The organism is Robertkochia marina (assembly GCF_004799345.1).
GTDB classification, from domain to species: domain Bacteria; phylum Bacteroidota; class Bacteroidia; order Flavobacteriales; family Flavobacteriaceae; genus Robertkochia; species Robertkochia marina.
Map to the genome: position 1 here is coordinate 1 of NZ_SSMC01000004.1, position 115,343 is coordinate 115,343.

General features: G+C 45.0%; 98 protein-coding genes and 1 tRNA gene (1 of these 99 running past the window's edge). 48 read left to right on the top strand and 51 right to left on the bottom strand.

Going from position 1 to position 115,343, the window contains the following annotated elements; all coding sequences use genetic code 11:
• From E7Z59_RS15335 to E7Z59_RS13745, 8 genes are all read left to right on the top strand, one after another.
• A partial coding sequence (locus E7Z59_RS15335) for a hypothetical protein (RefSeq protein ID WP_168731311.1) occupies positions 1-655 on the top strand: 655 nt, incomplete at its 5' end.
• Between the two features lie 13 nt (positions 656-668).
• Positions 669-2,663, top strand: coding sequence for an Ig-like domain-containing protein (locus E7Z59_RS13715; RefSeq protein WP_136336932.1), 1,995 nt, complete (start codon positions 669-671; stop codon positions 2,661-2,663).
• 11 nt (positions 2,664-2,674) lie between these two features.
• A complete protein-coding gene (locus E7Z59_RS13720; RefSeq protein WP_449421217.1) occupies positions 2,675-3,637 on the top strand; it encodes a PorP/SprF family type IX secretion system membrane protein in 963 nt (320 codons plus the stop codon).
• 455 nt (positions 3,638-4,092) lie between these two features.
• Positions 4,093-4,626, top strand: coding sequence for an isopentenyl-diphosphate Delta-isomerase (gene idi, locus E7Z59_RS13725; RefSeq protein ID WP_136336933.1), 534 nt, complete (start codon positions 4,093-4,095; stop codon positions 4,624-4,626).
• A complete protein-coding gene (locus E7Z59_RS13730) occupies positions 4,623-5,033 on the top strand; it encodes a 6-pyruvoyl trahydropterin synthase family protein (protein ID WP_136336934.1) in 411 nt (136 codons plus the stop codon). The genes idi and E7Z59_RS13730 overlap by 4 nt, the downstream gene beginning before the upstream one ends.
• A 46-nt stretch (positions 5,034-5,079) precedes the next feature.
• Positions 5,080-6,048: a type I phosphomannose isomerase catalytic subunit gene (locus tag E7Z59_RS13735; protein ID WP_136336935.1), complete on the top strand. Its 969-nt coding sequence runs from the start codon at positions 5,080-5,082 to the stop codon at positions 6,046-6,048.
• 43 nt (positions 6,049-6,091) lie between these two features.
• Complete coding sequence (locus E7Z59_RS13740) at positions 6,092-6,361, top strand: hypothetical protein (protein WP_136336936.1); 270 nt, start codon at positions 6,092-6,094, stop codon at positions 6,359-6,361.
• A gap of 56 nt (positions 6,362-6,417) precedes the next feature.
• Positions 6,418-6,491: transfer RNA gene (locus tag E7Z59_RS13745), tRNA-Thr, on the top strand.
• 100 nt (positions 6,492-6,591) lie between these two features.
• Here E7Z59_RS13745 and E7Z59_RS13750 read toward each other — a convergent pair.
• The 5 genes from E7Z59_RS13750 to E7Z59_RS13770 form a co-directional block, all read right to left on the bottom strand.
• Positions 6,592-7,347 (bottom strand): DUF4369 domain-containing protein, encoded by a 756-nt coding sequence (locus E7Z59_RS13750; RefSeq protein WP_136336937.1) that lies wholly within the window; start codon positions 7,345-7,347, stop codon positions 6,592-6,594.
• A 49-nt stretch (positions 7,348-7,396) separates the two neighbouring features.
• Positions 7,397-8,662, bottom strand: coding sequence for a DUF819 family protein (locus tag E7Z59_RS13755; protein ID WP_136336938.1), 1,266 nt, complete (start codon positions 8,660-8,662; stop codon positions 7,397-7,399).
• 86 nt (positions 8,663-8,748) lie between these two features.
• Positions 8,749-10,614: a M61 family metallopeptidase gene (locus tag E7Z59_RS13760; protein WP_136336939.1), complete on the bottom strand. Its 1,866-nt coding sequence runs from the start codon at positions 10,612-10,614 to the stop codon at positions 8,749-8,751.
• A gap of 42 nt (positions 10,615-10,656) precedes the next feature.
• Positions 10,657-11,481 carry an HAD family hydrolase gene (locus E7Z59_RS13765; protein WP_136336940.1) on the bottom strand — a complete coding sequence of 275 codons (825 nt, stop codon included), beginning with the start codon at positions 11,479-11,481 and terminating at the stop codon, positions 10,657-10,659.
• Position 11,482: 1 nt separating this feature from the next.
• Entirely contained in the window at positions 11,483-12,799 is a 1,317-nt protein-coding gene (locus E7Z59_RS13770; protein WP_168731312.1) for a serine hydrolase domain-containing protein, read from the bottom strand.
• A 110-nt stretch (positions 12,800-12,909) separates the two neighbouring features.
• Between E7Z59_RS13770 and E7Z59_RS13775 the strand changes: the two genes are divergently transcribed.
• Positions 12,910-13,695, top strand: coding sequence for a S1/P1 nuclease (locus tag E7Z59_RS13775; RefSeq protein ID WP_136336942.1), 786 nt, complete (start codon positions 12,910-12,912; stop codon positions 13,693-13,695).
• 33 nt (positions 13,696-13,728) lie between these two features.
• On the opposite strand, the gene E7Z59_RS13780 is transcribed toward E7Z59_RS13775, so the two are convergent.
• Positions 13,729-14,598 carry an AraC family transcriptional regulator gene (locus tag E7Z59_RS13780; protein WP_136336943.1) on the bottom strand — a complete coding sequence of 290 codons (870 nt, stop codon included), beginning with the start codon at positions 14,596-14,598 and terminating at the stop codon, positions 13,729-13,731.
• Between the two features lie 161 nt (positions 14,599-14,759).
• On the opposite strand from E7Z59_RS13780, the gene E7Z59_RS13785 reads away from it, so the two are divergent.
• Positions 14,760-15,182: a hypothetical protein gene (locus E7Z59_RS13785; protein WP_136336944.1), complete on the top strand. Its 423-nt coding sequence runs from the start codon at positions 14,760-14,762 to the stop codon at positions 15,180-15,182.
• 1,586 nt (positions 15,183-16,768) lie between these two features.
• Here the strand turns inward: E7Z59_RS13785 and E7Z59_RS13790 are convergent.
• Entirely contained in the window at positions 16,769-17,365 is a 597-nt protein-coding gene (locus tag E7Z59_RS13790; protein ID WP_136336945.1) for an alpha-ketoglutarate-dependent dioxygenase AlkB family protein, read from the bottom strand.
• The gene (locus E7Z59_RS13795) at positions 17,362-18,240 is read right to left on the bottom strand and encodes an AraC family transcriptional regulator (protein ID WP_136336946.1); all 879 of its coding nucleotides are present in this window, start codon (positions 18,238-18,240) and stop codon (positions 17,362-17,364) included. Before E7Z59_RS13795 ends, E7Z59_RS13790 begins: the two co-directional genes overlap by 4 nt.
• Before the next feature lie 211 nt (positions 18,241-18,451).
• Between E7Z59_RS13795 and E7Z59_RS13800 the strand changes: the two genes are divergently transcribed.
• Positions 18,452-18,859, top strand: a complete 408-nt coding sequence (locus E7Z59_RS13800; protein WP_211089741.1) for a hypothetical protein — start codon at positions 18,452-18,454, stop codon at positions 18,857-18,859.
• Positions 18,860-18,930: 71 nt separating this feature from the next.
• On the opposite strand, the gene E7Z59_RS13805 is transcribed toward E7Z59_RS13800, so the two are convergent.
• The 4 genes from E7Z59_RS13805 to htpG all read right to left on the bottom strand — a co-directional run bounded on the left by E7Z59_RS13805 (position 18,931) and on the right by htpG (position 22,606).
• Positions 18,931-19,281, bottom strand: a complete 351-nt coding sequence (locus E7Z59_RS13805; protein WP_136336948.1) for a DoxX family protein — start codon at positions 19,279-19,281, stop codon at positions 18,931-18,933.
• 47 nt (positions 19,282-19,328) lie between these two features.
• A complete protein-coding gene (locus E7Z59_RS13810; protein ID WP_136336949.1) occupies positions 19,329-19,745 on the bottom strand; it encodes a hypothetical protein in 417 nt (138 codons plus the stop codon).
• A gap of 44 nt (positions 19,746-19,789) precedes the next feature.
• Positions 19,790-20,614 (bottom strand): hypothetical protein, encoded by an 825-nt coding sequence (locus E7Z59_RS13815; RefSeq protein ID WP_136336950.1) that lies wholly within the window; start codon positions 20,612-20,614, stop codon positions 19,790-19,792.
• Positions 20,615-20,710: 96 nt separating this feature from the next.
• Complete coding sequence (gene htpG, locus E7Z59_RS13820; RefSeq protein WP_136336951.1) at positions 20,711-22,606, bottom strand: molecular chaperone HtpG; 1,896 nt, start codon at positions 22,604-22,606, stop codon at positions 20,711-20,713.
• Positions 22,607-23,259: 653 nt separating this feature from the next.
• Between htpG and E7Z59_RS13825 the strand changes: the two genes are divergently transcribed.
• On the top strand, positions 23,260-23,928 hold the full coding sequence (locus E7Z59_RS13825) for a TetR family transcriptional regulator C-terminal domain-containing protein (protein WP_136336952.1): 669 nt from the start codon (positions 23,260-23,262) through the stop codon (positions 23,926-23,928).
• Positions 23,929-23,943: 15 nt separating this feature from the next.
• Positions 23,944-25,251: an ABC1 kinase family protein gene (locus E7Z59_RS13830; protein ID WP_136336953.1), complete on the top strand. Its 1,308-nt coding sequence runs from the start codon at positions 23,944-23,946 to the stop codon at positions 25,249-25,251.
• An 82-nt stretch (positions 25,252-25,333) separates the two neighbouring features.
• Here E7Z59_RS13830 and E7Z59_RS13835 read toward each other — a convergent pair whose 3' ends face one another.
• The gene (locus E7Z59_RS13835; protein WP_136336954.1) at positions 25,334-27,772 is read right to left on the bottom strand and encodes a S9 family peptidase; all 2,439 of its coding nucleotides are present in this window, start codon (positions 27,770-27,772) and stop codon (positions 25,334-25,336) included.
• 195 nt (positions 27,773-27,967) lie between these two features.
• Here E7Z59_RS13835 and E7Z59_RS13840 point away from each other — a divergent pair, with 195 nt between their 5' ends.
• Positions 27,968-28,981 (top strand): 3-oxoacyl-ACP synthase III family protein, encoded by a 1,014-nt coding sequence (locus tag E7Z59_RS13840; protein WP_136336955.1) that lies wholly within the window; start codon positions 27,968-27,970, stop codon positions 28,979-28,981.
• Positions 28,982-29,046: 65 nt separating this feature from the next.
• Here the strand turns inward: E7Z59_RS13840 and E7Z59_RS13845 are convergent, their stop codons facing one another.
• From E7Z59_RS13845 to E7Z59_RS13855, 3 genes are all read right to left on the bottom strand, one after another.
• The gene (locus tag E7Z59_RS13845; RefSeq protein ID WP_136336956.1) at positions 29,047-29,394 is read right to left on the bottom strand and encodes a four helix bundle protein; all 348 of its coding nucleotides are present in this window, start codon (positions 29,392-29,394) and stop codon (positions 29,047-29,049) included.
• A gap of 112 nt (positions 29,395-29,506) precedes the next feature.
• Positions 29,507-30,550 (bottom strand): HAD family hydrolase, encoded by a 1,044-nt coding sequence (locus E7Z59_RS13850; RefSeq protein WP_136336957.1) that lies wholly within the window; start codon positions 30,548-30,550, stop codon positions 29,507-29,509.
• Between the two features lie 76 nt (positions 30,551-30,626).
• Positions 30,627-32,201, bottom strand: a complete 1,575-nt coding sequence (locus E7Z59_RS13855) for an arylsulfatase (protein WP_136336958.1) — start codon at positions 32,199-32,201, stop codon at positions 30,627-30,629.
• A gap of 284 nt (positions 32,202-32,485) precedes the next feature.
• On the opposite strand from E7Z59_RS13855, the gene E7Z59_RS13860 reads away from it, so the two are divergent.
• The gene (locus tag E7Z59_RS13860) at positions 32,486-32,902 is read left to right on the top strand and encodes a hypothetical protein (RefSeq protein ID WP_136336959.1); all 417 of its coding nucleotides are present in this window, start codon (positions 32,486-32,488) and stop codon (positions 32,900-32,902) included.
• Positions 32,903-33,277: 375 nt separating this feature from the next.
• On the opposite strand, the gene E7Z59_RS13865 is transcribed toward E7Z59_RS13860, so the two are convergent.
• Entirely contained in the window at positions 33,278-34,855 is a 1,578-nt protein-coding gene (locus E7Z59_RS13865) for an arylsulfatase (RefSeq protein WP_199287170.1), read from the bottom strand.
• 588 nt (positions 34,856-35,443) lie between these two features.
• Positions 35,444-37,930 carry a TonB-dependent receptor domain-containing protein gene (locus tag E7Z59_RS13870; RefSeq protein ID WP_136336960.1) on the bottom strand — a complete coding sequence of 829 codons (2,487 nt, stop codon included), beginning with the start codon at positions 37,928-37,930 and terminating at the stop codon, positions 35,444-35,446.
• 113 nt (positions 37,931-38,043) lie between these two features.
• Here E7Z59_RS13870 and E7Z59_RS13875 point away from each other — a divergent pair, with 113 nt between their 5' ends.
• Positions 38,044-38,403, top strand: a complete 360-nt coding sequence (locus E7Z59_RS13875; protein WP_136336961.1) for a CoA-binding protein — start codon at positions 38,044-38,046, stop codon at positions 38,401-38,403.
• On the opposite strand, the gene E7Z59_RS13880 is transcribed toward E7Z59_RS13875, so the two are convergent.
• Positions 38,400-39,854, bottom strand: a complete 1,455-nt coding sequence (locus tag E7Z59_RS13880) for a sodium:solute symporter (RefSeq protein ID WP_136336962.1) — start codon at positions 39,852-39,854, stop codon at positions 38,400-38,402. The two genes, E7Z59_RS13875 and E7Z59_RS13880, sit on opposite strands and share 4 nt — an antisense overlap.
• Positions 39,855-39,937: 83 nt before the next feature.
• Between E7Z59_RS13880 and recR the strand changes: the two genes are divergently transcribed.
• From recR to ftsY, 10 genes are all read left to right on the top strand, one after another.
• The gene (gene recR / locus E7Z59_RS13885) at positions 39,938-40,555 is read left to right on the top strand and encodes a recombination mediator RecR (RefSeq protein WP_136336963.1); all 618 of its coding nucleotides are present in this window, start codon (positions 39,938-39,940) and stop codon (positions 40,553-40,555) included.
• 106 nt (positions 40,556-40,661) lie between these two features.
• On the top strand, positions 40,662-41,990 hold the full coding sequence (locus tag E7Z59_RS13890; protein WP_136336964.1) for a dihydrolipoamide acetyltransferase family protein: 1,329 nt from the start codon (positions 40,662-40,664) through the stop codon (positions 41,988-41,990).
• 100 nt (positions 41,991-42,090) lie between these two features.
• The gene (locus E7Z59_RS13895) at positions 42,091-42,867 is read left to right on the top strand and encodes a 3'-5' exonuclease (protein WP_136336965.1); all 777 of its coding nucleotides are present in this window, start codon (positions 42,091-42,093) and stop codon (positions 42,865-42,867) included.
• A gap of 12 nt (positions 42,868-42,879) precedes the next feature.
• On the top strand, positions 42,880-43,491 hold the full coding sequence (locus tag E7Z59_RS13900; RefSeq protein ID WP_136336966.1) for a fumarylacetoacetate hydrolase family protein: 612 nt from the start codon (positions 42,880-42,882) through the stop codon (positions 43,489-43,491).
• 1 nt (position 43,492) lies between these two features.
• Complete coding sequence (locus E7Z59_RS13905; protein WP_136336967.1) at positions 43,493-43,828, top strand: Hpt domain-containing protein; 336 nt, start codon at positions 43,493-43,495, stop codon at positions 43,826-43,828.
• 3 nt (positions 43,829-43,831) lie between these two features.
• The gene (locus E7Z59_RS13910) at positions 43,832-45,079 is read left to right on the top strand and encodes a competence/damage-inducible protein A (protein ID WP_136336968.1); all 1,248 of its coding nucleotides are present in this window, start codon (positions 43,832-43,834) and stop codon (positions 45,077-45,079) included.
• Between the two features lie 75 nt (positions 45,080-45,154).
• Complete coding sequence (gene rpmB / locus E7Z59_RS13915) at positions 45,155-45,391, top strand: 50S ribosomal protein L28 (protein WP_136336969.1); 237 nt, start codon at positions 45,155-45,157, stop codon at positions 45,389-45,391.
• 28 nt (positions 45,392-45,419) lie between these two features.
• A complete protein-coding gene (gene rpmG, locus E7Z59_RS13920) occupies positions 45,420-45,602 on the top strand; it encodes a 50S ribosomal protein L33 (protein ID WP_136336970.1) in 183 nt (60 codons plus the stop codon).
• 30 nt (positions 45,603-45,632) lie between these two features.
• Entirely contained in the window at positions 45,633-45,785 is a 153-nt protein-coding gene (locus tag E7Z59_RS13925; RefSeq protein ID WP_136336971.1) for a DUF4295 domain-containing protein, read from the top strand.
• 161 nt (positions 45,786-45,946) lie between these two features.
• The gene (gene ftsY, locus E7Z59_RS13930; RefSeq protein ID WP_136336972.1) at positions 45,947-46,900 is read left to right on the top strand and encodes a signal recognition particle-docking protein FtsY; all 954 of its coding nucleotides are present in this window, start codon (positions 45,947-45,949) and stop codon (positions 46,898-46,900) included.
• A gap of 640 nt (positions 46,901-47,540) precedes the next feature.
• On the opposite strand, the gene E7Z59_RS13935 is transcribed toward ftsY, so the two are convergent.
• The 16 genes from E7Z59_RS13935 to E7Z59_RS14010 all read right to left on the bottom strand — a co-directional run bounded on the left by E7Z59_RS13935 (position 47,541) and on the right by E7Z59_RS14010 (position 72,080).
• Positions 47,541-48,401: a transporter gene (locus tag E7Z59_RS13935; protein WP_136336973.1), complete on the bottom strand. Its 861-nt coding sequence runs from the start codon at positions 48,399-48,401 to the stop codon at positions 47,541-47,543.
• A gap of 267 nt (positions 48,402-48,668) precedes the next feature.
• Positions 48,669-49,745, bottom strand: a complete 1,077-nt coding sequence (locus E7Z59_RS13940) for a hypothetical protein (protein WP_136336974.1) — start codon at positions 49,743-49,745, stop codon at positions 48,669-48,671.
• 166 nt (positions 49,746-49,911) lie between these two features.
• Entirely contained in the window at positions 49,912-50,964 is a 1,053-nt protein-coding gene (locus tag E7Z59_RS13945) for a DUF1214 domain-containing protein (RefSeq protein WP_199287169.1), read from the bottom strand.
• A 72-nt stretch (positions 50,965-51,036) separates the two neighbouring features.
• Positions 51,037-52,974, bottom strand: coding sequence for a DUF3604 domain-containing protein (locus E7Z59_RS13950; protein WP_136336975.1), 1,938 nt, complete (start codon positions 52,972-52,974; stop codon positions 51,037-51,039).
• 1,007 nt (positions 52,975-53,981) lie between these two features.
• Positions 53,982-55,871, bottom strand: a complete 1,890-nt coding sequence (locus E7Z59_RS13955; RefSeq protein WP_136336976.1) for a DUF3604 domain-containing protein — start codon at positions 55,869-55,871, stop codon at positions 53,982-53,984.
• A 749-nt stretch (positions 55,872-56,620) separates the two neighbouring features.
• Complete coding sequence (locus E7Z59_RS13960; RefSeq protein ID WP_136336977.1) at positions 56,621-57,544, bottom strand: metal ABC transporter substrate-binding protein; 924 nt, start codon at positions 57,542-57,544, stop codon at positions 56,621-56,623.
• Between the two features lie 4 nt (positions 57,545-57,548).
• On the bottom strand, positions 57,549-58,727 hold the full coding sequence (locus E7Z59_RS13965; RefSeq protein WP_136336978.1) for an ABC transporter permease: 1,179 nt from the start codon (positions 58,725-58,727) through the stop codon (positions 57,549-57,551).
• Positions 58,720-59,460: an ABC transporter ATP-binding protein gene (locus E7Z59_RS13970; protein WP_199287168.1), complete on the bottom strand. Its 741-nt coding sequence runs from the start codon at positions 59,458-59,460 to the stop codon at positions 58,720-58,722. Before E7Z59_RS13970 ends, E7Z59_RS13965 begins: the two co-directional genes overlap by 8 nt.
• Entirely contained in the window at positions 59,394-61,550 is a 2,157-nt protein-coding gene (locus E7Z59_RS13975) for a hypothetical protein (RefSeq protein ID WP_136336979.1), read from the bottom strand. Before E7Z59_RS13975 ends, E7Z59_RS13970 begins: the two co-directional genes overlap by 67 nt.
• Entirely contained in the window at positions 61,543-62,394 is an 852-nt protein-coding gene (locus E7Z59_RS13980; RefSeq protein WP_136336980.1) for a peptidyl-prolyl cis-trans isomerase, read from the bottom strand. The genes E7Z59_RS13975 and E7Z59_RS13980 overlap by 8 nt, the downstream gene beginning before the upstream one ends.
• A gap of 306 nt (positions 62,395-62,700) precedes the next feature.
• Complete coding sequence (locus tag E7Z59_RS13985; protein ID WP_136336981.1) at positions 62,701-64,278, bottom strand: glycoside hydrolase family 3 protein; 1,578 nt, start codon at positions 64,276-64,278, stop codon at positions 62,701-62,703.
• A gap of 4 nt (positions 64,279-64,282) precedes the next feature.
• Positions 64,283-65,572, bottom strand: a complete 1,290-nt coding sequence (locus tag E7Z59_RS13990; RefSeq protein ID WP_394346657.1) for an MFS transporter — start codon at positions 65,570-65,572, stop codon at positions 64,283-64,285.
• Complete coding sequence (locus tag E7Z59_RS13995; RefSeq protein ID WP_136336982.1) at positions 65,532-66,023, bottom strand: GNAT family N-acetyltransferase; 492 nt, start codon at positions 66,021-66,023, stop codon at positions 65,532-65,534. The genes E7Z59_RS13990 and E7Z59_RS13995 overlap by 41 nt, the downstream gene beginning before the upstream one ends.
• A gap of 12 nt (positions 66,024-66,035) precedes the next feature.
• The gene (locus E7Z59_RS14000; RefSeq protein ID WP_136336983.1) at positions 66,036-67,529 is read right to left on the bottom strand and encodes a glycoside hydrolase family 10 protein; all 1,494 of its coding nucleotides are present in this window, start codon (positions 67,527-67,529) and stop codon (positions 66,036-66,038) included.
• 67 nt (positions 67,530-67,596) lie between these two features.
• Entirely contained in the window at positions 67,597-68,892 is a 1,296-nt protein-coding gene (locus E7Z59_RS14005) for a RagB/SusD family nutrient uptake outer membrane protein (RefSeq protein ID WP_136336984.1), read from the bottom strand.
• An 11-nt stretch (positions 68,893-68,903) separates the two neighbouring features.
• Positions 68,904-72,080 (bottom strand): SusC/RagA family TonB-linked outer membrane protein, encoded by a 3,177-nt coding sequence (locus E7Z59_RS14010; protein ID WP_136336985.1) that lies wholly within the window; start codon positions 72,078-72,080, stop codon positions 68,904-68,906.
• 301 nt (positions 72,081-72,381) lie between these two features.
• On the opposite strand from E7Z59_RS14010, the gene E7Z59_RS14015 reads away from it, so the two are divergent.
• From E7Z59_RS14015 to rimO, 5 genes are all read left to right on the top strand, one after another.
• Positions 72,382-73,131, top strand: coding sequence for a DeoR/GlpR family DNA-binding transcription regulator (locus tag E7Z59_RS14015; protein ID WP_136336986.1), 750 nt, complete (start codon positions 72,382-72,384; stop codon positions 73,129-73,131).
• Positions 73,132-73,144: 13 nt separating this feature from the next.
• Positions 73,145-73,951 (top strand): N-acetylmuramic acid 6-phosphate etherase, encoded by an 807-nt coding sequence (murQ, locus tag E7Z59_RS14020; RefSeq protein WP_136336987.1) that lies wholly within the window; start codon positions 73,145-73,147, stop codon positions 73,949-73,951.
• A 411-nt stretch (positions 73,952-74,362) separates the two neighbouring features.
• The gene (locus E7Z59_RS14025; protein WP_136336988.1) at positions 74,363-76,003 is read left to right on the top strand and encodes an amidase family protein; all 1,641 of its coding nucleotides are present in this window, start codon (positions 74,363-74,365) and stop codon (positions 76,001-76,003) included.
• A gap of 5 nt (positions 76,004-76,008) precedes the next feature.
• Positions 76,009-76,287 carry a hypothetical protein gene (locus E7Z59_RS14030; protein WP_136336989.1) on the top strand — a complete coding sequence of 93 codons (279 nt, stop codon included), beginning with the start codon at positions 76,009-76,011 and terminating at the stop codon, positions 76,285-76,287.
• A 343-nt stretch (positions 76,288-76,630) separates the two neighbouring features.
• The gene (gene rimO, locus E7Z59_RS14035; RefSeq protein ID WP_136336990.1) at positions 76,631-77,935 is read left to right on the top strand and encodes a 30S ribosomal protein S12 methylthiotransferase RimO; all 1,305 of its coding nucleotides are present in this window, start codon (positions 76,631-76,633) and stop codon (positions 77,933-77,935) included.
• 50 nt (positions 77,936-77,985) lie between these two features.
• Here rimO and E7Z59_RS14040 read toward each other — a convergent pair whose 3' ends face one another.
• A complete protein-coding gene (locus E7Z59_RS14040; RefSeq protein ID WP_136336991.1) occupies positions 77,986-79,584 on the bottom strand; it encodes a tetratricopeptide repeat protein in 1,599 nt (532 codons plus the stop codon).
• Between the two features lie 454 nt (positions 79,585-80,038).
• On the opposite strand from E7Z59_RS14040, the gene E7Z59_RS14045 reads away from it, so the two are divergent.
• The 5 genes from E7Z59_RS14045 (at position 80,039) to E7Z59_RS14065 (ending at position 84,285) form a co-directional block, all read left to right on the top strand.
• The gene (locus tag E7Z59_RS14045; protein ID WP_136336992.1) at positions 80,039-81,214 is read left to right on the top strand and encodes a hypothetical protein; all 1,176 of its coding nucleotides are present in this window, start codon (positions 80,039-80,041) and stop codon (positions 81,212-81,214) included.
• A gap of 195 nt (positions 81,215-81,409) precedes the next feature.
• The gene (locus tag E7Z59_RS14050) at positions 81,410-81,955 is read left to right on the top strand and encodes a hypothetical protein (protein WP_136336993.1); all 546 of its coding nucleotides are present in this window, start codon (positions 81,410-81,412) and stop codon (positions 81,953-81,955) included.
• Positions 81,952-82,809 carry an ABC transporter ATP-binding protein gene (locus E7Z59_RS14055; protein WP_136336994.1) on the top strand — a complete coding sequence of 286 codons (858 nt, stop codon included), beginning with the start codon at positions 81,952-81,954 and terminating at the stop codon, positions 82,807-82,809. The genes E7Z59_RS14050 and E7Z59_RS14055 overlap by 4 nt, the downstream gene beginning before the upstream one ends.
• Positions 82,793-83,635, top strand: coding sequence for an ABC transporter permease (locus tag E7Z59_RS14060; protein ID WP_242015597.1), 843 nt, complete (start codon positions 82,793-82,795; stop codon positions 83,633-83,635). The genes E7Z59_RS14055 and E7Z59_RS14060 overlap by 17 nt, the downstream gene beginning before the upstream one ends.
• Positions 83,632-84,285, top strand: coding sequence for a hypothetical protein (locus tag E7Z59_RS14065; protein ID WP_136336995.1), 654 nt, complete (start codon positions 83,632-83,634; stop codon positions 84,283-84,285). The genes E7Z59_RS14060 and E7Z59_RS14065 overlap by 4 nt, the downstream gene beginning before the upstream one ends.
• Positions 84,286-84,336: 51 nt before the next feature.
• Here the strand turns inward: E7Z59_RS14065 and E7Z59_RS14070 are convergent, their stop codons facing one another.
• On the bottom strand, positions 84,337-86,778 hold the full coding sequence (locus tag E7Z59_RS14070; RefSeq protein ID WP_136336996.1) for a M14 family metallopeptidase: 2,442 nt from the start codon (positions 86,776-86,778) through the stop codon (positions 84,337-84,339).
• Positions 86,779-86,988: 210 nt separating this feature from the next.
• Here E7Z59_RS14070 and bshC point away from each other — a divergent pair, with 210 nt between their 5' ends.
• A complete protein-coding gene (gene bshC / locus E7Z59_RS14075) occupies positions 86,989-88,599 on the top strand; it encodes a bacillithiol biosynthesis cysteine-adding enzyme BshC (RefSeq protein ID WP_136336997.1) in 1,611 nt (536 codons plus the stop codon).
• A 1-nt stretch (position 88,600) separates the two neighbouring features.
• On the opposite strand, the gene E7Z59_RS14080 is transcribed toward bshC, so the two are convergent.
• A complete protein-coding gene (locus tag E7Z59_RS14080; protein ID WP_136336998.1) occupies positions 88,601-88,960 on the bottom strand; it encodes a nuclear transport factor 2 family protein in 360 nt (119 codons plus the stop codon).
• Between the two features lie 11 nt (positions 88,961-88,971).
• A complete protein-coding gene (locus E7Z59_RS14085) occupies positions 88,972-89,520 on the bottom strand; it encodes a pyridoxamine 5'-phosphate oxidase family protein (RefSeq protein ID WP_242015596.1) in 549 nt (182 codons plus the stop codon).
• Positions 89,521-89,597: 77 nt separating this feature from the next.
• Here E7Z59_RS14085 and E7Z59_RS14090 point away from each other — a divergent pair, with 77 nt between their 5' ends.
• Positions 89,598-90,968 carry a pyridoxal phosphate-dependent decarboxylase family protein gene (locus tag E7Z59_RS14090; protein ID WP_136336999.1) on the top strand — a complete coding sequence of 457 codons (1,371 nt, stop codon included), beginning with the start codon at positions 89,598-89,600 and terminating at the stop codon, positions 90,966-90,968.
• A gap of 35 nt (positions 90,969-91,003) precedes the next feature.
• Here E7Z59_RS14090 and E7Z59_RS14095 read toward each other — a convergent pair whose 3' ends face one another.
• Both E7Z59_RS14095 and E7Z59_RS14100 read right to left on the bottom strand, forming a co-directional pair.
• On the bottom strand, positions 91,004-92,422 hold the full coding sequence (locus E7Z59_RS14095; protein ID WP_136337000.1) for an OmpP1/FadL family transporter: 1,419 nt from the start codon (positions 92,420-92,422) through the stop codon (positions 91,004-91,006).
• 112 nt (positions 92,423-92,534) lie between these two features.
• A complete protein-coding gene (locus E7Z59_RS14100) occupies positions 92,535-93,926 on the bottom strand; it encodes a hypothetical protein (protein ID WP_136337001.1) in 1,392 nt (463 codons plus the stop codon).
• Between the two features lie 150 nt (positions 93,927-94,076).
• On the opposite strand from E7Z59_RS14100, the gene guaA reads away from it, so the two are divergent.
• From guaA to yidC, 7 genes are all read left to right on the top strand, one after another.
• Positions 94,077-95,606, top strand: coding sequence for a glutamine-hydrolyzing GMP synthase (gene guaA / locus E7Z59_RS14105; RefSeq protein ID WP_136337002.1), 1,530 nt, complete (start codon positions 94,077-94,079; stop codon positions 95,604-95,606).
• A 13-nt stretch (positions 95,607-95,619) separates the two neighbouring features.
• Positions 95,620-97,629, top strand: a complete 2,010-nt coding sequence (locus tag E7Z59_RS14110) for an amino acid ABC transporter substrate-binding protein (RefSeq protein WP_136337003.1) — start codon at positions 95,620-95,622, stop codon at positions 97,627-97,629.
• Positions 97,562-97,966, top strand: a complete 405-nt coding sequence (locus tag E7Z59_RS14115; RefSeq protein WP_136337004.1) for an OsmC family protein — start codon at positions 97,562-97,564, stop codon at positions 97,964-97,966. Before E7Z59_RS14110 ends, E7Z59_RS14115 begins: the two co-directional genes overlap by 68 nt.
• 10 nt (positions 97,967-97,976) lie before the next feature.
• Complete coding sequence (locus E7Z59_RS14120; RefSeq protein WP_136337005.1) at positions 97,977-98,501, top strand: DUF922 domain-containing protein; 525 nt, start codon at positions 97,977-97,979, stop codon at positions 98,499-98,501.
• Positions 98,494-98,721 carry a DUF3820 family protein gene (locus E7Z59_RS14125; RefSeq protein WP_136337006.1) on the top strand — a complete coding sequence of 76 codons (228 nt, stop codon included), beginning with the start codon at positions 98,494-98,496 and terminating at the stop codon, positions 98,719-98,721. The genes E7Z59_RS14120 and E7Z59_RS14125 overlap by 8 nt, the downstream gene beginning before the upstream one ends.
• 187 nt (positions 98,722-98,908) lie before the next feature.
• Positions 98,909-100,543, top strand: a complete 1,635-nt coding sequence (locus E7Z59_RS14130) for a CTP synthase (RefSeq protein WP_136337007.1) — start codon at positions 98,909-98,911, stop codon at positions 100,541-100,543.
• A 93-nt stretch (positions 100,544-100,636) separates the two neighbouring features.
• Positions 100,637-102,517 carry a membrane protein insertase YidC gene (gene yidC, locus E7Z59_RS14135; RefSeq protein ID WP_136337008.1) on the top strand — a complete coding sequence of 627 codons (1,881 nt, stop codon included), beginning with the start codon at positions 100,637-100,639 and terminating at the stop codon, positions 102,515-102,517.
• A 145-nt stretch (positions 102,518-102,662) separates the two neighbouring features.
• On the opposite strand, the gene E7Z59_RS14140 is transcribed toward yidC, so the two are convergent.
• Together E7Z59_RS14140 and E7Z59_RS14145 are read right to left on the bottom strand one after the other, a co-directional pair.
• Positions 102,663-104,519 carry a fasciclin domain-containing protein gene (locus E7Z59_RS14140; RefSeq protein ID WP_168731313.1) on the bottom strand — a complete coding sequence of 619 codons (1,857 nt, stop codon included), beginning with the start codon at positions 104,517-104,519 and terminating at the stop codon, positions 102,663-102,665.
• Between the two features lie 243 nt (positions 104,520-104,762).
• On the bottom strand, positions 104,763-106,232 hold the full coding sequence (locus E7Z59_RS14145; protein ID WP_136337010.1) for a fasciclin domain-containing protein: 1,470 nt from the start codon (positions 106,230-106,232) through the stop codon (positions 104,763-104,765).
• 368 nt (positions 106,233-106,600) lie between these two features.
• On the opposite strand from E7Z59_RS14145, the gene mnmA reads away from it, so the two are divergent.
• Together mnmA and E7Z59_RS14155 are read left to right on the top strand one after the other, a co-directional pair.
• The gene (gene mnmA, locus E7Z59_RS14150; RefSeq protein WP_136337011.1) at positions 106,601-107,788 is read left to right on the top strand and encodes a tRNA 2-thiouridine(34) synthase MnmA; all 1,188 of its coding nucleotides are present in this window, start codon (positions 106,601-106,603) and stop codon (positions 107,786-107,788) included.
• 18 nt (positions 107,789-107,806) lie between these two features.
• A complete protein-coding gene (locus E7Z59_RS14155) occupies positions 107,807-108,748 on the top strand; it encodes an NAD(P)H-dependent flavin oxidoreductase (protein WP_136337012.1) in 942 nt (313 codons plus the stop codon).
• On the opposite strand, the gene E7Z59_RS14160 is transcribed toward E7Z59_RS14155, so the two are convergent.
• A complete protein-coding gene (locus E7Z59_RS14160; RefSeq protein WP_136337013.1) occupies positions 108,745-109,323 on the bottom strand; it encodes an NUDIX domain-containing protein in 579 nt (192 codons plus the stop codon). The two genes, E7Z59_RS14155 and E7Z59_RS14160, sit on opposite strands and share 4 nt — an antisense overlap.
• Positions 109,316-109,759: a VOC family protein gene (locus E7Z59_RS14165; RefSeq protein WP_136337014.1), complete on the bottom strand. Its 444-nt coding sequence runs from the start codon at positions 109,757-109,759 to the stop codon at positions 109,316-109,318. The genes E7Z59_RS14160 and E7Z59_RS14165 overlap by 8 nt, the downstream gene beginning before the upstream one ends.
• Before the next feature lie 195 nt (positions 109,760-109,954).
• On the opposite strand from E7Z59_RS14165, the gene E7Z59_RS14170 reads away from it, so the two are divergent.
• A complete protein-coding gene (locus tag E7Z59_RS14170; RefSeq protein WP_136337015.1) occupies positions 109,955-110,557 on the top strand; it encodes a hypothetical protein in 603 nt (200 codons plus the stop codon).
• Between the two features lie 40 nt (positions 110,558-110,597).
• On the opposite strand, the gene E7Z59_RS14175 is transcribed toward E7Z59_RS14170, so the two are convergent.
• The 6 genes from E7Z59_RS14175 to lysA all read right to left on the bottom strand — a co-directional run.
• Positions 110,598-111,032, bottom strand: a complete 435-nt coding sequence (locus E7Z59_RS14175; protein WP_136337016.1) for a hypothetical protein — start codon at positions 111,030-111,032, stop codon at positions 110,598-110,600.
• A gap of 25 nt (positions 111,033-111,057) precedes the next feature.
• Positions 111,058-111,486, bottom strand: a complete 429-nt coding sequence (locus tag E7Z59_RS14180) for a hypothetical protein (protein ID WP_136337017.1) — start codon at positions 111,484-111,486, stop codon at positions 111,058-111,060.
• 266 nt (positions 111,487-111,752) lie between these two features.
• Positions 111,753-112,265: an SRPBCC family protein gene (locus E7Z59_RS14185; protein ID WP_136337018.1), complete on the bottom strand. Its 513-nt coding sequence runs from the start codon at positions 112,263-112,265 to the stop codon at positions 111,753-111,755.
• A 100-nt stretch (positions 112,266-112,365) separates the two neighbouring features.
• Entirely contained in the window at positions 112,366-113,502 is a 1,137-nt protein-coding gene (locus E7Z59_RS14190) for a serine hydrolase (RefSeq protein WP_136337019.1), read from the bottom strand.
• Between the two features lie 35 nt (positions 113,503-113,537).
• Positions 113,538-114,059: a thioredoxin family protein gene (locus E7Z59_RS14195; protein WP_136337020.1), complete on the bottom strand. Its 522-nt coding sequence runs from the start codon at positions 114,057-114,059 to the stop codon at positions 113,538-113,540.
• A 78-nt stretch (positions 114,060-114,137) separates the two neighbouring features.
• A protein-coding gene (lysA, locus tag E7Z59_RS14200) for a diaminopimelate decarboxylase (protein WP_136337021.1) crosses the window boundary here: on the bottom strand, positions 114,138-115,343 show its 3' portion. It continues 33 nt past the right edge of the window; the window shows 1,206 of its 1,239 coding nt (coding positions 34-1,239); its start codon lies beyond the right edge, outside the window — the gene reads right to left on this strand; the stop codon is at positions 114,138-114,140.

Genomic DNA, 115,343 nt, shown 5'->3' on the forward strand with positions numbered 1-115,343 from the left:
TGATGCGATCACGGCATCGGATCAGGTTGTGGTGAGTACCGATGCGAATAATGATGTTATCGCCGGAGTTGATGGCGGAGCCTATTATGATGATCCAGATGCGGATGCAACCAACGAGATCCAGGATATTACTACTGATGGTTCGGCGGGTAATTTGAGTTTATCGAGTGGCAGTACTCTTACATTGAATGTAGATGATGCGGATGCAGATCCGACCAATGAAATACAAACAGCAGGAACGGTAAATCTGGATGCTAATCTAGACGTCGATGGCGATGGCACGAATGAAACTAACGTTCAAGATGCCTTAGCTGATATAACCAAAGTAACTTCAATTGCTGGGAGAATATTTTACCCACCCTCGATTGCCATCGAAGCACCTTCAGCAGGATATACAGGATCTTATAATTTACACGCAGAGTACGTAGCTCAATTTGGTAGTCCTCTAGTGCGAAGTGATGTTGGAGGGGCAAATGAGGCTCCCGCATCTATCCCTACCTACGGGGCTAATGAGTTGTACTACTATGTCACTTATTATGACTCAAGTGTATTTAGTTCTATAACTATTGATGCTAGTGGAAACATGCAATATACTATAGCAGCTCCACCAGCAGACTACAACGCTCTCATCAACGTCGTATTCGTTGTAAAATAACCCCGATCTCTACATGACCCCGACTACAACCACATATACGAGATCATTCAAGGCAGGCGCTCTGTTGTTCATGCTGCTGTTGGCCTCCATGGCTCATGCGCAGTTTGTGCTGCACCCCGCCGATACCATAACCACCTCTAACCATCGTTGGTATGAGACCGATGAGAACGGGATGAACTTTCTGGGCAATGGTAAAACACTGGAGGTATTTACCCCCGGGATATATCATGCTGTATACGACGGTACCCTCTGTGGGAAGAATGCCACCAGTTACTTTGTGGTAACCTGGTGCGGAACACCCGATGACCAGGTGACCCTGGATATTTCCAGCAGTGTGCCTACGGGGGCTACGGTAAGCTGGATACCTGACCTGGGTAATTCTACCCAACCCACGGTGACCGCCCTCTATGGTTTAAATAATCAGGTAACCTATACCCCCACGGTGAACTACCTGAACAATCTGAAGAAGTTGCCATCCTTTACTGTGATCTGCCTGCAGAAACCCTTTGTGCTTGTAGACGATCTGGTAACTACTGATGAGGATGTTCCGGTAGATATCCCCATGCTGAATAACGATATCGATATCCCCGATGTGGGGGTGATCGGGAATACCAACCCGGCCAATGGACAAGTAGTCATTAATGACGGGGGTACCCCAATGGACCCCAGCGATGATACTTTTACCTATACCCCGAGTCCCGGGTATTACGGACCGGATAGTTTTACCTATACCCTCACCGTGATCAATTCTGACGGGAGTGTACTGGAGGAAACCGCGACCATTAATATCATCGTTAATAACGTAAACGACGTGCCGGTGGCTGTAGACGATTTTGTCTCTACCGAGGCCGGGGTACCTGTTCCTGTAAATATGTTAGGTAACGACTATGATCCTGATGGAGACCCCCTAACGGTGATCAATATCACGCAGCCCGGTAATGGTGTAGTAACCAGTGATGGAAACGGGAATTTTACCTATACACCTAATGACGGATTTACCGGTAGTGATGTCTTTACCTATACCATCTCTGATGGTAATGGAGGTAGTGATGCTGCCTATGTAACCATTGCTGTGACACCACCTGATGTGGTGATCAGAGACTATGCGGTAGACGATGAAACCATTATCGAGGAGGATACATTTGCGACCCTTGTTGTACTGGCCAATGATAATATCCCGGCAGATGCAACCGAAGTGATCATCTCAGACGTAGAACAACCGCTTACAGCCACCGTGGTGGTGAATGCCGATAATACGATCACGGTAACTCCTGAACCTGATTTCGTGGGTACCCTTATCATCGGATACGAGATCATGGTAACCACCCCAGGTGAAGTATCGGTGAGCCAGGCAGTTATGATCATTGAGGTGACCCCTGTTCAAGACGTAGTGGATGATGCCATTTCGGTGAACTCCTTTGATCCGCAACCGGTGGTGATCACTATTTTGGATAATGACACCTTTAACCCGGCTACCGATGTGGTGGTGGTAAATATTGCCGATCCGAATATGGGAACCATGACCATCAATAATGATGGTACGGTGACCTTCCTTGTAGATGAAGGGGCTACCGGTAATGAGGTGGTGACCTATACTGTGAGTGTGATCCATTCTGATGGAACCACCAATAATGAACAGGGTAGTATTCAGATCAACGCCTATAATGAAGGAGAAAGAGAAGATCCGCCTGTAGAAGAGGATGAAGATGTGTATGTACACCAGCTGATGACCCCGAATGGTGACGGACAAAACGATTTCCTTCGAATTTACGGCATCGAGAATTATCCTGATAACACGGTAATGATCTTTAACAGATGGGGTGTTAAGGTATTTGAAACCAATGGCTATGATAATGCTCTCAATGTGTTCAGGGGTATTTCTGAAGGTAGAATGACCATCAGCAAGAACAGTATGCTGCCGGCAGGAACCTATTACTATACCCTTAACTATAAAACTAACAGCGGAAGTAGTAAGCGCCTTGCAGGGTTCTTCTATATAAATAATTAAGGATGGACAGAATGCGTATGACACTCATGAAATATTCGACCTTGTTACTGCTCTCTTTGATCTTTTCCATCGAGCTCAGCGCCCAGCAGGATGCACAGTACACCCAGTATATGTATAATACCGTCAGTGTGAATCCGGCCTATGCCGGAAGTCGCGGACTCATGAGTATTACCGGGTTGTACCGCAACCAATGGCTCGGGTTGGACGGAGCTCCTGAGAGTCAGACACTGAACGTGCATACCCCCCTGAAACGAAGTAAGTTCGGGGTGGGGCTGTCATTGATCAACGACCGAATCGGGAACGGGGTGAACCAGCAAACCTGGCTGGATGGAGTAGTGTCGTATACAGTGCAAACCTCTTATGAAGGAAAACTCTCTTTCGGATTGAAGGTAGGAGGGAGCTTATTGAACATCGATTTCTCACGCCTGAACCAATACCAGGATGTGGAGTTTACCGCTGCCGATAATATCGAGAATAAGTTTTCGCCCAATATCGGGGCAGGCATCTATTATCACGACAGGAATTATTATGTAGGACTGTCGGTTCCGAATATCCTTCAAACAGAATTCTTCGCTGATTCGAATAACAGTAATACCGATGTGTCGTCTTTTGTTTCAAAGTCGCGCATCAATTACTATCTGATCGGGGGATATGTATGGGAGATTGACTACAACTGGAAATTTAAGCCGGCCTTTTTGACCAAGGTCACTGCCGGAGCACCCCTGCAATTGGATCTCTCTGCCAATTTCATGTTTGACGATACCTTTACCATGGGGCTTGGCTACCGTTTGGATTCAGCCATTACGGCCCTGGTAGGGTGGCAGCTCAATCGTTCTCTGAACATCGGGCTCGCCTATGACCGCGAGATCACCCGCTTGGGAGGTACAGCCTTTAACAGTGGGTCTTTTGAGTTCTTCCTGAGATATGAGCTTAGCAGAAACTACAGCAGGGTGCAGACCCCGAGGTTTTTTTAGGGAGGTACGAGGGTACGAGGGTACGGAGGTAGGTTACTGGGTGACTAGGTGACTTGGTTACTGGGTTACATCTATATAAGGGCTTTTAACTAATAAGCCCTCATCCGCTTTGGCTTTACCAAAGCGCCTTCTCCCAAAGGGAGAAGGATTCATAATTTTATAAAACTCCAGTGTAATTGTAATCGTGAATCTCCTCCCTCTGGGAGGGGAGACCGTGCTGTAAGCACGGAGGGGAGGGCTTATTAACGAAGGGCTCCTGATCAAAGGGCTTCTTACTATGAAGCCTATTTAAAAATTGTCATTACTTATCACAACCGGCAGATCGCGAGGTTTACTTTGTAAACCTCGCGAAGACGATTAAATTGAACCTAGTACCCTCGTACCCTCGTACCTTCGTTACCTTTTTAAGATTTCCTTAATTCATAATTCCTGCTGAAAGTGTATTTTTACTTTCTATGAAAGAAGAAAAAGTTATACTGGTTAACGAACAAGATGAGCCCATCGGCACCATGGAAAAGATCGAGGCCCATGAAAAAGCATTACTGCACCGTGCCTTCTCGGTTTTTGTCTTTAACGACAAAGGAGAGACCATGATACAACAACGCGCCCTGCACAAATACCATTCTCCCGGACTATGGACCAATACCTGCTGCAGTCATCAACGGGTAGGGGAGTCGAATATCGAAGCCGGAAAGCGACGCCTGATGGAAGAGATGGGCTTTACGGTTAACGACCTGGAAGAGGTGTTCTCCTTTATCTACAAGGCGCCGTTTGACAACGGACTTACCGAGCATGAATTAGATCATGTCATGGTAGGTAAATACAATGGAGAGCCTGATATCAATCCTGATGAAGTAGCTTCCTGGAAATGGGTGACCCTTGAGAGCATCAAAGAAGGTATGCAGAAGAACCCTGAACAATATACCGCCTGGTTCAAGATCATCTTCGAAAAGTTCTACGACCATATCAATAAAAATAAATTGGTATGAGGGTAAAGGTCAGCAGAAAGGCACATTTCAATGCCGCTCACCGCTTATATAGAAAAGACTGGAGTTTTGAAAAAAACGAGCAGGTGTTCGGGAAGTGTAATAATCCGCATTATCACGGACATAACTACGAGCTTATTGCCAGTGTTTCCGGACCGATAGATCCGGAGACCGGATTTGTGATCGATGTAAAGGTTCTGAAAGACCTGATCAAAGCCGAGGTAGAGGATTATATGGATCATAAAAACCTCAATGAAGAGGTGGAAGAGTTTAAAACCCTCAATCCAACGGCAGAAAACATTGCAGTGGTGATCTATAACCGTCTGAAACCCCATCTCAAGGCCGATCTTGACCTGGAAGTAGTGCTCTATGAAACCCCGAGGAATTTTGTCACTTATAGCGGTGAGTAGTATCTTGCAGCTGGAAAGCCACTCCTAATATTTACAGACACCCATCATGACGCTTTATCCCCTGAAATTCACCCCCATTATTAAAGACTACCTTTGGGGAGGCTCCCGGTTGAAAGAGGTGCTTCATAAGGAGGTAAGTACCGATACGGCTGCCGAGAGTTGGGAGGTTTCAGGAGTTGATGATAATGTTTCCATAGTAAAGGAGGGAAGCCTGAAAGGGAAAGACTTAAGATGGCTCATACAACACTTCAAAGGCGACCTGCTCGGACACCGTGTGTACAAAAAGTTCGGAAATGACTTTCCCGTATTGGTAAAATTTATTGATGCGGAAAGAGATCTGTCGGTACAATTACACCCCAACGATGAGCTGGCCAAAAAACGACATAATTCCTTCGGAAAAACGGAGATGTGGTATATCATGCAGGCCGAAGCCGATGCCCGCCTGATCATTGGATTTAACAAAAACCTTACCCCTGAAGAATTTAAGTCGAGACTGAAAGAAGGGAGCTTAATGCAATTACTCAATTGTGAAAAAGTAGTTCCCGGCGATACCTTTTATATCCATACCGGAAGGGTGCATGCCATAGGCAGCGGGATCCTGTTGGCAGAAATACAGCAGACCTCCAATATCACCTATCGCATTTTTGATTACAATAGAAAGGATAAGGACGGGAACACCCGCGAATCACATACTGAACTTGCGATGGAGGCCATAGATTATTCCTGTGAAGATGACTTCAGAATTGCATACGATCAGGATCCTGACAGGGTCAACCAAATGGTGGATTGTCCTTACTTTATAACCAACTATCTTCATATAACCCGCCCACTTCAAATGGAGGTGTCGCAAAGGGATTCATTTCATATTTATATCTGTACAGAGGGAGAAGCGGTCTTCGTGACTTCAAGCGGTAGGTACCCTCTGAGCATGGGCGAAACCCTGTTGGTGCCGGCCTGTATAGGCGCGTTCGAGATCCGTGGTACCGAGGCAAAATTTTTAGAGGTGCATCTCTAATTTAGTTACCTTTGCCATAATACAAACTACAAAAAAGACTACCATGGCAAGTATCAGAGACCTTAAAAAGGATATCAATTACGTGTTGGGAGATATTATCGAAGCGGTATATATCTGGGAACTCACAGCAGATAACAAAGACGCTCAAAAAGGTGATGCGATCATTGATGAGACCATCGAACACTTTGACAGGCTGATCGCCAAGGTGAACGACAAGTCTGTTGAAAACCGTTCCAAGCACCTGAGCGAGGTCAATAAGGAGCTGGAAGAAGTAGCCAACGGACTGGTAGAAAAACTGAATAAACTTTCGTGAAAATAAATTTGCAGTTTTCAGCTGCAGTGTTATTTTTGCATCCGAAATATTGAGCGGCCGATGTAGCTCAGCTGGCTAGAGCAGCTGATTTGTAATCAGCAGGTCGTGGGTTCGAGTCCCTCCATCGGCTCAGTAAAAACCTCCCAAACGGGAGGTTTTTTTTATGGTATAAAAAAAAGCACTTCTGAATGAAGTGCTTTTTTTGTTTTATGTACAGATCGTATTATTCCTTACGGCTGACTCTCAGCTTCCTTGCTGCTGCTTTCATCTTTAGCGGCAGTGTCTTCCTGCTTCTTAACCTCTTCAACGAATTCAGCCAGGGCTTTTCCGTATTTAGAGTTTGCCACCTCAGGTGCGATAGCGTTATTGATAGAGTCAAGATACTTAGTGGTAAGTCCGCTTAGCTCTGTAAGGGTTACATAAGGGGCTACATAAGAGTCTTTGTTATTGAAAACAAAGTTCAGGGTGTAGAGGTAACCTCTTTGTCCGTTCTTATTAATAGCAGTATTCAGGGAATCTGCCAGGTCCAGCTTTCCTTCTTTTCCTGCTTCAAAGCTTTGTTTGATCAGGTCGAGGTTCTTCTCAGAGAACTGGGTTTTCATCCCCTTAAACTCCGCGTATTTTTCGTGAGATGCCGACCCCTCTATCTTCGCCTCTGCAGCAAAGAAATCGTGGGTGGTATTAATGGTGATGGCTCCGGCCTCTCCGAAGAATTCCAATTGATCGTTCATGTCATTCCCGTCGGCCTTGTCGAGGTAGAGGTAGAACATCTCCGGACTTTCCAGGGTCGTGCTGAACTGAAAGCTGGGGTCGCCATTGATTACTAAAGAATCAAGGGTTACCATCGTCGTATCATCAACCTTTTGAAAATAAAGGGTTCCTTTTTTTAATCCATCAATAGTTCCCTGAACCGTCATCGTATCCTTTTGTTCAGAGCAGGAGATCATTAGCAATCCGCATAAAAGCGAGGCAAAAAGTCTTGGCATAGTATTAAAATTTAGATCGGGCAAATATTATAAAAACTATCAAATATTACTAGAGGGTTGATGCAATTTCCATGAGATAGGCACAGAAAAGAGCGGCATAGGTTCCTACCACGTAGCCAAATACCGCTAAAAGCACACCAACGGTGGCCAGTGAAGGGTGAAATGCTGCTGCCACCACAGGAGCAGAAGCTGCTCCTCCTACATTGGCCTGGCTTCCTACCGCCAGGAAGAAGAAAGGCGCTTTAATGAGCTTGGCCACTCCGATAAGCAGGAGGGCGTGAATACTGATCCACACCAATCCGACCACGATCAGCCCCGGGTTTTCCAATACCTTACTCAGGTCCATCTTCATTCCGATGGTGGCTACCAGTACATAGATGAACACAGATCCGAGCTTACTGGCTCCGGCGCCCTCGTATTCTCTTGCCTTGGTGAAGCTCAGAATAATACCCAACAAAGTGGCAATAGAGATCATCCAGAAGAATTGAGACCCGAAAGAGGCCAGGGCACTGGTTTTGTCTTGTACCGCGGCTACATTTTCGGTAAGCCATCCGGATATGCCATTGGCTCCCCAATGGGCAATACCAACGGTTACAAAGGCTATGCTGAGCATGATCATCAGGTCTGAAAGACTTGGATTTTTGCTGACACTCTCGGTGAACTTGATCACCTTTTGTTTTAGGGATTCTATGGCCGAATCGTCGGCCCTGAACCAATTGTCGATCGCCTTGTTTTTTCCTATCCCCAGTAGAATGATGGCCATCCATACATTAGCAACCACAATATCTACAAGTACCATACCCCCGTATTTTTCAGGGTTGTATTTAAAGATCTCCAGCATGGCGGCCTGGTTGGCACCTCCACCGATCCAGCTTCCCGCTATGGTAGCAAGCCCTCTCCAGATCGCATCAAAACCGGTGCCGCCAAGGGTTTCGGGTGAAACGGCAGCCACAATTAAGACCGCTATGGGGCCTCCTATAACAATACCCAGGGTTCCGGTAAGGAACATGATCAGTGCCTTTGGCCCTAAATTAAAAACGGCCTTCAGGTCCAGACTCAGGGTCATCAATACCAGGGAGGCCGGAAGTAAATACCGGCTGGCCATAAAATACAGGTTAGAGGTCTCGTCAGAGATAATACCTGCAGAGGTAAAGATAGCCGGCAGCAAATAACACATAAGCAGGGCCGGAACGAATTTGTAAAAGGAATTCCAAAACCCGGAAGTCTTGGAAGAAGTGAAAAAAACAAATCCAAGGCATAACGCCAGGATACCAAATACGATAGTATCGTCGGTGATCAGGGGTGCTTGTTCCATAAGTAGTTCATTATTCGCGGGAAAATACAAAAACCCATAAAAAAAACAGGAGTGCGGACTCCTGTTTTTTGGTTTTTATAGGTTTTTTATCCTTTCAGCCAGGCCTCTCGCAGGGCATCCATTTCAGGAGTCGGGGTTTCCATGGTGATAATGCGTTTTTCCTGAATAACAGGAGGTGCCACGGTACCCTCTATGGTCATGAGCTCCCCATCTCTTTCGATCCCGATGCTGATCGCGTCACCCTCTTTCCATCGAATTGATTTCACCAACATGTCCTGGGAGTTTTCAAGGGTATATTCAGTGCCGTTGATGCTTTTGATGATATCACCAGATTCTAACCCCAGTTCTGTAAAGAAAGAGCCGAGGGGCATTTCTCTAACAAAGATCTCCCCTGTGGGTTTTGCATCAATAAAAGGTATTTCATAGGTTTTAAACAGGTAGGAGGGAGTGGTTACCACCACATCTGTAAGACTAAGCCCTACTTTGTTCAGGTATACTTCATAAGGAATAGGTTCTCCTCCTTTAACATGTGTATTGATAAAGGCCTCCACCTCAGGGTAGGTCAGGGCTGTGATCTTGTCAAAGAGTTTATCATCTTTAAAAGGCTGTTCTGTACCGTATTCAGCGGCCAGGGCTTTCATCAGGTCAAGAATACCTCTTTCTCCGTTACTCTGTTCACGAATAATAATATCGATACACATGCCTATCAATGCCCCCTTCTGATATACGTTAGCGTAATTTTCTTTATAAGGATCGTCGAGAATATTTGCGCTCATGGTCGTAAAAGACATGGTATCATCATAGCGTTCAGCAAAGGAGATCTTTTCATGTATTTTCTCATAGAACCTGGCCTCACTGATCAGGCCCTGGTTGATCTGAAATAGTTGGGCAAAATATTCGGTAACCCCTTCGTACATCCACAGATGCTGCGACATTTCCGGGTTGTTGTAATTAAAATAATGCACCTCTTCTGAATGAATAGACAGGGGGGTTACAATATGAAAGAATTCGTGAGCAACCACATCGATCATGGATTCCATAAGATCTTCTTTTGCCATGGTTTCCGGAAGAACTACCGTGGTTGATGTATGGTGTTCCAGGGCTCCAAATCCTTTCGGAGAGGTCTCAGAGATATCACTCAGGTATAGAAGAATATTATATTTCTCTGTAGTATTCAGGTCGCCCAAAAAACTTTTTTGTGCCCGCATCATCAATTCCATTTCTCTTTTTAGACTGAGGGCCGAATACACGTTATTCGGGGAGTACACCGATAAGGTTACCTCAATGTCATCTATTGTGAAGGTCTCCAGGTCGGGCTTTGCATACATGACCGGGTTGTCGGTAACTTCAAAATATCTGGTGGCGTAAAATTGATCGCGGGTCGGATCATTATTTTTTGGTGATTCTACGGCAGTGAGAGAGGTAGTTGCTACAAATTCTGCAGGCTTTTGAAAGGTAATGCTATAGGGCTGACGATCTAATCCTTCGAAATATCCAATGATCATATGAAGATTCAGGAAATAGTTCTTTCCTTCTTCTATATTGGTGCCTGCAGGCGAAAATACCGGTTCTTCCATTTCCCACTCAGAATCGAAAGTATCATTCACGTAATATTCAATTCTGTCGAGTTCTTTTCCGTTAGAGATCTCCCATTGATTAGGCCCGGCCTGGCTGACAGGTAGTGTGTTTCCGTTGTAATCAAAGGCCTTAAGTTCTTCGGTGTATTGCCCGTAATTGTCTATGGAATAGGTGCCCGGTACGGTTTTGGGAATCATGAAAACAACGGTCTCTGTTGAGAACCTGCCCGGATCTATACCAACCTTGATGCGGTCATTGCTGACGTTTACAAGGTCAACGATAGCCTTGACCGGAACGTCATCGGCCATGTCGTTAAACTTAGGAGAACAGGAAAGTATCATGATCGCAGGGATCATGAAAAAGAACTTATTCATGAGGGAGGATTTTGAATTCACTTCAGATTAAGATTTTGCTAATTACGATAACTGTCCGGAAATCTCCTGTAGAAATCGACCTACACCATCTTCTTTGTGATGTGTGGTGATTTTATTGGCTACTTCCTTGAGTTCTTCCCGGGCATTGGCTACGGCCACGCCCATGCCAACGGCCCTGATCATTTCGATATCGTTGTAATTGTCGCCAAAGGCAATGGCCTGTTCAAGGCTGATATCGTTGCCCATGGCCTCTAAAAGAAGGTTAATTCCGGTGAGTTTAGAAACCCTCCGGTCTGCTATTTCCAGGTAGGTGTCTTTGGAGCGGTAAAGATGGAGGGTGTCTGTGCAGGTGTCGCCCAGAAATTCTACAATACGGTCTATCTGTTCAGGGTCTCCCATGCACATAACCTTATGGGCGCCTTTCTTTTCTTTTTCCCATTTGTCTAGTGTGGCTTTATTGCTGAGTATTTCGGGGGTTACCCGGGTGTTGTTCTCTTCCCGTCTCGCCCAGTGGTCCATAGCGTTTACTGTCCATTCATCACCATGATACAGGCTGATATGAATGGGTTCGCTTGCACTTTCATTAAATCCGACAAGCCGGTCCAGGGTTTCAACGGGGATCTCGGTAGAGTGGATCACCTGTTCGCGGTGAAGTACAAGAGCTCCGTTGTAGGCGATCATTGATTGTCCGCGATCGTCAAGCTGATCCTGAAAATAGGTCATTTGCCGCGGCATGCGTGAAGAAACAAGAATAAAAGGTAATTGGCTTTTTATCTTTTTTATCTGGGCTTCAGTGAATTCAGAGATCGTACGATCACTGTTCAATAAGGTGCCGTCAATATCGCTGAAAATGATCTTGTAATTCATGTCAGTTCAATTTAATGAACATCACCTCTTTCCCGTTATCGTTTAGGGTTACTCCCACTACGCGATCCTGGTGATCTCTTTCAAAGTCAAGATGCGCTTTGAGACCTTCATAAAAGAAACAATGCTCTCCCATAAAATGCAAAGATACAGTATCTTCCTTGTGGATACTCCTTAATTCTCCTTCATTAACCTGCAGCTCCAACTCCAGGCCAAGAGCTTCGTTGATATAATACCCTTCATAAGAGGAAAGCTCAACAGGATCTATGGCTATTTCCCGGTAGGGTCTCAGTGGATTTTCTTCCGGACTCAACAAGTATAAGCCCAGGTCTGAGATATCGGCGCCGTCAGTGTTGGTGGCAAGGGCAATAACTTTCTTATGTTTCCGGTCGATAGCCAAAAACGTATTAAAGCCGGGGTAATGGCCGGCGTGATAAAGATTGCCCTGGTGGTCTTTGAGCCACCCCAGGCCCGTATTGATACCGATCTCAGAAACAAAATGCGTTTTAGTGGTCAAGGCCACCACCTCGCTCTGCCCGGGAGGAGGTGACTGTATAAATTTACCGTAGGCAAGTAAGTCTGTTATGCTGGCCGCCCAAAGCATAGACTCGCTCTTGATGTAGGGTATCTCAGCGTTTGATGCCTTTATGCCTAAAGCCAATTGGGCAGATGTTTCTCCTTCTTTCAGGTATTTGAACTTTAAGGCCGATCCGTCAAGGATTTCCTCAAAAAGTAGGTTGGCATAGGTGCTGCCCATGGCGGTACTCATGCTTTCGGCGGCCAGTCCCATGGCCCAGTCTGAATAGCTGAATACTTCACCGGCAGCGTAAGGAGAAATTTCCTCCACTTGATCATTGTTTTCAAGTGCTTTCCAACTTGCTGTTGAAGAAAGGATAAAGGCGGTTTCGTCTTCAATACCGCTTTTATAAGCCAGGATGTCTTGTAAAGTGATCGCCTTTCCCTGAAGATCGGTCAGGTCGGGATAATCATCAGAAAGTTGAGAAATGGGTTGAAAAATATCAATGTATTTGGCCTTGTGTAATTCTGCCGCTAACAGCCCGGTAAGGGTGTTTCCCAGACTGCCAAGACGATAGAGGGTATTTGCAGTGGCAGCCTTTTTATTCAAGGGATCTGCATGACCCTCAACAACTATTTGGGTGCCCGTTTCATCATAAACAGCGAGCGCTATGGAAGGATTGAGTCCGGTGGAAATGCGATTTCGGATCTCCTTTTTGATCGATTCCGGTATTTGAGAGAAGCCATCAGTAAAGAAGGCAAGGAATACCGCTAAAAAAAGAATACGTTGATGAAAGGGTTTCAATGGGGTTTGATTTTGGCGTTTAAAGGTATGAATTTTGATGCTTTATTTTGCCCCCGGGGAAGGCATTTTTATCCCTTTTGTTTCCTTATTTTTATCTAAAACCAAAGTGCATGAATCAATTAACTTCCTTATTGTTTAGTATACTGATATTCACCACCGTTCAGGTTTTCGCAGATGATTGGGGCAAAACCGGACATCGCGTAACAGCAGCAGTGGCAGATCGGTACCTGACCGAGGCAAGCCGGGAAAAAATAAGAGAACTTTTACAAGGACAATCGCTGGAGCTGGTTTCTAATTATGCCGATGATATCAAATCTGACAGTCGTTTTGATCATCTCGATCCATGGCATTATGTCAACTTTCCCTTAGGGGAAAAATATAAGGATGAGAAGGCCGCTAAAGGAGGAGATATCGTTCAGGCTATTGAAAAATGTATCGAAGTATTGAAGGATCCCGGGTCGACAAGAGACGATAAAGAATTCTACCTGAAATTACTGGTACATTTTATAGGAGACCTTCATCAACCTTTACACATAGGAAGGGCCGATGATCGTGGCGGAAATAACATTCAGTTGCGCTGGTTTTCCCGGGGTAGTAATCTTCACCGGGTGTGGGATACACAAATGGTTGAGCAATTTGGCATGAGCTATTCTGAACTCAGTGATAACCTGCCGGTCGTTGACCCCCGCCAAATAAAGGAGATCATGATGGGCGATTATAATGATTGGATGTATGATACCCGCAAGCTCACTGAATCTGTTTATGGATCGGTACGAGTAGGAGAGAAACTGGGGTATCGGTATATGTATGATCACTTTGACAGCCTTCGGTGGCAGCTGCTTAAAGGAGGTATACGGCTGGCATCTCTCCTGAACGAGATCTTTGATCCTGCCTGAGGAAGCAGGTAAAAACAGAGGAGTCTCAAGGGTTTAAGATTTTAACAAATGTCCGTAGGTCTCTCTATACTCTTTTGGAGTTTTATCATGCTTCTTTTTAAAGGTCTTGGTGAAATGACTTTCATCGTTAAACCCAAGCTGGAAGGCGATCTCAGAAATGGGGGCAGAGGTATTCTTTAGCCGGAATTCTGCGATCAGTATCTTGTAGTTAAGTATGTATTGCCGTATACTTTCTCCGGTTTCTTTTTTGAAGAAATTATTTATGTAGTTGGGCGACATATTAAAGGTTTCTGCCAGGTTTTCTATCTTCATTAACTCCGTATCATAAATATGCTGGCGTACATAAGAGAGGATCTCATCGGCCTTGTTAATGTATACCGTTGGCATGGCCTGGCCTTCGGTTTGATAACGGGTAATAATATTCCTGGCAATGATACTTAATATGGTGGTAACGATATTGGTCATGATCGTCCAGTAAAATTCTCTTTCTTCCTTGAATTCTTTTACGATCATATCTTTTGCGAACCAGACGATCTTTCGGTCTTCTTCATTATCAATGGCATCTCCCGGAAGAATATTCGGATGGTGAAGAATGTGCTCAATGCGCTCCAGCCAGTCGGTGCGGTCAGGTAAGCGGTTTTTACTGGAGAAGAATAATTCGGTAAACCGGATCTCGGTGAACTTTGTTTTAGTCTTCATTTCAAAACTGTGCTGGTCTTCCGGTGCCATCAGGAATACACACCCTTTTTCATAGGGCACCTTTGTGTTGTTTATAATATGAATTCCCGTGCCCTCATCGATGAAGATGAGTTCAAAAAAATTCTGCTTATGTGGGGTTTCCTCCCAGGTGTCTGTTTCTCTCTCGTTTACGATGAAGGCATTGTGCAAATTGATGCGAGCCATAATGAATACTTTGTTTAAAAATATTAAGGGAAGATTTGCGGGTGTTAAGATGTTGTTATTCAGTTTTATAACTGAAGAGATTGCAAAAATATCACGTTTTTTTACAAGTATTAAAGACAAAGGTATTTATAATTTCGCGTGGCTGAAAATCAGAGAATTAGATGTTTGAAAAGGTTTGGTGTTATACTGCAGTTTGGAGAAGGCTTTTTATAGTGGCATTGTTGCTGCATGCGGGCTTTAATATCTTGTTCTTTGATAATTATATCAGCCTTTGGGAAACCGCCTTGTTTAAAATAGAACTTTTTGATAGTTCTCTATTCTATTATTTTATTAACTACCTGCCTGTGCTCGAGTTGAGCCTGGGGTTACTATTGCTTTTCGGGTACATAAGAAAGATAATTCTGGGCGTTGCCTTTTATATTTTTTTGATAGGAGGTTATTACGCCCTGGACAGTAATCAACTGTTGAGTTTCCTGGTCTGGTTCTCCCTGGCTTTCTTTAGCTTATTTGTCCTTTTCGGACACTATTATAAAACTTGCGACGATAAAAAAGATGCATACAATATACCTACAGGAGGTGTGTGATGCAGGTCAGCCCTAAACGGCTGCATCCTGGATCCTGCTATGTTCATTTGATTTTTTAAGTTGGTTGGTTGAACAGGGGTGCATGTCACCCCTGTTTTTTTTTGCTACTAGTTTTCTGACAATAATAACAGAATTCACTGCTTTGCTGTGAAGTCCTAATCTAACATGCTGATAATCAAAATATTAACTTGTTAAAATTTAGTGCATTTAATCGATTTTTGTTGTCGTTTTATCTATGCACCCTATATTTGTACCGGTTGTGAAAGCAACACAGGATCGCCGAAAGAGTAGTGAAGTGATCTGTAGAAAGTTCTGAAAATTAACGAATTATATATGGCTTAACCTACCGGCAGTATTACCGATCGTAGCCCCCTAAACACGATTAGTACTGCCGGACCATGCTATTGATGGAAAAAGAATAAGGCCGTTGAATTACAAGCGGCCTTTTTCCTATCCAAAATGCACAGAACTACCGGCAGCCAGCCGTAGCTTCATAAGCCTTTAAAGTAAAGATTGTGTTTTACCGTAAACAGTATTCTGTTTAAGAATGGGTTTACGAAACTTCTTTAAGAAGTGAAACAAACATGGTTTTGATTGTTTATATTTTAAGTGAGTTATTCAAAAAGGTCATATAATGTATGGCCTTTGTTGTTTTTAAAAAATACTCAAACAACTCTTAAACATCTGGTAATGACTATTTTATGCTTGTTTTTTACCGGTATAAATGAACGCTTATAACGTATTTTTGCACCGTTCATAATGAGAGTGTTGGTAGATCTTTACCAAAATTATTTACCACTCCACGAAGGGTGGTTACAAGTTTTCATAATTGATTTTTTAAGTTGGTTGGTTGATGATAAAGGAGCTGCACTGCAGCTCCTTTTTTTATAGATATTTTTTCGTTAGTCTGCTTCAGTTGGATTTCTTCTGAAGGGTAATGATGTACCTTCTGCTCTCCGAAGTCTGTGACTTCGGAGTATTATATACACCTGGAATTGGCTACTCTTTAAGTCAGGTCTCAAGACCTGTAATATAGGATTGATCCTGGTCAGGAGACCAGAACATTAGTTCCACGAAGTCACAGACTTCGCGGAGCTATCTATAAGAAGCAGCGCTTCGTTTATTCCATCAGTGGTAAAGCGTAGAGATATAATTAGTTACGTAAGATTCTTCCAGATTCAATCACAGGCGTCACCTCGAGTGATCCTGCTCCGAAGGATCGTATCGAGAGGCTGATAATTCTGAATTGTTCTCGATACACCACGCCTTAGGCGTGGCACCTGTCTGCCGAAGGCAGGCCTGTTTGCCGACAGGCAAGCTCGAACTGACAATACGGGGTTTCTCCTTATAAAAACAGATCGACTATATGATCATGATAATCAATTAGTTATCTGTGTAAAATAGAAGATTTATGCTGTTTTTATACAAGTGCGGACCTTCCAAGAGGTTGTATTTTTGCACTGTTGAAAATCAAGGGGTTACAATAGTAGCCTCACGAAGGTTAAGAGGTTTTTTCATAATTGATTATTTATTTTATTGGTTGGTTAGTGTTTTAAGGGATCAGGAAGCTGATCCCTTTTTTGTGCTTACAGGATATTCCTGAAAGTCAGATTAATTCGCGGTTGCATTGGTTTTTTACTTTTCGGGAGTTGGTGCTGCCAATGATGCTGAGTGGTTCCTTTCATCAACAATAAACTGCCATCTTCCAGAACGATCCTTTTTTTTAGGTGGCGGTCTGTTTTATGACGAAAATGAAATATCCGGTCTTGTCCGAAACTTATGGAAGCAATGCTGGGGTTTTTACCCAATTCTTTTTCGTCGTCGGCATGCCATCCGTTAGAATCATTGCCGTTCCTGTATAGGTTCAACAAGCAACTGCTAAAGGACTCTTTAAGCTCTTCCTGTAGTTTTGAATGGATCTGCTGCAAGGCAGGGGTAAAAGGTTCCGGATATAGGGTAAGTCCGGAATAGGTATAGGGATTAGAATTAATGGCGTGAAGCGCAGTCAACCTGGGCTGATCGATCCACTTGCCAAACATACGTACCTTATCGGCCTTCCATGGAATATGTTGTAATAACTCCAGGTAATATGCCTTTGATGCTTCGGTTGAAAAAAAGCGGGGATAATACCAAACTTCGGCATCAGGCATGTCAAGCTGATATGGAGGCGTGGGCAGGGTCATTCAGCAGAGATGACTTGTTTTAGGGTATTGCGATATTCTGAGGGTGTTTTACCGGTAAATTTTTTAAAGCTTTTGTTGAAATACGAGAAATTGTTGAAACCACTTTCAAAGGCGATCTCGGTGATGCTCATGGAATTCTCTGAAAGCAGTTTGGAGGCGTGTACCAATCTGTATTCGTTGACAAAAGAAGTAAAGGTCTTTCCGGATACCTTCTTGAAATACCTGCAAAAGGAAGGGGTGGTCATTCCTGCCATTCCTGCCATATCTTCCAGCACAATGGCTTCCTGAAAATGGGTCTTAACATGATTAAAAATACGATTGATACGCTCGTTATCTTCCAGATTGGCCTGCATTGAGTACCCGGAGGCATTCAGCAGCTGGTATTCTTCAGAAAGCTGAAGATCATTCAGAATAGAAAGTAAACCCAGGAATCGATCAAACCCCTCCAGATCAACAAGTTTTTGAATTCGAGCCCCTATTCGGGTCTTGGTTTTTCCGGTAAAGGCCAGTCCTGATTTACTGCGTTCTATCAGCATGCGAATCTGTTGCATTTCCGGCTTGTTTGCCGTGAGACTTTCAATAAATTCCGGTTGAAACTGGATCACGATCTCACTTTTATTACCAGTGAACTTGTCGGTGAAACCACAATGCGGCAGATTAGAGCCAATAAGAATGAGGTCGCCATGTGTGAAATGTGAAATATGGCTCCCTATCTGCCTTTTTCCCGACCCTCCGTTCACATATACCAATTCGATCTCCGGATGGTAATGCCAATAATAGGTATTGTGACTCTTATTCTTATCAAACTTGACCAGGGTAAAAGAACTACCGAAGGAAGGGTTTATATGTTCCCGTGCAGGTTTTATTAGACTCATACTTCATGTTTTCTATTAAAAATACAACTGCCTATCTGCACAAAGATAATCAGAATTACCCAAAAAATGTTCTATTTTAACCTGGTACAGTTCTAAGAAAACGTTTGAGGTTAAAATAGGATATATATCGGAAAACATGGCCGTAGTGAATGGCACTGATGCATGGTAGTTTTGGAGTGTTCATAAAGTTTAACCTTTAAAACACACAATGATGAAAAAGACAATCAAAATCAGTGCAGCCCTTTTGTTAATGGTATTAACAGGAACCGCTACCTTAAGTGCTAAAGAGATCTCCAATAGTACCTCTTCTTTTGAATCTGTAAATCCTGTAAATGATAAAGAGAAAAAGAATAGTAAGGAGGCCGAAGAAAACCGTGCCGGAGCACCATATTTCAGGTATGCCGGTAATCAGGTAAGTATGAATCTGCTTAACCTTGATCGCAACCCGGTTCATGTACAGATCCTGGATAAACGGAACAGAGTGCTATTTACCGAGGTGATCAAAGGTGAGAACACTATTGGAAAACAATTTGATTTTTCAGATGTTTCTGATGGTATTTATACCATTATCATTAAGGACTGTGAGAACCAGTTCATTAAAAAGGTAGAGAAATACTAAATAGAAAGAACATCTAAAATAAAAAAAAAGGAGGGCATCGGCCCTCCTTTTTTTATTGGGGGTAGAGCCTGTTAATAATAGGAATAGGCCCAATACATGAGCACTAGCTGCAACGGTATGCGGAGCCATAACAGCCATCTTGGAAAGATCTTACGGAATTTCTGATCATACAACATATAGATATGAACCGGGAGGAAAAGGATCAACATGAGAATGATGCCGGTTATGGCCATAGGTTTCCAGGAGGGTAAAAGAAGAAGTATGCCCAGATAGCATTCCAGAACTCCGGTCAGGTAGACCAGAAGTAATTTATGAGGAAATCGTGGAGGTATAATAGGGATATACCATTTACTTTTCAGAAAGTGCATGATGCCTGCAGAGATGTAGAGCAGGGCCATAAGGTAAAGGTGCCATGGATTCATAAGTATAGTTTACAGGGTGGGGATAGCCTCAGGGAGTCACGGAATTATTATTTAACGGTATTTTTTTCGCTCTTTAGATATTCCAGCTTTCGAAACCTTACGGCTTCCCAATCGTCATTGACCTTTAATTTTTTGACAGCCTCAAAACAATTGCGGTTTAAGGGGGTCCAGCCGTATTCATCGGTAATATCGGTGTAAAGTCGCTCAGAGCGTTTGCGTGGGTGGGCGATCCATAGCACAGCATCTTCTTTGAGCTTATGAAGTACGGTTTGTAATTGGTTCTCCAACTCTTCTATGGTGGTTACGAAGATCAGGGCAAATTCGATCTTACTGATCTGTATCACCGACTCATAGATCTCAATATCTACCAAAGCAGCAAGTTCTTCACTGAAGCCTTCGGGTTCATTGATCACCAGGATGGCATCCTGTTTTTCCAACTTGAGTTTTTGAAACAAGGTTTTCATGGAATAAAGTTACAAAAATCCCTATCCAACTCCTTGTAAATCTGCTACATATTGATCGCTTTTGCGTTTTTCGGTTTTGAGAAAATCGAGTCGTGAAGCGTACTGAATTTAAGGTTCTTCAATTTTGCTTCTCCGAGTTGTTCTCCCAGGCCTGACTCCTTATTCCAATTGTGAAAGGTCCATCGGGTTGCCACAGGAATACCTTCCACATCCTGATAATCATGGTAGCAAATGGCATGGGCATTGGCCTCGGCCTCTTCCGGATCTTTGCCGCCAAAGGTTACAATATAACCTGCTGTGTGTATAAGACCGTTTTCGGGATCGTAGTATACCACATACCAATCGTCAGGAGCATCTCCTGTACCTGATTTAAAACTGAGCCTACCGGCTGGCAGCTCCAGAGAGTCACTTAGTTTTAAGGTTTCCAGGTCTTCCCATTGGGTGCCCGGATCATTGAGCTTGTAAGGCAGGGCAAAGAAATATTGCCAGGTAAACATGTCAAAACGAGCCCCCTTGTCATTGGCGTCTGCAGGAGTGAGATAGACCTGTTTTCCATCAAAAACCAATGAGGAGCCATCTACTTTGTCGATCCGGATTCCTGAAGAGTTGGTGTTAGTGTAAAGCGTACCATCAAGACGGTCGTTTCCTCCAAAATTCAGGTCGATATCAAATTGAAAAACCTGCTGTTTAAGAAACTCTTCGGTTTGGTGCCCCTCGTTCATGGGCTCCGTAAAAGGATGAATATCAGATTTTTTTGTAGCGACCTTTTGAAGTTGGTCCATGACCTTTTTGTTGTTTTCCTTTGCGTTTTCGTTGCAGGAGATCAGGAGCATAACAAAAGGTAATAGATGAAAAATGTAAGCTTTCATTGTGGTTGGTTTTGTCTTTTAGACGGAGATCAGACATTAAATTACAAAAAAAGCCGCTTCGGTCGGAAGCGGCTTTTCACAGAGAGATCGTTCAGATCATTTTATAAGGTCATAACTTCTTTTAACAAAGTTGGTAAGTTCTTCTCCTTTTAAAAGACCTTGAGACAGTCGGGCCAGGTCAAGCGATTGTTTTATAAGTCGCTCTTTCTTGGCATCGGTCTTAGTGGTCAGGATCTTATTTACCAGGTCGTGATTGGTATTCACTACCAGGTTGTAGATTTCAGGCATATTGCCCATTCCAAACATGCCTCCTCCTCCGGTAGCACTCATTTCTTTCATTCTTCGCATGAACTCCGGTTGGGTGATCACAAAGGGAGAAGCGTTACTGTCTAAAGCTTCCAGCTGTACTGTGAATTTTTCCTGAGGAATTACCTTTTCCAACTGTTCTTTCAGGGTAGTTTTCTCCTCTTCACTTAGTTTAGAGATCTGCTCTTCATCCTTCTTGATGAGGTTATCTAAAGAATCGGCATCTACCCTTGCAAAACTGATATTCTCTTTTGTCGTCTCTAATTTTTGCATCAGGTGCGATACAATAGGAGAGTCTAAAAGCAGTACCTCATAACCGCGATCTTTGGCCTCTGCAATATAGGGGTGTTGAGTCTCCTTATCAGATGCGTAAAGAATAACAAGCTTATTGTCTTTGTCGGTTTGCTTCTCTTTGATCTTCTCCTGCAGCTCTTCAAAAGTGAAATAACTGCCGTCAACAGTAGGGTAGAGGGCAAATTTATCGGCTTTCTCAAAGAACTTTTCTTCTGAAAGCATACCGTATTCAATAACCACCTTAATGTCGTTCCATTTTTTCTCAAAATCTTCCCTGTTCTCATTAAAGAGGCTTTTCAGTTTATCGGCCACCTTACGTGTTATATAGCTGGAGATCTTCTTCACATTGCCATCGGCTTGCAGGTATGATCTTGAAACGTTCAGCGGAATATCAGGAGAATCGATCACCCCTCTCAGCATGGTCAGGAATTCAGGTACAATCCCTTCTACATTGTCGGTTACGAATACCTGGTTCTGGTACAGCTGTATCTTGTCTTTCTGAATATTCAGATCGTTCGTAAGCTTAGGGAAGTATAATATTCCGGTAAGATTAAACGGATAATCTACATTCAGGTGGATATGAAACAGGGGTTCTTCGAATTGCATAGGATACAATTCCCGATAGAAATTCTTGTAATCTTCCTCCTGGAGGTCTGCAGGCTGCTTGGTCCATGCCGGTTCCGGATTGTTTACAATATTATCTACGGTAATGGTTTTCTCCTTTTTCTCTTCGCCTTCCTGCTCAGACCCTTCTTCAGCAACAGTTTCTTCCCTGGTTCCGAATTTGATCGGCACAGGCATAAACTTATTGTACTTTACCAGCAGTTCATTGATCCTTGACTCTTCAAGAAATTCTTCAGAATCGGCGTTGATATGAAGAATGATCTCCGTTCCTCTCTCGGTGCGGTCACTTTCCTCCAGGGTATATTTAGGCGAACCATCACAGCTCCAGTGTGCCGCAGGTTCTTCTTTATACGACTTAGTGATGATCTCTACCTTGTTGGCTACCATAAAAGCAGAGTAGAACCCTAATCCGAAATGACCGATAATGCCGCTTTCTTTGGCAGAATCCTTATATTTTTCCAGAAACTCCTCTGCACCTGAAAAGGCAACCTCATTGATATATTTCTTCACCTCTTCGGCAGTCATTCCCACTCCCTGGTCAAGAATATGCAGTTTTTTGCCTTCCTTATCTATTTTTACCTCGATGACCGGGTTGCCATAGGTTACTCCTTTAGCCTCGCCTATATTGGTAAGGTGCTTTAGCTTCAAGGTGGCGTCAGTGGCATTCGAGATCAGCTCTCTTAAAAAGATCTCATGGTCACTGTAGAGAAACTTTTTGATCAGCGGGAAAATATTTTCAACAGATACATTAATATTTCCGGTAGTCATAGTTGTAATTTTTAAAGTTCAATTGCCTGAGTGTTTCCAAAAAAAATACCAGAAGTAAAACATATGACAACATGTCACTGTAAGATATTTGAAAGCAGTATTCCCTATAAAGTAGGGTTTCCTTATTGCGAAGGAGCAAAGAAGCAAAGAAGCAAAGGAGGACCGAGCGTAGATAAAAATGTCCACTGGACATTTTTAGCGAAGGTGCCTGATAGCGCAGGGGATGCGCCGCTGCAAGCGAGAGTGGAAGGGGGTGTTAGCCAGATGGCTTATCCTGACAACCCACCCCGACTCGAGACCTTGTCTCGATCCACCCCTCCCTGACCAGGGCGGGGAGCCTCCATTTTTTAACTTTATTAAAACCCCTCTAAGAAAGGAGTTAAAGACGTTGTGAAATATTTAACAATAAAAAATGTTTAATACATTTGCATATAAGTTAAACATGAATTACTTTTACATTGTCATTATGGGAAACATTGCTATGAAAACATAAATGTGACATTATTCCTGTAATTGGTTTGTTTATTTATTGGTTAGGTTGTTTGGAGAACGCGCTTTGCTAGAGGCGCGTTTTCTATTTTAGGGTGTTAATGTTGTTTAAAGTTTTAGGATAAAAGATAAACAAGTATTACATTTGGTTAAAAGTCAACACTATGACAGCAAAGAAAGCAAACACAAAAAAAAATACATCTGCTCAAGATATTTTAAGCTTTTACATGAATTGGGTGCTTGAACACAATCAAAAACCCGAGTCGGTATATCAGTTTTGTAAGGAGCTCGGTATAAACGAGGGTGATTTTTACCAGTATTATGCCTCGATCAACGCTCTCGAAAAAGGGGTTTGGAATGGGTTCTATGATAACGCCATGGGTATGCTGGAAAAAGACAGCGCTTTCGCGAACTACGGCAACAGGGAAAAATTATTGAGCTTTTACTACACCTTTGTAGAGTTATTGAATCTGAACCGGAGTTATGTCTTATTCGTCACCGATGAAGGTCAGGCCGGATTAAAGGATATGTCACAGCTAAAAGGCTTGCGAAGCAGAATTAAAACCTTTGCTAAGGGGCTCATTGAAGAGGCGAATGAAGATAAGAAGCTCAGAGTAAGTAAACGTTCACCGGAAGTATTTTCAGAAGGCGCCTGGTTACAATTGTTACTGATTGTAAAGTTCTGGCTGGAAGATGAGTCAGCCGGTTTCGAGAAAACAGATGTATTTATTGAAAAGTCGGTAAATACGGTGTTTGATCTGTTTGAAACCACCCCTATAGAAAAAGTATTGGATCTGGGTAAGTTCCTATGGCAGGAGCGTATGGCCCGGTAATGAAGAGCGATAATTATGAAGACCTTAGATCATATTCCCACCGGGAAAATAGAGCGCGCCGGTAAGCTGGTGTCAACCGGAGCCCGGGTAGGGAGTAATTACCTGAAGTATTATGCCGGAAAACTGGTTAATCCTGAATTGACCAGAGAGAAGCTCAATGAAGAAAATGCCGCTGATATTTATGACGGCTTGAAGTCCTTGAAAGGGAGCGCTCTCAAGGTGGCTCAGATGCTGAGTATGGAGAAGAATCTGCTTCCCAGAGCTTATGTTGAAAAATTTTCACTGGCGCAATTTTCGGTTCCTCCACTCTCTGCACCCTTGGTGAGACGTACGTTTAAGAGGTACCAGGGTAAATATCCTGAGGAGATCTTCGACAGTTTTAGTCGTGACTCCATCAATGCTGCCAGTATTGGGCAGGTGCATAAGGCTACTATTGAAGGCAAGGAGCTTGCAGTAAAAATACAGTATCCCGGAGTTGCCGATAGTGTTAAGAGTGATCTGGCCCTGGTAAAACCTTTCGCCATAAAGATGTTTAACCTGCAAGGAAAGGACTCGGATAAGTATTTTAAGGAGGTAGAAGATAAACTGCTGGAGGAGACCAATTATATCCTGGAGGTAGCCCAAAGTGAAGATATTACGGAGGCCTGTGCGAAGATAGAAGGCATGAGCTTTCCGAAATATTATAAAGAACTTTCCAGTGAGCGTATTATTACCATGGATTGGATGCATGGTACCCATCTCAGTGAATTTACAGCAAAAGAATTCAGCAGGGAAACGGGCGATAAGCTGGGGCAGGCCCTTTGGGATTTTTATATGTTCCAGATGCACGGACTGAGAAAAGTGCATGCAGATCCGCATCCGGGTAATTTCCTGGTAAACGATAAGGAAGAACTGATCGCGATCGATTTTGGATGCATCAAGGAAGTGCCTGAAGAATTCTATGTGCCTTACTTTGAATTAGCGAAAAAAGAGAGTTTTGAAAATGAAGATGTCTTTAATGCCAAGTTGTATGAACTCGAGATTCTTACAGATACCGATTCAGAGCAAGAGCTGGAATTCTTTAAGGCGCTTTTTAAGGAAATGCTGGCCATTTTTACCTCTCCCTTCAATGCCGAAGAATTTGATTTTTCTGATGATACGTTTTGGAACAGCATTGCCGACCTGAGCGACAGATATTCGAATGATCCTCAGATCAGAAAAATGAATGGAAACAGGGGGTCTAAGCACTTTCTGTATATGAACAGAACCTTTTTCGGATTGTACAATTTGCTTCATGACCTCAAAGCCCGGGTGAAAGTAAATAACTATTTAAAATATTTGTGAATGGGTTGAATTCGATGTTCCCCCGAACAAAAAGGGAGTTTTCCATTTGGAAAACTCCCTTTATTATTAAGAACCTATTCTATTAGTAAGAAGCAGAATCGTCTTCTTCTTCAGAATGGTTTTTGACATATTTCTCCAGCCATTGATCCTGCTCCCAAAGCATATGCATAATGCTTTCCTTGGCTCTGTAGCCATGACTTTCTTTGGGCAGCATTACCAATCGAACTGTTGCACCCAGACCTTTAAGGGCATTGAAATAACGCTCACTTTGCATAGGGTAGGTACCACTGTTGTTATCGGCCTCTCCGTGAATAAGCAGGAGAGGGGTCTTCATCTTATCGGCATGCATAAATGGCGACATGGTATAATACACCTCGGGTGCATCCCAATACGAACGCTGTTCCCGCTGAAATCCGAATGGGGTAAGGGTACGGTTATAGGCACCGCTTCTGGCAATACCGGCCGCAAAAAGGTCAGAATGAGACAAGAGGTTGGCTACCATAAAAGCCCCGTAACTATGTCCGCCTACAGCAACGCGATCGCGATCTATATACCCTTTCTCATCCAGGGCATCAATAGCAGCCTTGGCATTGGCCACCAGCTGTTTTCTGAAACTGTCGTTAGGCTCTTTATCTCCTTCTCCGATAATAGGAAAGGCAGCATCATCAAGAACTGCATAGCCTTTAGTTACCCAGAAAATGGGGGATCCATAACCGGGGAAGGTGAATTCGTTCGGATTTTGGGTGTTCTGACCGGCCGATTTTTTGTCTTTATATTCCCTTGGGTAGGCCCATAAGATCATGGGCAGCTTTTCACCACTGTTCATATCGTACCCTGCCGGCAGGTAGAGTGTACCGCTGAGGTCGAGGCCGTCTTCACGTTTATAGGTGATCACCTCTTTGTGAATATTGGCAAGGCTTTTATAAGGATTTTCAAAATTGGTTAAGGCCCTTGGAGCCATTCTTCTTTTAAGAGACCTCAGGTAATAGTTTGGATAATCACTTTTAGATTCAATACGAACCAGCAGCTCATCTTGCCCCGGTTTTAGATCGATCAGGGTTTCTTTTTTATCCTCCAGTTTTGAGGTGTATACCCGGTCTTTTTTCAAACTGCTCAGGTTGACTCTTTCAACAAAGGGGAACTGACCTTCAGGGGTAAACCCTTCTCCCATCATATAGGCATATTTACCTTTCTCCAGGTAAAGAACTTCGCGTCCGAACTCGTTTCTGGCAGTAACCGGATCTCCCGGGTCACTGTAATTGTCCTGATAATTACGATCTGCAATGATCTTTACATCACCTGATTTTGACGGGTTAAAGAGGTAGGTTTTTGTATTTCTGTTGTCGAACCAACGGTCATAAGCCATTGCCGTTTTTTCGTTACCCCATACAACTCCTGAAAACCTGTTCTTTACTTTTAACAGGGATTGGGCCTGCCCATTAAAGGGAGCCTCCAACTGTAATAGCTCATCGCGGTACTCTACATCTTTAGATGGGTCGCCTCCGTCTAGGGCTTCTACAAAATACAGGGTGGCTGCACGGTCTGCCCTCCAGTTAATATTGCGTTTCCCGGTATAGGTAGCTTCAAAACCTTTAGGGATGTCTTCTCTTAATGGCATCTCTGCAACGGTATTGACCATATTCCCGGTTTTGTCATAAACCGTAGTGGTTACCGGAAACCTGTAATAGGGTACAATATAGGAGAAGGGTTTTTTGATCTCTGAGATCAACACGTATTCACCGTTAGGAGATACAGAGATATTGTCGTACATGGCAGCTTCTTTCCAAAGTTCTTTTTCCCCGTTCAGGGATACTTTGTAGATGTCAGCTCGTGCCAGCTGCTCAAAATTAAATTCATCGTTCGGATTTTTTAGCAGATCCTGGTAGGTACGGTTTTGGGCTTTTTTTCCATCATTGGTAGAGATGGTAGGGCCTGTAGGTACACTATTGCTTGTGTTTATGAGCTCCTGTCTGTCTTCAGGGAGCATTTTTATCAACATTGCAGATCCGTCTGCCATCCAGTTGATCACATCCCCCATATTGGCGTTGAGCCCGGGCTCGGTTAATTGGTTCATTTTTCGTGCCTCCAGGTCCAGGATCCAAAGCTCAGCACCTGTGGAAGTAGTGTTGGTCATCGCTATGAATTTTTGATCAGGAGAGAAAGAAAAATTAGCGAATCGTGCATTTTCCGGATGCCCTTCCGGTTCATAGATGGTATTTCCTTTCGGATCTTTCATCTTTACCCGGTTGGTATAGCGCGTGCGGCTTCCAATATTGGTTACCGGGTTAATTCGTAATCCACCCAGTCGTAATTCTTTTTCAGACAAGGTAGCAATGCTGCTGTAATTATCTCTGTACAGTAACAGCATATTTTCATTGTCCTCAGTAAGTAGTACACTGGGGGCGGGAGTGGCATCTGCCAGTTCCAGGATCTCCTTGGAGGGTTTTTGATACCCGAGATTTTCCTGTGCGCTTACCCCAAGGCAGCTCAAAAGAAAAAGACCGATAAAAAAAGTTCTCATAAGCAAATTTTGATTTGTTAATAGTGTTTAATATTTCAGGTTGCGGAAGATAAGAATTTTAAGACGGCAATCCTTTTATTTACAATTTCCTTAAGAGAGTATTTTTAGTAATCCGTAAGGATTTGGGCACTTTTTTATGTACTTTTATTTTTTAGATTTGCCCTTCTAAGAAAAATTCAACAAAACACACTAAATATGTACACCTCACGTATAACCGGTCTGGGCTATTACGTTCCTGACCAGGTGGTAACCAACGACGACTTGTCGAAAGTAATGGATACCAACGATGAATGGATTCAGGAGCGAACCGGGATCAAAGAACGACGCCATGTAGTTAAAGGCGATGGTAATACAACCATGAGTATGGGCGTTAAAGCCGCTCAAACGGCTATAGAACGAGCGGGCATCGATAAAGATGATATTGATTTTATCGTATTTGCTACCCTAAGCCCGGATTATTATTTCCCGGGTCCGGGAGTGCAGGTTCAAAAAGAGTTGAAATTAAAACGTACCGTTGGGGCATTGGATGTAAGAAATCAGTGTTCAGGATTTGTGTATGCCGTTTCTGTGGCTGATCAATATGTAAAAACAGGGATGTATAAGAATATCCTTGTAATTGGTTCAGAGACCCATTCACCCGGCCTCGATATGACCACCCGTGGTCGCGGAGTGTCGGTGATCTTTGGCGATGGGGCAGGAGCCGCCATCATCAGCAGGTCTGAAGAAGAAGGTCGTGGCATTCTTTCTACCCACCTACATTCTGAAGGCGAACATGCCGAGCAACTGGCGCTGATCGCTCCTGGGATGGGGAAACGATGGGTAACCGATATCATTGAGGAAAACGACGCCGATGATGATTCCTATTTCCCATACATGAACGGACAGTATGTATTCAAACACGCCGTTGTTCGTTTCAGTGAGGTGATCATGGAAGGTCTGGCTGCCAATAACCTGGCTCCTACCGATATTGATATGCTCATCCCGCATCAGGCCAACCTGAGAATTTCTCAGTTCATCCAGGGAAAATTCAAACTCTCTGATGATCAGGTGCACAATAATATTATGAAATACGGAAATACCACCGCAGCCTCTATCCCGATCGCGCTCACAGAAGCCTGGGAAGAAGGTAAGATCAAAGAAGGCGACACCGTGGTGCTGGCCGCCTTTGGTAGCGGCTTCACCTGGGGAAGCGTTATTATGAAATGGTAAACAAAAAAACCGGCTGAGGCCGGTTTTTTTGTTTAATGATGAATGATGAATGATGAATGAGTAGTTTATCGTCTTGATTTAGTGGTTAGAATTATACTTGATATAATTTTTCTAAGAGATATATTCTCGTTTTTAAGAGTTTCATATTGGTCATTGTCCAGGAAACCTGAAATGTTTAAAAGGTCCAGCCAATATAAAGTTTCATTTGCCTCCTTTTGTGCTATGGACATTTTATGGATAAAATCTGCCTTCGATTCTGCATGTTCGGCTTCTCGGTATAAAGCACCAATGGCTGTTCCGGACTTCAGCATTTGTTTACTCATCACATATTCCTTTTTCTCAAGGGTTAGAATTTTGTAACAGTTAACTATTTCAAGAGCGAAGGCATTACTTTTTTCTTTTATTAGATTCATTAGGAATTATTTACAATCATAAATATAGATTATTTTCTACAAATCACATAATCCATAACCCATAATCCATAATCCATAATCCATAATCCATAATCCATAATCCATAATCCCCTTACTCCGGAAACACCCGATTCCAGTCATTCGCCATGTCAATCAGCGTCCATTGCCTCACGGCGGCGGTATCTAATCCTTTGTCGAGTTGCCCTACATGAGATTTCCGGTCATAGGCCCATTCTCTGATAGAGTCGGTATGATGCACATAGAGCTGCAGACTGGGTTGTTTGGTGGCCGAATACAGGAGCATCGGCAGGTCTCCATCAGAATTTCCTACTGCGATTGTAGGTACTTTTCCAATGAAGCGGTTAATGGCAACAGGCTTCCCTTCCTTATCGTCAATAAATTCGATCTCCGGGAGTCGCTTGATCATATATCTTCCGTTTTCCTGAACGAATTCGGTCTTTATGCTGCTACCTACCACCTGATAAGGAGGTACGCTATAGGTAACCTCTGCCCAGGATCGTAAAAATTCGAGTCCCCCGCCGGAAACAATAAATGTCCTGAATTTATTGGCCCTCAGGTAATTTAAAAGTTCCAGCATGGGTTGATACACCATCTGATCAAAGGGTTTACCGGTTTCAGGGTGCTGAGCAACCGACATCCATTCCTGAACGATTTTTTGGAATTCCTCGGGACTCATCCCGGCATGGGTGGTCATCACCAGGGTGGCAATGCCTTTCATCCCCTGGTCTTTCAGGCTTTCCATATCATTTTCGAGAATGGCCCGGTAGGGCTCTTCCGTTTTCCATTCGGGATGATCAGGTGCCATGGTCTTTACCCGGTCAATGGCAAAAAGGAGTTGGAAATATACCGGTTTCTCGGCCCACAGGGTACCGTCATTATCAAAGGTGGCAATGCGGTCTTCTTCAGGAATGAAACCGGGGCCACCTTCGGTGGTGGCAGCTTCTACGAAATCCATAATGATGTTTCTTGCGTTTCCTTCATTCCAGGAGGGGAGTGGATCGGCAGCATTGGCAGCCTCCTGTGCCGGGCTTAGGATGGGAGAGTTGCTGTTGGTTTCCTGTTTGCAAGAAAAGAGTAGCAGCACCGAAAAGATAAGACAGTGTCCGATATTGATTTTAAGAATATATGACTTCATAGTTGGCGGTTTTAATGAAAAGGGCCAGGCTGATAATGCTCCTGACCCTTGAGATTGTTGAAATAATTTTAAGAAATTAATTACTACCTAAATTGTCTTTCAGTTTCTCTTCAATACTGCTCAGATTAAAGGATCCCGGAGTTTGGCTTGGCGGATATTCCTTCATTGTCATTAGGAATTTTGCGGCCATTTGCTGAATAGGTACCAAAACAAACGCACGATCCAGCAGCCAGTCGTAATAGGTGTTGGAATTGTGCTGTGCTTTTTCAAACGGATCTCTTCTTAAGTTGAATACATTTGGTACTCTCAATTCTACAAACGGCTCTATCCATACCCCGAATTTTTCACCCCGGTTTTCCATGAATACCACCTTCCAGTCGTCGTAACGAGCGGCTACGATCTGCCCGTCATCGTTTACATACCAGAATTCACTTCGTGGACTCTTATCCGTTTCTCCTTTCAAATAAGGGTTAAGGTCATAGCCGTCTATGTAATTGCGATACTTTCGACCATTCAGCGTCGTACCATTCATAATCTTTTCTTTGATATCAGGAGCACCGGCAATAGCCGCAAATGTAGGAAGCCAGTCTTCATGGGCAACTATTCCGTTCAGGGTTACTCCTGCCGGGTATACACCTGGCCATCTCACAAAGGCAGGTACCCGATAGGCGCCTTCCCAATTGGAATTCTTTTCACTTCTGAAGGGCGTGGTTCCCGCATCGGGCCAGGTGTTATAATGCGGACCATTATCGGTAGAGTACATCACCACGGTGTTCTCAGTTATTCCGAGTTCGTCTAAAAGGTCCAGTAGTTCCCCAACGTGCATGTCGTGTTCTACCATTCCGTCAGAATATTCGTCTTGTCCACTCAGTCCGCGGTGTTCTTCTTTCACGTGTGTTCTGAAGTGCATCCGGGTTCCGTTCCACCAAACAAACCATGGAGTGCCGGCCTCATGATTCTTTTTGATAAATTCTTTGGCAGCAGCCACGGTTTCATCATCGATGGTCTCCATACGCTTCTTTGTTAACGGCCCAGTATCTTCTATACGTTGTTTGCCATTTTCTGCCCAGGTATGCAATACACCCCTGGGGCCGTAGGTTTCCCGAAAAGTCTTCCCGTTTTTCAACATCATATCCCCCGGATAATCTTCATTTTCGGGTTCTTCCTCGGCGTTGAGGTGGTAAAGGTTTCCAAGAAATTCATCAAACCCGTGGTTGGTTGGTAGGTGGGTGTCCAGGTCACCCTGGTGATTTTTCCCAAATTGCCCGGTGGCATACCCCTGACTTTTCATGACCGTGGCCATGGTAACGTCTGTCTCCTGCCATCCTTGCTCAGCTCCGGGAAGTCCCACTTTGGTCATCCCTGATCGTACCGGAACCGCCCCGCTGATAAATGCCGCCCTTCCGGCTGTACAACTTTGTTGAGCATAATAGTCAGTAAAAGCTACCCCTTCTTTAGCGATCCGGTCAATGTTGGGTGTTTTATACCCCATCATACCACGATTGTTGTGGCTGACATTCCAGGTGCCGATATCATCACCCCAGATCACCAGGACATTTGGTTTTTTGTTGTTTTGAGCGTTGACATGGTAAAGGGGGGAAATGATAAAAGCAATGGCTAAAAGCAGGCTGAAACTAAGATTCTTCAACATTCTTTACTTAATTAAGGAGTTATAAAAATTATCTTCCACAACAAATGCAATACCTTTTGAATCAGAAGAAATGACAGTAAAGGTTGGTCTTAGAAGATGACAGAAAGGGGGGGGGTAATCGATTGAAAATCAATTCAATAGCTTCAAATTTAGTTAAAAATATTAACAATCAATGATTTATTAGAATTTTGAAAGTCAGATGGGGTAAGTTTTGAATTCAAGGCCTCCATGTCTTTTAACCACTATTTTAATGGATGTTGTAACTTGTTATTTAAAAGAAGCACATGAGATTAAAACAAGCCTTATTTTTTTTACTACTTCTCCCTGTAATATCAGGATGTTCTGATAATGATGATGACACCTCCGCGGGACTTGTTGGAACCTGGCGATTGGAGGCTGTTTACTACGACCCCGGAGATGGGAGTGGCGATTTTGCATCGGTAGAAAGCAATAAGATAATCGAATTTTTGGCCGATGGTACTCTTATCAGTAACGGAGATCTCTGTACACTTTCAGAAGAAGCGGGGCAAGAAACCCGGGCCTCCTACAATGAAGAGCTTAGTGAGCTCTATGTGCCGGGTTGCCAGGGAGAATTAGCAGTGATGACCACCTTGCCCTTTGTTTTAGAAGGCAACCGTTTGGAGATCTATTATCAATGCATCGAGGGGTGTGGGCATCGGTACAAGAAAGTTAGTGGTTAGTGGTTAGTCGGGAGTCGGGGGGGCTCGATTATAGATGATGAATTATAGATTGTAGATGTAGTAGCGCCTCTAATTGATAGTCGTTTGCCTGAGTAGGGGAAATTCCTCTAGCCTCCTTTATCAGAATGCCACCTATTTTTAATAGATGCTGGCAGGTGAGCTTCTTAAGACGATCACTTTCAAATTTAAAATTCGGTGGAATTGGCAGATTGCCACACACTACTAAAGTAGGGTTCGCGAAGACGAATGTTTTGTAATCTCGCATAACCGCATAACCGCATAACCGCATAACCGCATAACCGCATAACCGCATAACCGCATAACCGCATAACTGTATAACAAAGAAAATCCCGGAGTTGCCTCCGGGATTTTTTTTTACTGTCTTGCTTTATTAATAAACTCTTCGACCACATTGGACATGTCGAACGATTTACCTCCTTGAACAGGGGGGTATTTGGCCAGGGTTTGCAGGTGGGCGCCCATCAACTCACCCATGGGCTGTATGAGCCAGGATACCTTTTGCATCAGGTGTCCGTAAGAATCAGTACTGTCGTAACTTTCATACGGGTCCATCCGGATATTGAATACCAGGGGTACCGTTCTGGGTATCACATTGGCGTAATAATCTTCTTTGGTGGAGAAGTGAAACTTCCAGGGGCCCATTCTTACCGCTGTTAGTTTACTTTCATAATAATGGAAGATATGGTTTCGGTTAGAATGATCCTGTTTTCCCATCCAGTAATCCAGGTTGTTAACACCGTCGATATATTGTTTTTTCTCTTGCATCATCTTCTCGGCTACATTGTCAACACCTGCGGCGGCTGCAAGGGTAGTAAAAAGGTCCTGGTGGGCCTGTATGCCATTCAAGGCTGTTCCTGCCGGAATTTTACCTGGCCAGCGAACCATACAAGGAACTCTGACCCCACCTTCGTAGGTGGTCATTTTTTCACCTCTGAAAGGCGTTGTACCACCGTGTGGCCAGGAAGCGTGCTCCGGACCATTGTCGGTAGAATATAATACAATGGTATTTTCAGCCAGACCCATTTCATCCAGCCAATCCAATACGAAGCCTATATCATCGTCGTGTTGCAGCATTCCTGCACCGTAATAATCGGCTTCGCTGGTGTATTTCTCAACCTTTTTCAACCATTCTTCGTGAATACGGGTATAGAGGTGCATTCTGGAAGTATTCAACCAGACAAAGAAGGGTTCATTATCATCTTTTGCGTTTTTCATAAAATCGATCGCCTTCGGGATCACTTCTTCCCGGTCGAACTCTTTCATTCGTTCCTGGGTTAATGGCCCGGTATCGGTGATACGCTGTTTCCCTACTTTTCCAAAACGCGGGTCTTCAGAATTATCTACTTCGTTAGTTGCAAAGGAGTGGATCACTCCGCGTGTACCAAATTTTTTCTCGTATTCTTCCAGGTTACCTGAATAGGCCTCCCCGAAATTCTGGTAATCACGTTGTTCGGCTTCTTCCTGGGTATTCAGGTGGTAGAGGTTTCCAAAGAACTCATCGAAACCGTGAACGGTGGGAAGGTGTTCATTACGGTCACCCAGGTGGTTCTTTCCAAAATGCCCGGTGGCATAACCTTCAGCCTTTAAAACCTCTGCCAGACTGGGCGATTCGGCCTTAAGGCCCAGGGCATCTCCCGGCTGCCCAACGGTAGTCATTCCCGAACGAATAGGATACTGACCTGTAATAAAGGCTGCTCTTCCTGCTGTACATGAAGGTTGAGCATAATGATCGGTAAACAGGGCTCCCTCGTTGGCAACCCGGTCGATGTTAGGGGTTCGGTAAGCCATAACTCCCTGTTCATAACAGCTGAGGTTCGACCATCCTATATCATCTCCCCAAATTACCAGGATATTGGGTTTGTCTTGTGCAAATACCCCTACACTAAAGCACATAAGGGTGAGCACCATTAATAATGATCTGAAATTCTTCATAAAGATTTTAAGTTGACGATTAACAATTTTTTTAAAGCCATAAAAGGAAGTAGATGGTGGTAATGGGATCTCAACCGCCTGATAGACAGCATGTTAAATATATAGAAAAAAATTTACTTTTAAATTCCAAATTCCGGGAAGGATGGTGATAGTTAATTCAGGCGTAGAATAACTTGCAAACCACCCCGGCCTTTCCCCAGCGCGCCGGCTGGCCCTTTCGCTAAAATGGTCCGCAGGACCATTTTTACACGCTCAGTCCTCCTTGAAAAAGGAGGGGATTAATAGCGTTTCCAAAATTGGCTTTTGGGATAAGAATCTAAAAAAAGGCATGGAGGTATAACTGGGAGATTGCCACGGCCTGCCTTTGCCAGTGCGCCAGCTGGCCCCTTCACTAAAAACAGCCTCTGGCTGTTTTCTTAACGCTCGGTCCTTCGCAAAGACGTATAACTGAAACCCGTACCCCGTCACTCGTACCCCGTACCCCATATAAAAGCAAAATCCCGGACAGTACTGCTGCGTCCGGGATCTCTGTTAATAACTATCAATTAACACTAACCATCAACTATTATATTGAATAGTTATTAAGTATTATAGAATACCGCCTCCACCACTCTTGGTGCGGTCATCACGTTGCTTACGTTGCAGAGCTCTGTTCTTACCGCTGCCGAATTGGTATGAGAGTCCGATAAAGATGGTGCGGCTTTCCCAGTTAAAGTGTCCTCTTTGCAGGTAGGGACGGTCGGTGTCAAAGCCCCATTGCGCCGTGTTGAAAATGTCATTGAAGTTCAGGCTCACACTTCCCTTGCCTTCTGCAAAGGTGTGTCGGGCGCCTACATTCACGAAATACAGCGGACGTTGTTCGATCTGAAGGGTTTCGTTGCGGCCCCGGTACAATCCGAAAAGGTTGAATGAAAGCTTCTTGGTGGCCTTAAAACTGTTGTTCATTCTAAGGTTCAGGATGTTATTATCTACTGAAATGGCGTCTGTGGTAATATCAACTTCGGTAGGGTTTTCAATTCCCGGATCCAGACGTTCGGTAAGTCCTCTCTGGGTTTGTGCAAAATATTCTGCACTCAGATTCACACTCCACCACTTGGCAAGGTTCAGGTTGGAATTCATTTCAATACCGAAGGCTTGGGTATCGTTAAAGTTATCCCAGGTAAGGATCTGTTTGGTCAGGTCAGTTCGGTCTACGAAAACTGCCCTGTTGATCTCATCGATGATCTCCCGGTAAAATGCCCCGAAGCTTATGCTTCCCAGTTTTTCCCATCGATGGGTATAGTTAGCCTCAAAAGAGTTGGTAAACTGGGGTAGCAGGTTTTGATTTCCGAATGAAGATATTTGTGGGGTACTCCATTCGCGAATAGGGTTTACCTGTTGCAGTCCCGGACGGTCTACCCGGCGGCTGAAACTCACCTGGTACTGATTCTTTTCGCTGGCGGCATATCTTACGAAGGCCGAAGGGTATACCTGGAAATAATCATCGGTAAACGAAGCGGCTCCGTTGGTTTCGGCCAGCACGCTCACATCTTCTACACGGGCACCTATCTGGTAGCTCCACTTTTCAAAATTCTGTCCGAAGGTGGCGTAGGCAGAATAGATATCCATCCCGTAAATAAAATTGGTTTGAGGGGTAGGTACCAGGTTTCCGCCGGCATCAAAGGTAAGCCCGGTAGAGGAGTAGTCTACATCGGTCTCAAAAAGCCTGGCCTCCAGTCCCATTTCCAACTTAGACTTCTCGCTTAAAGGATTTACGTAATCCAGGTTTATGATGGTCTGATCTCTTTCGGTGTCTACAAAATCCATATAATCGGGAATTTGCGAAAAGCCTGTAAAAGCGAAGTCGGCGTCCTGACTGTTCGAAAACAAGCTATAGTCGGCCTCCAGTCCAAGGTTGTGACCTTCTTTTTCAAAGTCCAGGTTATACACAAAATTATATTGCTCAGTTTGGTTATAATCATCAAAGGTGGCCATTTGATTGCCGTTTAGTTCGGGGGCTCCGATATTGGTGATGTCGGTGTCGCCGGTACCCAGGCCGTCAAAAAAGTTTTGATTGGTAAAAAAGGAGATAGTATTCTTTTCGTTCAGGTAAAAATCAAAGCCCAGTTTGTAGAGGTATGATTTGTTATTGTTGAGGAACAGGAAATTCTGGAATTGCTGCTCGTTTACAGGTGAGGCCGGGTTGTCGAGACGCTCAATAACTCCGGAATTAACATACTTTCCGATGTTGTTCCCATAATTCCCGTAAAAATTAAACTTTCCGCTTCGGTAGTTCATGTCTATAGAACCATTGAATTTGGCTTCGATCTCATAGCCTAATCCCATATTCACACTACCATTGAAGCCAATGTTAGCATTTTTATGCAGCACAATATTGATGAGTCCGCTCATTCCTTCCGGGTTGTATTTTGCTGAAGGATTGGTGATGAGTTCTATCTTTTTGATAGAAGTGGAGGGTATTTGCTGCAGTAATTGAGAGACCGGTACATTAGAGAGTTTTCCGTCTACCATCACCCTTACGTTACTGTTCCCGCGAAGGGAGATGTCGCCCGATTGCTGATCCACATTCACCGAAGGGATATTGTTCATGATATCGGCTGCAGTGGCCCCTTGGGTCGTCAAGTCTTTACCTACATTGATCACCTTACGGTCTATTTTTTGTTCTACCGTAGAGCGCTCTGCTACTACGTCTACGCCTTCGAGTTCGGTAACATTCTCCTTCAGGGTAATAACGCCCATATCTATTTTTCGGTTGCCTCTTTCTATTTTAATGGGTTGACTATAGGTTTCATATCCTATGAACTGAACTTCCAGGATGAGGTCTCCCTCTTCGATCTTATTGATCTCAAAAGTTCCGTCTTCAGAAGTGATGCCCCCGGTTAGGGTGGTGCTGTCTGTTGCAGATTTTATGGCCACGGTGGCGTAGGGTACGGGCTCCTGTAATTTCTGGTCAATGACCTTTCCGGTTACAGTTCCTATCTTTGCTTCAGGAGTTGAGGGGTCTGATGGGGAGGATGGTTGTGCAGTACTGATTGTGCTATACAGAATAACACAAAGCATGATAAGTGCTCTCATTGATTTGTTTTTTGATTGATGATTGATGATCCCGGATTGCTCCGGATGGTTACTTAATTGACGAGGGCTCTGAGATTTTGTTACAGGAGCTCAGTTATTTAACAGATTTTAACATGAAGAAAACATTGGTTTTAGGCGCTTCCACAAGGCCTGATCGCTACAGTTATATCGCTATAAAACGGCTCACCGGGGCCAATATCGATACTGTTGCGGTAGGTAGAAGAAAAGGGCAGGCCTGTGGCATTACCATCTTTGATGAGCCCATGCCCTTTAAGGATATTCATACGGTAACCTTATATCTGAATCCTCGAAATCAGGAACCTTATTTCGACTATATCGCAAGCCTTCAGCCCAAGAGGGTGATCTTTAATCCCGGGACCGAGAATCCGAAGCTCTACAGCTTTCTTGAATCCAAAGGGATCGAGGTGGAGGTGGCCTGCACCCTGGTTATGATATCTGTTAATAATTACTAGGCCGGAATGGCTTCTCCTTTTCTGCTGATCAACAGCAGTCCGGTAAAGGTCAGTGCTCCGTTGAGGATAAGGATGAAGAATCCGAAATCGAATCCGTAAGTACGCAGGCAGTAATCACTGATCAGGTATGACACAACTGGTGCAGCCAGTGAAATAATAGGTACCAAACGGTCTCTTACCTGTAGTTTTGTGAACAAACCAAAACTGTAAAGACCGAGTAATGGTCCGTAGGTATATCCGGCAAAAGTGAATAGTTTAGCAATGACACTTTCATTTTTGATCACGTACTTAAAGGTGATGATCACCAGGATAAGAAGTACTGAAAATAAAATGTGAATTCTTTTGCGAATTTTTACCTGGTCTTCCTTCGGGAATCTTTTCTCCAGGTCAACAATATCCACACTAAAGGAGGTGGTTAATGAGGTAAGGGCACTGTCGGCACTACTATAGGCAGCAGCGATCAACCCAATAAGAAAGAATACGAACACAGCGGTTCCCAGGTGCTCAGAGGCCAGGATGGCAAAAAGGTCATCTCTGTGGGCATCGATACCGAATTGGACAGCGTACTCGGTAAGCAGCAGTCCTAAAACCAGGAATACCAGGTTTACTATGGTGAGTACAATGGTAAACCAGAACATATTCTTTTGTGCATCCTTAAGGCTGCGGCAGGTCAGGTTTTTTTGCATCATATCCTGATCGAGCCCGGTCATTACCACGGCAATAAAAGCTCCTGAGAAAAATTGCTTCCAGAAATATTCTGCGCTCTTCACATCGTCAAAAAAGAACATTCTTGACATATCGCTATTGCTGATAAAGTTTATAAGTCCGGTCTCAGCAAGGTTGAGTTCATTGTAAACGCTTACCACGGCAACAACTACGGCCACCAGCATAAACAGGGTTTGCAGGGTGTCGGTGTATACAATGGTTTTGATACCGCTTTTAAAGGTGTACAGCCATATCAGGATAATGGTCAGGGTTACCGTTACCCAGAACGGCACACCAAGGGCGTCGAACAGAATGACCTGCAGCACATTGGCTACCAGGAATAACCGAAAGCTGGCGCCTACAATACGGGAGATCAGAAACAACCCGGCTCCCGTTTTATAACTGGCGTTACCGAAGCGATGCTCCAGGTAGGTGTATATGGAGGTCAGGTTGAGTCGGTAGTAGAGGGGTAATAATACCGTTCCAATGATGAAATAACCCAGGATGTACCCCAACACCATCTGCATATAGCTAAAGCTGGAAGCCTCTACCCACCCTGGTACAGAGATAAAAGTAACTCCGCTCAGGGTAGCTCCTATCATTCCGAAGGCCACTACGTACCATGGCGACTGCCGGTTTGCTTTAAAGAAACTCTCGTTGCTTTCTTCTTTACCTGTCAGGTAGGAAATAAAAATTAACAGCAGGAAATAGGCAGCTATCAGGGAAATGATAAAGATGGGTTGCATGCAGGTTAAGTTTTTGGTACGGCAAAATACAAAACTTCATTATATCCTGTTTAATGGTTGTTTAAAATCGTAAATTCGCAACGATGGATTTTTCTTCTAAACTATTGGAAAATGCGGTCGATCAGGTGTCTCAGCTTCCCGGTATCGGTAAGCGAACTGCCTTGCGATTGGTACTGCATTTATTGCGACAGCCCAAAGAACAATCGGCCGACCTGGCGCAAGCCATCCTTAATCTGAGGATGGAAGTTCGTTATTGCAAGAGTTGTCATAATATTTCTGATACCGAACTCTGTGAGATCTGTGCGAGTCCAAAACGCAATAAGGAAACCGTTTGTGTGGTGGAAGATATTCGCGACGTCATGGCCATTGAAAACACCGGACAGTATACCGGACTTTATCATGTTCTGGGAGGGAAGATCTCTCCTATGGATGGGGTAGGTCCGCAGGAACTCACCATCGGAAGCCTGGTGGATAAGGTGAAGGCCGGGGAGGTACAGGAGGTGATCTTTGCTTTGAGCTCAACCATGGAAGGAGATACCACCAACTTTTATATCTATAAGCAACTGGAGCCCTATCAGGTTAAGACCTCTGCTATTGCAAGAGGAATTTCTGTGGGTGACGAGTTGGAATATGCTGATGAGGTGACCCTTGGGAGAAGTATTATGAACCGGGTGCCTTTTGAGAGTTCTCTAAAGGGTTGATGCTTAGTTGTTAACACTTTAGGGGGTTAAAAAAAGTATAACGAATTTTAGTTTTTTTAATTATTTTCGCAAAACGAACGGTAAAAAACACCTATTAATTATCAATATGGCAAAATTTGAACTTAAACTCCCTCAAATGGGCGAAAGTGTGGCAGAGGCTACACTTACAACATGGTTGAAAGATGTAGGAGATACTATTGAAATGGATGAGGCTGTGGTTGAGGTGGCTACAGATAAGGTAGACTCAGAAGTTCCCAGTGAGGTCGACGGAGTATTGCTGGAGAAGTTCTTTGATGTAGATGATGTGATCAAGGTAGGCGAAGTGATCGCCATTATCGAGACTGAAGGAGATGGAGGACAAGAGGTTAAAACAGAAGATACAGTAACGACTGAAACAGCTTCGGAAGAGGAAGAGGCAGCTACAGCAATTGAAGAAGATATGGCCGCGGTAAAAGATACTGTACAGCCTTTTGCTACCCCTGATTTCAATGAATCAGAACGCTTCTACTCGCCCCTGGTTAAGAATATTGCCAAAGAAGAGAATGTTTCCCTTGAAGAGCTTGAAAAGATTCAGGGCAGTGGTAAGGATGGGCGCGTTACCAAAGACGATATCCTTTCTTATATAGAGAACAGAGGTAAGGCTCCTGCAGCGGCAAAACCTGCACCCTCGCCCTCGCCCTCTGGTCCTGCACCCTCAAAACCCGCAACCCCTGTTTCTGTAAATGGTGAAGATGAGATCATTGAAATGAGCCGCATGGGGAAACTTATTGCACACCATATGGTAGAAAGTGTTCAGACTTCAGCTCATGTTCAGAGTTTTATTGAGGTTGATGTCACTGCTATTGTTAATTGGAGAAATAAGGTCAAGAGATCTTTCCAGGAGAGAGAAGGAGAAAAGCTCACCTTTACGCCCATCTTTATGGAAGCTGTTGCCAAGGCCATAAAAGACTTCCCGATGATCAATATTTCGGTAGACGGAGATAGGATCATAAAAAGAAAGAATATTAACCTGGGTATGGCAGCAGCCTTGCCTGATGGCAACCTGATCGTACCGGTCATTAAGAACGCCGATCAATTGAATCTGGTGGGTATGGCCAAAAAGGTGAATGACCTTGCCGGCAGGGCCAGAGAAAATAAATTAAAGCCGGACGAGATCCAGGGAGGAACCTATACAGTGACCAATGTAGGAACCTTTGGCAGTGTTATGGGTACTCCGATCATCAATCAGCCACAGGTGGGTATTCTTGCCCTGGGGGCTATCAGAAAGGTGCCTGCAGTGATCGAAACTCCCGAAGGAGATCTGATCGGTATCCGTCACAAGATGTTCCTGTCGCACAGCTACGACCATCGGGTGGTTAACGGTGCTCTGGGTGGACAATTTGTAAAAAGAGTTTCAGAATACCTGGAAAGCTGGGATGCGAACAGAGAGATCTGATCCTTGTAAATAAGACTTTTAAAACCCCGGTTCGTTCCGGGGTTTTTTAATACCCAATGGTTATATTTGTGCGAAGCCAAATGCAAAAAGACCTTTTTCAATGGAGTTGAATTTAACGAAACCCATATGTTTCTTCGATCTGGAAACCACAGGCATAGAAGTTGCTAAAGACAGGATCGTGGAGATCTCGATATTGAAAGTTTACCCCAACGGAAATAAAGAAAGCCGAACCTGGCTGGTGAATCCCGAAATGCCCATCCCTCCTGAATCCTCTGCTATTCACGGCATTACCGATGAAAAAGTGGCCGGGGAACCAACGTTTAAGGAGTTGTCTAAAACTATTTATAACCTGATCAAGGATAGTGACCTGGCAGGGTATAATTCTGATCGTTTTGATATTCCGTTGCTGGCAGAAGAAATGTTGAGAGCGGGGATTGATTTTGACCTGGGTAATAAGGTGACTGTTGATGTGCAAACCATTTTTCATAAGATGGAGAAACGCACCCTCGAGGCGGCCTACAAATTCTATTGTGATAAAATATTAGAGGATGCCCATAGTGCAGAGGCAGATACCAATGCCACCTATGAGATCCTGAAGGCACAGCTGGAGCGCTATGAAGAGCTGGAAAACGATATGAAGTTTCTCGGGGAATTTACCAACAGAAAACGAAGTGTTGATTTTGCCGGATTTATAGCCTTTGACGATGAGGACAGGGAAGTGTTTGCTTTCGGGAAGCATAAAGGGAAACCGGTAGAACAGGTACTGGAAGAAGAGCCGGGGTATTTTGGGTGGATGCTCAATGCCGACTTTCCGCTCTACACCAAAAAAGTTCTTACGGCTGTGAAATTGCGTAAACTGAATAATAAACTAAACTAGTACGGTGTTCATATGAAGATCATTTGTATCGGACGAAATTATACCAAGCATATTGAAGAGCTGGCTAATGAAAAGCCAACCTCGCCGGTTATTTTTATGAAGCCAGATTCGGCGGTGCTTCCAAAACAACAGGATTTTTATATCCCTGATTTTTCTGAGGATGTGCACCATGAGGTAGAGGTCCTGGTGAAGATCAAAAAAGTGGGCAAGCACATCAATGAGCGCTTTGCTCATAAATATTACGATGAGGTGAGCCTGGGGATCGACTTTACCGCCAGGGACCTGCAGTCGGCTTTGAAAGCCAAAGGTCTTCCCTGGGAAAAAGCAAAGGGGTTTGACGGGGCAGCCGTTATAGGGAAGTGGTTCCCGAAAGAAAATTTCGGCGACCTTAATGCCCTCGATTTTAAACTGCTGAAAAATGATGAAGTGGCCCAGGAGGGTAATACCAGCCATATGCTGTGGAAGATCGATGAACTTATAGCCTATGTTTCCACCTATTTTACCCTTAAAAAGGGAGATGTTATCTTTACCGGAACACCGGAAGGAGTTGCTAAAGTAAATGCTGAAGACCGATTAAAAGGGTACATTCAGGATCAGAAAGTATTTGATATTAAAATAAAGTAAAATGAGCTATAACCTAGATAAACTTAACGAACTCTCCGGGGGCGATAAGGATTTTAATGTTTCCATCATCGAAGTTTTTCTCGCAGAAACCCCGGCCGATATGGACCAACTGGAAGAAGCGGTAGAAGCGAAGGATTACGAAAAGATCTATCAGCATGCTCACAAGATCAAGCCTAATGCAGACCTTCTGGGTATGAATGAAGCCCTGGAAGCTGTGCTGACCATTGAAGGGCATGCCAGGGGCGACCAGGATATAGCCTCTATAGTGTCTCTTACTTCGAAAGTGAGGGAGGAGCTGGACAAAGCCTATCCGTATTTCAGAGATTATATCCAATAAACCATGCAGGCTGAGATCATCACCATAGGCGATGAGATCCTTATCGGACAGATCATCGACTCCAACTCGGCATTTATTTCCAAAGCCCTAAATAATATTGGGGTTCATGTGTACCAGATCACCTCGGTACAAGACGATAAAGATCATATTCTTACAGCTTTGGCAGAGGCCGAAAGCCGGGTGGATGTGGTGATCATGACCGGCGGGTTGGGGCCTACAAAAGATGATATTACCAAGCATACCCTATGTGAGTACTTCAATGATGAACTGGTCATGAACCGGGAAGTATTGGGGCATGTAGAGGGGTTGTTTGAAAAGTATATCACCACACCGATCTCTGATCTGAACCGCAGGCAGGCGCTGGTGCCTTCGGGCTGCAGGGTTTTAAAGAACAGGTTTGGAACCGCCCCGGGAATGTGGATGGAGAAGAACGGCAAGGCCTTTGTGTCTTTGCCGGGAGTTCCCTACGAGATGAAGGCGCTCATGGAACATGAGGTACTGCCTTTAATACAGGAAAAATACCACCGCCCATATATTCTGCATAAAACCATGATCACCTATGGCCTGGGCGAGAGTGCCATAGCTGAAAAAATTGAAGCCTGGGAAGATGCCCTGCCTTCGCATATCAAGCTGGCCTATTTACCCAACTTGGGGAAAGTCAGGCTTCGTCTTACCGCCCGGGGAGAACATAAGGAAGACCTTATGGAGGAGGTTGATGCCAGATTTCGGGAACTCTACCCCTTTCTGGGAGATATTATCGTTGGCTTTGAGGAAGAAGGGCTGCTGGAGGTTCATATAGGGAAGTTGTTACAGGAGAAAAAGGCAACCCTGGCCGTGGCTGAAAGCTGCACGGGCGGTACCATAGCTTCACGCATCACTATGGTGCCGGGAGCGTCCAATTATTTTTTAGGCGGGGTGGTAAGCTATGCCACTGAGGTGAAAACCCGGATGTTGGGGGTTGATGAAAAAACGGTAGCGCAGCATTCTGTGGTGAGTGCCGAGGTTGCTGAAGCCATGGCTTTGGGGGTACGTGAAAAAATGCAAGCCGATTACGGGGTGGCTACTACCGGGAATGCCGGCCCTGCAAAAGGAGAATCTGATGCCGAGGTGGGAACAGTGTTCATTGCCATCGCCTCCGAAAAGGGCGTTATCAGTGAAAAATTCAATTTTGGGAACCACCGTGAAAAGGTCATAAACCGGGCAGTAAATAAAGCTCTGGAAATGTTGCGAAAGGAAATTTTAAAAAAATAGAAATCAAGCTTGGCTAAACGGTAAATAATTCGTTAATTTGCACCCTGTTTTGAAATAATACTAAAGTTAAGAATAATGTCAAGAGTTTGTGAACTTACAGGAAAGAAGGCGATGGTTGGGAACAACGTTTCTCACGCAATGAATAAAACCAAGCGTAAATTTAACGCTAACCTTGTAAAGAAGCGTTTTTATCTTCCGGAAGAAGATCGTTGGATAACTCTTAAAGTATCTACATCAGCGCTAAAGGATATCAATAAGAAAGGTATTACTGCTGTATTAAAAGAGGCAAAAGCAAAAGGATTTATCAAATAATCAGGATTAATCCAGAAAATAAAGTACGATGGCAAAGAAAGGAAACAGAATTCAGGTTATTTTAGAGTGTACTGAGCACAAAGCTTCCGGTAAACCGGGAACTTCTCGTTACATCACTACAAAGAATAAGAAGAATACTCCGGATAGAATGGAAATTAAAAAATTCAACCCTATCCTGAACAAGATGACTGTTCACAAGGAGATTAAATAATAATAGCCATAATTATAAACACATAGCGTCATGGCAAAGAAGACAGTAGCAACATTACAATCGAAATCGAAGCGATTAACCAAAGCCGTTAAGATGGTAAAATCTCCTAAATCCGGAGCTTATACCTTCGTAGAAGCTGTTATGGCTCCTGAAGCGGTTAACGATTGGTTAAACTCGAAGTAAGCATTCACAACTTTTAGTATAACAAGCTACTTTCTTTCGGGAAGTAGCTTTTTGTTTTTTTATATTTACATAGAGATCTTCCTGTCTCAAACGAGGAAGTATTTTCTATGACCCGTTGGTTTCCCGGGCGTAAAGGAAACAGGATCTGACTCTTTAAACCTATGAGTTTTTTTAAGAAGATATTTTCATCAGAAAGCAAAGAGAACCTTGATAAAGGTCTTGAAAAATCCAAATCCAGTTTTTTCAATAAACTGGGAAAAGCGGTTGCCGGAAAATCCAAGGTAGATGATGAGGTACTCGATAACCTGGAAGAAGTCCTGGTTACCAGTGATGTTGGGGTAAATACTACCCTGAAGGTGATAGAGCGAATCGAAGAAAGAGTCGCAAAAGATAAATATCTCGGTACGGATGAACTGAACCAGATCCTGCGTGAAGAGATCGCTGCCCTGCTTTCTGAAACCAATATAGGAGAAGAGACTGACTTTACCGTTCCGGCAGATAAGAAACCTTATGTGCTCATGGTGGTGGGAGTAAACGGAGTAGGTAAAACCACAACCATCGGTAAGCTGGCTTATCAGTTTAAAAAGAAAGGTAAAAAAGTGGTATTAGGTGCGGCTGATACCTTCAGAGCTGCCGCCATTGATCAGCTGCAAGTCTGGGCAGACCGTGTTGATGTTCCCATTGTTAAACAAAGTATGGGAAGCGACCCGGCTTCCGTGGCCTTTGATACCCTGAAATCAGCCATGGCGCAGGAGGCCGACGTGGTGATCATTGACACGGCCGGACGATTACACAATAAGGTCAACCTTATGAATGAGCTTACCAAGGTAAAGCGGGTCATGCAGAAAGTAGTGGGCGACGCCCCTCATGATGTATTACTCGTACTCGATGGCTCAACAGGTCAGAACGCCTTCGAACAGGCCAAACAATTTACCAAAGCTACCGAAGTAACTTCCCTGGCAGTGACTAAACTTGACGGTACAGCCAAAGGGGGTGTCGTTATCGGCATCTCTGACCAATTCAAGATCCCCGTCAAATATATCGGAGTAGGCGAAGGTATCGAAGATCTGCAAGTATTCAATAAGTTCGAGTTCGTTGATTCGTTTTTCAGGTAGACGGGTAGACAGGTAAACGGGTAGACAGGTAGACAGGTAGACTGACAACTTCGTCTTTGCGAGTTCCGCTTCTGCGGAACGTGGCAATCTCCCGAATTTAGTACAGCTTTATATCCATTCTTTTTCGCGAGGTTTTGGAAATGCGGATTTCTTGTGTAGGATTGATGGATTAAAAACTAAATCAAGAACGGGCTCCTTCCCCTGGTCAGGGGAAGGTACTCTTGCTGTAAGCAAGAGGGGAAGGGGTTGTATGTGAAGATAACCTGAATCAACCCACCCCGTCTCGAGACTTTGTCTCGATCCACCCCTCCCTAACCAGGGCGGGGAGCCACATTTTATTTATTCATCCTAGTACAATTATAAAATCCGTCAGTGGTAGGGATCCATAGGTTGGCGTGGCAATCTGCCTGTTCTTAAACCGGGTAAGAAATATGCATTCGTCATTGAGGTGAGCCTGCCTTCTGAAATAACTACAGTATATGATTCGGGAGATTGCCACGCCTACCACGGGTTGGCTCGCAAAGACGATGAATTGACCATCCATCATTCATGATCTATAATTCATCATCTTATAGCCATCGCGCCGGCTGGCCCCTTCGCTAAAAACAGCCACTGGCTGTTTTTTATACGCTCGGTCCCCCTATTTAGGAAACAACAACACAATCCCGGTTCGGAACCCCCAGTCTGCCGGATTTCCGTTACCGTAGGGGAAACGCGGACCAATAAAAATGTTTACTAATTGAGATCCTATACTGGTTACCTTCGAGCCTGTCAGGTTAAGGGTACCGTTGGTCAGATCATTATCCCAATCCTGGGCGATCTCGGTATTCACTGATACAGCCCATCCACCGGGAAAGTTTTGCGCTAAAAACGGTTGGAAGAAGGAGGCATTCACATCGGCCCGGTCAGAGTTCCCGGCTACCGACCAGATATGGTTGGCCAACGCCCCGGCGGTGAGGCTTCCAAATTGTTTTAAAACTACTGCCGTAGGCCCTATTCCAAATTTTTCCTGACCCAACAGGTCATCGGTGGCGGTAGGGACCAGTAATACAGGGCCCACCCCCCAGATGATGCCGCTCGGACCCGGATCTTTGGGAGAGAAGAATGCGCTGACCACCGCATCACCAAGCCCGAATTGATCATCATCGCAGGGCACGCAGTCCTGTTGCCAGATCACCGGGAGGATCACCCTGCCGATAAGGTTCCAGTCTTCACTAATAGAAATAGGTACCACGGGCTGGAAATTCATGATCATACGGGTGCCATCGTCCGGACCTATCCCGAAATCAAAATTGAATTGAAAGGGGACGCTGATCAGGCTGGCTACTGGATTCTGAAGCTGTTTGGCCAAAGCATCGGCGTCACTGCCTCCCTTTTGTTCCTGTGTTTGCTCAGGTGCTGGTTGAGGCAATTCTTCTTCCTGTGCAAGCACGGGAACCATAGTAAAAAGGAAGAGTAAGAATGTTAGGGCAGCTTGTTTAAGGGTAGTTGTATTTTTCATAATAAAGCTGATTGTATTATAAAGATATGGAAATCAATTGGTTATGCGGTTATACAGTTATACAGTTATGCTGAGGCGATTATAGATTATGAATTATAGATAGGGTTTTGTACCATAATTAATGCTTCAGAATGTCTGGAAAATCTTGATTTATTAAATTCATCATTCATCATTCATCATTCATCATTCATCATTCATCATTCATCATCCATCATCCATCATCCATCATCCATCATCCATAATTCGTACCTCCGTACCCTCGTCCCCTTAATTAGTTGGAATGGTCAAAGCCGGACCCTGGCCCTGGGTCTGATTTTCTGATAGATTCAGGATCAACTGCAGGAAGGAAAAATATCGTTTTGAATTCCTGTCGTTATTGTCAATATAGAACCAATGTTCCTGGGTATAGATCTTTATATGTGCCTCCGGCTCTTCTTCAGAGAATAGCACATTAATCGGAGGAACTACCGTACTGTCTTTTGCGGCAAGTCCTTCCATGGTACGACCATTGGTAATATGAGAGGGGGGGACGTCAAAATACCAGGATAGGTTAAGCATGATCTCCCAGACCGACCCGGTAATCATGGCGATCTCACTTTGATTTTCGGGAATCAGACCGTATTTAATGATATAAGATGTAGAATCATCATCGAGATTGAGAAGGTCTTTAAATCGTATAATTTTTTCATTGTAGAGATCTGTATTGTTTTCCTGGAAAAACAATTCTATGGTGTCGGTATTTTCAGTCCCCCTTTTCAATCCTATCATCCCTTGGTCAATGAGGTATTGCCATAGTTCGAATAATTCATACAATTCAGGGTCAGCAAATCTTCTCCCGGAAGGGCGGGCTACTTCATCAAAGATTCCGTTGACCGACCAGATGGTGGTCTTCATGACCAGTTCTATGGGCCATCCCGACTGTATCATGCCAAGCAAGGCACCTGGTGGTAAGGGGGTGAGAAGGTTTCTGGAGAATTCCTGTCCACTGATAGGCAGGTAACTGATCGTGGGCGTATTGGACCAGGATACCGCACCTCCGCCGGCTATATTAGTACCTAGTATGGCATCGTTGGTTCCCCCCAGAATATTGGTCGTTCCCGAGCGTGTATATTGATTCACAATAGAAGACACCTTTAAGAAGGTGGGCTGCTCGCTATACCTTAGGCGTACCATGTTCAATAATAACTGCTCGGAACTGGCTTCGTTGATGGCGCTGTTAAAATCAAACTGATCGCCGGGAAGTTTTTTTGGCCCTACCGTTCCGCATCCCTCTATGATCAAAAGAATAGCGAGCACGCATAGGGTGCGGGTATAATGTTTAAGGTGGTAGTAACAGGTACTCATAGAGTTAAACTTCCAAATTCCAATATCCAAATTCCAATTCTGCTAAGGGCTAAGGGTTAAGCCAACCTTCGCTAAAGCTACGGTTGGTAAAAGGTTAAGACAGGAGATTGCCACGGTTTATTAAACAAACCTCGCATTGACGTCTCCAACTTTAAATAGTTAAGCACTAATCAACTTTTTTGATTAATTCTGTGGCATTATAGCCCTCTGCACCGTTGCGAACATTATCACTGGGGCCATAGTGGCGCATGACCACATTGAACTTTCCGGTGGTATTTCCTTCCCTGATCGGGATGTTATTGGGCATGTCATCGCAGCCGAACCGAACGGTAATACTTCCGTCTTCATTGATCTCAGGATCCATCTCACTGGAAATATTGGCTACATCATTGAACAGATACCCATTGGCATTGTATACCGTGGCAGACCAAAAGTATGTATTCTCAGGATCCGGAAAGGTCATTTCGTAACATCCATCCGTATCCAGGTACTCCGAGGTTTGATAAATATTATCAACCACCATGGCGCCTCCCCAGCCGCCGGCAGCGCCTATAAAGTTCATATAGGTGGTCTGCCCGGTTTCCTTACTTCCGAAAGCTTTTGATTGATCATACCCTTTTACGAATACCGCATTTCCTTCAGCCTCCAGTTTTTTAAAACTCTCCATATCCCATTCCTTCATCTCAAAGGGCTTGCTGCTGGCTGCTTCAACCTGCAGGTTTTTCCTGACCTCATCTTCAAGAGCCCTGACGATAATAAAAACATGATCGGTCTTCGCGGTGATCTTGTGTCTTCCCGGACCATAGATCATGGGTTGGGTTTCGTGGTTTTCATCTACGATCTGTATGCTCACGTATTCGTCGGTTTCGGGAATAGTGATATACGCATCTTCCGATACATCGATCACTGCTGCCGAATAATAGGTGTCTCTGTTCATACGAACCACCGGTTGTTCTTCCGGATTACTGGGAGGTGTTGGCATTTCCATAAAGGCGTTTACTCCCCCCGCATTTTGAACCACTACCCCCATACGCATATTACTGTAGGCCGTAGGAAAGTTTTCCTGGGTGACCGTAATTGCGGAGGACTTTTCCTGATCCACAGCAGTTTCAGTCTGTTCTTGAGTCGATTCGTCAGCCTTCTTTTTCTCGGTGGTATTACAGGCCATCAACATACCTGTTACCGCAATCCCCATTAATACTCGATATATCGTTTTCATGATACTATATTTTCCAATAATTCACCATTCATAATCCATCATCCATAATCGATCCTGCTTGCGGGATCAACCCTACTCCGAAGGAGAGTACCAGATCGGGCTCGTATACGCCCGTTCCTGTCCGGTGGTTTCTGCTTCTTTGGGAATTTCTATTCCATACCTGAAAGCATCATAAACCACCCATCTTGGGGTGGGGATCTCCAATACCCTGGCGTAGTAGAATGCTTTCTGTGCGGCATCAAAATCAGGGTCGGTCCATACGGTACCCAGTTCTGAAGCTCCAATAGTATTGCTCCAGGTGGCATTCTTGATATCAACGGTGTTACCTACGGCTTTAATTTTCCCATTCTTGTCAGCCTTACGATCTCCCGACCAGGCTACGTTATACACCTTCTCCATAGGCTTCCCATCGGTACCCAGCCATCCTTTGATGATCTGTATACGGTCGAGGTTGGCTCCCAGCGGATCCTTTAGTGCGTATACCATAAAGGTGGGAGCTTTTTTCCCATCGGCAGCTCTCAGGTCGCCCCCCATAGGAACGCCTTTTTCATAACCCCGGAATGCAGGGGATCTGCTTTTCAGGTCATCCTCGGTATAGTCCCACCCTCCGAAGAAGCGCACGATCATACGCGGGCCGGTGGTGGCATAGGTTTCTTTGCGGGCCATGGCATCCCAAAGGGCTTCCCGGGTATTTTCCGAGGCCCAAACGGCGGCGAACCCGGAGGCTACAAGTTCATAACCTTCAAACACCCCTTTATCGGTTTTTGTAAAAGGATGATGCATTCTCTTGGGAGAAGGCTCGGCATTAGCGGCTTTCCCGAAAAAGTTATCTTCTTCCACGGCCACCAACGAGGTATGGCTGTCTGTAGACCCTACCGCTCCGAACTTATAGGGGTTGGTGCCCAGTTTCCTTTCGAGCATGAGTCCGTTCTTCAGGGCTTCCCTGGCGTATTCTTTAGCCAGCATGTCATCAGTTTTTGCCTCCGAGAGATCCAGATTCCCTGCATCCCAGGTCTCGTAATCGGCGAACTCATCATCTGGGGATAGGTAAGGATGGGCCTCCCCGTCTCCTTTGATCTGTGTCCATTCGTATAAAGGTTCCCATTTCGCTCTTTTGGTCGCGTATTCTTCATCAATAGCCTTACCGGTGTATTGGGCATCTATGGGGAACATCAGTCCGTTGGAGAGGTTTCCGTTATGGGCCAGGGCGAGGGCAGAGCCACCGGTTTTCTCCTCGTAATTTTCAAGCCATTTATACAGGTCAAGCGGATCTGTAGAACCTGTTTCCCCCTGGGTTACCATGGGAACCACCTGCCTTGCCCTGTCGGCACCATCGCGAAGGATCACGTTTCTGTGGAGATTATTTCCCTTCACCAGAGAAGTCCATTCAAAGCCGATAAAAGTGGTGAAGTTACCCGGATCGTTGTATTCTTCGGCCATGTCAATGCAATTGTCCCAAACGGAGGAATAGGCCTTGGCACCCGGGGAGTAGTCTTTGATCAATGCGGGATCAAGCTTCCCCTGGGCGAAGGTGGTAATCAGATCCAACGTGGCTGCAGAAGCCTGGTCCCCACCGGCCTGTAAGCCTTCATACCATCTTTTACCCTGTTCCGTAGCCAGGATGTTCGGTGCTCCCTTGTCCAGATCAAGGGAGAATCCCATCATATCAGAATGGTCGGCTATTACCAGCCAGTCTAAAGGCCTTCCCATTTTTACGGGTTGATTGGTGGCAGAAACCACTTCCTCACCACGGGCAAAGCGATACGCCTCTTCCAGCCCCAGGGTATTTCCGAAGAGTCCCGCATCAGGAGACAGACGGGTATGCAGGTGGGTGTCGCCCCAAAACACCTTATCGGGAAAGGAACGTTGGGCATAAGGCGAATAGGCCTTTCCGGGGTACATGTCTGATAAGGATTCTTTTGAAGGATGGATCTGTGAAAAACCGGGAGCGATCAATAAGAGAATAAATATGATCGTAAAAACTCCCGTAAAGTATTTGTTTGTTTTCATGATGGATGGTTTTTATATCAAATAACCAGCATCGGAAAAGTACATGAGGGGATTCTTAAAGAAATGCTAATTTACTTAAATTCAAGTACTTACAAGTTGATATTGCTCACTTTTTTGAAAAAGTTTACGCTTTGTAAATTGCAGAGCTAAGGGCTAAGGGTTAAGGGTTAAGGGTTAAGGGTTAAGGGTTAAGGGCTAAGAGCTAAGGGCTTTGGGTTAAGAGTTACGAGCTAGGAGTTAAAGGCTATTGCCGATTACTGTCCTGCCCGGTAGAAGACATCCATTAGTAATGAGATCCTGAGCTCAGCGAAGGCCCCTTTTTTTAATCTCAAATCCAATCTATCATTTACCATCTATAATTTATAATCCATCACGCCTTCGTCGTGATTTCTTCCTGCAGCCTGTTACCCGCAACGCGTAACCCCTTACGCGTACCCAATTTTGGCAGACCTGTCTGCAGTGGCATGCCAGGCAGGTCGCCACGTTCCGCTTTGCGGAACTACCGCTGACGGAATTAGATATTCTGTTGAAAAAGTATATAAATTGTGGCGCCCCACCCTGGACAGGGAGGGGTGGCAGCGATAAAATCGCTGACGGGGCGGGTTGATTCAGGTTATCTTCACATACAACCCCTTCCCCTCTTGCTTGTAGCAAGAGTACCTTCCCCTGACCAGGGGAAGGAGCCCTTTATTATATGTATTCGTCATTGTACTCCACAAGAAATTAAATTTCAGCGGTCTACCACTGACGGATTTTATTTTCAGACGTTAAGTAACCTGCTAACCACCCCGTCTCATGGCATCGCCATGAGACACCCCTCCTCACCAAGGAGGGGGTAATTATGTTTTTAAAAAGAGCCACAAGATAAGCTCCTTTGCTCCTTCATTCCTTCGCTCCTTTGCACTACTGTCATCATTCATCACGCCTTCGTCGTGATTAATTCCTGCAGCCTGTTCTGTTTCCCATTGGTCACATTCCAGACGCAGTCATTAATAATTCATCATGCTCTACTCTCCCGGAGTATACCAAATAGGACTCGTATAAGCCCTGTCTTGTAAATACATCACGGTATCATCCGGCATTTTTACATTGAAAAACTTGGAATCATAGGCGGTCCATCTTGGGGTGGGTATTTCCAGAACCCGGACATAATAAAAGGCCCTAAGCGAAGGGTCAAAATCTGGGTCTGTCCAATAAGCCGTCAGTAAAGGGTCGCCTATACTGTTGGTATAGGAAGCATTTTTTACATCGACGGTATTTCCTACCGCTTTGTTAGCCTTGCCATCAGAAGAAATTTTTCGGCCATCGCTAACTGCGATATCATACACCCGTTCCTGCAGTTCTCCCTGGGCATCCATCCAGCCTTTGATCATTTGTATTCTATCAAGATTGGCCCCATCGGGATCTCTCAGGGCACGGACCATAAATTTCGGTGCTTCACCTGAAGGTGCTGCTTTCAGGTCGCCTCCCATGGGCACACCTCGATCATAACCTGTTCTGGCAAAATCAGGTCGTTGCACCTCGTCTTCCTCAAAATCCCAGCCTCCAAATACACGTACTCTAAGCCGGGTTCCGGAGGTGGCATAGGTTTCTCTTCTGGCCATAGCATCCCAGATGCTTTCCCGGGTGTTTTCCCTGGCCCATACGGCTGCAAGTCCGGCGGCCCCGACATCTGTGAGCATAATGGAAAGGGCAGGGTCTGGCGCTTCAACCAGAGGGTGTTCATAACGCTCCGGACTGGGTTCTACAAAGGAGGCCTTGGAGAAGTTGTTCTCTTCCCGGGTAGTAGGAAGGGCAGTATGGTTGTCTGAGCTCCCGATCATACCAAATTTAAAGGGATTCGTACCCAACTCAGCTTCTATTTTCAGTCCCCTTTTCAGGGCTTCCCTCGCATACTCCGAAGCAAGCATATCAGGAGTTTTGGCTTGAGTTCCGTTTAGGTTACCCATATCCAGCGTTTCAAAGTCGGCAAACTCATCGTCGGGAGACAGCTGGGGGTGTGTTTCTCCATCACCCTTTTGTTGGGTCACCTCTGCTAAAGGCTCAAATCGGTAACGCTGTTCTACCACTTCCTTGGTCAGGTCTTCTCCGGAATAACGGTTGTAGGAAAACATAAGGCCGTTGGAGAGATTTCCATTATGGGGAATAGCCAGAACGCGGCCACCCGTCTTTTCCTCATAATTCATAAGGTAATTCCAGAGATCTTCCGGGTCAACCGAATCGTATTGAGAATAGGGAATGATTTGTTTGGTGCGGTCTTTTCCATCTCTGAAAACTACAACCCTGTGCATATTGTTACCGCCCGGATGTGAAGTCCATTCAAATCCGTGAAAGGTAGTAAATACTCCGGGTTGGTAATATTTATCGGCGTTGTCGGTAGCCTTTTCCCATACTACTTTTGCCATCCTGGGTTCGTTTATAAGGTCTTGGTTACCGGCGCGAAGCCATTCCAGGAATGCCTGATACCCATTACCAGCTTTAACCAGATCGTGCCATTTTTTTCCGGTTTCATTCGCGAGGATAATAGGATCGGATCGTTCAATAAAATCAGCCAATCCCAGATTTTCGGCATGATCTGCCAGGACCAGGAAATCGAGCGGACGAATCAACCGTACTTTCCACCCCAAATGACTGGTCACCGTTTCTCCGCGTGATATGCGATAGGCCACATCAGGCCCCAGGGTGGCACCGGCCATTCCTGCATCAGTTGACCAGGATGAATGCAGGTGGGTGTCACCAAAGTATACCTGGTCGGGATAATAATCTCCGGCATAGGGAGAATACTCCTTCTTTGGTGTCTTGTATTCTTTTTCGGCAGGCTTAAGGTCCTGCCCCCTTAAATTACCAATTCCTATTACCAGCAGAGAAAGGGCTACGAGGTGAAAATTCTTGATCATTTTTTTTTATATTAAAATCTATGTTTACTGAGCTCTAAGCAGGTAGGTTTTGCGCATGATGATTCGGATGGGAGCCATAAAAAGAATAGGCCGATACAACCATTGTAATGTTGATCTCACCTAACGCTTTGCATAGCTGTAAATTCAGGTTGACGCAGTGGAGTTAACATCAAAATTACTGAAAATCAGTCAGTTGTAAAAAAAACACAACAAAAAATATAGTATTTTCTTTTTATGGAATCATGAGAGGGGGTGATGGAGAATTGCTATATTTCTAAACCAGCCTATCGGCAGGAAAGTTTCAAATCCCAAATTCCAAATCAATAAAGTTAAATGTTAAATCAACCTTCACTAAAGCTGTGGTTGGTAAAAGGTTAAGAGTGCCATGGTTTAAGGAGCTTGTATCAACTCAAACTGAAACTCAAACTCAAACCTGTCTGCCGACAGGCAGGCTCGTCCCTGTTAAAGGCAGATCGCCACATCCCGTAGTAGCGGGATTAACCACCCCGGCCTTCGGCCACCCCTCCTCACCAAGGAGGGGGTAATTATGTTTTTATAAAGAGCCACAAGATAAGCTCCTTTGCTCCTTCATTCCTTCGCTCCTTTGCACTACTGTCATCATTCATCACGCCTTCGTCGTGATTAATTCCTGCAGCCTGTTACCCGTAACGCGTAACCCGTAACGCGTACCCAATTTTGGCAGATCGCCACGTTGGCCCAAGGGGCCGCCTCGCGAAGACATCCATCCATCATTCATCATTCATAATCCCTTTCAATACCTCCAGGTTTTGCTTCATACCCTGAATAAAATCGGTGCCCTCAGGCATACCGCCCATGGGGGTGATCACGACACTGGAGATTCCCATGGCATTTAATTTCTCGATATTTTCCGGCAGGGGTTCTCCTTCCCAGATCAGGAATTTGATATTGTGATCTTTTTTCAGGTGCTCGATCTCGTGTATCATATCGTGATCCAATGGTGTTTCCGGCTCCCAGTGAAGGCTTTTCCCCTTAAGTCCGTAGGCGGCTGTTAAGTATTGATATACCGGGTGTGAAAAAGCCACTGCCGGGGCCTCCTGAGAAGCAAGGGTGTGCTGGTATGCTGAATGAAGGGTCATCAGATCTTTTGCCAGGGCAGCATGGTTGTTTTCAAACAGGGATTTGTTTTCCGGCTGCAGGGCTATCAGAGCGTTCTTAACCTCCTCGGCTTGTTTTGCGGCCAGTTCCAGGTTGAGCCAGGTGGTAAAAGCCGTGCCTTCGTGTGCATGTTCTCCCTCATCACCATGGCTATGGGTAAAAGTTTCTCCGCTTGACAGTAATTGATCCTGAAAGTTACTGCTGGTATTTACCACCTTATCTTCAGGGAGACTCACGTTCATCAGCCAGTTTTCAAAAGAAGCCCCGTTTACCAGGATCAGATCTGCTGATTGCATCCCGGCAATGGTATCCGGGACCGGACTCCAGGTGGAAGGGTCCGAAAGATCTCCGGCGGGAAAGTGAACCTCTATGGCTTCGCCACCAATGTTCTTGGTAAAAAAGTACACCGGGTAATTACTGGTGTAAACTACGGGTTTGACTTCTTTTACAGCCGCTGTTTCTTCTTTTTTGGGTTCTTGTTTGCAGGCGCTTATGATCAGGGTGAAGGCTAAAAGGAATAAAAATGTGTTTCTCATTTTTCTATTGAATTAATTGTTCTAATAAAGGCAAACCGATTCCATTGATAGCAAGCAGGTAAAAAAGTGTAAGGAGGGTACTGAGTGCAAATACCAGGACGATCTCCAGAGAGAGGATTCCTGTGATGCTGCCTTTTGCCGCTCCGATATATTTTAGGGTCTGTATTTCTTTCTTGCGTAGCCGGATGGAAAGTGAGAATACCAAAAGGGTGATCACCAGGGTAGCGGCTCCGATGGATATGGCTGCCAGGGTGAGGATCTCTTTCACTGATACTACGGTTTCCAGGAGTTCGTCCACCACCTTTTCAGGTACTACGATCTGTACGTTTTGAACTTCGTTCTCGTAGCGCCCCCTCAGCATGAGCTCTGATTTTTTATCCTTTGGGATAGCTATGATGGCGTTGACGGGATAGTGGTCGGGATCTCCGTGAAAGTGAAAAGAATTAATATTCTCAGGAGTGATCTCTGTATAGGAGAGTACAGCTTTACTGGCTATGGCAATACTGTCAGATCGGGAAAGCAGCAAACTGTCGGCAGTGGCAGTGGTGAGCTCATCATGCCCATGCGCCTTACCTGAAATGACCCAGGCGGTTTTTAAGTCGGTGAATACGGCTTCATCATCAGCAGTATTCAGTGGCTTTAGTACTCCTGTCACCTTCATTTTAAGGGGAAAGCTTCCGGCAACATCAAAGGCTCCGGCGGGAGACGAGATCACGGCATCGCCCGTATTGGCGTTTAATTTTATAGCGGCACTGGCTCCCAAAACACATTCTCCGATCACGGCCATAGGCCTTCCGGAGGCAAAGCCTGCATTTCTGAAGTCAAAATAGGCGGTGGTGGTACCCACTATGGGCTGCTCCTTTACCTTGTATTCCAGATTGAGGGGTATAGCCCGGGCCAGGCCTTCATTTTCCAGCGCCTTGATCTCACGAAACTCCAGGGGAGGAATACCCGGTTCTCTGAAATAGAGGGTACTCAGGGTGAGTTCAGTGGCACTGCCCTTACTGCCCGCCAAAAGGGGAGTGGTCACTGCCCTTGACATCATGCGTTCAGCACCCTTGTTGGCAAAGAGGTTTAATACCAAAGGAATAAAAATAACCATACTGATGGCAAACACCAGTAACAGGGTTTTGCCCCAATGGTATTTCAGATAATTCCATGCCAGGTACATACTGTTATTCATATGATGTCTTGGTTTGAGAGCTGTTAAACTGCTGTAGGTCGATCTCCCTGTCAAAGGAGTTCAGGATCTCCCGGTCATGAGTCACCATGACCAGGGTAGCATTTTCAGCTTCGCAATAGTCAAAAATGATTTGGAGGATGATATCCCTGTTACGGGCATCCAGGTTGGCTGTGGGTTCATCGCATAACAAGATCCCCGGGGTGGCTATCAGGGCCCTGCAAATGGCCACCCGTTGTCGCTCTCCCTGTGATAACTTGTTAGGATAACGCCTGTATTTTTCCCCTAATCCAACGCTGTTCAGCAATTCTTTTGCCCGGTGTTGACTTTCTTTCCTGTATTTCAGAACGGGATTAATACGAAGGGGCAGGGTTACATTGTCCAACACGGTCAAATAATCCAGCAGTTCGAATTCCTGGAACACAAGCCCGGCTTTTACGATACGCAGATCCTGGAGCTCACTTTCACTATAGGTGGTCAGTTCCAGGTCGTCCAGGAAGATCTTACCGGAGTCCGGTTTCAGGATGCCTGCCAGTAGCTTGATAAAGGTGGTTTTACCGCAACCACTGCTGCCTGTAATGGCTGCCTTAGTTCCTTGTTCTAACTCCAACCTTTCGATCTCCAGGGTAAAATCGGCTGCATAAGAAAAACGCAGCTTTTCCAGTCTGATCACAGGGTGGCTGAGGGTATCACTTCCCGTTCTTCCGAGTTCAGTATGATCTTTGAGATCTTCCATGAGTTATTATTCGTTTTCATTTCTATGGTACCGGTATAGCGGTTACGCCGGTAATGAATATGCTTGAGGTGTTTGACCCGAGCCGTTACTGTCCAGGTGGCCGGGTAGCTAAAGGTAGTCTCCGCCGGGCTGTTTTCAGCATCGCCCAGGATGGCCACACTGACGTCTTCTACAGTGACTTCCGCACCTTCTCTTAATCCCATCGTTAGCCTGCGACGGCTGTCCAGGTAGACGTTGTCAAGCAGGTCTTCATCGATGTTTGAAGAAAGTGTTTCAAACAAAAGCTCTTCATCTTCAAGGTTGAAAGCCGTATAGGTGTTCGAGAGTATTTGCTGCATCACGTTTTCAGCACCCTGACGATCCATATTGGAGGTGTTGAACCAGGGATTCTGCACGGCAGATCGTATACCAATAAAACAAAATGCCAGTGCAAACATTAAAAAGGCGGTGGAAGGTTTTCTTGTGGTTACCCCTAGATCCTTATGTACTTTTTTCCTTTTTGGCCAGAAGAACACCCCCAATAGGATGAGCGCCAGGCTGAGCAAAGGGATTTGAAGGAATGGTGATGTTAAAGGTTCATGGACCCGCAGCTCTGATGTAAAGAAAAAGTTCACCCCGATCAAAAGGAAAACTGCTGCAAAAAGGACCTTAAGAGATGTTTGTATACTTTTTTCAGCCTTATCGGTTTTGAAGAATCCCGTCATGACTGGAAGTAGTAATCCGCCTGCAAAAAGCGCGATCAGGGAAAACTCCAAAGACCGGGCGATGGGATAGGAAAGGTTTTGATCTGTTTCCATAGCAAGCCAAACTCCTGATGAGAAACTCAAAAAGGCTAAAAGTACTCTTGGTAAGAAAGGATCACGGAAGGCGTGAAAATAAACAGGAATTAGGCAGAGCATCCCTAAACCAAGAGTAACCTCTGCCGGATAAGGGAAACTGAGATCTGTAAACCCGGCGATCAATCCCCCAAAATAAGGAAGTAGGATCCATAAAATATGTATTTGGTTTTGTCTGTGAGCAAACATCATCAATACTGCGATCATCACCAGGGTTATGATCCAAAGCAGCACAGGAATGGGAGGAAACAGGGATGGAGTGTTCCACAAAAGGCTGCTTTGATAGATCAGTAATCCGATGGAAATGATTCCTGTAAGGGAGATCATAGCATTCTCGGGGAGGGTCTTTTCATTATTGAATAAAGCAACCAGGCCTAAGCCCTGCCGGATGAGTTCATAAAACAATAGTACGCCTAAGACGATGCCGGTGAGTGTAAATATCATCATCAACCCGGTTTCACCCTCAGTATACCCCATGGTACCGAAAGAGGTGGCCTGTTCGGCTCCGAGAAATACTACGCAGGCTGTTAGTGGCAGCTCAACCTTATCGGTGTTTATGAATACATGTTGACGCAGGTACTTTGCTATGATCATGATACAGGTTAGTAGCAGGGCTGTTATTTCAAAAAGCCACCCCGGAATTCTCAGCCACTCAAAATAGGTGAGCAGGTAACCGATCATAATACCTGAGGAAAGGATGATAACCATGTTTCTTCTGGAAAAAGATCGGGTCAGGATCAGGGTGAAAATGAGAAGTCCGAATACAAGATTCGACAAAGGAATGCTGCCCCCTCTGAGGATGCCCTGAGAGAAAAGGTTAAGGGTGGTTGGAGGGGGTGGTATTTCATAGTAAGCAGCTGCCGGATTCAGAGTGGTGTTATAGGTTCTTCCTTCCAGGGTGGTTACGATTAGAATGATGGTAACCTGGCTCCCCAGCAATCCGCTGATACCGATACTTTGTCCGTAGAGTTGCTGAGGTTCACACTGAATACGCCACCGGGTTTCTTTTACATACATATTCCCGCTCATCTGAGGTTCTTCCAGCATGGAACAGAAATCCGGAAACACCGGAGCTGCCTTGATCACCTTTCCGTTGATGACCGGTAATACAAAGTACACCTCAAAAATTCCGGGATCGACCTCCCGAAGCTCAAGGCGGGCCGGATATACAATATCAGCCCTTGCAGCCAAAGGAATGAAACACATCAAGAACAGGATGCCCTGTAACAGGTATGTAATGATCTTTTTATTCATTGACCAGTTCTTTAGCCATTCCCTGATAGATGACCTCGTAGGTTTGCAGGAGTTCGGTGTAGAATTGTTCTTTCGCCGCCTGCTTCTCCTCGTATTGCAGCAGATTGGTGATCTCATTTTTTACTTTATCCAGCGGGAGGGGAGCTTCTGCAACCACAGAGTCTATATAAATAACGTGGAGTCCAAACCCTGAAGATACAGGTCCCGACCATTGCTTTGCCGGGAGTGGAAGTAAGGCGTTGGCAAAGCCATTGCCAAACTCACGATCAATGGCATCGGTAGTTTGCAGGTTCATCCGTGGTGGAAGCAGGGAGGGGGTGGCTCGTTCCAATCCTTCAGAAGGTGCAAGTTGTTGTTGGTTCCAGGAAGCAACGGTAGAAACCAGGGCTGTGCTGTCTTTTTCGTTTTTGAAGTAGACCTGGTGAAACCGGATCATGGCCGGGGCCGTAAACTGTTCCTTTCTCAGGTCGTAATACGCCTTAATATCCTCGTCACTTATGGTTCTTTCACTCCCTTGTCCTTCGGCCAGCATATCCATTTGCGAGATCAAGGCTCTCTTTACGGTGGCATTGTTCTGGTCTAACCCCTGGTTTAGCGCCTCCCGATACACGACCTCGTCCTGTACATAAGACTTCATGATGCCCTGCAGCTCTTCTTTGGTAGGCATACGCTTCCAGGTGCGCTGCCATCCGGCGATCATATGAGCCAGGTCGGCATCGTTGATAACCACCTTGCGATCTTCGAGCTCGGGTTGCTTTGAGCCGTAAACAATTAAGAGAGCAGCCCCCAATAAAATTCCGAAGAAAAAGATCCGGAATAAGGGGTGTTTAAAAAACGTACGCATTTACAGGAATTTTCAACTAATATATTGAAAAATAGCGCATTGCGTTTGATGTTTAGATGAAGGGAAGGTTATGCCGTTATGCAGTTATACGGTTATGCCCACCTTCGCTAAAGCTTCGGTGGATGATACGGTTATAAGGTTTGCGAACCCTTAGCGGGTTCGATTATGGATTATGAATTATAGATTATAAATTATAAATGGGGTTTTGTACCAGAATTAAAACCTCAGAGTATCTGGAAAATCCAGATTTGTTAAATTCATCATTCATCATTCATCATTCATCATTCATCATCCATCATCCATAATTCATAATCCAAAAGGCAGCTTCCCTTCCGGGGTGAGCTCACCGTTCAGAATGCGCGCCGCTGTTTTCTGAAATGCCTTGAGATGCTGTCCGCAGAAAAGTATGTTGGCTGCATCCTTTATTCCCGGAATGACCTGTACGCTGTAATGATTGCCGAATACCAGGAAGGTTACCCGGTGGCGTTCCGTGAGCCCTTTCAGCATTTCCAGGTTCTCATCAGAATACCCAAAATTACCTGCGGGTTTTACATGAGGGGGGTATAGTGCTACCACGATTTCATTTTGGGTGCTCAGGTTGAGGTTGCCGGTGTGCTTATCCACCCGGATGGCAGTGAATTTTTGAGAGGTTTCCAGGGTTTTCAAAAAACCGTTTTCCCGCTTATGTTCCCCTACCAAAACAACTGTATCCGGCGATATTTCCGGGGTTTTGATTTTCAGGGATACGATGCTTTTTTGTGCGATACGGGTATTGATATCTTTTGCTTTCTCATGGTCCGGTTCGCCAATAGGTTTCTTACTTTCCAGGGTGCCGACCTTTTCTTTGAGGGAAAGGATTCGTTCTACCGCCTCGCGGATAGAAGCTTCACTGCAGTTACGAAGGATCTTTTCCTTTCCTTCCTTAATGTTCTCTGAGAAACAAAGCATATCGTTCCCTGCCTGGAAGGCCTTAAGTTCCAACAGTCCTTTTTCAGGATAAAGTTTACTGACACTATGCATATTAAGGGCATCAGAGATGACCACCCCTTCAAAGTTCATTTCTTCTCTCAGTACGCCTTTAATGATCTTTTCTGATAAGGTGGCAGGAAGGGTATCATGTCCGCTCAGGGCGGGTACGGCGAGGTGTCCGACCATCACCGAATCGACCCCTTTGGCAATGAGTTTTTTAAAAGGATACAATTCCTGTTCCTCCAATTCCTTTCGGCTTTTTCCGATCACCGGTAGTCCAAGGTGAGAATCTACAGCCGTATCGCCATGGCCCGGAAAGTGCTTTAAGCTGTTTGCTACTCCCGCCCTGGCAAGTCCTTCGCAGTATTGAGCAGCTTTTTGAAATACCTTCTCCCGGGATGCGCCAAAGGAGCGGTACCCGATCACCGGATTTTGCGGATTGGTGTTGATGTCTACCACGGGAGCCAGGTTGAAGTCTATGCCGGCTGACTTCAGGTCGCGCCCGATCTGATACCCCGCCTCGAAAATAAGATCGTCATATTGCTCATCGAGGGAGCCAAGAGTGATCGCATAGGGGTATTGAGGGGTTTCTTCTACCCTCATGGCCAACCCCCATTCGGCATCGATGCTGATAAGAAGGGGGATCTCTGAAATTGCCTGGTACCTGGAGATCAATTGCTTTAATTTCTCAAGGCTGTCAGCATAGGAGATCACCTCCTTTTTTTCGTAGTTGGTAGCGGCACTGGCCCTGCTGTGAAAAAAGGTGATGCCTCCGATCTTCTGTTCCCTGATCAGACGCTCCATGTCTTCAATGCCCGCTTCGTCGTCATGAATAAATGCTGCCGGGCAGAACAATTGCCCTGCCAGGTCCTCGAGGGGGTGTTCCTTCAGGATAGTAGCTGTCTTACTGCTCATGATCTTATTCTTCTTTTTTACCGTAGTCGGCAGGGTACTTTAAATAACGTACGATCAAAATACCCGGTATGGCTGCGAGTACTACCCAGATAAAGAATCCGGTATACCCAAGATACTCCTGAATATACCCGCTGATCATTCCGGGAAGCATCATACCAAGGGCCATAAATCCTGTGGCGATGGCATAGTGAGAAGTCTTGGAAATACCTTCTGCAATGTAAATGAGATACATCAGGTAGGCGGCAAAACCAAAGCCGTACCCAAATTGTTCTATCACCACGACCACCGCCGCGTATATAACAGAATCGGGGGTGAAAACACTGAGTAATACGTAAAATAAATTTGGAAGGTTCAGTGCCAGGATCATAGGCATCATCCATTTGCCGAGCCCGTCCCTGGAGATCACTAAGCCTCCTAATATTCCTCCGAGGGATAGCGCAATAATTCCCAGGGTGCCATAAATGGTACCCACTTCGGTAGTACTTAGGGCAAGTCCGCCCGTACTTCTCTCATCAAGAAGAAAGGGAGAGGCCATCTTAACCAATTGTGATTCGCCCAGGCGATAGAGCAGCACGAAAGCCAGGGCCATTCCGATCTGTTTCTTTTCAAAAAAGGACTTGAACACGCCAATGAAATCGAGTTGTTTTCCTGAGGTGTCTTCGGTGTTTTCTTCTATGGCAGGAGTGGTGAAAAAATTGATCAGGGTAAGAACGATCATAAGAACTCCGGTAATGATCATGGTGTATGACCATGCCTTGGTATTGTCTCCAAATCGCTCCTCCAACAAACCTGCAATGACTACTATGAGTCCCTGCCCGGTGATCATGGCCAGGCGGTAAAAAGTACTTCTTACGCCCAGGAAGAAAGATTGTTTTTTCTCGCTCAGGGCTATCATGTAATAACCGTCTGATGCGATATCGTTGGTAGCAGAGGCAAAGGCGGCCATCCAGAAACAGGCCAGGGAGATCATAAAGAAGGCAGAGGTGCCAAGAGTGAACCCGGTGAGTAAAAAGGCCAGGGCCACCAGGAGTTGCATGCCCAGGAACCATTTACGTTTGGTACCCTTCAGGTCTACGAGAGGGCTCCAGATAGGCTTGATCACCCAGGGCAGATACAGCAGGCTGGTGTATAATCCGATATCAGCATTACTTACCCCCAGTTTTTTGTACATGATCACCGAAACGGTGATCACGATCACATAGGGAATACCCTCGGTAAAATAGAGGGATGATACCCACCACCAGGGATTCTTTTTACTGGCTGTTTTTGTCATTTCTTCTGAGTAGGTTTTCATATACGCTGGTTTCAGAGCCTTCAATAACGACGGCGTTCACGGTTTTTCTATAGTATTCTTCAGGGCCTACACCACCTATGATGCCATAGGCGTATCCTTGCTCTTTGAGGGCTTGCAGGGCTTTTATCAATAAGACCTTTCCGATGCCCTGCCCCCTGGCCGATTCAACGGTTCCGGTAGGGCCGAAAAAGGCTTTGGCGGTGGTTTCATAACAGGAAAAGCCAAGAATTTCATTGTTTTTCTGGGCTACAAAACAGCTTACAGGCTGCCGGCTGAAAGCAACTTCAACCTCGTTGGCCCAGAATTCGCTGAAATGCTGTTTTACCCATTCGCTAACGAGGCTCTTTTCGGGGGCAATCGGTCTTCTGATCACGATACCTTTATTGATGAGCTCATCCTCGAGATCGTTCACATTCGGTAAAGCCACTAATCGTACTAACATGTCTTTCATGATTCCCGGGTATTATAAGGATATATTTTGCAGTTCACTTTCATTACCGAATCGGTCTGTCACTGAGAAGATCAGTGATCCATTCTCTGTTACAGGAACACTTAATTGTACTTCTCTTTTTTGAGCGAATATCGGAACGATGGTTTTTATATGCTTAGCCTTATTCATTTTGTTCGGTTGTACCTTGTCAAGGTTGTAGATCACGATCTCCTTTACAGGAGATGAGGTGGTGATATTCAGTTCGATACTTCCGTTTGTTCCTGCTCCTACTGTTCTTTTTACCTCCTGCACCACAGGGGGTTGTCCGGAAGAGGGCAGGGCCGGGGTCAGTGCCTTGTACTTGTAGGCTTCCTTCAACAGGCTGACCACCTCGTCTTTTCCGCTCATCAATGATTTGGCACTAAAGTAAATATTCCCGTTCACTTGTTCGGCTTTTCGGGCAAGCTTTACCTGTTTTAAAAGTTGGTCCTCCTTTTGCCAGTCAGGATCCTTATCACTCATGGCGCGATAGGCCCCGTTACCCACGTAGAGGTTAACATTCTCTGTATTTTCATCCCACCAGTTCAGGATGGTTTTGTGAGAGGCCAGCGGATGGTTCAGGGTCCAGTAGATCTGGGGAGCCAGGTAATCGATCCAGCCATTTCGAAGCCAGGACATAGGATCGGCATAGAGGTCGTCATAATTGGTCTGACCGGCTTTGGTATCAGAACCCCTCGGGTCCTGCGATTTATTGCGCCAAACCCCGAACGGACTAATGCCGAACTGCACCCAGGGCTTTCTTGATTTGATGCCGTGGTGAAGTTTACTGATCAGGCTGTCAACATTGGCCCTTCGCCAATCGCCCAAGGATTGGCCGGGGAGGTGCTCGGCTGTATACCGGGCACTGTCCTGAAATACTTCCCCTTTGATCTTGTAGGGGTAGAAGTAGTCGTCAAAATGAATGGCATCTATATTATAGTTGTCTACCAGTTCATTGGTGATAGCTGTGAGGTGGTCTTGCACCTCGGGCAGCGCCGGGTCGTAATAATATTTTTTACCGTATTTGATCATCCATTCCGGATGCTTATTGAAATCATGGGTAGGGGCCAGGGCGGCTGTATCCAGGTTAAAAGTAGCCCTGTAAGGATTCATCCAGGCGTGAAACTCCATGCCTCTTTCATGAGTAGTATTGATCATCCACTCCAGCAGATCATGGTAGGGTTCAGATGCTTCTCCCTGGGTGCCGGTAAGGTAGGCCGACCAGGGGGCCATTTCGGTAGGGTAGAAGGCATCACCGGCAGTACGAACCTGTACGACTGCTGCATTAAAATTGAGAGATTCGTAGAAATCGAGGATCTCCAGAAAGTCCTGTTTTTTCTTTTCGAGGTCATCGTCACCATTTTTTGGCCAGTCGATGTTGACCACGGTGGCGATCCAGGCACCTCGTAATTCGTGTTTTGGGGTCTTGTTTCCTGCACAGGAAACCAGTAAGAAGACTAACAGAAGAGAAAGAAGCGTGCGGGTCATAGGGTAGGGAATAAAAAGGCCCGCCCTTAATGGGCGGACCTTTGCCTGATTAATGGTTCTAACTAATTCAAACTTCAGGGTCAGTTGGTGTGTTGGTGTTGTTATCGCGTTCTGCGTTCGGATAAGGATACCAGTTACGGTTTCTCTCCGCATTGGCATCATTAGGCCCGGGACGACCGAAACGACGGCTGTCTTCCAGCTTCATTCCACTCATATAGAGCTCTATACAACGGTTCTTGTAGATCTCGGTTAATACCGCAGCCTGATCTGCCGGACCTGCATAAGCCGGTAAACCTGCACCCAGCCCAAGAGGATCTTCAGCCGGAGTTTTGGTCAAAACGGCATCTAAGGCGGCTACTGCAGCAGAGATATTTCCTTCTCTGGCATTGGCCTCCGCGATGATCAACTGCATTTCTCCCGGAACGTATACCGGAATAGATGCCCCGTCACTGGTAAAGAAACCTTTTCCGTTATCGGCATTGGCTTCCAGGTAAAAATCAATACGGGCATCTGTAGAGTCGGTTACCGCCAGGTCGCCTTCCAATCCGAAGAAAGGATTCGTCTTGGCATCAAACACATTATTCGTGGTTAATGAAGATCGGAAAACAGGGTTTGGCGAAACTTCATCGTATATAAATACAGATGTTGATCCCGGATCTACAGCGTTGGCTGCTGATATGGCTTTGGTGTTATCTCCGTTCATCAGGGAGTAACGGGCTATCAGGGCCTGGATGGCATTCGGGAGGTCTATTTGTGAACCTACCGCTCCGGTTACCTGTTCAGGAACTCCGCTTCCGACCAGGGTAGCTGCCTCTTCCAGGCTGCTAATGGCCAGGTTCAACGCTTCTGAACGACTTACAAAGGGGGCGTTGGCCTCAGAGGTTACTACTCCTTGTTCCCAGAATTGACTCATGGTACCTAAGGCAAGGCCTTTGTAAAACAATCCGTAGGCACGAATTGCACTTTCAACCTCAGGGGTTCCGGCATTCCCGGCATTATCAATAACGGTCTGGGCATTGTTGCGCACCAGTTGCAGGTTGGTCCAAAGATTGGTCACCACAGAGTTTCCTGGAGTTAAGGTACCGCCTCCATCCAGAAGGTTGGCCAGGGGAGCGTTACCTGCATTGATCAGGTCAAGTTCTCCGGCACTGAAACCACTTCCGGTAATAGCACTGTAGAGTCCGCTGCCACCGCCTACGGTATACTGATACTCCAGGCCGACGATCAATCCCAACAGGTTGTTGGTAGATTCGGTAACCGCCTGCACAAGGGGTGCATTGGGATTTTCGAAATCCGTTTCACAGGAAGGCAGCAGAACAACCGTTCCCATAGAAAGCATGATGGTATATATTATTTTCTTCATTGTCTTTTGTTTTAGAATGATGCTGATAAACGTAATTGTAAGGTTGCAGGAATTGGCACGTTACCAAAGTCATCTCCTCGCACACGGTTACTTTGTCCTGCAGAGTTGGTCTCCGGGTCAAAACCGGTGTAATCGTCAAAAGATACCAGGTTTCTACCGATCAGGCTTACCTGAAGGTTCTCAGCAAAGGAGGTCTGACCGAAGTCATAAGATACCTGCAACTCTCTTAATTTTACGAAAGAACCGTCTTCTACGTGGAATTCCTGGATACGAGGTCCGATGAATCCACCGATGGCGGCTACCCAACCACGTGGCACTTCTCCGCGAAGCTCAGCCTCAGCCAGCTGACCGTTACCAACGTTGTTACCGGTAATAGAGTTCCAGTTGTATACATCAAATCCGCCGATGGCATCCAGTTGCATACGGAAATTCCAACGCTTGTAACTGAACTCATTGATGAAAGAAGCCGTATACTCCGGATTCGGATCACCAAGGATCTTACGCAAAGGAGTGCCGTCAGGTTGTCCGTTAGCATCTCTTTGGATCTCTCCGGTGGTATCATCACCACGTTCTACCTGAGGAAGTCCGTCAGGTGAAAGTAATAAACTTCCGTCTTCGTTTCGGGCAAAAAAGGTTCCAACGAACACCCCTAATGGCTGTCCATCGATCAAACTCTGGGTTCCGCCACCACCACGTATGGCCTGACCAAGACGTCCGGTGTTGGCATCATTCACTTCATTGTTGTAGGTGTTGTAGGCCAGGGAACTGTTCCAGATAAAGTTATCTGATCTGATCGGGGTCACGTTCAATTGTAATTCAATACCGTTATTCTTCATGGTACCAACATTGGTAAGAAGCGAAGTACCTCCCGAAGTCGGAGCTGTACCTACAGTAAGTACAAGGTCTTCGATATTCTGAGTGTAATAGGTACCCTGAAGTGCCAGGCGTCCGTTCCAGAAAGACATATCAGCACCCACCTCGAATTCTTTCATTCGCTCCGGTCTGATGTTCTCATCACCAAGGCTGGAAGTAGCAACAAAGCCACCAAGACCACCCAGTAGTACCGGATTCGCAAAATTAAATCGGCTGAAGGGTCCGATGGCTGTAAGGTTACCGGCTTCTCCGTAAGAAGATCTCAGCTTAAGCGTATTCCAAAATGAATCCTTGTTCCAGAAATCAAAATCCGACAGGATGATAGAAGTACTGGCTTTAGGATAGAACTGGTTTCTGTTGTCAGGTGAGAAAGAAGAAGCACCGTCAATCCGTCCTGAAAGGGTCAGATAGATCTTGTTATCCCAGTTCAGGTTTTCCTGAAGGAATCCTCCCCAAAGGGCAAATTCAGATCTTGACTCCGATGGAGGATTGAACAGGTTAAGAACCCCGTTGATCGTCTGTACACCTCCCTGAAGGTCTCTACCTTCGGCACGCGTCGATTCTGATCTTCTGTACAGGTACTGTCCTCCCACGGTGGAAGTCAACGTAAAATCTTCAGTAAGCTTTAACTTATAGTCAGCAACCAGGTCGCTGGTTCTGCTCAGGAAGTTATTGGTCGCCACACTGGCATAACCATCAGGGAAGAAAGATGCACTTACCCCACTATAAGGAACTCTTGGCTGGAAAACATTACCCTTCAGAGAATAGCTGTCCTGACCGGCCGTGTACTTAATGTTCAGGTTTTCGATCGGCGTATAGTTAAAGGTTACATTCCCGATAAAACGATTGGTCTCCTGTGTAATGTCGTAGGTCTCAATAATGGTCAATGGATTCAAACGTACAGGCTCCACGGGTAAAAGGTTGCCCAGTTCATCTCTTTCGTCAGCATCCCAAACATTATCGGTAATGAATAACGAACTGATCGGACTGAAGAAGTTGTTTCCGTTAGGTTTGTCCTCACTGCTTGAATTGTTATAGGTAAGTCCGGCTGTCATGCTTAACTTACTGGAAAGCTCCTGGGTATAGGTTAATCGGGCACCGTATTTCTGGAAATAGGTATCTTCAATAACCCCCTGGTTACGGTTGTAATTGGTAGAGAAATACAGTTTAGATTTCTCAGATCCTCCTGCAATAGAGAAGTTGTTTTCGGTACCATAGGCAATATCTCTGAAGATAAGATCCTGATAGTCATATCTTGTTACAGCGTATGTTTCTTCTACTAACGGACGCCCGGCAAGGGCCGCAGGGCCTGTACCCGGAAGGGCCGCACGGTCATCTGCAGAACGCAGGTCGGCAATAGTGGTTAAACGGTCGCCGGTCGTGTTAAGACGCTCACTTCCGGGATATCCGAATCTTTCAGGGAAATCGTTAAAGTCAAGACGCTTTCTTACCCAGCTGGTATTTCCGGCCGTACTGAAGTTTACCCTGGCATCACCGGCTTTACCTTTTTTGGTGATGATCTGTACCACCCCGTTAGATGCCAAAGATCCGTAGATCGCAGCAGCAGCTGCACCATTTAGTACCTCGATGCTTTCAATGTCGTTAGGGTTGATGTCTACCAGACGGTTTTGCCCTGCCTGGAAACTTGTACCCATAGCATCGGCATTAAGGTTGATCACGTTTTGAGAGCTGTTGTCAACAATAACCCCATCAATAACGTATAACGGCTCTGAAGATCCGTTAATGGTACTGATACCACGAAGTCTTACAGAGAAACCACCGGCAGGATCTCCCGAGTTTTGAGTAACAATGGCACCGGCAACCTTACCTGAAATGGCAGATAAAGGGTTGTTAGATCCGGTGTTGGCGATCTCGGCCGCCTTAATAGATCCAACTGCGTTACCCAGCGATCGTCGGCTCACATTTCCGGCGGTACCGGTAACCACGATCTCATCGAGGTTCAGTAAGTCTTCGGTTAACTGGAAGTTTACGGTAAATGAACTCTGGCTCCCTACTTCAATAGTAGCCTTGCTGGTGGCAAACCCCAGGTAGGCTGCCTCGAGCACGTATGACCCGCTGTCCAGGCCAACATTTAATTCATAATTACCGTCAAAATTGGTCGTGGTTCCAAAGGTAGTTCCGGATACCATTACAGTTACCCCCGCCAGGGGTGTGCCGCTATTGGTATCTGTCACTGTTCCCGAAATGGAAACGATGTTGGCCTGAGCGATCATGGCCAACGGCAGCAACAGCAAGCCCAGAAACATCAGGGCCTTTGTTGTCTTACTGTTTTTTAGTAAGCGTTTGTTGTTCATAATTTGAATTAGTTAACTATTAATTAGAATGTTGAATGGTCTGTTTAAAAAACTTATAGCCCGGAGATGCGCGCGCAAACGTTTGCGTTTTTTCGCAGTATTTCTGGCGTTTTCATCCGTAACCTGCCGTTTTCAAGTAAGACTATCCTCTCAAATAACGTCAATTTTTCTAATTTATGCAAGTTATTGCTGTTTTATATTGGAAAAAAACGTATTATTAGGAAGAATTTACCGACAAGAAACTGCAAAAAACTGCAGATTTAGATTTTTTGCTATCTTTGTTAAAATAATTACAAAAATTATGTTAAAAGCCGAGCGCCATCAACACATCCTGAATGAGGTGAGCATCCGAAGCCGGATCCAGCTCTCTGACATTGCCGATACCCTGGGGGTGAGCATCGATACCATACGAAGAGATGTCAAGGAATTAGATGACAATAAAAAGTTGAAAAAGGTGCACGGAGGAGCCATTTCCTTAGGCTATAATATTTTTCCGTTTTCCAATAACGAGGTTTTTAACAAAGAAAAGAAGGCGCAGATCGCTCAAAAGGCCATTACCCTGATCAAAGAGAACGCTGTGATCCTGATGAGTGGAGGTACCACGAATCTTGAACTGGCCCGGCAATTACCGGCCGATATGGATATTACAGTATTTACACCCAGCCTGCCTATTGCCATGCAATTGCTGGCCCACCCCAAGGCCGAGGTCATTGTGATCGGAGGAAAGGTCTCAAAAGATGCCCAATTGGCTATTGGCGCCCAGGTGGTGCAGGAACTGGGGAATATCAGGGCCGATCTGTGTTTTTTGGGTACCGGTTACCTGGATATTGAACACGGATTGACCGAATTTGATTATGAGGTGGTACAGGTAAAAAAAGCCATGATCAATAGTTCAAGACGTATCGTATCTTTGTGTATTTCAGAAAAACTTAACTCTGTACAACGCTTTAAGACCTGTGATATCCGGGATATAGATACCCTGATCACTGAATTGCCGCCCGATGCAGAAGTATTAAGGCCATATCAGTCTTTTAACGTAAACCTTTTATAACAGGTAGAAGAACATGACTAAGATCACAGAACAATCATCCCTTCATGATCATTTGGAAAGGATGTCTTCTGAGGAATTGCTCAGGAGAATGAATGAAGAGGATAAGAAAGTGGCTGAGGCCGTTGAGAAGGTGATACCCCAGGTAGCCCTCCTGGTAGAAGAACTTACGGGTCGATTCCTTGATGGAGGACGATTATTTTATATCGGGGCCGGTACCAGCGGAAGACTGGGTGTCCTGGATGCCTCTGAAATTCCTCCTACCTTCGGTATGCCCTTTGATCGGGTGGTAGGGCTCATTGCCGGTGGTGATGGCGCTATTAGAAAAGCCGTGGAGTTTGCCGAAGATGATACCAGCCAGGCCTGGAAAGACCTGATGGAATACAATATCACAGAGAATGATGTGGTGGTAGGCATTGCAGCCTCCGGAACCACTCCCTACGTGTTGGGAGGAATGAAGGCCGCTAAGGAACACGGAATTCTCACCGCCGGAATTACCAATAATCCCGGATCGCCCCTGGCGAAGGCTGTCGATATTCCCATTGAGGTTAACGTAGGTCCGGAATTCGTTACCGGGAGTACCAGAATGAAAAGCGGAACCTCTCAAAAACTGGTGCTGAATATGATCAGTACCGCCCTGATGATCCGCATCGGAAGAGTGGAAGGGAATAAGATGGTGAACATGCAGCTCAACAATAAAAAGCTGGTGCACCGCGGTATTCGTTTTATCATGGAAGCTACCGGTATTGACCAGAAAACCGCCGCCAAAACCCTGGAAATGTACGGCTCTGTGAAAAAGGCCATACAGGCTTTGAGGGGATAGTTTACAGTTAGCAGTTTACAGTTAGCAGTTTGCAGATTGTACTTTTCGATTTTCAATACCCGATTTCAAAAGTTTGTTTTCGCCTTTGCGGGGCCGAGCGTAAAGGGCCGAACGGTAGTGAAAGGTTCGGTGAACCTTTCATAGTGAGGAGCCAGGAGGTGCGATGGCAAGTGAACCATTTTAGCGAACCTGCCTGACGGCAGCCAGGGGAGCCAGCCGGCGGGATGGCAGGAAGGCCGGGGTGGTTAGCAAGTTCCTTAACGTCTGAATTGATAATCCGTCAGTGGTAGGCCATTGCATGGCCTCGCGAAGACGATCATAATCCTTACCCGCATAACCGCATAACGGTATACCTGCCTGCCGCAGGCAGGACTGCCTAACTTTGCCTATATTTAGACAAAAATTTCTTCTATGCGTACTACTTTACTTTCTTTAGTGCTTATGCTCTCTCTCTTTGGCTGTAAACAGGAGAAGGAAGAGGTGCCGGGTTATAATGAAGCACTGCTGATCGAACAGCAACAGGAGCATGAAAATCCCAGAATGCGTTATAAGCTGATAGCTTCCAGGGTAGAGCGACCCGATATGTTCGCGCCCTTTGAAAAGGCACTTGATAAATTTGGGGAAGAGCGCTATACAGAAATGATGCCCCTGGTACTGGAGCGATCTATTCCTGAAATTCAGGAATCGGTGGCTGCCGAAGAATTCACCTATGAAGAGCTTTGCCTGTTCTACCTGTGGCGAATAAGAAAATACGAGCAAAACCCTGAAACATCATTGCACACCATTATCAGTCTTAATCCACAGATCTTGGAACAGGCTGCCGCCATGGATCGTTTGAGACAACAACAGGAAAATAAGCATCCCATTTTCGGAATGCCTGTATTATTAAAGGATAATATCGGGGCTGAAGGTATGCCAACAACAGCGGGAGCTGTAGTGCTTCAGGATAATATGGCAGGTGATGCCTTTATTACCAAACAACTTAAAAGTAAAGGAGCTCTGATTCTCGGAAAAGCAAATCTTAGTGAGTGGGCTTACTATTTCTGCCAGGGATGTCCGGTGGGGTATTCGGCCATTGGAGGGCAGACCCTGAATCCATACGGTCCCCGGGAATTCGAAACCGGTGGTTCCAGTTCCGGAAGCGGAGTGGCAATTGCCGCAAACTATGCGGTGGGGGCTGTAGGTAGTGAAACCTCCGGGTCGATCTTGTCGCCCTCCGGCCAGAATTCCGTGGTGGGCTTAAAGCCAACCATAGGGGTCCTCGGAAGAACGGGGATCGTACCGATCTCGAGTACTCTTGATACTCCGGGACCTATGACTAAGAATGTTACCGACAACGTGATCCTGATGGATGCCATGTCAGGAGAAGATCCTGATGATGCTGCTTCCCTGGGAGGCACCGCAGATTATCTTGCCGCCCTTTCGGGTACTGAGCTGCAAGGCAAACGTCTTGGGGTTTACCAACCCTATATGGAGAGTGACAGTCTTTATGCTCAGGCGGTGGAGGCATTGCGTAAAGCCGGTGCTGAGATCCTGGTCTATGAAGAGCAGGAGGGAGGCCGTATGCAAGGTTTTACCACCTTGTTGAATATGGATATGAAATACGATCTGCCGGCCTACCTGGAAGAACATTCCTCCAAGAATATTACTGTGAGAGAGGTAGCTGATATAGCGCAGTTTAATCTGCAGGATACGCTGGTTAGAATGCCTTACGGACAAAAATATTTTCAGGATATCATTGCCGATACCACCTCGAGTACGGCCCTTGAAGCTATCAAAGAAACTTTAAGGGTAGAAGGACAGAAACGATTTGATATGGCTCTAAAAATTGATAATGTTGATGCCTTTTTGTCGATCAATAATTATTCGGCCGGCTATGCGGCTGTGGCTAAATATCCCGCTTTGTGTGTGCCCATGGGCTACACCCCATCCGGAGAGCCGGAAGGCATTACCCTGATCGGACTGCCTTATTCAGAGAAAGAATTGCTGGAACTGGGTATGGCCATAGAAACTGTGCTTAAGGCCCGAAAACAACCGGAAATCTATAAATAATTGTTATGTCAGAACGTAACCTGGTCATTGTGACCAAGATCATCGGCTATTATTGTGGTTTTTATATGGGGGTTAAATTGTATGCGGTGTTTTCCGGAACCCCCTTGCCGGGGCCCCAGCTGGTGCTGGCAGGATTGCTGTTCCTTTTGGGTTTTACGGCCTTTTACCTGTTGAAAAAGGAAAAACACAACTGGCCTTTCGCCCTTTTTGGGATCGTAGTGGTAAGTGCCCTTCGATATTTTGAAAATGACCTGGTGGTGTGGCTTTCAGGTATTTTGGGATGACATTTGCAAAAACCAATGTTCAAATCCGAAATTCCATAGGGTGACGACAGATTGAATCGCAGGTGTTACCTCGAGTGATTCCGCAAGCGGAATCGTATCGAGAGGCTGTTGATCCTGAATTGTTCTCGATACACCACGCTTTTAGCGTGGCACTCGAACTGACGCCTCGGGATAACTGTAGAAAATAAATAATCTCTCAGCGGAATCCATAAATACGATGGCTGTTGCAAACTGCAAACTGCAAACTGCGAACTACTAACTGCCACCTCACATTTCCATTCAAACACTACGTGAAATCCAGCATCTTATCGTAATTTTGCATCCTGCAAAAAAAAATCAGGCTATGAGAACGAGGTCCTTAAAAAAGAATAAGATCAATGTGGTTACCCTGGGGTGCTCTAAGAATGTTTACGACAGTGAGGTTCTGATGGGGCAGTTAAAAGCCAGTGGTAAGGATGTGGTGCATGAGGAAGAAGGTAATATCGTGGTGATCAATACCTGTGGATTTATCAATAATGCCAAGGAGGAGAGCGTGAACACCATCCTGGAGTACCTGCATAAAAAGGAGGAAGGTGAGGTAGACAAGGTTTTTGTAACCGGATGTCTGAGCGAACGGTATAAGCCGGATCTCGAAAAAGAAATTCCGGATGTAGACCAGTATTTCGGAACTTCAGATCTGCCGGTGCTACTGAAAGCGCTTGGTGCCGATTACAAGCATGAGCTTATTGGAGAGCGACTTACCACAACCCCGAAAAACTATGCTTACCTGAAAATAGCGGAAGGATGTGATCGTCCTTGCAGCTTTTGCGCCATTCCCCTGATGAGAGGTAAGCACAGAAGTACCCCGATCGAAGACCTGGTAAAGGAAGCAGGGAAGCTGGCAGCAAATGGGGTGAAGGAGTTGATACTTATTGCCCAGGACCTGACCTATTATGGACTGGACCTTTATAAAAAACGTGCCTTGGCCGATCTGTTAAAGGAATTGGTAAAGGTAGAAGGCATTGAATGGATCCGCTTGCATTATGCTTTTCCGACAGGATTTCCAAAAGATGTACTTGACGTGATCAGGGAAGAACCAAAGGTTTGTAATTATATTGATATTCCTTTACAGCACATTTCTGATAAGATCCTCAAATCAATGCGTAGGGGTACTACTTATGAAAAAACAACCAACCTGCTGAAGGACTTCAGAACAGCTGTTCCGGATATGGCTATCAGAACAACTCTTATTGTTGGCTACCCCGGAGAGACGGAAGAAGATTTTAACATTCTTAAAGAATGGGTGAAGGAGATGCGGTTTGAACGATTGGGATGCTTTACCTACAGCCATGAAGAAAACACCCATGCCTACAACCTGGAGGATGACGTGCCGGAGGAAGTAAAGCAGCAACGAGCATCAGAGATCATGGAACTTCAGTCGCAGATCTCCTGGGAGCTTAACCAGGAAAAGATCGGCAATACCTATCGCTGTATCATAGACCGAAAAGAAGGGAATTATTTTGTTGGAAGAACAGAATTTGACTCCCCGGATGTTGACAATGAGGTGTTGATCGATGCCACAGAACACTATGTTAAAATAGGAGAATATACCATGGTGGAGATCACCGATGCAGGAGATTTTGATCTTTACGGGATTCCTGTAAAGTAAAAGCTATAGATAGCAATGTAAGAAGCTTCCCTTTTGCAGGGAGGCTTTTTTTATGCTTTTTGCGGATATTTCATGTTGTTGCTGAGCTGCTCTTTGAATTGTTTGACCAGGGCGGGTTTGTCGGCCATCTCAGCAGCCTTCAGAGCCCCTTCCAGGGTCAGGGTTCGGTTTGGCGTTCTCTGTAATGCCTTTTGATATGTTTTCAAAGCTTCTGAAGCGCGCCCTTGAGTTAACAGCCAGTCTGCGTACATTTCAAGGGTAGGTTTTTGAATGACAGGAGGCCCGTAGCTATAGCTCAATCTTTCTTCTATGGCTACCGCTTCCTTCAGGAATCTCTCGGTTAATTCAGGATCATTCTCCAGTATTGCTTTGTAGGCTTTCAGTTGAAAGATCATGGCTTGCGTAAATTGAAGGTCAGTTTGGTTGGCAGTTTCCCGTGTCAGGTTGGTACATCCGGGATATCCTTTTTCCAGGTTATCAACCAGGACAGCTTCCCGGCTGAGATCTGTTTCCATATTTTGAATGATTTCCAACAGTGCTTCCAAGTCTTTTTCCATAGAGGCTTTCAATCCTTCAATAAACATATATTGAGCCCTGATGGTAATATTCAGGTCTGCCACTTCAACGGGAATGTTACCTATGGCGTCAGTCCAATCATTGGTTTCCACCAGGTAGGTGCCTTTGAGAAATACCATATGCGACCTTCCTCTTTTAGAGGGGGTGGCAGCTACGTAATCTGAAAGGTTAATGGTCATTTCTTTAGCAAGGTCCGTTCGGCCCTGTTGGAGGTAGCCGTATTGCAGCCAATGATAAGAATGGTAACCCCGTGCATCGTTTGATAGTGATTTTCTTTCCATGCGATTCAGGCTGGCCTGGTAAGATTCTTCGTTAGAGGCAACTACCTGTTCCCACATCCCCTTGGCTACATAAATATGCGAAGGCATATGAAGGGCGTGACTTGCATCCGGGGCCACCTTGGCATAAGCATCTGCGGCGTTAAGAGCCAGGTGGGCGTGATCAGGATCGTCATAAGAGTGGATCAGGTAATGCAGGGCTCCGGGGTGTTTCGGATTTTCATTAAGAACCTCCCGGGCAATGCGGGCCGCTTCCCCATAAACCTCATAATCACGTCCCTCAGAAACCGTTCCGAGAAGTGAGAGGGCATAGAAAGAAGCCACCTCATGATTTCCGGGATATTTTTGATAAAGAGCTTTTAGGTACCCGGCGTATTCCTGGTCTCTTTGAGCTTTAGACTTTTCAGGTTGGTAGAGGATTTTAACGCCAGCTACCAGGTCCTGTTCCAGGGGATCATCTAATTTAAGATGTTCTCTTGATCCCATTTTTTCGAGACTCTCCACTGCTTTCTCAAAATCCTGTTCAAACCAGATGCTGTGATTGTATGTCATGGCTTCGCCCCAGTAGGCCATCCCCATATCAGGATCAGCGCTGATGGCCTTATGAAAAGCCTCTCTGGCATCGGTGTACTCGAAGCTGTGCAGAAGCAATAGTCCTTTTTTAAAATGTTCCCGGGCTTTTTCGTTCCCGCTCACTTCAAGGTGTACGACTCCTAATTGGTCCTGTTCTTTTTTTTCAGTGGTTTGGCAGGATAAACAAAAGATGAGAATTAATACGGTGATAATGCGTTTCATCGTTTTGGATGTTGGTTGGTTTGTAAGCTATTGATATTCAAAAGTTACGAATATTATTTTTGACCGGGATGTGGGGTTAGTTCGAAAAAGTTGGAAATTGGACGTTTTGTGGGTGGATGGTTGTTTTTTGAAGTATTTCAAGAAAGTTTCATTCTAATGACCATTCTTAACGTACTGGATGACCCCTTCTGTCAAAGCTTCCAGCTTTCCTTCCTCGCGCCGTCTGGCACCTTCGCTAAAAACAGCCACCGGCTGTTTTTTTAAACGCTCGGTCCTCGCTTAGCAGGGGAAGGAGAAAGTATTACTAAAAGGAATCATATATAAGATAAACACCCGGAATTCACAGCTCATCTTTTTTTTCGGGGTGATCATCTGATGGTTTTACACTTTCCGCAGGTTTTCAGGAATTAATAGTATCTTTAATTTATTGTAATGTAATTTCCTGTAAACCTGTATGTTAAGCAAGATTTTGTTCAGAAATTTCCTTATTGGATTTTTTCTTGTAAGCACATTTTCTTCCTGTTCCCTCATTCGAAAGATCAATGAAACCGAGCCCCTCACCAAAGGAGAGTTGAATCGCAGATTGCTGGTGCAGGAATACACCCGGCTGAGCGGATCGAAGATCGAAAAGGCAGCCGACAGTATTCTTGGTTACAGCAAAGATTCAGAAGTAAGAACGTTTGCTTATTTATGGAAGATCAAGTCTTTGCAGTCATATAACAATGCGGCCTTTCAAACCTCACCCGACCTTGCTTTAATAGATACATGGACTCTTACCAAGCAGTTTAGTGACTTTGCACGCTCTGATCGGGGTAAAACCCGTTATAAGAACTGGCAGCCACTGGTTCAGTCGGTGACCACAGGAAACCTGAGAGATTTTGAAGAGAAAGCCAGAGAGGTGCTACCCTGGGAACGCTATAGAGATTACAGCCAGTTGGTATACCGGTATGCAGAGACCCATCCTCTCACCAACCTTCGTTTTACCGATCAAACCCTGAGAAAAGAATATCTTGAATATAAGGGACTTCCTGATTCTTCGGCTATCAAAACCGTAGGAAGCCTTCCCCAGGTGGTGGCCGACTGGGCCAACCGACTGCAATTTAATTCACAAAGCTCAGTTAAAAGCCTGAAATGGAATACTGAGAAGATGATCGCTGAGCAAGGGTGGGATACCATTGATCTTGACTATCGCTTGCAGCAGGTAGATGAGCAGCTGAACAAGATGTTGGGTCGTCTAGATGACCTGCCGAACAAGCTTCAGGGGTCTATTGATACCTTAAGTACTCGGGCATCAGATATTATGAGCAGGGTGGAGAACGATCTTGATCAAACCAAGGCATTTGTTCAAGGTGAACGTATGTCTATTGACAGTATGGTGCTTCGTGAACGTTTGGCTCTTGATACCATTGTAGCCCGCGAGAGAGAAGCCGCCTTGGCCGACCTGGGCGGTATTACAGAACGAACCCTGGAACAAATAGACGGAATTCTCTGGAAGCTAATGTTGATCCTGATCCTTTTGGTGGTTATCCTGATCGTTTCCTTTTATATCATGGGATATTACATGGGGCGGTCTGGAAAGAAAAAGTTGCAGCCTCAGCAGGAGAAGCCGCCGGAAGGTCGTTCTGATTGAGTTCGCTGCAGGCAGAGTTGGTTCTGTTATGCATAAAATTATGATGACCCAAAGTTCTCAATATTTCAGGCAATAATGGGTTGTCGGCAGAACTGAAAAATGATATTGATTAGCGATTAAGACAAGTAATTAGTAAATTTATTTCAGAATTATCTATAAATTTCAACCCCCTGTAGGGTAATTCTTAAAAATATTATGACAAAAGAACAAGTGCCAAAGCAACCTCACCCCATTGTTTCCTATTTCAGGGTAGGTAGATTGTTGTATTATTCCATGTTCTTGTTCGTTCTTGAATCCTGGGTATTCTATGTGATGCTATCCAATGCCATAGAAAACAATGCCGCCTGGTGGGTGATATTTTTCTGGTTGTGGTGTTTTGGGTTTTCTTTTGTACACATTTTCCTGGTCATGGCCGATGGATGGTCAAGGTATCAGAATTACAAACGGGCAAAGGATCTTTTTTACGCTCACGGCTATAAAGACCGTATTGCACGTTTATACATAGCTTCAAAATGCCAGCGCAATGCGGCTTTGGAAGCAGCCAAAGAATTGGGTCTCGAAGCTGAAGTTCAGGCATATTACAGAAAAGTGGGGGTTAAATGGTGGCATTATATTCCTTATTTCATGATACAGGATCCGCTGTTCTTTATTAGAAAACATTTCTGGAACCGAACCTTCTTAGAGAAAAATTACGTCCCCAAATACAATTATCGTAAACTTTATCTGCAAGCCCTTGCATGAGTCTAGCCGCCATTCAAATTCAAAAATCATTCAATAATACTCAGGTTCTCAAACAGGTTAGCCTGCATTGTGAGCAGGGAGAGATCGTTGGTTTATTGGGCGTTAACGGCGCCGGAAAATCCACTTTGTTCAAGATCATAATGGGGCTTGTCAGTGCCGATGCCGGAGAGGTGAGCATAACGACCAACAAAGGCAAGATGCTTGGGGGTATTATTGAAAAACCGGCACTTTACGAATATCTGAATGCCGCAGAGAACCTTCGGGCCTTCGGTAAAATTCAAGGTGCACCGGTAAGCGATGCTGCTACTACTTCTTATTTAGAGCGGGTCGGTCTGGATACCAAAAGATCAGACCGTGTAAAGAATTATTCCATGGGAATGCGACAGCGTCTGGCTATCGCCATTGCCCTGCTCAATGATCCACCCTTTCTGGTTCTTGATGAACCCTTTTCAGGATTGGACCCTATGGGGGTGACCCGTTTAAGAACGCTTATCATGGAATTGGCCCGGGAGCGGGGTATTGGTATTTTGGTGTCTTCTCACCTGGTCGATGAAATGATACGTACCTGCGACCGTATTTATGTTATTAATAACGGGAAGATCATTCGCGAGGATACACCCCGTGCCCTGGTAGAAAAATCTACAAGTTACTACCTGATCTCAGGGGAACACCTGGAAAGATCAAAAGTTTTGAGAGATAATGGGGCACTTATCCAGGGGCATACGGCCAGGGTAAAAGAGCCGCCAAAGGGTATTGAGAATATTATAAAGGACCTCGCCGAAGAAGGCACCAAGGTGTTTTCCTGTGTTCCTGAAACAGATATAAAAAAGTTATTGGATGTCGTTGATGAATAACGCTGTGATCCGGGTAGAATGGTATAAACTGTTTCGGCAGAGTCGTACCTGGTATGCTCTTGGCGCCCTGTTATTGCTGCAGGTGGTACTCCTGCTGAATGCCTGGTACCAGGGGGCATCTCTTCTTGATATATTTCTGGAAAACCTCAAGCAGAGTTTTCATTTTCAGGGCGAGTTGCTCAACGGACATTTGCTGGTGTATATTGTGTTGAACACCATGTGGTTTCATCTCCCGCTTATCCTGATGATCGTGGTGTCGGGAATGCTTACTTCTGAGATGGAAGCAGGTACCTTGCGCACGGTTATGATGACAGGAATATCCAAAGGGAGGTATATACGCAGTAAATTTACCGTTGCCATACTCTTTACTGTTCTTGTGGTTATACTGGTAGCCCTGACCTCCGGTATTTTATCCTATTTGATCTTTGGGGTTGGCGACCTTTTTGTATTTCACGGTGCCCTGAATTTCTTTGAGTCAAATGATGCCTTTTTGAGGCTGTTCCTGGCTTTTGCAGCGGGAAGCTTTTCCATGGTATTCTTTTCAGTAGTGAGTATGTTATTGGCGGTTATCTTTCGGGAAACGGTAAAAACCTGGATCGTAGCTGCTTTTTTTCTGATCGTTTGTAATCTTTTGCTTCAAATGCAATTAGGTGAGGGATGGTTCAGGAGGTTGTTCTTTGTAAACCTGAATGATACCTGGCAAATGTTCTTTGAGTATACGATCAATTGGAGCGCCATCCTGTGGAATTTGATATTTCTTGCAGGATATATCCTGATCATTACGGCCGTCGGTATATGGTGGTTTAAAAAAACAGATATAGAATGAAAGTAGGAATCAGTGTCATTTTTTTGTTCCTCACTGCCTCTTCCTGGTCACAGACCAATGAGGCATTGGAAGTGCTTAGAGCTCGTATGGAGTCTATAAATGCATTTACAGTAAACGTAGAATTAGAAACAGCTATTGATTTTATACAGATGCCTGTTAAGAGGGCAAGTATGAGTTATGATAGAGATCAGGGGGTGCAGGTAACTTCTGACGACTTTGTGCTCATCCCCAAAAAGGGGCTTGACCTGGTGATGTCAGAGTTGTTCAGGTATGATTATATTACTGTTCCCCGGGGAGAAGAGCAGGTACAGGGACTTGAAAGTATGGTGATGAATGTTATTCCCGAAGATAAGCGGGCTGATTATGCGATTGCAACCTTATACCTTTCAAAACAGAAAAACAGGTTGCTGCAGGCAGACATACAGACCAGAAAGGAGGGAGCCTACACCGTAAATATGTTTTACCGGAAAGATGAAGACATCCTGCCTTCACGGGTTGAAGTTTCTTTTGAAGTGGAGAAAGTAAAGATTCCTATCCGTTATTTGGCAAGAGAAGGAGAGGTTGATAAAGAAGCGTTGAAGAGTGAAGGAGCCAAAAAAGGGAAGGTCATACTCTATCTGAGTGACTATGATATAGAATTGATCAAATAAAAAAAGATCCCGATATCATCGGGATCTTTTTTGTTGTATTCTTTTTTATTTCTAATTGTTCACCATGAACAGCGCATTTGTAAAGAACAGTTTTCCATTCTCCCAGAATCCTCTGAATAATGGGTTGTCGGCCATATAGATGACTACTCCGCTACCCATATTTTCGGTAGCAAAAATAAAACTTTTTCCTTGCTTCTTCACGGCTTCACTACCTGCAAAACCGGCTATGGGCTGAGCGTTATCTGATAGATATACCGCGTTGCCGTCTGACAGCCATTCGTAGGCTTCGGCACGCAGCTTTAAGGTATGGTAGGTATCGCTATACCCATAGCTTAAAGGATGGGTAGTATCAACATTCGCCTTGAAAACGGCACCTGTGATCAGCTCTTTAATGCCTTCGCGGTCACTGCTGTTAAAAGGTGTTGGAATTACTTCTTTTTCTCCTTCTTCCTTGTCTTCAACAGCAATGGCTTTCAAGGCAAAATCATCGACTTTGTCAAGCACCCTCAGGGCATCTCCGATGGCGATCAGTTTTCCACCATCCTTCACCCATGACTTGATCTTGTTGAGATGACTATCCTCGAGCCCCCACATATTAGGAAGTACAAGTATGTTGTATTTGGCCAGATCGATACGGTTGAAATAGTCAGCATCCAATACTGATACGGGATATTGGAGCTGTTGTTCAAAGAAATGCCATACTTCGCCGAACCCAAGAGTAGAAGTGCTGCCTCCTGAGTAAACTGCGATCGAAGGCTTTTCGATCATACGAACACTGGGTGATCCGAAATCAAATCCGCGGTCTACAAATCCGGTAGAAGCTGAATGCATGTCTTTAGAGAACGTATTGGCAGCTTCTTCCAGCAGAGATGCTACCGGGATGTCTTTGTTATCGCCCTTGGTGATCAGCAGGCTGCCGCGTTCAAAGGATTGCTGTCCGAAACTAAAGGGTTCCTGGTTAAATCGAACTCTTACATTGTTCTTAAGAAGGTGGGCCAGGAATTCAGCATCGTTCATACTGTTCCAGTCGGTTATCCAGGCATAGGCATCTGCATCGATATTAATTTGAGGTGCCCGGTTGGTCTTTTCAGCATTAACCGATACGATCTTTTTTGAAGCAATGGCGTCTAAACCATAGGCATACGGAAGTGACCAGGCGGTAATATCATAAGTAAGTGAGTCATTCAGTTTGGTTTGAGGTTCAAAAAGAACAGTAACCAGGGTCCCTTTCAATTGATCTGTACTTACTACAAGCTTTTGTTCTTGATTATTCATGGTCTTTCCGGGCTCATAACTTACTCCTTTTACGGGCTTGTCAGTGAATCCGTATTCGATCTCATGAGCATCAAGAAGTCGGGTAAGGGCCTCCATTTTATCGTGTTCTCCCTGTAGCACGTAGCTCTTATAGGTAAACTCCTTACCCTTATAGAAGTCCCTGAACTCGCGATTGAGCTGTTCTGTGTTCTGAGATGAGATCTCAACCGTAGAAAGTCCTGTGGTGTGGTGATGAGCAATTCGGTCCTTGAGAGTAAGGGTGTCTCCAATAGCAGTCAGTATACCCAGGCCGGCCCTTCCGCTTCCACCCTGCTCATAGGTCATGCCTATGGCACCGTTGTAAGTGGGGTAGGTATCTCCATAACTGGGGTATAACAGGTCAAATCTTTCTTTGGTAAAATAGAACCACCCTTCCCGGTCAAAATATTTAGCATGATTTTTTCCGATCTCTTTTTGGAAATCCTTCTGCCATTGGGTAATAACCTCGTGTAATGGTTCTGCTGCCGGAGCAAAATAGTAGGGGTTGTTTACACCTTGCTCATGAAAGTCAACATGAATGTGCGGGAGCCATTTGGTAAACAGTTTGATACGTTGCTGACTTTCTTTTTGGGTAAGCCAGGCCCAATCCCGGTTAAGGTCGAACATATAGTGGTTAGGGCGTCCGGATAACCAGGGTTCGTGGTGTTCCTTTGAATTGGGGTCAACCTGAAACGGGGTGTTTCTGTATTGGTTGTACCAGTTAACATAACGATCGCGCCCATCAGGGTTGATACAGGGGTCGATGATAACCACGGTGTTTTCAAGAAACTCCTTTTTAGAGGTTAAAAGTTCATACGTGGTAAGCATCGAGGCTTCGGTACTAACACTTTCATTACCGTGCACATTGTAGCTCATCCAGACGATGGCTTTGTCCGGGGTACCTTCACCTTTCGCATTTGATAAATGTGCTTCCCGGATGGCTTCCAGGTTTTGTAGGTTTTCTGCAGTAGAAACATATGCCACCATCAACGGTCTTCCTTCGTAGGTGGTACCGTATTGTTCAAGCCTTACCCTGTCCGGAGCCTGAGCCTCAAGGTGTTCAAAGTAGGAAATAACCTGGTGGTGCCTCGAAAACCTGGAGCCCAGTTCATAGCCCAGAAAGGTAGAGGGAGATTGTAATTCCTGGGCCGGTAAGAATTGAACCAGCAGGAATAATAATGCCATGTATTTGATCTTCATTGTATAATTTGGTTTTGGCTCAAAACTACAATTTTATCAAGGTTTTTATTAACTCTTTTTTAGTAACTGATAGGTTAAAGAGTATTATTTTTACATCTCATTAGGTTTTTCAATGTTCAGAATACCCGGAAAACGTTGAAAGAAGGTGTCGCAGGATAGAAATGTTCCGGTCTGTTGAAAGCTTTTCTGATATAAAACTACTATTCATTTATGACCCTGGAAACGATCAATTTTGAGGATACCGGTTTTTTTACAGACCTGATCTGTGACTACCTGGCAGAACACCCAACCATAAATGCCTTTTATAACCGTTACCCTTCCCTGGAGTCTTTTGAAGGTCAAATTCAGGAGAAAGCTGATTTTGATATGGAGAGGCGCCGTAGACTGGTCGCTGCTCTGGAAACGCAATACGCAGAAACAGATGCTTCAGAATTGACAAGGGATCATATAGCTTTGCTGGCAAATGCAAAGACCTTTACCATAACCACAGGGCATCAATTAAATCTTTTTACAGGGCCGCTGTATTTTCTTTATAAGATCATTTCGGTGGTCAAGCTTACCGAAACCCTTAAAGAAAGACACCCTGATTACCATTTTGTGCCTGTGTACTGGATGGCTACAGAGGATCATGATTTTGATGAAATAAATTTTTTCAATTTTAACGGCAAGAAGTTTCAATGGCAGGGTCCTAAAAATGAAGATGAGGGAGGAGCTGTAGGCAGGATGCCTACCCTGCATTTGGAAGAATTGGAAGCCCTTTTCAGAGCCGAGCTCGGGCCAGGAAAAAATGCTCTCTACCTGGCAGAACTTTTCAAAAAGGCGTATTTGAATCATGAAGATCTTACTTCGGCAACGCGGTTCCTCGCTAATCAGCTTTTTGCAGAAAAGGGATTAGTCATTATTGATGGGGATGATGCCGGATTGAAGCGGGAATTTCTTCCTCATATGAAAGCAGACCTGTTGGAGAACAGGGCATATCATGAGGTAACTAAGACTATAGAAAAACTGGAAGGCCTGTCTAATAATTATAAAGTACAGGTAAATCCAAGAGAGATCAATCTCTTCTATCTTGATAAAGGCGTGAGAGATCGGGTGATCTTTGACGGTACTGCCTTTGGTCTTGCTGACGGTACCCGTAAATGGTCTCGTTCGGAACTGATTTCAACACTTGAAGAACATCCCGAACGTTTCTCTCCCAATGTGATGCTAAGGCCTTTGTATCAGGAGGTGATATTACCCAACCTCTGCTATATTGGAGGGGGAGGAGAACTGGCTTACTGGCTTGAACTGAAATCTTTTTTTAAAGCTTCTGAAGTGGCTTTTCCTATGTTGTTGCTGAGAGATTCAGTACTTCTAATGACCGGGAAACAAAGAAAAAAACTGGAAAAACTTCATATCTCTCTGGCTCAGTTGTTTTTGGATGAGCATTCCTTTATAAACCGCAAGGTGCGAGAGATAAGTGATATTGAGATCGATCTTAGTGAGCAGCGTGCGCATTTGGTGGCGCAGTTTAGCCACATGTACGAGATCGCAGAAAAAACGGATAAGTCTTTTCTTGGGGCGGTGAAAGCCCAGGAGGTGAAACAGCTTAAAGGTCTTGATCACCTGGAAAAACGATTGCTTAAGGCGCAGAAAAGGAAGCTGTCTGATCAGGTAGCAAGAATGATGGCAATACGTAATGAATTATTCCCTAACGAAAGTCTTCAGGAACGCACCATTAATTTTGCCCAGTTTTATAAAGACTATGGAAGCGATCTTATAGATATTCTGTTTGAAAACCTTGATCCTTTAGACCAGCGCTTTAAGGTGATTACCCTTTGATCTAATGAATAGAGGAAGGCAGATTGTATTTCTGCTGATAGGAAAGGGAGTCCCAGTAACTTTTTTGATGAATGATCTTATCATTCTCGATATGAAAAAAGATACATCCCCTGAAGCCCAGTTGATCTTCCCATTCTGTAATGACCCATGGTTCGGCTTCGTGTAAATTACATATTTTCACTTGCATTCGTATAGATGCGAATTCCTGTTTATAGCGTTCGGTGATCTTCTTCCTGCCCTCCAGAGCTGCGTCTGCTACTCTGTCGTTCACCGCATTTTCATGATAGAATGCAGCCAAAGCATCGGCATCTCCTTCATTGTAGCAGTTAATCCATTTATTTACAATCTCTTGTGGCTTCATAGCAAATGATTTTAGGGTACCAGGAAACTGCTGTCCCAACCGCCTCTTTCATTCAGGGCATATTGAACCCTGATATGATTGGGACGTTTAAGTTTAAGGTATTCAATTTTATAAGGATCAATTCTCATGACGCTGAAATGCTGGGATGTATCCAGGTATTCTATATGTTCAAGATGCTCGATCTTTGTGCCCGGACCTTTGACGGTGATATAATCTTTTCTGGCAGGCTTATCGATCTTACTCCAGATCTTATCCAGTTTTTTCTGATTAGTTTCCAGATAGGCAACGCCGTCGATTTTTAATTGCAAGAGTTTATCAGGATGATAAAAAAGCAGGCATACCTTATTGTGTTCTTTAATGTGGGTGACCTTTCTTGAGCGCTTGTCGGTATAGAGGGTAAGGGTCATGTCTTTATCAAAATCACGCAGTACCACGGTGCGTAATCGCGGTACTTCATTAATTCCTGTGGTAGCCAGGGTGAAATAATGAAAGGGATGTGAAGCGCTTTTTACACCGGCTTTCAATTCGTCTCTGGCCATCTCCAAATATTGTTCATTCACGGTGCCTAGGTTTTTTATAAAGTTACAAATCCCTCTTAACTTTAACAAAGTTATACCTTTGCCAAAAAAGAAGTTTTATGCATAATATCGATATAGATCTGGTGGAGATGACCCTTGATGTCATGAAGTATGCCATCAATCGGATCACCCATACCGATCCGGAACTGGGAGTGCCTAAAAAGGCCGAAGAGTTAAAGGCTCAAGTGGGAGAGACCATTACTCAGAAAGGTATCGGAGGTGAGAAAGCCTTCGAACTTTTTAAAGATGTCTTTATTAAAGCTACGGTTCCTATCGATCACCCCAGGCACCTGGCTTTTGTACCTGCGGCACCCACAAGGGCAGCAATTATGTTTGACTTGGTTACCTCAGCGTCCAGTATTCACGGAGCTTACTGGATGGAAGGGGCCGGGGGGATCTTTTGTGAGAATGAGGCCATGCGCTGGTTGGTTTCCCTCACCGGTCTGCCCGAGGGCGCCTTTGGGGTTTTTACAAGCGGGGGTACCGCAGCCAACCTCTCTGCCATCGTAACAGCAAGGGAAACCTGGAGAACCAAGGAGGAGAATAGGGGTAAAAAGGGAATGGTACTGACCTCAGTAGGAGCTCACTCTTCGATCAAGGCCATGGCCAAGGTGGCCGATGTTGATGTTTTTCTGGTGGATACCGAAGACCGTCTCAGCGGTAGTCAATTGGCAGATACCATTAATAATCTGGAAGCCAAAGACAGGGAGCGGCTCTTTGCCGTGGTAGGAACCGGGGGGACCACCAATGCAGGCATCATTGATGACCTGGAAGGTATAGCAGAGGTGTGTCAGCAGGAATCACTTTGGTTTCATATTGATGCGGCCTACGGCGGTGGGGCCCTGTTGGCAGATTCTGTGAGACATTTGTTCAAGGGCATTGAACATGCCGACAGTATAACGATTGACCCTCACAAATGGCTTTTCTCTCCCTACGACTGTGGGGCGGTGATCTACAGAGACCCGGAACTTGCTAAAAAGGCGCATAGCCAGGAAGGTTCGTATCTTGATATTTTTAAGGATGAAGGGGCGCACGGTTTTAATCCGGCCGATTACCAGATCCAGTTAACCAGGCGGGTGAGAGGGTTGCCGTTATGGTTCTCTCTGGCCATGCACGGTACTGATAAATATAAATGGGCGGTTGAAGAAGGGATTACCCTGGCTAATAAGGCAGGAGAAATGATTACCAGGGAAGATCATGTGGAATTGGTAAGAGATCCGAGTCTTTCCTGTGTGCTGTTTAGAAGAAAGGGATGGACGCCTGAGGATTACCGCGATTGGACCTATAAGAATCACAGGGACGGTATAGCCCTGGTAACCCCGACCAAATGGAAAGTCGGAGATACGTATGAGACGGTGGCGAGGTTTTGTTTTATCAATCCTCATACCACCAAAAATGATATTCAGATCGTTTTGGACACCATGAAATAAAAGGAGTAAAGCGGTAAGGGGTTCTTTGAATTACCTTACTGCTGCTCATTTAACTTTTCTCCGAAAAGGTCTCTGAGACTCAGGTTGAGCCCTACCAGAAAACGCCAGCGATTGATCCCGATCTTAAAAGTTTCTTCGGTGGGCAGCAGTGCATCTATCGGGCGGTCGCGAACCGAATTGAATTCCTGAACTCCTGTCGTGAATATGGCACCAAAAACCACATCAGCCCGATTGAATTTCCAGTTAAATCCGCCTCCAAAATGATAGTTGTCAAAGGCAAGGAGGTTAGATACCCCAATGCCATCTGCAGAGCCGAGAACTTCATCAGCTTCCTTAAGAGGAGAAAAATCAGTGCTGAAACTGAGATAAGTGTCCAGTTTTGGAGTGAGTTCTATCTCGCCTCCGGCTCCGAAATTAATGATAGATCGTCTTTTTTCCTGGAAGGCCAGGGAAGCTTCTTCACCGGTAGATCCTCCCAGAGAGGGAATTTCAATTCGGTCATAGGTGCCGGTAGGCGCATACCAGCTCAGGTTGAGGTGTATCCTATGGTTCTTGATCGGAATTCCGGCCCCGACATTAATGCTTAGAGGTGTTTTCTGGGTGCTTTCCAGGTCATTGAGGTCTTCATAGATGAAGAGATCGTCCAGGGTGGTGTTAGTGGCCAGGATCTCATCAAAATTAAATTTGCCCTGCCCGAAAATTTCCAGGTAAGGCAGGTCAATATTTACACCCAGTTCCCATTTTTCGAAGATCCAGGCTGCAGCGATCTTAAAGTACAGGCCATAAGATGATTGAGAGAACCGCAGGTTAGATTCGTATATATTCACTTCATCCTGGTTCACGTCCTGTATAAGCCTGGTGCCATCGCCTCCGCTATAGGTGTAATAAGATGCGAAAAGGGAGGCTCCAAGGGCAAAGCCATCGTGTACCTTATAGGCCCAGGTGAGGCCGAACCAGTCTTCCCGTAACCTGTTGTTAATGTCTACCTTGAGGTTGAGTTGATTACCCGGGGTGATTTGCGGGTCGTCTTCATTGGAGACGACTCCGGAGTTAAAGCCTAATGATAAATTCAGGCGGTTTCTTGAAATAGAGGAATAGTAAAACCGGGTATTGAACATATCAAAACTACCTGCTATCATACCGGGAATGCCTGTAAAATTGGAAGTCTGAAAGCGTTCATCAGGAACCAGTTCGTCTATGGTGATCCGGTTCCATTCATAGAACTTACCCTGAACAAGAAACCCGGGGTTTTTGATCAGTGCCAGTCGTGCCGGGTTGTAGTATACGGCCCCCAGATCATTTACACTTCCTGTTACATTTCCGTTTAAAAGCACTGAACGGTTTCCGAAGTTTTCATACTCATAACCCCGTTGTGCTAAACACGAAACAGATGCGATCAAAAAAAACAAGGCAGCGGTGATTAGGGGAGGTGAAAGGTTGTTGTTTGTTTTCATGAGTCAATTGGATTGCTCATGGTTAATCCCGGTAAGATCATTAACGGTCAGGTGCCTTATAAAGATACAACCTTTTGCGATAAATACGGCAGTATCCGATGTTCCTGCGTAACTAGAGTCCGAATCCGGAGAAATTAAATCCTACCAGGAATCTCCAGCGATCTACCTTTATATTTAGGTCGGTATCGTCAAAATTGTCAACACCCACCGGCAGGGTGATCGATCTTTCAAAATCTCCCGATCCAGAGGTGTTTACCGCACCAAGGGTGATGGCAAACGACTTGAACGTTAGGCCTACCCCGCCGCCGAGATGGAGGTAGTCAAGGGTCAGGATGTTTGATTCGCCAAAATTGTTACCTCCGTTTAAAAAAGTGTCTTCGGGATTGAGGGGAGAATGGTCTGTGGTAAAACTCAAATAAGTGTTGATCTTTTCACTAATAAATATTTCTGCTCCTGCTCCAATATTCCAGACGGGGTTAAGCTTTTCCTTCGCTTCGATCAGGGTGGTGGGTTCTGTAGTGCTTTCTAAAGGAGGTATTTCAATACGGTCGTAACTGCCTACCCCTGCATGCCAGTCGGTATTCAGATGAAGGGTGCTTTTTCCGATAGGAATTCCAGCTCCGAAATTGATGCCGAGAGGAACCTTGCGTCTTGCCACCAATCCTGAGAATTGATTGATGGTAAAAATGTCTTCATTGGTAACCCGATCGGTAAAGAAATCTTTAGAATTGAAACTGCTGTCATCACGAAGTTCAATATAAGGAAGATCGATGGTGAGGCCCATCGAAAGGTGTTTTTGCTGCCATGCAGCAGATACTTTTCCAAAAAGTCCGGTCGATGCCTGGGTGTATTTCAGGTCTCCGTTGAATTGCAGCAGATTTTGATCGTTTTCAGAGATGATAAAATCAAAGGAGTCACCTCCCGAATAGTTGTAAAATGACAAAAAGGTGGAGATACCTACCGAGAAGTTATCAGAGATCTTTTTAGCCCAGCTCAATCCAAACCATTCTTCCCTCAGGTTGATGTCGATGGCTGCATCGGCATTGAAGAGGATGCCCGGGGCAATATTGTCGGTGTTGTTCTCATCTAATATTCCGGAGTCAAAACTGGAGCTAATGTTAATTCGATTTCGCAGCATAAAGGAGAAGTAGATTTTCTCACTACCTATGCTCGTGGCGGCTGCCATTAAGCCCGGAAGTGCGTTAAATTGCTTGTTCTCAATGTTGATGCCCGCGCCCAGAAAATCGTTAACATTCACTTCCGTTCTTTCATAGAACCTTCCCTCAACCGAGAATTTCGGGTTCTCTATTATGGCGAGTCTTGCAGGATTATAAAATACCCCACCAAGGTCATTTACACTGCCGGTTACATTGCCGTTCAAAAGCACGGAACGGTTTCCGAAGTTTTCATACCGATAACTTCTTTGAGCCTGCATGGAAAGAATGGTAAGTTGAAATAAAATAAGCAGGAGGAGTCTTCTTAGCGAGGGTATTTCTGTGATCATTACCTGTATTTCTGGTTTAAGGAATTACCTTTTGGTAGACTAACCATTGGGTAAAGCAGATCAATGTGGAGGTAGTGGGGGTGAGACTATTTTTTATAAATATACTCCAAAAGAACCTTTTGGAAACAACGCAATTTGTTATTTTTGCGCATGCAAAACAACGTACTCATTTTAGATTTCGGGTCGCAGTATACCCAGCTCATTGCAAGAAGGGTAAGAGAATTAAATATTTACTGCGAGATTCATCCATTTAACAATCCTCCTCAAGATGTTTCAGGATTTAAGGCAGTGATCCTTTCGGGAAGTCCTTTCTCTGTTCGTTCAGAAGATGCTCCCCATCCTGATCTTTCCGCCATCAAAGGTAAGTTGCCTTTATTGGCTGTTTGTTATGGTGCCCAATATTTGGCGCATTTTAACGGAGGAAGCGTAGAACCTTCTGATATCAGGGAGTATGGTAGAGCCAACCTTTCCTATATCAACAGCTCAGAGCCTTTCTTTGAAGGTATAGAGGAAGGAAGCCAGGTTTGGATGAGTCACAGTGATACGATCAAAAAACTTCCTGAGGGAGGTGTAAGGGTTGCCAGTACTGCCGATGTTGAAAATGCAGCTTACCGAATAGAAGGTGAGGAAACTTATGCGATTCAATTCCACCCTGAGGTATATCACACTACCGACGGGCGTCAGTTACTGGAGAACTTCCTGGTAAAGATCGCCGGGGTAGCACAAACCTGGACACCCGATAATTTTGTTGATATGACCGTGGCTGACCTTAAAAAGAAGGTGGGTGACGGAAAAGTGGTTCTGGGACTTTCAGGAGGTGTCGATTCTACCGTTGCTGCGGTTTTACTCAATAAAGCCATAGGGAAGAACCTGTACTGTATTTTTGTGAACAATGGCTTGTTGCGTAAGAACGAGTTTGAAAATGTGCTCAAACAATACGAAGGTATGGGGTTGAATGTTAAAGGTGTGGATGCTTCGGCACGTTTTTTGGAAGCTTTAAAGGGTGTTGAAGATCCTGAGCTGAAACGAAAGGCTATCGGACGCGTTTTCATTGAAGTTTTTGATGATGAAGCCCATGAGCTGAAGGATGTTGAATGGCTTGGACAAGGTACGATCTACCCTGATGTGATCGAATCGATCTCAGTAAAAGGGCCTTCGGCAACCATTAAAAGCCACCATAATGTGGGCGGCTTGCCTGATTTTATGAAGTTAAAGGTGGTGGAGCCTCTGAATATGTTGTTTAAAGATGAGGTGCGTCGTGTGGGTGCCAGTATGGGAATCGATGCAGAACTCCTTGGAAGACACCCATTTCCGGGGCCCGGTCTAGGAATCAGGATCCTGGGTGATATTACTGCCGAAAAAGTTCGTATGTTGCAGGAAGTAGACCATATCTTTATTGAGGGTCTAAAAAGCTGGGGACTTTACGACAAAGTTTGGCAGGCAGGTGCTATGTTGCTGCCGGTAAACTCAGTTGGAGTTATGGGCGATGAGCGTACTTATGAGAAATGTGTGGCGTTGAGAGCCGTTGAAAGTACCGATGGAATGACGGCAGACTGGGTGCATTTGCCCTACGACTTTTTACAAAAAGTATCGAACGATATAATAAATAAGGTCAAAGGCGTTAATAGAGTAGTATATGACATTAGCTCGAAACCCCCGGCGACCATAGAATGGGAATAACCTAAATTTATCCATGAAGAACAACATACTTGTATTACTGGCCCTGGTATCATTTTCAATCGCTTTTGCACAGCAGCAGTTTAAAACGCATGCTGTAAAAGAAGGGGAAACCCTGGAACAAATCGCGAGAAAATACCGGGTAACCCCGTTTAATCTCCTAAAATACAATCCCGAAGCTAAGAATGGTGTTGAGCCTAATACCATACTGGTCATTCCTGTGGCTGCAGGTGAGCGCTCAGATCTGACCCTTCCGCAAGGAACCGTTTCTGCTGAAGGAAAGGAAAGAACCCCGGAGCGTTTTATAAAGCACAGGGTAAAACGTAAGGAAACCCTTTTCAGTCTTGCCCGTAAATACAATGTTACCGAATCAGACATCAAACGTTACAATTCTGAACTCTACAGTCGTATGCCCAGAAAGGGAGAGCGTTTGGAGATCCCTGTATTTAAGACTGTTCAAACCCAGACCGGCTGGAGGGTTCCTGAAGACGGACTCGTTCCGTATATCGTAAAACCTTCAGAAGGAAAGTGGCGCATTGCCTATGAGCATGGTATTACCGAGGATAGACTTCAGGAGTTGAATCCTGAAATGAAAGATGTTCTGCAGGAAGGCGATACGTTAATGGTACCTTTTGTGCCCGGAAATGAGAAGTCGGTCGTTGTAGACAGTCTTTATAATTATTATGTGGTTAAGCCTGCAGAAGGTTTTTACAGGTTAAAGATCAAGCTCGGATTAGGACAGGCAGAGTTGGAAGCCTTGAACCCTATTTTAAAAGATTCAGGACTTCAGAGAGGAATGGTGCTGAAGCTTCCGAAATCGGCGGGACAGGATCTGGTGATCAACAATGGGGTGCTTCTGGAAAAATTTTCACTGGCCGACAGTATTGATACCCCTGCCCGGGCAAAGGTAGGATTGGTGCTCCCGTTTGACCTGAGATCGGTAAATTTTGATTCCCTTTCGGGTACCAAGAACGATATTAAAAGATCTCCTCTGCTGGGTATATCACTCGATTTTTATACAGGGGTGCTCGTGGCGCTGGATTCAGCAAGAAATATGGGGATCTCAGTTGATATGAAGGTCTACGACAGTGGACAAAAAGATCAGTTTGTGCAGCAATTGGTCAATCAACGCGATCTTCGGGAAATGGATGCTATCGTGGGACCTGTTCGGCCATCGGTTATCAATAGCCTGAGTCGCTATGTTGAGCGGGATTCCGTGCCTGTCTTTGCGCCTTTTGCCAATAAAGGCCTGGATATGAGATCCAACGTTTTTCAAACCCTTCCGCCTGATTACCTGATGCGGTCAGAAATGTTGAGGTATCTGGAGAATTATGGGGCAGATAAGAATGTGATCATTATAACCGACCGGGAGAATGCAGAAGTAAAATCAAGATTAACTTCTATTTTTCCAATGGCCAAGGTGATCGATACCCTGGAAGGGAAGTTTTTGCGAATTGAAGACCTTGATTCATTGCTATTGTCGTCAGAGAAGGAGAATTGGGTTATTCTTGAGACCGATTCCTTTAACCTGATCGGGAATGTGACCGCTGTGGTTAATTCAGCTCAAACAAAAGATTTTCGTATCAGGCTGCTGACCACCCTGAGAGGGAATGTGTATGACAATAAGAATATTTCCAATCTTCACCTTTCAAACCTTAACTTCCAATACCCGACTTTTTACAAGCCGGTTGATGAATCCTCAGTGTTTCACCAGATGTATGAGAAGCGTTTTGGAGGCTTGCCGAACCGTTATGCCACTCGCGGATTTGATCTCATGTTCGATGTTCTGCTGCGGTTGGCTTACGACAAAGACCTGAGTTACGTTGCAGGAAAGGTGGGTGAAACGGAATACATTGAGAATAAATTTAACTACCAGCGCGGACTGCAGGGAGGTTACGTGAACAGAGCTCTGTATATTGTCCGTTATGAAGATCTAACCATTAAAGAAGTAAACCCAAATGCCGACCTCTACAGTAAAGTACCTCGGAGCGCTTCGAACGGAGTGCCTTCATCAAAAAAGCGGTAATACTTTTATTACTGATGCCCCCGTTGACAACAACGGAAAAGGAGAGGCCTTTTCTCCAACAGATACGGTAGCAACTGCCCTTGGCAGCTGTATGCTGACCGTAATGGGTATCAAAGCACGCGATATGGCTGTTGACCTTACAGGGGCCATAGCCAGTATCGAGAAGGTCATGGCTTCAGCTCCCAGGAGAATCTCCGAGATCAAGGTAGTAGTTGATATTCCGGTAAAACCTTCAGACAAGGATCAAAAGATCCTGGAACACACCGCAAGAACCTGTCCGGTGTTGATGAGCATTCATCCGGAGATCAAAAAGGATATTACCTTTCATTGGGGGTGAGGCGTTGTAGATGAGGTTGTTGGTTCTTTTAGGATTTCTTGTTTTTTTTTCGCCGCCGCCGCAGGAGACTGTCGTGGAATGGTCGCCTCAAAGCAGGCTTACCTGGGAAGACTTCAAGGGAGATCCTGAAACTCAAACCGATGCCGCTGCTACCACAGTTTCAGCACTTTCTTACCGATTCCAGGGGTATATGCAAGGACCTGAGCTCATCTACGAATACCATGTTAAGGCTTTGTTCTTCCCTGAAAAAAGTTGGGTGCGTCCGGAGTTAAAGGATGAAGAGCTTCTGCTTCATGAACAGCTGCACTTTGATATTACGGCCTGGTATGCCATAAAACTCAAGCAAGCCTTTGATACCATTAGACCTGTGAAAGATCCAAAAGAAAAGATCGCAGCCGTTTACAATACCATAAGAAAAGAGCTCGACTCTGTGCAGGATCGTTATGACCGGGAAACCGATTTTTCCCGAAATACCCAGGAACAGTTGTTGTGGCAGTCAAGGGTGAGAACTTATCTGAAGAATGCCTATGACTGACCAACGGGAGTTTTTGAAGAAGCTGGCCTTTATGAAAATGCCCTATGGAAAGTACAAGGGCAGGTACCTGGTAGATATCCCGGAGGCCTATTATACCTGGTTTCATCAAAAGGGATTTCCGGAAGGTAAGTTGGGGTTGTACTTGCAATCCATGTACGAGATCAAGATGAATGGTTTGGAGTATTTGATCAGAAAGATCATCAGGGAATATCAAAAGTAGGCCCGGGATTGCGAATCTCACAGCTTAAAGGCTGAAACCTTGAGAATTTGAAGCCTTGATTAAAAGCTCTTTAAATTAATCTTATCTCTGTTTTAAAATCTTAAAATTAGCCGCCAGCCTCGGGGAATATTAATTCTTATTTGTATTTTTGGCGCGAATTTTTCAGCAATACTACAAGCGTTTTTTCATGGCAGATACTAAGTACATTTTTGTTACAGGAGGGGTTTCTTCTTCATTAGGTAAGGGTATTATAGCAGCTTCTCTGGCAAAGCTTTTACAGGCCAGAGGTTATAAGACTACAATACAAAAATTAGATCCTTACATCAATGTTGATCCCGGAACGCTTAATCCTTATGAGCATGGAGAATGTTATGTAACTGATGATGGTGCTGAAACCGATCTTGACCTGGGGCATTATGAGCGTTTTTTAAATGTAAATACCTCCCAGGCAAATAATGTTACTACCGGCCGTATTTACCAAAGTGTGATCGAAAAAGAACGTCGGGGTGAATTTCTCGGAAAAACTGTACAGGTAGTACCTCATATCACCAATGAGATCAAAGAGCGAATTCAGATTCTTGGTAAAAGCGGAGATTTTGATATCGTGATCACCGAGATCGGGGGTACCGTGGGTGATATCGAGTCGCTTCCATATATTGAATCAGTGCGTCAATTGGTTTGGGAATTGGGAGATAACAATGGTATCGTGATCCACCTGACCCTGGTACCTTATCTTTCTGCAGCAGGAGAGTTAAAGACCAAACCTACTCAGCACTCTGTAAAAACACTGATGGAAAGTGGTATTAAAGCCGATATCCTTGTATGTCGTACAGAACATGAATTGTCGGATGACCTGAGAGATAAGCTGGCGCTCTTCTGTAATGTAAAACGAGAGGCAGTAATACAGTCTATAGACGCTTCCACCATTTACGATGTACCGAATATGATGCTGGAGGAGGGTCTGGACAAGGTCGTACTTAACAGGCTTGCCCTTTCTGACAGCAGTGAACCCGAATTAACCAAGTGGAATAATTTCCTTCAACGTCATAAGAACCCTAAGCACGAGGTGAATATCGGATTGGTAGGGAAGTATGTGGAATTACAGGATAGTTATAAATCCATCCTGGAGTCCTTCATCCATGCCGGAGCTGAAAATGAAGTGAAGGTAAATGTAGAATATATACATTCAGAATATATCAGCGAGAAAGTTCTGAAAGAAAAGATCTCCCGACTGGATGGAGTTCTGGTAGCTCCCGGATTCGGGGAGAGAGGGATCGAAGGGAAGATCTCTACTATTAAATACGTTAGAGAGAATAATATCCCCTTCCTGGGAATTTGCCTGGGTATGCAGATGGCTGTTATTGAATTCTCAAGGAATGTGTTAGGTCTCAAAGGTGCCAACTCAACAGAGATGGACGATAGCACCCTATATCCTGTGATCGACCTGATGGAGGAGCAAAAGGATATTACCCATATGGGGGGTACCATGCGTCTGGGAGCATGGAAATGTACCCTTGAAGAAGACAGTATTGCTTACAAAGTATACGGAGAAAAAGAGATCTCAGAGCGTCACCGTCACCGTTACGAGTTTAACAACAGTTTTAAAGATCAGATCGAAGCAGCTGGGATGAAGGCTACAGGTTTCAATCCCGATACCGGACTGGTAGAGGTAGTTGAAATTCCTGAGCATCCCTGGTTTGTTGGAGTACAATATCACCCGGAATATAAAAGTACAGTGGCCAATCCACATCCATTATTTGTTGCGTTCGTTAAGGCTGCTTTGGGTCATTATCAGAAAAAAAATAGTGCCACATTGGCATGATAACCTGCTTTCGGGGAGGTTTTTGCTTCCCTGCTAATAGTAAATACTGAGGTGGAAGTGTAGCTTTTACCTCCTTTCCTTTAAATCAATACTATGGAAGAAAAGAAATTTGACATTAACTCCCTTATCGGATTCCTTCTTATTGGGGCTATCCTGATCTGGGTAATGTATAACAACCAACCCACTCCTGAGGAGGCAGCAAGCGAAGGGGCGACCACAGAACAGGTGGAAGCGACTCCGGCTGCATCGGCAACACAGGAAGCAGCAGTTGCAGTAGTTGATACTACTCAGTCAGATTCTCTGGCATTGGAGAAATACAAAGCCAGTATGGGCGCCTTTGCCTATGGAATGGCCTCCGGTGCCGGCGAAGGAACCACCGTGATCGAGAATGATGTTGTGAAGCTCACGGTGAACAACAAAGGAGGACAGATCACCGAGGCAGTTTTAAAAGAATTCCATACCTACGATTCTGTACCCGTTTACCTTGTAAAGGACGGCAATGCTGAGTTTAACCTTACCCTGGGTACCACTGATAACCGGACCCTGAATACAGGAGATCTTTATTTTGAACCGGTTCTTTCTGAAAACGGAGATAACAAGGTGCTTAGTATGCGCCTCAAGGCCGGTGAGAATAAATACCTGGAATATCGGTACGAGCTGAAACCGGGTGATTACCTGGTTGACTTTACAGTGAGGTCTCAGGGCTTGAATGGTATTCTGAACAGCAACCAGGAGGTAAAACTTGACTGGAATGTGAAGGCTTTACGCCAGAATAAGAGTATCGAGTACGAGAATCGTTATACCCGACTTACCTATAGCCACGATGGAGATATCAGTAAGCTTGGGCAAATGGGTGATGACAGTGAGACTGAAACAGATCTGAAATGGATCTCTTATCGTCAGCACTTCTTCAGTACGATCCTGGCAAGTAAAACTCCATTTAAGACGGCCAGTCTGTATTCAGAAAACCTGGTAGAAGAAGAGTCGGATACCGCGAAATATACCAAGCTATATAAAACACAGATACCGCTTGAGATCCAGGGAGGAGAACTGACTTATAATATGCATTGGTATTACGGACCTACCGATCTGAAGGTGTTTAAAAAGTATGAGGAATTTGATTTCGAAGATTCAGTGCCATTCGGTTGGGGTATTTTTGGATTTATCAATAAACACGTCTTTACTCCGCTGTACGATATGCTGAGTTCGGTACTGCCTTATGGTATTGCCATTGTTGTAATGACCATTCTGGTAAGGATCGTTCTTTCTCCGGTAACCTATAAATCATACCTGTCGCAGGCTAAGATGAAAGTTTTGCGTCCTGAGATCACCGAGATCAACGAGAAGTTCAAGGACAACCCGATGAAGCGTCAGCAGGAGACTATGAAGCTTTATGGAAAGGCCGGGGTAAGCCCGATGAGTGGTTGCGTACCTGCCTTGTTACAGCTGCCCATCTTTTATGCCTTATTCATGTTCTTCCCAACAGCCATTATGCTGAGACAGAAGAAATTCCTGTGGGCCGAAGACTTGTCTTCTTATGATGTGATCGCAGAACTCCCTTTTACTATTCCATTTTACGGAGATCACGTGAGTTTATTCCCGATCCTTGCTTCGGTGGCCATCTTCTTCTATATGAGAATGACCACCGGCCAGCAGCAGATGATGCAGCAGCCTACCCAGGAGGGGATGCCCGATATGGGGAAACTGATGAAGATGATGCTGTATATTTCTCCGCTTCTGATGTTATTCTTCTTTAATAATTATGCGAGTGGACTGAGTTTGTATTACTTTATTTCGAACCTTATTACCATCGTGATCATGTTGGTGATCAAGAATTACATCATCGATGAGGATAAAATTCACAACCAGATCCAGGAGAATAAGAAGAAGCCTAAAAAAGAAAGCAAGTTCCAACGCAAGATGCGTGAGATGATGGAGCAGGCTGAAGAACAGAAAAAGCGCCAGGGAAAATAATAGCTGGCTTTGAAATAATAAAAAAGGGACCTTTATGGTCCCTTTTTCTGTTATTAAGCAGTGTCTTTAGAGCTGATAGGGCTTATGTTGGTATATAAAAAAAGCCTCCTGAAGGGGAGGCTTTTCAGAAAAATATATGAGAAATTTAGTTGGTAGCGTTCGGTAACAAAACAATGTCAATCGCATGAATTACACCATTAATGGCCTGTACATCTACAACATTGATTCCTCCGGTGTTGTCCGTACCATCCGTGATATCAGCAACTACTCCAATAGTAGGGGGGACAGTTACAGTCACCTGATCTCCTTCCATGGTGGTTAAGGGGTTATCGCCTTGAGCAAGATCTCCTGATCGCACATTCACACCGGCTACAACATGGTGAAGAAGAACTGCCACAAGGATATCGCCGGAAGGTAAGTTTACTCCTTCAAAGGCTGAATTAACAGGTGCGAATACGGTAAAGGGAGCATCTTCGTTTTCAGGATCATTCAGGGTAGCTACAATATCTTCAGGGAGTGCACCTGCCAGGGTGCTGAAGTTTTCATCCGAGGTAGCAAAGGTCACGATCGTAGGCAGGTCTATCACCTGGCTAACTACATGTACAATACCATTGCTGGCCTGGCTATTGGTGGGGAGTACTCCTGCAGCACCGTTTATGGTGACCGGGAAGTCTCCATCCGGGGTGATCTGTATATACATGCTGAGATTGGCCTCCACGTTATCAGGGAGGGTTGCCAGGGTTGAGGTATATTGGTTCCCTGCCCCAACGATCTGCTCTCCTGTAAACTGCCCTTCGATCATATGATTCATCAATACATTTTTCAGGAAGGCAGCATCAACAGTTTCCAGGTCTGTTCCTTTGGCTGTAAGATAGGCCGCTAAGGCATCATTGTTCGGAGCAAATACTGTCAGGTTGGCTTCCGGATCAGAAAGCATATCTACTAATCCCGCCTTTTCGATGGCCGCAGCTAATTGGTCATATCCGGCGGTGGCCTTAGCAAAATCGTACAGGGTAACTTCGCTCACCAAAGAATTTACAATGGAAGGAGGGAGTAATACCTTGTCGATCTTGTGAATCACCCCGTTAGCGCCTTGAATATTAGTTTCAATAAAGTTGACCCCACTTCCTCCGGTCCCGTCAACCAGCGTAGTGCCGTCCTCTGAGTCTGTGTAAAGGAGTTCGCCATCGGGAGTTAAAGTGGTTAATGGCATGCCTGGTGTAAGCTCTTCCTGACGGATATTATCCCCCGCTACCACATGGTAGAGGAGAATGGTGCGCAGCGTATTTTCATCAGTGAGATCCAAACCAGGGGTGTTGGCAATATTGGCAAAAGCCTGGTTGGTGGGTGCAAATATGGTGAAGGGACCGTCGCCGACAAGAACTCCGGTGAGTTCATCTTCAAAGGAAACTACAAAATCTTCGAGGGATTGAAAATCGGGATTGGCTACCACGTGTTCTACTACATTTGGTGGGGGCAGGGGCATGTCAATAAGGTGAATGACTCCGTTGGTAGCCTCAATGTCCAGGCCACCTTCCACGGGAGAGGCCATGCCATTGAAAGTAACGCCACCTTCCAGGTCTACAAAAAGACTCAACTGATAGAATCCGCTATCTCCGGGACCTTTCCCCAGGGTGTTTACATATCCGGTTGACAGTTCGCCTGATCGAACCACTGAATTGAGTACATGGTTCAGAAGATAATTCGTTAATTCTTCATCGGTAAAATCATCCAGAGAGGTAATTCCGGCTGCGGTAAAGGCGTCATTGGTAGGCGCGAAAACTGTATAGGTTCCTTGTTCGTCAAGTGTAGTGTTCAGTCCTGTGCGATCCAGGGCTGCAACTAAGGTGGTCAGGTCTGCAGAAGCTACCGCCGTTTCATAAATTGTTAATTCTGCGACCGGTGGGTCAGGGGTGTCCCCCCCGTTGTTATCATCATCATTGTTGCAGGCCGTCAGCCCCAGGAATAGGATTAGGATCAATCCCGAATAGAGTGCTTTCATAATTTCATCATTTAATATTAGGTGGTTTCCTGTTGAGTCTGCTTTGCAGCTTAAATACACTATTAAATATAATTCAAAAACATAAATCACTGAAAACAAGACTATTAAATAATGATTTAATTCTATATAGCGCACTGAAATCATGTTGAGTAACAAACAGAGATGGAGAGGGGTTGATTATGGCAATAAAAAAGCCCGGCAAACAGCCGGGCTCCTTCTAAGAATTTATAAAGATCTACCTCATTACTGGGCAGGGATCAGTACTTTATCAATAGCATGTACAACACCATTTATGGCCTGTACATCAACCACGATGACGGACCCGGTTTCTCCGGAACCATCAGTAATATCGGCAATACCTCCCTGAGTGGGTGGTAAGGTCACAGTGATATCTCCGTTCAGAGTGGTAACAGGATTGTCTCCTTCTTCAAGATCAGTAGATCGGACATTGGCACCAGCTACTACGTGATGACTTAAGATGGCGGTTAATTCCTCTGCGGTAGGAGCAGATGTAAGCGCTTCAAAGGCGGCATTAACAGGTGCAAATACAGTGAATGGAGCATTTTCATTAGCCGGATCGCTTAGCACTCCAACAAAATCAGACTGCCCCTCTGCCACTAAAGCTCCGGTTAGCTCACTGAAATTATCAGCATCGGCTACCGCGAAGGTGGCAATGGTTGGTAAGGCAATAACTGCGTCTACTACGTGGATTACCCCGTTGTCTGTTTCAATGTCAAAGGTCTCTCCGGGAGTCGTAGTAACTACGTTGGCGCCACCGTTATCAGGACCACCATTGATCTGAACCCCGGCGTCATTTTTTAAATACATACTTAGGAAAGCAGGGTTTTCAACATCATCTGTAGGGTAAGCACCTAAGGTGTTCACATAACCTTTTTGAATGTCACCCGATAATACGCTTCCCATAACAGCGTGATTCAATAATACATTTTGTAAAACATCTACCGGTATTTCATCTACGCTAGCAAAATTGTTAGCTTCTAAAAAGGCGGCAAAAGCATCGTTGGTTGGTGCAAATACGGTCACATCGGTAAGCGGACTATCTAATACTTCAGACAGGCCGGCAGCTTCAGCGGCAGCCAGAAGGCTGGTAAATCCTGCAGCTTCGGCAACGTCGGCGATCGAGGTTCTCCCGATCTCTAAGGCATCGGCGATATCTGCAGGAAACATGACTTTATCTACTATGTGGATTACTCCATTACTTGCAGCAATGTCGGCATTCGTTACAGTAGTAAGGTCATTGGTTCCATCTATGATCTGAACATTGTCTCCAACGAGGAAGATCAGCGATTCTCCGTTTACCGTAGCAACAGATTGCTCGTTAGCGATCTGAGAAGATGCAATTCGATTCGAAGCGATTACGTGATAGGTCAGCACGGCTTCAAGAGTAGCCGGATCAATCTCGGCAGGGGATGATACTCCTAAAGCGGTTAATACCGGTTCAAAGGCAGCATTGGTAGGTGCGAAAACTGTAAAATCGCCTTCCCCGTCTAAGGTGGTGTCGAGACCTGAAGCTTCCAGGGCTGCAACCAGACTGCTTAGATCGTCGGTGGCAACGGCAGTTTCATAAATTGATAGTTCTTCCACCGGTGGTTCGGTAATGTCATTATTATCGTCGTCATTGTTACAACTAACTGCAAATAATAATGTCAAAGCCAGAGCCCCGTATTGGAATGGTTTAAGTAGCTTTTTCATTGCTTAATGATTTAATTAAAGATTTAATTCATTGTTTTGTTTAGCTAATTTACAATAATAGTTAAACAGAAATATTGGTTTATTATTTTTTTAACATATGTAAATTAAACAAAATCTGTTTGAACTTAGATATTAACCAATTGATAACCAAATATAAAGAGGTTGTTTTTAAGTTTAATAGGAATAATCTGTATTGGTTTACCTTTTTTGAAATATAGGTTAAACATTGTACGGCATTTTGTTTAATATTAAATAATCATGTCTTTCAGGTAATTTTTACCAGATCCTTACGACTATCTCTGTCGCTCATAATTTTGTAATTTTGCCCTTTGTGAGCGTATTAAAACAAGTACGTTAATTAAATTTTCATGAAGCGAGTTGTAGTAGGATTATCCGGAGGAGTAGATTCAAGTGTAGCTGCCTATCTTTTAAAGGAACAGGGATACGAGGTTATCGGACTGTTTATGAAGAACTGGCACGATGACTCTGTGACCATATCCAATGAATGTCCGTGGCTTGAAGACAGTAACGATGCAATGATCGTTGCAGAGAAGCTGGGTATCCCTTTTCAAACGGTAGACCTGAGTGAGCAGTACAAAGAGCGCATCGTTGATTATATGTTCAACGAATACGAACAAGGACGTACACCGAATCCTGATGTATTGTGTAACCGGGAGATCAAATTTGATGTATTCATGAAGATCGCCCTTGATCTCGGCGCTGATTATGTTGCTACGGGTCATTATTGTCGCAAGGAGGTAACAGAGGTAAATGGGGAGCCCGTTTACCGATTGATGGCCGGTATAGACGGTAATAAGGATCAATCATACTTTTTATGTCAGCTTTCCCAGGAACAACTGGCCAAGGCTTTGTTTCCGGTAGGTGAATTAACGAAGCCTGAAGTGCGTCAGATCGCCGCTGAAAATGAACTGATCACTGCAGATAAGAAAGATTCCCAGGGACTGTGTTTTATTGGAAAAGTGCGCTTACCGGAATTTTTACAACAAAAACTACAGCCCAAGGAAGGAGTGATCGTAGAAGTAACTGCTGAGGAGGTATTGCAGAAGCAGCAAGAAAAGCAGCAAATAATAAAGGATGACGTCCTGGCAAATAAGGCGGCTAAACTGAGTTACTCCCCCGAGGATGGGAAGGTGGTTGGAAAGCACCAGGGGGCACATTATTTTACCATTGGCCAGCGCAAAGGCCTGGGGGTAGGCGGTACTGTGGAGCCTTTGTTTGTGATCGGGACCAATGTGGAAGATAACGTGATCTACACCGGGCAAGGGAAGGATCATCCGGGATTGTACCGAGAAGCGCTGTTTATTCGAGAGCACGAATTGCATTGGGTGCGGGAAGACCTGGCATTAAAAGAAGGGGAGACTATGGAGGTTTTGGCTCGGATCAGGTACCGACAGCCACTGCAAAAGGCACGATTACACCGTGTCGAATCCGGACTCTATGTAGAATTCGAGCAGCCTCAAAGTGCTATTACCGAAGGGCAATTCGCAGCATTTTATTTGGAGGATGAGCTCATTGGCTCCGGCGTTATATCCTAAACTTAACCAAACCTATTTATGAAAAACCGAATCACGACCCTTTTAAATATTCAATATCCAATTATTCAGGCCGGAATGATCTGGGCCAGCGGCTGGCGTTTGGCCGCGGCAACTTCTAATGCTGGAGCTCTAGGACTTATAGGGGCCGGATCCATGTATCCCGAGGTGTTGCGGGAGCATATTCAGAAATGCAAGAAAGCCACCGACAAGCCTTTTGGTGTAAACGTACCCATGCTTTATCCAGATATAGAAAAGATCATGGATATCATTGTGGAGGAAGGGGTTAAGATCGTTTTTACCTCCGCAGGAAATCCGAAAACCTGGACCTCCTTCTTAAAAGAAAAGGGAATTACCGTGGTTCACGTGGTGAGCAGTGTGAAGTTTGCTCTGAAAGCCCAGGAAGCCGGAGTAGATGCCGTGGTGGCCGAAGGTTTTGAGGCAGGGGGGCACAACGGTCGGGAAGAAACCACCACCTTTACCCTGATTCCTATGGTGAGAGAACAATTGGAAATACCTCTGATCGCAGCCGGAGGGATCGCCACCGGAAGAGGGATGCTTGCAGCCATGGTCTTGGGAGCAGACGGGGTACAGGTAGGAAGCCGGTTCGTAGCCAGCGAGGAGGCCTCTTCTCATGATGATTTCAAAAAAATGGTGGTGGAAGCCGGCGATGGAGCTACCCAACTAACCCTTAAGGAACTGGCTCCTGTGCGATTATTGAAAAATAAATTTTTCACTGATATCCAGGAGCTCTACCAAAAAGGAGGTGGGAAAGAAGAACTGAAGGAGCTTCTCGGCCGTGCAAGAGCTAAGAAAGGCATGTTTGAAGGCGACCTGGATGAAGGAGAGCTGGAGATTGGTCAGGTAGCAGGCCTGATCCACGATATAAAACCGGCGAAGGAGATCGTCCAGGAACTCATGACCGATTTTAACTGTGCCAAAGCCGAGGTAGCGAATCTTTAGATCAGACCGTTTAACATGCCGTGTTGCAGTAGCAGAAGGGTTTTTGCGTCTTTGATGGCACCCTCGTTTACCATGGTTCTGATCTCCTTAAAGGGGTATTCTTCAACAAACAGATCTTCCGTTTCGTGTTCATTACCGCCACCCGTTGCAACTTTTGTTGCTTTGCTGTAATCACAGGTAAAAAAATGAAGAATTTCTGTCACTGCCCCCGGCGACATATAGGTTTGAAAAACAGGGGTGATATGCTGTACGCGGTATCCTGTTTCTTCTTCGATCTCACGTTTCATGCATGCCTCCGGATCATTGCTGTCTAAAACTCCGGCAGGAGTCTCCAGTAACAGCCCGTTTTTATTTCCGTTAACCCACGTTGGCATTCTGAATTGTTTGATGAGGAGAACTTTTTTAGTATTGGAGTTATACATCAGCACCGCTGCGCCGTTTCCTCTGTCATACACCTCCCTGCTCTGTTCCTGCCAGGGTCCTTTAAAGGTCTTCCATTGGTAGGTATAGCGTTTAAGAGTGTACCAGGCTTTGGAGAGGATTTCCTCCCGGATATCTTTAATGCGGCTATTCATTTTCATTGATTTCTATCCAGTACCCATCAGGATCTTTAAGGTAGATCTGGCGAATGCCATCGGCCCTGGTGTTGGTCGTATTCGCATCACCCTGCCAATTTTCAAAATAAATGTCCCGAGACCTGAGATGTTTTACGATGGCATCAAGATCTTTGGTATTTAAAGCCAGGTGGATTCCTTTTTCCGGAGGATTCTTAAAACCAGGTGCCTCTATAATATGAAGTGAGAGGGCATTTCCAAGAGAGAACCATCGGATATGTTCCAATCCCGTTTTATTTTTTATCTCCTGAAGGTTGAGAATTTCTTGATAGAATTTTACACTTGTATTGAGATCTTCTACCTGTATGGCGTAGTGATCAAAGGAAAGGGCTGGGGGTTGGGCACGCACGGTGTCGAGAAACAGGCAGAGCAAGAGAAGTAGTTTCCAGGGTCGCATAATTTAAAGTTTTACTTAAAAATAATAGTTATCGAAGATATTTGATAACTTTACCTAAAACTATCTTCTTGAATTTAAGATCGGTGCATCCGGTGTTGCCGGTTAAGGATGTTTCAAAAGCCCTGATATTTTATAAAAACCTGAGATAGCCTTGCTTTCTGTGGTGGAATGAATGTAAATTATAATTTCACTGTTATGAAAAGGATTTTACTACTGTTTTTAATGTTAACTACCACTGCATGTTTTGCTCAGGAAACCGAAAAGGACCAGGAACACTCTGAGGAGGTGATACACCACGATGCTGGAGAAGAAGGGCAACGCGAGGAGCATCATAATTTTAAGCATAGCATAGCCTTTATGCTCGGGCATACCCATATTAGTGAAGGTCGTGATGCAGCTGGTGACACCAAATGGCTCGCAGTACCTTCCTTTGCCATTGATTACAATTACCGGTTCGGTGAAAAATGGTCTGTGGGTTTGCACAATGACATCATTATCGAATCATTCATTGTTGAGCGCCATCTCAGTGGGGGAGAAGAGGAGATATTAGAAAGAGAGTATCCTGTGGCCTCCTTAGTCATGATCGGCCATAAATTCACACAACACTTAGCCGGCTTCGCCGGTGCCGGTGCCGAATTTGCCAAGGGAGAAAATTTCTTTATGTATCGGTTTGGTATTGAAGCCGGCTGGCACTTAAATGATCCGAGTTGGGAACTTTTAGTAGGTATAAATTATGATATAAGGATTGATGCCTATGATATTTGGAACCTGAATTTTGGGGTTGCCAAACAATTTTAATACTACAGCGGGTACGCCCGCTGTAGTATTAAAGAATATATTACCAGGCCATTCTTCCAAGGTCGGCTTCAGATCCTATAATGTAAGACTCGTACTCGTTAAGGATTTCTTGTGCCTTTTCCGGGCTTCCGGCTATTTTGGTCATAGACTGGAACCATTTTACATCATCCGGACTTGTTTTCCAGTTCATGCCTTCGATGCCGTCCTTCATATGCCAAACGACCAGCATATCATATTCACCACTGGTCATGTCAAGGGCCATTTTGGGCATGGGTGTAGCAGCGTCTTCTGAGGCCTTCATGAAATAATCCTCAATGATCTCCTTGGCCCGGTTCATTTTACCCGGTGCAAAATCGATCTTTACGATCCAATACCATTGTGGGTTCTCATATTTTTCGGCCTTCATTTCTTCCTGGGCATAGAGTCCGGAAATCGTAAATAAAAAGCAGGTGAGTATAGAAACAAAGATTTTCATAATTGAAATATTTAATAGTTATTAATTACAGTTTCCGGCCCATATTGCTGGATGAAGCTCTAACGCATTTTCGATATTTCTCCATGATTTTTTGTGCCTCTTCGGTGCCTCCTGCGATCTCGTCCATTGCTTTGCGCCATTCAACCTGGCTGGGACTGGTCTGCCAATTCAGGCTTTCTACTCCCTCCTGCATTTTCCATACAACCAGCATGTCGTACTCGCCGGCAGCCAAAGAGACCTCCATGACAGGCACCGGTGTACCTGCCTGGGCAGAAGCTTTCTTAAAGTAGTTGTCAATAATATCCCTGGCTTCCCCCATCATCCCCGGATGGTAATCCACATACGTAAAAGTATACCATTCAGGATTTTCATATTTTTTGGCTTCCTGGGAGAAGCTGCTGGAAATGAAACAAAAGGTAAGGAGGGTGGTAAGAATTAAACTGAATTTTTTCATGTTGATCTGTTAATTGGTTAGAAACTAAATGTGGATGTGTGTTTTACAACCTTTAATAAAGTTAAGCATAATTCACTAGAAATCAGGCCGTTAAATAATTTAGTGACTGGGTGACTAGGTTAGGAGGCTGGACGGTGAAGAGCCTGCCTGTCTGTAGACAGGTTTCAGCATGCATTTGGCAATTGAGGATTCCTGGAAGGCCTTTTTGGAATTTGGAGTTTGGAAGTATTCAATCTGCAAACCGCTAACTGCAAACGGCTAACTATTCAGATATTAACATATTCAAAAGCCGCATTAGGGTCATCTCTCAGATCAAGGGAGGTTTCATGAAGTAAAATGCCGTGCTCCAGAAAGGCTTTCAGGTTGGTTAGCCAGAAACTCCAGCCACTGCTGCACCCGCTGTAGATGTTAAGTTTGCTTTTGTCATCTGTGGGGATATCACTTTGAGTAAGCACTAACAGGGTACCTTCTTTAAGGCTTCGCAGTTGTATGTCAAGCGTGCATTCTCCGGCAAAACTAAAGACAATATGGTCCTTGCCGTTGGCCTCCTTGACAATCCCTTTTTCTTCGCCATCCCAATTGTACCACATCCACAAATACTCATCCCCGGCCTTTACCGTTTCCTGGTGATTGATGCGCTTTCCATCTCTTATATGATCCGATGCCCGCAGAAACCAGGAGGTGAGTCCGTCTTCAGTAGACCAGCACCAGTAGATCTTTTCTAAAGGAGCTTTGATGAGGATCTTCTTTACAAACTTATCGAAGGACAGGTTGTTCATTATGAGGTTTTTACTTTCTTTTAATTTACAAAAATTAAAGGCATTAATTTTTACTTAAATAAAAAATATCCTCACGCTTCCGGGATGTTCGTTCCTGTTTTTATTGTTTGATAAGTGATCGGTGAATTTGTCTGCCCAGTTCTGCAAGGAAAGGAATGCCCACCTCTTCGTATTCGTAATTGTTGTCATTGTAAATGCGGTCTTCATTCACATGAATGGTGGCGGTAAGAATAAATTCAACGTCGTTCTTTTCGTCCCTGATATAAGAGCAATCCGTCAGGTATCCATAGGCAAACCCTACCTTATTGTAGACCTTAATATGCTCGGGCATGGGCTCTTTGGTGTCACCGAACATAAAAAATTTCACATAGCTGTCGTAGTACTCTTTCCGGTCATAGCCCTGGGTATATGGGAGGGCCGACATGGCTTCGAGTACAAATTCACGATCAGATTCTTTGAGATTAAACGTTTCCTCTTGCGAAAAGTTTTCCGGTAAGATCACCCGTTTCATCAGGTTGTGAAGTGAGGCAACAGGAAGGTAGTTTTTTCGGGAAAAATCCATGGGTTCCCTGATCAGGCTGTCGCCTGCGTAATAACCATCGCCCTTCATGGTTTTATTCAGATTAAGTGGGGTTACGGGAGTATTGTTGGTAGTTGGCCATTGGGTTAAGGTCGTGTCGTTCAGGTAAAATACCAGGGGACGGGTCTGCGGTACGTCAGCGTCAGGTACTGAGAGTCGGTGGGCTATGCGCACCGGACCGATATTCATTTCCTCAAGTCGTGAATTAATCTGGTCAGTTCCTAAAAACTCGAACAATCGGTTATAGGCGTCGTTGTCGCTAACCGCGAAGATCTTTTTGACCTCCTCTCTGATGGTGGTCTCCACACTGTCGCCCTCCACAAAGAACTTCGAAGTGCTTAGGATGGTGTCGTTCTCTGCAATGTTCTCCAACGCCAAAAGGGCAATGGGGAACTTTACCGAACTTGCCGGATAAAAATAATTATCTGAATTTACCCGGAAGCTTTCATCCGTAAAGCTCACAGAGTCTCCATGTCGATCTATCTCAGAAAAAAGGATCTGTACTTCATGCGCCTCCGGATTATTCATCACCTTTTTGATGACAGGAGCGTCAGATTCAACAGCTGCCATTAATGGGGTGGAGGGTTGTTTGTCAGCACAGGAAATAAGGCATAGAAAAACTGCGGGCAGTGATGCTCGTAGAATAGCGTTGATCATAAGACTTGGTTGGTTTAATGGTTAGTCGTGGTTGGTTATTTATTAGCGATGGAGGCCATATAGTCGGCCCATTTTGTGTGAAGAAATATATCGTCACCAAAATACCTCGCAATATCGAGAAACTCCTCAGACTCCCTATAGCCTGGTACCGGGGAGAGCAGCTCTTGCTTTTCGTTAAGAAATACTACAGAAGGATAGCTTAAACGACCTTGTAATAATGCATAGGCTAATTCGTGAAAGCCACGACGTCCCTGTTTTTGAAATTTAAAGACCTTGCCTTTGAAATTTACGTCGGCAGTAGATTCAGCATCAAACTTCACCATGTAAAAACGCTCGTTCATATAGGCAGCTACCTCGGGATCAGAGAAGGTGGTAGCGTCCATTTTCTTGCACCAACCACACCAATCGGTGTATACATCTATAAAGATCTTTTTGGGAGATTCATCAGACACCGATCTTTCAACGGCTTCCTCGAAAGTTAACCACTCGATCTTTTGCGCATTCACCGAGGTCATGAAGAAAATGCATAAAACAGCTAGTAAATGAGAAGCTTTCATAGTAAGGCCTGATTTTTGGCTAAAGATAAAAAAAAGAAATGGTCTCCGAAGAGACCATTCATGAATACCGAAAATTCATTATTTCTTTTCTGCCAGTGCAGGTTCTGACACCGGGATCTCGATGGATACCTGGTTGTGCAGCAGGTCGTCAAAGGTTTCCCTTTTTCTGATCAGGTGAGCTTCTCCGTTAAGCCATAACACCTCTGCCGGACGATACCTGGAGTTGTAATTGCTGGCCATTGAGAAACAATAGGCACCCGCATTTTTGAAACACAACAGGTCGCCTTCGTTGATCTCTGCGATCCTGCGATTGTTGGCAAACGTATCGGTCTCACAGATATAGCCTACCACCGAATAAAATCGTTCCTTGCCATCCGGATTGGATAGGTTGAATATATGGTGATAGGAGTTGTACAACATAGGACGGATCAGGTGGTTAAATCCTGAATCTACCTGGGCAAAAACGGTAGAGGTGGTTTGTTTGACCACATTGACCTTAGTGATAAAATAACCGGCTTCACTGACCAGGAATTTTCCGGGCTCAAAGGCCAGGGTAAGGTCTTTCCCGGTTTCTTTGCAGAAGGCATTAAAGCGCTTTGTGAGCTTGGTGCCTAATTCTTCAATGTCGGTTTCGATGTCATTGGGTTTGTAGGGGACTTTGAAGCCGCTTCCGAAATCCAGAAATTCCAGTCTGTCAAAATTTTTCGCTGTTTCAAAGAGGATCTCTGAAGCATAGAGGAACACTTCAATATCAAGGATGTCACTACCGGTGTGCATATGGATCCCGTTGATGTGCATTCCGGTGTTTTCAACGATACGCAATAAATGAGGTATCTGGTGGATACTGATGCCGAATTTTGAATCGATATGCCCCACCGATATGTTGGCATTACCCCCGGCCATGACATGCGGGTTGATACGGATGCATACAGGGACGTCCGGATGCTTACTTCCAAACTGCTCCAGAATAGACAGGTTGTCTATATTGATCTGTACCCCTTTTGACGCCACCTTTTCGATCTCCTCCATGGACACCCCGTTAGGAGTATATATAATAGACTCCGGCGAGAATCCGGCTATGAGTCCGAGATCGACCTCCTGTACAGACACCGTGTCTAAACCACTCCCTAACGAATTCATGTATTTGAGAATGGAAATGTTGGATAAGGCCTTGGCCGCGTAGTTCAGGCGGAGATTTTTAACCCCGCTGAAGGCTGCGGTAAGCCTGTGATATTGGGATGCAATTTTGGCTGCATCGTACACGTAGACCGGACTGCCGTAGTC

Excerpts from the sequence above, each read along its gene's own strand:
- E7Z59_RS13715 (WP_136336932.1), top strand. The coding sequence starts at position 669 with ATGACCCCGACTACAACCACATATACGAGATCATTCAAGGCAGGCGCT.
- E7Z59_RS13720 (WP_449421217.1), top strand. The coding sequence starts at position 2,675 with ATGCGTATGACACTCATGAAATATTCGACCTTGTTACTGCTCTCTTTG.
- idi (WP_136336933.1), top strand. The coding sequence starts at position 4,093 with ATGAAAGAAGAAAAAGTTATACTGGTTAACGAACAAGATGAGCCCATC.
- E7Z59_RS13730 (WP_136336934.1), top strand. The coding sequence starts at position 4,623 with ATGAGGGTAAAGGTCAGCAGAAAGGCACATTTCAATGCCGCTCACCGC.
- E7Z59_RS13735 (WP_136336935.1), top strand. The coding sequence starts at position 5,080 with ATGACGCTTTATCCCCTGAAATTCACCCCCATTATTAAAGACTACCTT.
- E7Z59_RS13740 (WP_136336936.1), top strand. The coding sequence starts at position 6,092 with ATGGCAAGTATCAGAGACCTTAAAAAGGATATCAATTACGTGTTGGGA.
- E7Z59_RS13750 (WP_136336937.1), bottom strand. The coding sequence starts at position 7,347 with ATGCCAAGACTTTTTGCCTCGCTTTTATGCGGATTGCTAATGATCTCC.
- E7Z59_RS13755 (WP_136336938.1), bottom strand. The coding sequence starts at position 8,662 with ATGGAACAAGCACCCCTGATCACCGACGATACTATCGTATTTGGTATC.
- E7Z59_RS13760 (WP_136336939.1), bottom strand. The coding sequence starts at position 10,614 with ATGAATAAGTTCTTTTTCATGATCCCTGCGATCATGATACTTTCCTGT.
- E7Z59_RS13765 (WP_136336940.1), bottom strand. The coding sequence starts at position 11,481 with ATGAATTACAAGATCATTTTCAGCGATATTGACGGCACCTTATTGAAC.
- E7Z59_RS13775 (WP_136336942.1), top strand. The coding sequence starts at position 12,910 with ATGAATCAATTAACTTCCTTATTGTTTAGTATACTGATATTCACCACC.
- E7Z59_RS13780 (WP_136336943.1), bottom strand. The coding sequence starts at position 14,598 with ATGGCTCGCATCAATTTGCACAATGCCTTCATCGTAAACGAGAGAGAA.
- E7Z59_RS13785 (WP_136336944.1), top strand. The coding sequence starts at position 14,760 with ATGTTTGAAAAGGTTTGGTGTTATACTGCAGTTTGGAGAAGGCTTTTT.
- E7Z59_RS13790 (WP_136336945.1), bottom strand. The coding sequence starts at position 17,365 with ATGACCCTGCCCACGCCTCCATATCAGCTTGACATGCCTGATGCCGAA.
- E7Z59_RS13795 (WP_136336946.1), bottom strand. The coding sequence starts at position 18,240 with ATGAGTCTAATAAAACCTGCACGGGAACATATAAACCCTTCCTTCGGT.
- E7Z59_RS13800 (WP_211089741.1), top strand. The coding sequence starts at position 18,452 with ATGAAAAAGACAATCAAAATCAGTGCAGCCCTTTTGTTAATGGTATTA.
- E7Z59_RS13805 (WP_136336948.1), bottom strand. The coding sequence starts at position 19,281 with ATGAATCCATGGCACCTTTACCTTATGGCCCTGCTCTACATCTCTGCA.
- E7Z59_RS13810 (WP_136336949.1), bottom strand. The coding sequence starts at position 19,745 with ATGAAAACCTTGTTTCAAAAACTCAAGTTGGAAAAACAGGATGCCATC.
- E7Z59_RS13815 (WP_136336950.1), bottom strand. The coding sequence starts at position 20,614 with ATGAAAGCTTACATTTTTCATCTATTACCTTTTGTTATGCTCCTGATC.
- htpG (WP_136336951.1), bottom strand. The coding sequence starts at position 22,606 with ATGACTACCGGAAATATTAATGTATCTGTTGAAAATATTTTCCCGCTG.
- E7Z59_RS13825 (WP_136336952.1), top strand. The coding sequence starts at position 23,260 with ATGACAGCAAAGAAAGCAAACACAAAAAAAAATACATCTGCTCAAGAT.
- E7Z59_RS13830 (WP_136336953.1), top strand. The coding sequence starts at position 23,944 with ATGAAGACCTTAGATCATATTCCCACCGGGAAAATAGAGCGCGCCGGT.
- E7Z59_RS13835 (WP_136336954.1), bottom strand. The coding sequence starts at position 27,772 with ATGAGAACTTTTTTTATCGGTCTTTTTCTTTTGAGCTGCCTTGGGGTA.
- E7Z59_RS13840 (WP_136336955.1), top strand. The coding sequence starts at position 27,968 with ATGTACACCTCACGTATAACCGGTCTGGGCTATTACGTTCCTGACCAG.
- E7Z59_RS13845 (WP_136336956.1), bottom strand. The coding sequence starts at position 29,394 with ATGAATCTAATAAAAGAAAAAAGTAATGCCTTCGCTCTTGAAATAGTT.
- E7Z59_RS13850 (WP_136336957.1), bottom strand. The coding sequence starts at position 30,550 with ATGAAGTCATATATTCTTAAAATCAATATCGGACACTGTCTTATCTTT.
- E7Z59_RS13855 (WP_136336958.1), bottom strand. The coding sequence starts at position 32,201 with ATGTTGAAGAATCTTAGTTTCAGCCTGCTTTTAGCCATTGCTTTTATC.
- E7Z59_RS13860 (WP_136336959.1), top strand. The coding sequence starts at position 32,486 with ATGAGATTAAAACAAGCCTTATTTTTTTTACTACTTCTCCCTGTAATA.
- E7Z59_RS13865 (WP_199287170.1), bottom strand. The coding sequence starts at position 34,855 with ATGAAGAATTTCAGATCATTATTAATGGTGCTCACCCTTATGTGCTTT.
- E7Z59_RS13870 (WP_136336960.1), bottom strand. The coding sequence starts at position 37,930 with ATGAGAGCACTTATCATGCTTTGTGTTATTCTGTATAGCACAATCAGT.
- E7Z59_RS13875 (WP_136336961.1), top strand. The coding sequence starts at position 38,044 with ATGAAGAAAACATTGGTTTTAGGCGCTTCCACAAGGCCTGATCGCTAC.
- E7Z59_RS13880 (WP_136336962.1), bottom strand. The coding sequence starts at position 39,854 with ATGCAACCCATCTTTATCATTTCCCTGATAGCTGCCTATTTCCTGCTG.
- recR (WP_136336963.1), top strand. The coding sequence starts at position 39,938 with ATGGATTTTTCTTCTAAACTATTGGAAAATGCGGTCGATCAGGTGTCT.
- E7Z59_RS13890 (WP_136336964.1), top strand. The coding sequence starts at position 40,662 with ATGGCAAAATTTGAACTTAAACTCCCTCAAATGGGCGAAAGTGTGGCA.
- E7Z59_RS13895 (WP_136336965.1), top strand. The coding sequence starts at position 42,091 with ATGGAGTTGAATTTAACGAAACCCATATGTTTCTTCGATCTGGAAACC.
- E7Z59_RS13900 (WP_136336966.1), top strand. The coding sequence starts at position 42,880 with ATGAAGATCATTTGTATCGGACGAAATTATACCAAGCATATTGAAGAG.
- E7Z59_RS13905 (WP_136336967.1), top strand. The coding sequence starts at position 43,493 with ATGAGCTATAACCTAGATAAACTTAACGAACTCTCCGGGGGCGATAAG.
- E7Z59_RS13910 (WP_136336968.1), top strand. The coding sequence starts at position 43,832 with ATGCAGGCTGAGATCATCACCATAGGCGATGAGATCCTTATCGGACAG.
- rpmB (WP_136336969.1), top strand. The coding sequence starts at position 45,155 with ATGTCAAGAGTTTGTGAACTTACAGGAAAGAAGGCGATGGTTGGGAAC.
- rpmG (WP_136336970.1), top strand. The coding sequence starts at position 45,420 with ATGGCAAAGAAAGGAAACAGAATTCAGGTTATTTTAGAGTGTACTGAG.
- E7Z59_RS13925 (WP_136336971.1), top strand. The coding sequence starts at position 45,633 with ATGGCAAAGAAGACAGTAGCAACATTACAATCGAAATCGAAGCGATTA.
- ftsY (WP_136336972.1), top strand. The coding sequence starts at position 45,947 with ATGAGTTTTTTTAAGAAGATATTTTCATCAGAAAGCAAAGAGAACCTT.
- E7Z59_RS13935 (WP_136336973.1), bottom strand. The coding sequence starts at position 48,401 with ATGAAAAATACAACTACCCTTAAACAAGCTGCCCTAACATTCTTACTC.
- E7Z59_RS13940 (WP_136336974.1), bottom strand. The coding sequence starts at position 49,745 with ATGAGTACCTGTTACTACCACCTTAAACATTATACCCGCACCCTATGC.
- E7Z59_RS13945 (WP_199287169.1), bottom strand. The coding sequence starts at position 50,964 with ATGAAAACGATATATCGAGTATTAATGGGGATTGCGGTAACAGGTATG.
- E7Z59_RS13950 (WP_136336975.1), bottom strand. The coding sequence starts at position 52,974 with ATGAAAACAAACAAATACTTTACGGGAGTTTTTACGATCATATTTATT.
- E7Z59_RS13955 (WP_136336976.1), bottom strand. The coding sequence starts at position 55,871 with ATGATCAAGAATTTTCACCTCGTAGCCCTTTCTCTGCTGGTAATAGGA.
- E7Z59_RS13960 (WP_136336977.1), bottom strand. The coding sequence starts at position 57,544 with ATGAGAAACACATTTTTATTCCTTTTAGCCTTCACCCTGATCATAAGC.
- E7Z59_RS13965 (WP_136336978.1), bottom strand. The coding sequence starts at position 58,727 with ATGAATAACAGTATGTACCTGGCATGGAATTATCTGAAATACCATTGG.
- E7Z59_RS13970 (WP_199287168.1), bottom strand. The coding sequence starts at position 59,460 with ATGGAAGATCTCAAAGATCATACTGAACTCGGAAGAACGGGAAGTGAT.
- E7Z59_RS13975 (WP_136336979.1), bottom strand. The coding sequence starts at position 61,550 with ATGAATAAAAAGATCATTACATACCTGTTACAGGGCATCCTGTTCTTG.
- E7Z59_RS13980 (WP_136336980.1), bottom strand. The coding sequence starts at position 62,394 with ATGCGTACGTTTTTTAAACACCCCTTATTCCGGATCTTTTTCTTCGGA.
- E7Z59_RS13985 (WP_136336981.1), bottom strand. The coding sequence starts at position 64,278 with ATGAGCAGTAAGACAGCTACTATCCTGAAGGAACACCCCCTCGAGGAC.
- E7Z59_RS13990 (WP_394346657.1), bottom strand. The coding sequence starts at position 65,572 with ATGAAAACCTACTCAGAAGAAATGACAAAAACAGCCAGTAAAAAGAAT.
- E7Z59_RS13995 (WP_136336982.1), bottom strand. The coding sequence starts at position 66,023 with ATGAAAGACATGTTAGTACGATTAGTGGCTTTACCGAATGTGAACGAT.
- E7Z59_RS14000 (WP_136336983.1), bottom strand. The coding sequence starts at position 67,529 with ATGACCCGCACGCTTCTTTCTCTTCTGTTAGTCTTCTTACTGGTTTCC.
- E7Z59_RS14005 (WP_136336984.1), bottom strand. The coding sequence starts at position 68,892 with ATGAAGAAAATAATATATACCATCATGCTTTCTATGGGAACGGTTGTT.
- E7Z59_RS14010 (WP_136336985.1), bottom strand. The coding sequence starts at position 72,080 with ATGAACAACAAACGCTTACTAAAAAACAGTAAGACAACAAAGGCCCTG.
- E7Z59_RS14015 (WP_136336986.1), top strand. The coding sequence starts at position 72,382 with ATGTTAAAAGCCGAGCGCCATCAACACATCCTGAATGAGGTGAGCATC.
- murQ (WP_136336987.1), top strand. The coding sequence starts at position 73,145 with ATGACTAAGATCACAGAACAATCATCCCTTCATGATCATTTGGAAAGG.
- E7Z59_RS14025 (WP_136336988.1), top strand. The coding sequence starts at position 74,363 with ATGCGTACTACTTTACTTTCTTTAGTGCTTATGCTCTCTCTCTTTGGC.
- E7Z59_RS14030 (WP_136336989.1), top strand. The coding sequence starts at position 76,009 with ATGTCAGAACGTAACCTGGTCATTGTGACCAAGATCATCGGCTATTAT.
- rimO (WP_136336990.1), top strand. The coding sequence starts at position 76,631 with ATGAGAACGAGGTCCTTAAAAAAGAATAAGATCAATGTGGTTACCCTG.
- E7Z59_RS14040 (WP_136336991.1), bottom strand. The coding sequence starts at position 79,584 with ATGAAACGCATTATCACCGTATTAATTCTCATCTTTTGTTTATCCTGC.
- E7Z59_RS14045 (WP_136336992.1), top strand. The coding sequence starts at position 80,039 with ATGTTAAGCAAGATTTTGTTCAGAAATTTCCTTATTGGATTTTTTCTT.
- E7Z59_RS14050 (WP_136336993.1), top strand. The coding sequence starts at position 81,410 with ATGACAAAAGAACAAGTGCCAAAGCAACCTCACCCCATTGTTTCCTAT.
- E7Z59_RS14055 (WP_136336994.1), top strand. The coding sequence starts at position 81,952 with ATGAGTCTAGCCGCCATTCAAATTCAAAAATCATTCAATAATACTCAG.
- E7Z59_RS14060 (WP_242015597.1), top strand. The coding sequence starts at position 82,793 with ATGTCGTTGATGAATAACGCTGTGATCCGGGTAGAATGGTATAAACTG.
- E7Z59_RS14065 (WP_136336995.1), top strand. The coding sequence starts at position 83,632 with ATGAAAGTAGGAATCAGTGTCATTTTTTTGTTCCTCACTGCCTCTTCC.
- E7Z59_RS14070 (WP_136336996.1), bottom strand. The coding sequence starts at position 86,778 with ATGAAGATCAAATACATGGCATTATTATTCCTGCTGGTTCAATTCTTA.
- bshC (WP_136336997.1), top strand. The coding sequence starts at position 86,989 with ATGACCCTGGAAACGATCAATTTTGAGGATACCGGTTTTTTTACAGAC.
- E7Z59_RS14080 (WP_136336998.1), bottom strand. The coding sequence starts at position 88,960 with ATGAAGCCACAAGAGATTGTAAATAAATGGATTAACTGCTACAATGAA.
- E7Z59_RS14090 (WP_136336999.1), top strand. The coding sequence starts at position 89,598 with ATGCATAATATCGATATAGATCTGGTGGAGATGACCCTTGATGTCATG.
- E7Z59_RS14095 (WP_136337000.1), bottom strand. The coding sequence starts at position 92,422 with ATGAAAACAAACAACAACCTTTCACCTCCCCTAATCACCGCTGCCTTG.
- E7Z59_RS14100 (WP_136337001.1), bottom strand. The coding sequence starts at position 93,926 with ATGATCACAGAAATACCCTCGCTAAGAAGACTCCTCCTGCTTATTTTA.
- guaA (WP_136337002.1), top strand. The coding sequence starts at position 94,077 with ATGCAAAACAACGTACTCATTTTAGATTTCGGGTCGCAGTATACCCAG.
- E7Z59_RS14110 (WP_136337003.1), top strand. The coding sequence starts at position 95,620 with ATGAAGAACAACATACTTGTATTACTGGCCCTGGTATCATTTTCAATC.
- E7Z59_RS14115 (WP_136337004.1), top strand. The coding sequence starts at position 97,562 with ATGCCGACCTCTACAGTAAAGTACCTCGGAGCGCTTCGAACGGAGTGC.
- E7Z59_RS14120 (WP_136337005.1), top strand. The coding sequence starts at position 97,977 with ATGAGGTTGTTGGTTCTTTTAGGATTTCTTGTTTTTTTTTCGCCGCCG.
- E7Z59_RS14125 (WP_136337006.1), top strand. The coding sequence starts at position 98,494 with ATGACTGACCAACGGGAGTTTTTGAAGAAGCTGGCCTTTATGAAAATG.
- E7Z59_RS14130 (WP_136337007.1), top strand. The coding sequence starts at position 98,909 with ATGGCAGATACTAAGTACATTTTTGTTACAGGAGGGGTTTCTTCTTCA.
- yidC (WP_136337008.1), top strand. The coding sequence starts at position 100,637 with ATGGAAGAAAAGAAATTTGACATTAACTCCCTTATCGGATTCCTTCTT.
- E7Z59_RS14140 (WP_168731313.1), bottom strand. The coding sequence starts at position 104,519 with ATGAAAGCACTCTATTCGGGATTGATCCTAATCCTATTCCTGGGGCTG.
- E7Z59_RS14145 (WP_136337010.1), bottom strand. The coding sequence starts at position 106,232 with ATGAAAAAGCTACTTAAACCATTCCAATACGGGGCTCTGGCTTTGACA.
- mnmA (WP_136337011.1), top strand. The coding sequence starts at position 106,601 with ATGAAGCGAGTTGTAGTAGGATTATCCGGAGGAGTAGATTCAAGTGTA.
- E7Z59_RS14155 (WP_136337012.1), top strand. The coding sequence starts at position 107,807 with ATGAAAAACCGAATCACGACCCTTTTAAATATTCAATATCCAATTATT.
- E7Z59_RS14160 (WP_136337013.1), bottom strand. The coding sequence starts at position 109,323 with ATGAATAGCCGCATTAAAGATATCCGGGAGGAAATCCTCTCCAAAGCC.
- E7Z59_RS14165 (WP_136337014.1), bottom strand. The coding sequence starts at position 109,759 with ATGCGACCCTGGAAACTACTTCTCTTGCTCTGCCTGTTTCTCGACACC.
- E7Z59_RS14170 (WP_136337015.1), top strand. The coding sequence starts at position 109,955 with ATGAAAAGGATTTTACTACTGTTTTTAATGTTAACTACCACTGCATGT.
- E7Z59_RS14175 (WP_136337016.1), bottom strand. The coding sequence starts at position 111,032 with ATGAAAATCTTTGTTTCTATACTCACCTGCTTTTTATTTACGATTTCC.
- E7Z59_RS14180 (WP_136337017.1), bottom strand. The coding sequence starts at position 111,486 with ATGAAAAAATTCAGTTTAATTCTTACCACCCTCCTTACCTTTTGTTTC.
- E7Z59_RS14185 (WP_136337018.1), bottom strand. The coding sequence starts at position 112,265 with ATGAACAACCTGTCCTTCGATAAGTTTGTAAAGAAGATCCTCATCAAA.
- E7Z59_RS14190 (WP_136337019.1), bottom strand. The coding sequence starts at position 113,502 with ATGATCAACGCTATTCTACGAGCATCACTGCCCGCAGTTTTTCTATGC.
- E7Z59_RS14195 (WP_136337020.1), bottom strand. The coding sequence starts at position 114,059 with ATGAAAGCTTCTCATTTACTAGCTGTTTTATGCATTTTCTTCATGACC.